Origin of the sequence: Dietzia sp. WMMA184 (assembly GCF_002441635.1) — a bacterium.
Taxonomy (GTDB): Bacteria; Actinomycetota; Actinomycetes; order Mycobacteriales; family Mycobacteriaceae; genus Dietzia; species Dietzia kunjamensis.
Map to the genome: position 1 here is coordinate 1265816 of NZ_NXEI01000001.1, position 115343 is coordinate 1381158.

A 115343-nucleotide genomic window follows, 5' to 3' on the forward strand; every position below is an offset into this window, starting at 1 on the left:
CCGCCGCACTCACGGCTCTGCCCGACGAGGCGGGGCCGCTCCGTGATTTCGTCCGCGGCAACGTCAAGGCGCGTGAGCGGATGATCGCCCAGTACGCCGTGGCCGGGCAACTGAACCTCCTCGTCGTCGGCACCGACCACGCCGCCGAGGCGGTCACCGGCTTCTTCACCAAGTACGGCGACGGCGGGGTCGACCTGACCCCCCTGACCGGTCTCACCAAACGACAGGGCGCGGCACTGCTACGCCACCTCGGCGCGCCGGACTCCACCTGGCGCAAGGTCCCCACCGCCGACCTCGAGGACGACCGGCCAGGCCTGCCCGACGAGGTCGCCCTCGGCGTGACCTACGCCCAGATCGACGATTACCTCGAGGGCCGCGACGGCGTCCCGCCCGAGGCCTCCGCGCGGATCGAGCAGCTGTTCCTGGGCTCGCGCCACAAGCGCACGGTGCCCGCCACCCCGCTCGACACGTGGTGGCGCTGACCGGTCCGCGAGGACGGGTCGTCAGCGCAGCAGCGTCCAGACGGTCTCGAGCGCCTCGGCGGTGCCGGGGACGTCGTAGGACTGGGTGGTGAAGACCGCCGCGGCCCGCCCGGTGCCGCGGTCGACGTAGCCGATCGTCCCCAGTCCCCCGGCCCAGCCGACCACGCCGCCCGGGCGCACCTCCACCTGGAACCCGTAGCCGCAGCCGGGCTCGAGGAAACCCTCCGCGCTCGCCCGCTGCCGCGCTGTCAGGTGGTCGGTGGCCATCAGCCGAGCACTCTCCGGGTCGAGCACCGGGCCACCGTCGACGAGCACACCCAACAGCTCCAGATAATCGCCCACCGTCGCGGCGAGGCCGCAGGCGAGGGACTCGAAGACCGGCGGCACCGCGAACCTGCCCGCGGTGTCCAGTGGCCGTACCCGGCCGTCGGGCCCGAGGCCGTACGAGGTGGGGAGACGGGAGAGGTCGGCCGTGAACCCCGTGTCCGCCAGCCCCAGTGGCCCGGTGACGTACTCGGCCAGCAACTCGGTCACGGACGAGCCGGTGGCGCGGGCGAGGAGCACCCCGAGGACATCGCTGCTGGTGTGGTACCACCACGCCTGACCCGGCTGGCCCGCGAAGGGCAGCTCCGCCAGCCGCCGGAGATACTCGTCCGGCGCGACGGCCGGGGCGTACGGCCCCGGGGCGACCCCACGGTCGGACATCGCCTCCGACAGCGCGGGGTTCTCCCCCGCCCAGCCGACACCCGCGGTCATGGTGAGCAGGTGCCGCAGGGTAACGGGCCGCTCGGCCGGGACCGTCTGGTCCGGCGGGCCGTCCGGCGTGGCCAGCACGCGAGGGTCTGCCAGCTCGGGCAAGAACGTGTCCACCGGGTCGTCGAGGGTCAGTACGCCTCGTTCCACGAGACGCATCGCCAGGATCCCGCCGACCGGCTTGGTGTTGGACGACAGTGGGAACACCGCGTCCTCCCCCAGCGCGGGTCCGCCCACGGTACGGGCTCCGCCGGAGACGATCCTGGAGCGCCCGCTCTCGCGGACGTCACAGACGTACCCGACCAGCCGACCGTGGTCGACGAGCGCGTCGAGCACGTCGACGACGTCCGTGATCTCCCCTGGCCCCGCCACACCCCGACACTACGACCGCGGACCGGATGGCGGAAGACGCCAAATGGCGAGATCCCGGGACATCGTTTCCGTTGTCCCGGGATCTCGTCCTCGGTGGAGCTAAGGGGACTCGAACCCCTGACCCCCACACTGCCAGTGTGAACAGCATCGTATTTGTACGTCTACCGAGTGACATGACATCGCGCTGACCTGCGGGTAACCAGTCCACACTGTCCACTCGGTATCGCCGGATGATCGGGACAGTTAGGACAGAGTTAGGACACTCGCACCGGCGTTCTAATAGTTATTCGAGCAGGCCATGAATCCTGGCTGCCCGTTCCAGCTCGACCTCAAAGGCATCGAGAGTTCGGAGCGTATACAAGCCATCTATCGCACGAACAAGCCACAGAGCATGGAGCCTGCGGAGATCACTGGTGCGAGACAGCCAGCCCACTCCGTCGATCACGGCATATACGAACTGGGAGGGGGTGCGGACTTCCGCCATCTCTTCGACTTCACGGACGGCATCAGTGAGTTTGCTTCCAGTGGAATCGAACGCCTTCGCTGCGACGACGATCAACGCTTCGCTACCCGCTCCCGGGACCGCGAGGTCACAGGGAGCGGTGCGCTTGCTCCTACCCGTGAACCGACCTCGTGTGTCATACGAAAGATTCAGGTTGTTCGCGACCGCCTCGATACGATCCTCAACCATCCGGCCTGCTGTAGTGGCGGAAGTCGCTGTAACTCGGGTACCGGCTCGCGCGACGAGCAAGTCGCCAAAGCCATACGTGCGGTCACACTGTGCTTCAAGGCTAGTTAGCAACGCGTACTCCCTGTCAAGCACTTCCGCGACCTGTCGTGGCTTGGTCCGCGCAAGAAGCTTCCAGGAGGAAGACCCAAGGTGTTGGCGAAGGGTGTTCTTCAGCTTCTCCCGACTCAGCCCAACGGTCAGCCCCAGAACAGGCACCGAATCTGGGTTCCCCTGAATCCAAGTCGTTATCTCATCTAGATCACGGGTCGGCAACTCAGACAGCGATAGAGCTGCCTGCTTGATCTCGACCGATTCTGGCGTCGGCAAAGTCGGATCAACGTAGGCAGTTACCCTGCTCAGATTCTCGCAATACTCGTCAAAGCTCAGCATCGTCATTGCGAATAGGCTCCGTGATCAGCGGGCAAGGAAAATGTACTCATCGACCGCCCGGCGAGTTGCGGCCTTGTGCGTGCCGTAGTGATACGTGTGAGGGATCTTCCGGACCTCGACTTCACCCTTCACTTCCCGGAGCAGCGCCGTCAGGGTCTCCAGATCCGGAAGCGCGTTTGAGCCATATGACAGCACGATGGTGCCCGAGTCGTGGAACTGATGAAACGTCCGGCGAAACGCGTCCACGATGGTCTGTTTCGAGCTGAACGCAGTACGCGGCTTGGGCAGCTTCTTCGTCTTAGTGTTCAGCATGAGAGTGTCCCCCTCCCAGTACCGCGACAATCCTTCGAGGAAGTGGAAACGCTTGATGTAGCAGTTGTCGTCACTCGGTGGGGCGTACGGAGGGTCTAGGTACACAAGGTCGTATTGACCGGCGTCGAGGGTTTCTGCGTGCTGACGGGTCACGACCGCAGGGGCCCCCTCGAACACAGCGCTGTTGTACGAAGCGGCACGCTCGACGAAGTGCTCCCTCAGCGAAAGCTGCAAGTCTCGCCGACCGTCGTCGTAATGGCTTAGGTCACCGGAGATCGTGAATACCCCACGAGGTTGTTTCCGGGCGGCTGACAGCACCAACGCGCTGAGCGCGAGCGCCCGTCTCTCGCCGGAAAGCCGCTCGATATGCGACCAAGCCGAGTCGAGGAAGGCGCGATCGTCGGCCGTGAAGAACACCCCGTCAAACGTGTCCCGAACGAACGACCGATTGTCGGCAGGAGGCCCGACAATCTCCGCAATCTCGGCGTCGGAGAGGCGCGTGTCCTGATTGGCTACCGTGGCCGACGCAAGGACGCCGGGGAACTCCAGCATGTCGTTTGCGGTCACTGCGAAGCCCTGCCGCTTCAGCAGATAGGACACAACCCCCGACCCTGAGAAGGCGTCCAAAGCCGTTGCCCCACCAGCGTCGGCGAACGCTTGAGCTAGATGAGGCAGCAGCCGGTACTTGCTCCCCATGTAGCGGATACGCGGATAAAGGGAGGCCGTCACGCTTGCCGAGGTGATAGCAGCTTCTGGCGGGTCGGCGACGGCGGTCATGCGTCAATGATGCCCTACCCGGACCCGTGACTCCCGCTAGCGGGTCGACTTCGGGGCGTCGAGCATGGCCTGGTGGTTCTCACCTCCGCCGATGGTTTCCAGAAGATCGGTGAACTCACGGGCCACGCCGTCAATGTCGACCGGGGATGCGAGGCCGACCCGGTGCGGAGCGTCCAAGCCGAGGAGGCGGGCACGGCGCTCGCTGATCCTCACCGCTGCCGACACGAGCGAACCGGAGAGGCCCTGAGGACTGCTCACGCTCGCCGTGATGCCTTCCAGGGTGACGCGGGTCAGGTAATCCAGCCGTTCGGCCTCCAGTGCGCGCAGTTCGTCGACGGCCTCGACCTCGGTACGGCGCAGCAAGCCAAGCACGGCCTTGTTCGCGGCGTTCTCGCTCGGGTAGCCGAGCCGGTCGGCGATCTCCCGGTAAGGCACCCCCTCGGCCCGTAGGCGGGTCGCCTCGGCGGCGCGTGCGCGGTGGTCGATCCGGTCGAAGGTGCTCGCGGCCTGCGGTGTCCGGCGGCTCACGGTCGGCCCCCGATCTGCCTGTCCTTGTCTGCCCGCTGTAGGGCTGCGGCCGTCAGGGCGTCGAGAGCGTCGGCGCGCTGCTGCTGGACACGGGCGAGGAGGCGAGCGCGGCGGGGCTGCTCGTCGTCATTGCGGGGCGCGAGGACGACGGCAAGGTAGTCGAGCCGGAGCAGGTGCAGGGCGTGCGGCTCAGGAAGGTGCGCGTAACCGGTCCGCTGGATTGCTTCGCGGACGGCTTCGGTGGCGGCGGCCGGTGTCGGGTAGCCGAGCTCGCGGGCGACGTGCGCGGGGCTGAGTCCAGCGATCCGCAGGGCGAGGGCTTCGGCGCTCATCGGGTCACCTGCTTGCGGTAGCGGAACGGCGGTGGTCCTCCGGCGGACGGATCCTGAGGCAGGCCGAGCCAGTCTTCGACGGCCTCGAGGGTGTCGCCGTCCAGGGTCGGGACGATGACACCCCCACCACGCCGGATCGGGAGTCCACCCGGCGAGGCGGGGTCGGTGAGGGCCGGATGACCGTCCGGTGCGGAGAGTGTGTGTCGCTCGTGCCGGATGCCGTCGGCGTCGGTGTAGGTGTGTTCGAGGTAGGTGAGTCCCTGCGCCTCGGCGTGCAGGCGGACGCGGCCCCGGCGGTCGTTGGCTACCTGCGCGGCGCGGCGGGCTGTCTGCTCGGCGGTCTCGGCGTCGGTGTCGGCTGCCTCGCGGCGTGCGGCGCGGCGGGCCTCGGCCCGGCGGTGGCCGGCGGCCTGCTCGTCCAGGTGTCGGTTCGCGGTCTCGTAGTCGCGGACGGCGTGCCATAGGTCGCGCTGTAGGGCGATTCGCTCGCGGGCGATCTCTAGGGGCTCGGTCTCGTCCATCAGCCATTCGCGCGGCTCGGTGAGGTCATCACGGCGGGCCAGTAGGGCGGCCAGTGAGGCGGGGGCGGTCATGTCGTGTCCTTTCGGTCGGTTGGTCGGCTGTGGCTTCGTTGCCGTCATGACGGTGGGGCGACCTTGCACCATCGGCCTTCGGACTCGGCGACGAGACCGTCAGCGACGAGGGCAGCGATGACGGCTTCGGTGTCCCTGCGCCACCGGGCAGGCACCGAGTCGGTGACCCCCTTCATGTCGAGCGGGTACTCGGTCGAGAGCGCTCCGAGGACGGCCGCTTCCCCTTCGGTCCGGGGCGTCAATGAAGGTGCCAGACCCGTGTTCCCGGCCGGAAGGTGTCCGAAGGTGTCAGAAGGCGTACAAACCCCTTCTGAGCTGGTACTAGCGTGGGACGCCTTAGAATCCGCGGACGCCTTGAAGGTGTCCGGCACCCCGAAGGCGTCCCGTCGTTCGTGCTGGTCATCTGCCTGTGGACGGCTCTGGACGGGTTCGGACGGCTTAGTGTCCGGAAGGTAGCGTTCCCATGCGTCGAAGAAGTCGGTCCGCCGGTACCCGCGCATCGTCCTGGCGGAGTTGTGGCCGGTCTTGATTCCGTACTCACGCAGTCGATGGCCGAGCTTCGAGGGTGTCAGGTCGAAATGCCCCCACGGGGATTCCTCGATCTCACACAGCATCTTGCACACCTCCTTAGAGGCGAGGAAGTCGGCCCCATGCTTATCGAACACGTCGCGGAGGTCGGCCAGCAGGCGGATGTTCAAGGAGGCGTCTCCGTTGTCGGACTCGGCTTCGCTGACCATGTAGGCGGCGGCTTCCCGCGCGCGGGCAGGCCACCGGCCACCTGCCATGTCTGCGACCGTGATGAGGGGCTCCCACACGTCGGCGGCCCGGTCCTCGATACCGAGGCACGGCGGCTCGTAGCCGGCAGCGGCATCGACTACGGACGCGGCCCACGCGGCTAGCTCATCGGCGAGGACTTCGAGGCCGGGGCGGTCCCGGCGGGATCGGTACGGCTCGACGGTCTCGGACGGCTTGCGGCGGCGCATGACGACCACAACGGCCCGGTCCTCGATGGTGTCCGGCATCTGCCCGATTCCAGCCAGGGCGGCCATCGCGAAGGTCTGAAACTCGGTCGGGGTGTGATTCGGCCCGACGGTGCGGCCGAACGTCAGACCGCGTTGAAACCCGGCGTTCAGCAGCCCCCGCAGGTCTTCATTATGCTCGGCCCTCACCTTCGTACCGAAGATTGTGTCGGCCTCGTCGAGCAGTAGCGTCCGAGGATTCTCGTCCATGTCCAAGCTGCGAAAGATGTAACTCACGGACACGTTGACGGCCCTCAGCGGTTTATGCACGAGCGCGTCGACCACCTCGATCAGCCGCGACTTCCCGGACCGCTTTTCAGCAGACCGGACGACGAGCCGAGGCGCGTACTCGAAAGCGTCCGTCAGGTGCGTGCACGCGACCCACAGCACGACCCCCGTCAGGGCGTGCGGCGACGGCAGGATGCAATACCGGGAGACGGCGGCAGCGATCCGGTCGAGCAGGCCGGCCCCGTCAACCACTCCCCCGTTCGGCGGCTCGGGCGCGGTCATAGCGAAACCCCCGTCCCCCTGAGGGCGGTCACAGTGTCGCGGATGCGCCGGACGGCGCTGCCCTCGCGGCAGAGGGTCGTGAAGGCGTCGTCCTCGGTCTCGGTCCGGTAGCCGGCGGTGATGGCTTCCCCGGCCACGGCACCCCGGATGCGGAGGAGTTGGGCGGCGAGGGCGGCAGCGAGCGGCCGGAGCCGTTCGGCGGGCTGATAGGTGGTCACGGCATCCTCCAGGCGGGTGCAGACGAGACGGCGGCGGCCGTCGCCGACCTGCCCGGTGCGGCGCAGCTCGTCGAGCACGAGCACGGCGGCGGGGTCGGTGCCCCTTTGTGCGAGGTCGAGCGCGGCGGTCAGCGCGACGGCGGTCGGCGGGTCGAGCAGCCTCACATCGTCGGGAGTAAGTACGTCCAGAACGGCGGCGACATGAGCGGCCGGGGACACGATGACGGCGGCGAGGAGTGGCAGGGCTGCCTGCTCGGCCGTGTCAGTGTCAATGTCGTCCCGGTCGACGGTCTCGCCGTCGGCGTCGGGGCGGCTTATTGCTTCGGTCATGAGTCAGGCGTCCTCGCCGATCAGACGGAGCAGTCCGACGCTGGAAACGCGGACACGGGTGCCGACGCGTATCACGGGCAGCTCGCCACTACGGGCGAGCGTGTACCCGTAGGCACGACTGACACCGAGGACGCGGGCGGCGGTCTCGACGGAGACCGTCGGGGAGGTGCGTAGTTCGTCGATAAGCGTTGTCGTCTTCTGAGTGTTGGGCATGTCTCCACGATCACTCGGTGAGTTGTGAATGTCCAGCCTGTATAGTCACAACTTATGACCAGCAAAAACAACAACTCGGGTCGAGTGCAGAACATCCGAATCAACGGACCAGGGACAGCAACAGTCCGACTTCACGGTCGAGACGTCAGCTACCGGGCAACATGCGCGACCGGCCCCAAAGGCCCGCAGGTTCTGTCGCTGACCCTCACGGCCGACAGTGACCGGCCGCTTACCGTCTCAGACCTGCGGGCAGTCCCCCTCCGGCGCATCGCCGCTGCGGTCGCCAACGCAGTCCCGCTTCCCGGTGCTTCCAGGTCCGAAATCGACTGGGAAGCGTTCGCAGAACCCGAGCGACCCCGCAAGGCGGCGTCAGGCAAACCGAGAGGCCGACCGCGAGCACTGACCGACGAAGACCACCAGCTTGTAGCCGACATGGCGAGAAAGGCGGTCGAAGACGGAAAGACAGTGCGCCGGGCACTGAGCCAGCAGCTCAGAATCTCAATGTCGACCGTCGACACCCGACTACGCAAAGCAGAACAACGCGGGTTCTTGACGCCCGGCGAGCTACCCCGAGGAGTGAAGCGCCAATGAGTGACGACCGGCAGCGAGCTGCGAGAGCAGACAACTCGATTAGGCGACAGCCGAACGGCAAGGGCTGGCGAGCACGGCCGACCCTCGGCACCGACCCCGTGACCGGCAAGCAGGTGAGGCCAACTAAGACGTTCGCCACGAAGAAGGCGGCTCAGGACTGGATCGACGAGCAGCGCAGGCAGTGGAACGAACGCACATGGTCGGCAAGGTCCGAGCGCACCTTCGGCGAGGTCGCCGACCACTGGCTGAAGGTCCGCGAAGCGGACAACGGCACCCGACCGAACACGATCCGCGCTGACCGCGAAAGCCTCGCCTACGCGCGGCGCGTGTTCGACACGGTTCCCGTGCAGAAGCTCACCCCCGAAGCGCTCACCGACTGGTCGCTGTCCATGACGACGCTGCCGAGCACGAACCCGGACGGCAGCCCAAAGCCGGGGCGTCCGCTCGCGGCCTCGACGAAGCGACGGGCCATCGTCACCGTGAAGGCGGTCGTTGCTCACGCGGTGCGGATGCGCTGGCTCAGCTACGACGTGACGGCACATCTGGAGCCACCCGCGCAGAAGGTCATCGTCGCCGTCACCGAGGGCGACATTTGGACGCCGAAGCAGATGGGCGGGTTCCTCGACCACATCGCCGATCACCGGCTCGGCGGATGCTTCGCCCTGACCCTGCTCGGGCTGCGCCGTGAGGAAGTCGGCGGCCTGAGGTGGTCGGACGTTGACCTCGACGGCGGGCAGCTTCGCATCCGTCAGGCGCGGGTCGACGTGAACGGCCGTGACCTCATCGGCGACCCAAAGAACGCGCGCAGCTCGCGAGACCTGCCGGTGCCCCCGCGAGAGCTGTCGATCTTGCGAGCCATGCGCGGCGTGCACCTGCGTGAGCGGATGGCGGTCGGTCGACCCCTCGCTGACGACGACCTGCTGCTGTCTCGCGAGGACGGCACCCCGTTGCCGGTGCGCGGGTACACGGTCCTGTTCACCGAGCAACGGAAGGCGGCGGGACTCCCCGCCATCACGCTTCGGAACCTGCGGCACTCGTCGGTATCGCGGATGCGCGAGGCGGGCGTGGCTGCCGACGTTGTGGCGGCGTGGCACGGGCACAGCGAGCGGATGACTCAGGCGGTCTACGGCCGGGTGTCTGACGACCGTCTCGCGGCGGCTTCGGCGGCGATTTCGAGAGCGGTAGGACAAAGTTAGGACATTCCGGCCGCTCTCCGCTCGGGCTAGGACAATGAAGAACCCCCTCCGACGCAGGTCGGAGGGGGTTTCTTATCGGTGGAGCTAAGGGGACTCGAACCCCTGACCCCCACACTGCCAGTGTGGTGCGCTACCAGCTGCGCCATAGCCCCGTATCCATTTGTCCGCCGCTCACCTCTCGGTGACCGGCCCGACCTAAGTTACACCACCACGGTTCGGGCCTCCAAATCGGGCCCGGCCCCGCCGGGAGGGGCGGGGCCGGGCCACAGTTGCGCACCCGGCACGAGCACCGGGCGGTTCGCCGGACGAGTTACGCGATGATGTCCTGGAGCCAGGCCGCGTTGCCGATGTCGACGACCTCGCCCTCGTAGGCGACAGTCGGGGTGGACACGCGATCGGTGATCTCGCGGATGCTCTGCTGGGCGTTGTCCGCACTGTCGGAGGCCTTGTCCATGCCGCCGTTGGACTCGACGTTGCCGATGCACTCGACCGAGTCCGCGTTCGCGCCGGCCGATTCCGCGATGTCCGCCAGCTCGCGGGCCGAGAGGTCGCCGCCGCCCTCCCCCGGCTGCTCGGCGAAGAACGCATTCTTGACGTCGAAGAACACTGGCAGGGAGTCCTTGGCCGCGACACACTGGATGGCCGCGAGCGCGCGGGTGGAGTACTCACCGGAACCGGACTGTCCGTTGAGGAAGTTCAGGGCGTAGAACTCGACCTGCAGGTCCCCGGCCTCGACGGCCTCGGAGATGGACTCACCGTACTGCGCCTCGAAGGAGCCACATGCGGGGCACATGTAGTCCTCCCAGATCTGGACGGTCGGCGCCTCGTCCGGGCCGACGACGACCACGCCGGCCTCGGTGATGTCGATCAGCTCGTCGTTGGTCTCGCCGAACGTGATGGGGTTGGCCTCTCCGCCCCGCTGGGCCATCCAGACGACGCCACCGAGGACCACGACGGCGACCGCGATGAGCGCGACCACCGTGATGATCATCCCGTTGTTGGACTTGGTCTGGAGGACCTTGGTGTTCTTGTTGGGCTTGGCGTTCACGTGTACGCAGGCCTTTCTCTACTGGGAGACCGTCGACCTCTTCCGGGTGACCGGCACTACGTCAGAGGGTACCGAAGCGGCGGGAGCGACCCCGCGCGCGCACCATCGATGCAAATGCACCACACCCCCGGTCGGTGTCGACCGGGGGTGGGGCCCGAATGGTGGAGCTGCCGGGAATTGAACCCGGGTCCTCCGCAGCATCGGCAGGGCTTCTCCGTGCGCAGTCCGCGTTGGCCTCTACTCGGATCTCGCCCTCATGCGGACATGTCGGCGATGACGATCCCAGTCACTGTGTGATGTCCCGACCCACCCCGTGACCGGGTGAGCCGGTGATCTCTCTAGATGATGCCGGTGACCGGGGCGAGAGCGACCCCGGGCCGACAGACTACGGGCTCGCTATCAGGCAGCGAGGGCGTAGTCGCGCTGATTGGTATCGGCGCGTAATTGGTTGCCACGACGCTTACGGTGGTCTCTGGCCTGCACCGGCACGCTTCCCCTGCGTCAACTCACGTAGTCGAAACCAAGTCAGCCCCGTCAGGACCGCCGACTTCCGCCGACGGACTCCCCACCCTACCCCGGTGACACGCCGCCCGCCAGGGTGATCCCGCTCTCCCCGGTCAGGCGAGCACCCGGTTCAGCCGAGCACCCCGTTCAGCCGAGTGCGAGCAGGGAGATCGCCACCCCCGCCAGGACGAGTCCGACCATCTGGACCGCACGCATCCGCTCCCCGCCGTGGGCGATCGCCAGCGCTACGGTGAAAGCGGGGTACAGCGCAGCGATCACACTGACCAGGGAGAGCATCCCCGCCTGCGAGGCGAAGTAGAAGGCACCGTTGGCGACGGCGTCGAACACGGCGATCACCACGCCGATCGCGATGAGACGCCGGGAGAAACGGAACGACTCACGGGCTGCGACCGCGGCGACCAGCAGCATCACCGTCGCCCCGATCCGCGAGGCCGCGACCGGCCACAGGCCCTGGCCCGGCGGCACCTGCGCCAACAACACGAAGAACGCGGCGAACGCCAGCCCGGAGAAGAGCGTGAGCACCAGGAGACGACGGGTGAGGCGCCCGTGCAGGGCGGACGAGCCGTCCCGGCTCTCCATAGAGACCAACACCGTCGCCACCAGCGCGAGCGCCATGCCCGCCCCCGCCGCGGGCGCGGGCCGCTCCCCCGCCGCCAGACCGAACGCCAGCGGAACCGCCGCCGCCAGGACCGCCGTGATCGGCGAGATCACACTCATCGGCCCGCGGGAGAGCGCCAGGTAGAACGACCACACCGCGACACCCGAGGCCAACCCGGAGGCCAGGCCCCACCCCAGACCGACCCCGGTCGGCGACCCACCGGCGACCAGGGCCGCGACGCCCACCAGCACGATCGACAGCGGATAGGAGACGCTGACCACGCGCAGCACGCGGGCGCGGCGGGAGGCCACGCCGCCGAGGTAGTCGCTGATGCCGTACGCCACCGCCGAAGTCGACGCCAGCGCGACCGGCATCATGCCCGCATGCCCTTGATCTTCCTGCCGAGTTCACGCACGGCCTCACGCTCGGCGGTCCGGCGGGCGATGTCGTGGCGCTTGTCGTGCGCCTGCTTGCCCCGTGCGACGGCCAGTTCGACCTTTACCCGGCCACCCACGAAGTAGAGGGACAGCGGGACGAGGGTGGCGTTGCCGTCGCGCACCTTGCCCACGAGCGAGTCGATCTCGCGGCGGTGCAGCAGGAGCTTCCGGGCACGCTTCGGGGCGTGGTTGGTCCAGCTCCCGTGCGAGTACTCGGGGATGTGTAGCCCGCGGAGCCACACCTCGCCGTCGTCGACCGTCGCGAACGCGTCGACCAGCGAGGTCTTGCCCTCACGCATGCTCTTGATCTCGGTCCCGACCAGCGCGATGCCGGCCTCGTGCGTCTCCAGGATCTGGAAGTCGTGCCGGGCCTTGCGGTTACTCGCGACGATGCTCCCGTCGGAGCCGAGGGACGACGCGCCCTTCTTCTTGTTCTTCTTGGCCACGTCGCGTCACCTCCTGATTGCCGTGCCCTCGCCGCCGTTCCGCAGCCCCCAGAGTCTAGATGGAGGGCGCGTTCAGTGCCGAACCGTGAGCCTCAGGGCGATCCAGGCGGTGAGCGCGGAGACCACCGCGCCCGCCACGACCAGCCCCGGTGCGAGGAGGAGGATGTCGGGGGTGGTGATCCGCTCGACCAGGTTCGCGCGGTAGGCCTCCGCCAGCACCCTGTCGAGGAAGACGTTCTTGGCCACCAGCAGGCCCCCCACCGCGAGGAGGGCGCCGGCCACCGCCGCGATCACCGCCTCGAGGACGAACGGCAACTCCGTGTACCAGCGGCTCGCGCCCACCAGTCGCATGATCCCCAGGGCGGTCCGCCGGGTGAACGCGGCGATCTGCGTCATGTTGGCGATGAGCAGGACGGTCGCCAGCAGCTGGACGACCGCGATCGCGAAGGCCGCGTTGCGGACGCCGTCGAGGACGGAGAAGACCCGTTCGACGAGCTCGCCCTGCCCCTGGACGATCTCGATGCCGTCCACCTCCGCCAGGTCACGCGCCACCGCCTCGGCCCGCGTGGGGTCGGTCAGTGTGAGGGTGAACCGCGAGCCGAGGGCGTCCGGCGAGGTCGACTCCACCAGCACCGGGTCTGTCGAGGAGAACAGGTCGACGAACTCGGCGTAGGTCTGCTCGGGATTCTTGTACTCCACCGACGCCACGCCCGGCGTCGTCTCGAGCCGCTGGAGGATCCGGCCGCATTCCGCCGCGCAGTCCGGATCCTCCAGCGAGATCGACCGGTCCACGTAGACGCGGAACTCGTTGAGATAGTCGTACTTGTCCTGACTCGCGGACGCGGTCATGGCCACGAGCAGGCCCGCCCCCAGCATGCCCAGGGCCACCGCCGTGGTGATGATCATGGCCAACGTCATGGACAGGTTGCGGCGCAGTCCCTGCCCGACCTCGGAGGCGACGAACGTAGCGGCCATCAGCGGTCCACCCCGTAGGTTCCGCGGGCGTCGTCGCGGACGACCGAGCCGTCGACCAGTTCCACCACGCGGCGCCGCGAGCGGTCCACGATGTGCCTGTCGTGGGTCGCCATGAGCACGGTGGTCCCCGTCCTGTTGATCCGGTCGAGCAGGAGCATGATGTCCTCGCTGGTTTCGGGGTCGAGGTTGCCCGTCGGTTCGTCCGCCAGCAGCAGCACCGGGCGGTTGACGAACGCCCGCGCGATCGCGACCCGCTGCTGTTCCCCACCGGAGAGTTCGTGAGGTCGGCGATCGGCCTTCCCGCCCAGCCCGACCATGTCCAGGGTCTCCGGCACCACCTTGTCGATGGTCCGGCGGGACTTGCCGATCACCTGCAGCGCGAACGCGACGTTCTCCGCGACCGTCTTGTTCTCCAGCAGACGGAAGTCCTGGAACACGCAGCCGAGAGAGCGTCGCAGCACGGGCACGTCGGAGCCCTTCATGCGCGTGAGGTCGTGGCCGGCGACGGTGAGGGTGCCCGAATCCGGGCGGTCCTCGCGGAGAACGAGCCGCAGGAACGTGGACTTGCCCGATCCCGACGCACCGATGAGGAACGCGAACTCGCCGTCACCGATCTCCACGCTCACGTCGGACAGCGCCGGACGCGTCGAGGACGGGTACGACTTCGTCACACGGGAACCAGTGATCACTCCGATAGCCTAACGCCACGCAGGCCACAGGCACGGGAGCGGTCGAACAACGCGGCGGCGGCCGCGGCGCGGCCACCCGGTGGCGCTACCCCTCGAGGGCGCCGCCGGGCACCGAGGTCTCCCCGGCGCCCGGGGCCTCCTGCTGCAGCTGCGGTTGCGACTGCTGGTCAGGCTGCTGCTGCGGCGACTGCTGTGGCTGTTGTTGCTGCGGGGCCTGCGGATCGGCGCCACCGGGGAACCCCTCGGCATCGGGACCCGTCGTCGCGGTCCCTCCCGTCACCGTGGTGCTGGTCGTGCGGGAGCCCGTTCCCGTCGGAGTCGGAGACGAACTCGGGGTCGGGGCCGTGGTCTCGGTGGTCTGATCCGTCGGCGTGGACGACGGGTCGACCGGTTCGGCCGGTTCGGCCGGTTCGGCCGGTTCCGAGGTCCCGGTGGGGTCCTGCGCGGGTTGCGGCCCGAAAGCGACCACCGGCTCGTCGCGGACGAGCAGATACAGCACGCCTGCCAGGACGAACGCGCCGAGGAGGATCGCGGTCGTCCGAGACATCCTGAAGAACTCGACGAGCAGTGCGACGATCCACGGTCTCGCACGCCGCGAGGGTGCGTCCGGTGGTGGGGTCCCCCCCAACCCGAGCGGATCGGGCCGGTCGAGGATCGGGTCGTCGTCGATCGCGGCGCCCTGCGGGGACGTCTCGTCGGGCCGGACCGTGTCATCATCCCTGTGCCGGGCCATCAGACGCTCCCCTCTCCGGTCTGCGGTCGCAGCATCCCGGCGCGGATGGCGGCCAGCGCCTCCGGCTCCAGGACGATCCCCTCCTGGCGGAAGCGGCGGAGGATGACGGCACGCATCCGACGGCCCACCTCCCACTGCATTCCCGGCTTGGTCCGGGCGAGCAGTCGGATGACGGTCTGCTCGAGCCTGATCGACTGCACACCCATGACCGACGGCTCGTCGAGCACGTACTCGCCCACACGATCGTCGTGGACGATGTCGCGACAGACCTCCGCGAGCACCTCGTGCGCCTTGTCCATGTCGGCATTGTTGGGCACGGGGACGTCGATGATCGCACGAGCCCAGTCCTGGGACTGATTGATCGCGGTGACGATCTGACCGTTGGGGACGATGACCGCCTCGCCGTCCAGGGTGCGCAGCCGGGTGACCCGGAGCGTGACGTCCTCGATCGTCCCGGCGGCGACGCCGGTCGCGGTGGTGAGTTCGACGATGTCACCGTAACCGTACTGACGTTCGGCCAGCACGAAGAAGCCAGCGAGGAAGTCCTGGACGATCTTCTGCGCGCCGAAACCCAGCGCGGCGCCGAGGACGGTGGCCGGCGCCACCAGCGTGACGAGGTTCACGCCGAACCTCAGCAGGATCTGGATGCCGAACAGGATGTACAGCATTCCCACCGCTACGTAGGAGACGACCTGGACGAGGGAGTGGAGGTGCTTGGACTCCTCCGACCACAACTCCTTGTCGGCGTTCCTCGCGTCGATCCGGCCGGTCCACATCCGGGCGATCTTGCCGATCGCCCGGGTCATCAGGGCGGCTCCCAGGACGAGGAGGACGACCTCCAGGCCGTCGTTGCTGAGCCAGTTCAGGACTCCGCTGAAGTCTGTCCGGAAGGCCACTAGGCGTCCGCCCCCTCCCGCATGCGCCATCGGATACCGGCCTCGATGAACCCGTCGATGTCACCGTCGAGGACCGCGGACGGGTTGTTCACCTCGTACTCGGTGCGCAGGTCCTTGACCATCTGGTACGGGTGCAGAACGTAGGACCGCATCTGGTTGCCCCAGGAGGCGTTGCCACCCGCACCGAGCGCGTCCATGGCGGCCCGCTCCTCCTGGCGCTTGCGCTCGAGCAGTTTGGCCTGCAGCACTTTCATGGCGGCGACCTTGTTCTGCAGCTGCGACTTCTCGTTCTGACAGGTCACGACGATCCCGGTCGGGACGTGGGTGAGGCGGACGGCCGAGTCGGTGGTGTTGACGGACTGGCCACCGGGACCCGAGGAGCGGTAGACGTCCACCCGGACCTCGTTCTCCGGCACCTCGATGGAGTCGACGGTCTCCACGACCGGCAGCACCTCGACCTCGGCGAAGGAGGTCTGGCGGCGGCCCTGGTTGTCGAACGGGGAGATCCGCACCAGCCGGTGCGCTCCCTGCTCCACGGACAGCGTCCCGTACATGTAGGGGTCCTTGACCACGAAGGTGGCGGACTTGATCCCCGCCTCCTCAGCGTACGAGGTGTCGTACACCTCGACCTTGTGGCCGGCCTTCTCGGCCCACCGGATGTACATGCGCATGAGCATCTCGGCGAAGTCCGCGGCGTCCACGCCACCGGCACCGGCACGGATGTTGACCACGGCGTCACGCTGGTCGTACTCACCGCTGAGCATCGTCTTGACCTCCATGGCCTCGACGTCCTCACGCAGGCTGGCGCGTTCGGAGTCCGCCTCCTCGACGGCGCCGTCGCCCTCCTCCTCCGCCAGCTCGTACATCAGGGGCAGGTCCTCGATCCGCTGCCGCAGATCCCGGCAGCGGCGCAGGTCGGCCTGGATGTAGGACAGCTCGCTGGTGACCTTCTGCGCCCGGTCCTGGTCGTTCCACAGGTCCGGGTCGGCGGCCATCTGCTCGAGCTCGTCGACGCGTCGGGCCAGCTCCTCGATGTCGAGGACCTTCTCGACCGTGGTCAGGGTCGCGTCGAGGGCAGCGATGTCGGCAGAAACGTCAGGGTGCACGTTATCCGACTCTACGCGGCCCGGGCGCCTTCCAGCGTTTGCCCACCCGCCCCTTCCGCGTGGCCTGCCGCGCCTCCGATCGTCACCCCCCGCCGGTAGCGTCGGATGCCTCGGACCCGCTACCGCTCGTGGTCAGTGAGCCGCTACGACCAAGTGGAGGAAGTGAACGTCCATGGACACCCGACAACCGGGCCCCCTGCACGACGAGTCCACCGGGGGGATGACCGACGCCGATCTGGCCGCCCGCCTCGTCGTCGACGCCGGAAACCTCGCGCGGCGACTGCGCGAGCACGGGCTCGACGTCCGGCGCAAGACTTCCGTCTCCGACGTGGTCACCGAGGCCGACGATGCGGCCGAGCGGCACATCACCGCACTCCTGGCCGCCCACCGTCCGTCCGACGGCGTCCTGGGCGAGGAGGGCTCCCTCGTCGCGGGCGACGGCGAACGACGGTGGGTCGTGGACCCGGTGGACGGCACCTACAACTTCGTCTCCGGCTCCGACTACTGGTGCTCGGCCGTCGCGGTCACCGGTGAGGAAGACTATCTGCTCGGCGCGGTCCACCGACCGGTCACCGGGGAGACCTTCGTCGGCGGTTCGGACGTGCCGACGCGCCGCAACGGGGTACCCGTCGCGCGCCTGGCCCCCGGTGACCTGGCCGCCGGCAGCCTCGCCACCTACCTGCACCCGCCGTTCTTCGACGATCCCCAACTCGCCGAGCCTTTCCACCGCGTGAGCCGTGGCGCGGCGACCATCCGAATGCTCGGGTCCGGTTCCGTGGACCTGGCCTCCGTCGCGTGTGGGATCCACACGGTGTGGTGTCAGCACTCCTGCCCCGAGTGGGACTGGCTACCCGGCCGCGCACTCGTCGAGGGGGCGGGCGGGGTGTGCGCGACCGTCGAGGTGGGCGGCTACGACTGGTTCGTGGCCGGCCGCCCGGGTGCGGTCGAGCAGACGGTCGACCTCCTGCGCGGCTGACACCCGTCCGACCCACCGGCGGGACGGACGGGTTCGAGGAAAGAGTGGCGCACGGAACTTACTCCGAAGTAAGGTGTCAGGGACAGCACCGTCCACCGTCCGTCACGAGAACAGCTGGTGATGATGAGCAAGAACCCCACAGCCCCGTCCACGACCGGACGCGCGGAGACCTCGACACCGGGTAAGAACCCCGCGCGCATCGACGCCATCGGCGCCGCCATGCGCGCGCTGACCACCATTACCGGGTCGGAGTTCGCCGAGCGCTTCGGCCTGCGGCAAAAGGTCGACCGGGTCACCTACGAGGCCACCAAGACCGGTTTCAAGACCCTCGGTGCAGCGACCAAGTCGTTCAAGAAGGTCTCCGGCGGCGGCGCACCCAAGCGTCTTCCCGACTCCGAGGCCCGGCCCGACCTGTTCGACCTCACGCTGGACGAGGACCAGCAGATGATCTCGCAGACCGTGCGAGAGTTCGCCGCCGAGGTCATCCGGCCGGCCGCGCACGACGCCGACGCCGCCGCCGAGGCACCCGCGTCGCTGCTCGAGCGCTCGGCCGAGATCGGCGCCACCATGCTCAACGTGCCCGAGGAGTTCGAGGGCATCGCGTCCGAGCGCGGTGTGGTGACCAACTCGCTGGTCGCCGAGGCCCTGGCCTACGGCGACATGGGCCTGGCCCTGCCGATCCTGGCCCCCTCCGGCGTGGCCACCACCCTGACGCAGTTCGGCTCGGACACCCAGCAGAAGTCATACCTCCCGGCGTTCGCCTCCGAGCAGGTCCCCGCCGCCGCCGTCGTGGTGGCCGAGCCGCAGCCACTCTTCGACCCGTTCAATCTCAAGACCACCGCCACCCGCACCGTCGGCGGGTTCACGCTCAGCGGCGTCAAGTCGATGGTGCCCACGGCCGGCAGCGCGGAACTCTTCGTCGTCGCCGCCTCCCTCGACGGCGCGCCGACCTTCTTCGTCGTGGAATCCGACACCGACGGACTCGTGGTGGAGGCCGACCCGTCCATGGGCCTGCGCGCCGCCGGCCTCGGCCGACTCGTCCTCACCGACGTCTCCCTTCCCGCCGACGCCATCCTCGGTGGCGCTGACGTCTCGCCGGAGGACCGGTCCTCGGCCTACGCCGACGTCATCCGCCTGTCGCGTCTGGGCTGGGCCTCCCTCGCCGTGGGCACCTCCCACGCCGTCCTGGACTACGTGACCCCGTACGTCAAGGAGCGTCACGCCTTCGGCGAGCCCATCGCCCACCGGCAGGCGGTCGCGTTCGCCGTGGCCGACATGGCCACCGAACTCGACGGCATGCGCCTGGTCACCTGGCGCGGCGCCGCCCGCGCCGAACAGGGACTGTCCTTCGCCCGCGAGGCCGCGCTGGCCCGCAAGATCGCCGCGGACAAAGGTATGAAGATCGGCCTCGACGGTGTCCAGCTGCTCGGTGGCCACGGGTTCACCAAGGAACACCCGGTCGAGCGGTGGTATCGCGACCTGCGCGCCGTGGGAGTGGCCGAGGGCGTGGTGGTCCTGTGACGTCCGCCCGCTCCGCCACACTCCCGAACCGGACCAAGGACCTGAAGCGATGATCAATCTCGAAATCCCCAAGAAGCTGCAGGCGGGTGCAAACCAGGCCCGCCAGGTGGCCATGCAGATCTTCCGACCCATCTCCCGCAAGTACGACCTCGCCGAGCATGAGTACCCCGTCGAGCTGGACACCCTCAAGGCCATGATGGAGGCCATGGAGGACGCCGGTCAGGCGGCCTCCGGCGCCACCATGGGATCAGGTCGCGCACCCCGGCGCGAGGGCGTGTCCAACGGCGGCAATATGAAGTCGCTGCTCAATGCCATCGAGACCTGCTGGGGCGACGCGGGATTGACCTTGTCCGTCCCCGGCCAGGGGTTGGGTAACTCCGCCATCGCCGCCGTGGCGAGCGACGAGCAGATGCAGAAGTTCGGCCGGGTGTGGGCCTCGATGGCCATCACCGAGCCCGAATTCGGCTCCGACTCGGCCGCCGTCTCGGCCACCGCGCGGTTGGACGGCGACGAGTACGTCATCAACGGCACCAAGATCTTCGTGACCTCGGGCCAGCGCGCGGATCACATCGTGGTGTGGGCGACCCTGGACAAGAGCAAGGGCCGCGCCGCGATCAAGTCCTTCGTCGTGCCCCGGGACCATCCCGGCGTCTCCGTCGACCGGCTGGAGCACAAGCTCGGCATCCGGGCCTCGGACACGGCGCAGATCAGCTTCACCGACTGCCGGGTCCCCAAAGAGAATCTTCTGGGCGATCCGGAGGTCCGCGTGGACAAGGGCTTCGCTGGTGCCATGCAGACTTTCGACAACACCCGGCCGCTGGTCGCCGGCATGGCCGTGGGCGTCGCCCGGGCCGCGCTCGAGGAGATCCGCACCCTCCTCGAGGAGGCCGGCATGGAGATCGACTACGACCGTCCGGCCACCAGCCAGCCGGCCGCCGTCGCCAAGTACCTCGACCTCGAAGCCGACTGGGAGGCTTCCTACCTGCTCACGCTCCGCGCGGCATGGATGGCAGACAACAAGATGCCCAACACCAAGGAGGCATCGATGTGCAAGGCCAAGGCCGGGCGCACCGGTTCCGCCGTGACCCTGGGCGCGGTCGAGCTGGCCGGCAGCTACGGCTACTCCGAACGCAGCTTCCTGGAGAAGTGGTCGCGCGACTCCAAGATCCTCGACATCTTCGAGGGCACGCAGCAGATCCAGCAGCTGGTGATCGCGCGCCGGATCCTGAACCTGTCAAGCGCCGAGCTGAAGTGAGCCGACCCCGGCGCGATCACCGCACTGAGCGGCGCCCCCGCGGACATCCGGTCCGCGGGGGCGCCGCCCATTTCAGCCGGTTCACTCCAGCCGACTGCGCGGCGCCCACGACATGATGGTTCCGCACTGTCGGCAGATGTGGACACGGTGACCGTGGTCGAGACTGCCGCTGCGACCGGCATCCCAGCCGACGAGGACCCGGTCGGGCCCCAGCTCGTGGCCGTACGGGCAGTGGGTGGGCGCGTCCTCGGTCCAGAGCATGGAGCGGACGGTAGCGACGGGGTCGGACACAGACGAGGGCCCGGTACCGACCGCGTCGGTACCGGGCCCTCGTCCGCCCCTCGCCCACGGGCGGGGTGCCGGGCGATCAGGCCATCCGGAAGCCGCTCCCCGGCCAGTCGCGCGCGGTGGCGTCGGCGACGATCGCGTCGAACGAGTACGCCACCGCCGGCAGGAAGAACGGGGTCTGCGCCGGGTGGATGCACGAGGGCAGGATGGGGCCGATGCTGCCGGCCGATCCCGCGTCCGGCGGCATGTGCCCGCCGGAGAGGAGCCCGACGAGACGCCCCTCGCGGGTCACGGGGCCACCGGAGTCGCCGTAACCGGCACAGGTGTGGGTCCAGAACCGGTCGCCCTCGCGCTGCCAGGTGATGCCACAGGTGTGTCCGGTGGTCAGTCCGTCCTTGCAGACGACGTCACCGAACTGCGGCGCGGGTCCGCGGCCCACGATGCCCGCCTGTCGGACGGGGACGGCGACGCCCGGGTCCAGACGGATCACGGAATAGTCGAGGATCTCGTTGCGGGTGGCGATGGTGCCGATCACGCCGGCACCCGGGTCGTCCCGGAGGATCACCGGGGCGTCGATCCGCTCACTGCAATGGGCGGCGGTGAACGCGACCGGCGCTCCGGAGTCGTCGTACCCGGCGGCGGTGATGGTGCATCCGGCCACTCCCCCGACCAGAACAGGGGTCGCGCCCCCGACGGGCACGGCGGCCTGGGCAGCTGCGGGCGCCATCAACGTGGCGGCACCGGCCATCACGGCCGTCGCGGCGAGCTTCGCCACACGGGTGAGCCTCATGAACGTGTCCTTCCCACCCCGGGCGGACTGCCCGGGTATACGCCCTCGACAGCGTAGCGGCGATCAGCCGCCGGTGCACCACGCGCGGGCCGGCCGGAGCCCCACCACCCGTGCGGCGCTGGTCCCGTCACGTCGGATCCGGGCCGATCCCCCGGTCAGCGGCCTTCGACGATGATGCGGGTGGAGGGCCGCTCGTCGGGGTCTCCGCCGATCTGCGCCCAGACCGCCGCGACGACGGGTTCGAGGAACAACTCACCCACCTGGCCCATGAGCGTGCGGACCACCTGGACCTTGTCCGACGCCCGCGTCGAGGCGTGGCCTCCGCGCCGCAGGCTGTCGACCTCCCTGGTGGTGAGTTCGACGATCGCCTCGAGAAGCGGGACACCCCGGCCGTCGGGTTCGAGGAGGGCCCGGTTGATGTACTTCACCAACATCGGGTTGCGCTCGAGCATCTCCCGCACCGCGGCGTCGCGGGCCGCCACGACCTCCGCTGCTGATCCGGAGTGCTCGACCGTCGCCAGTGCGGCGACCACCTGCTCCACCACGAGCTCGTCGACAGCGCGGCGCAACCCCTCCTTGGTGCCGAAGTGGTGCTGGATCAACCCGATGGTGACCCCCACCCGGGCGGCGACCCGTCGCATCGAGACCCGGTCCTCGCCGTGATCGGAATAGAGCTCCAGCGCCGCATAGCGGATTCGCGCGCGAGCGGTGAGGTCACCGTCGGCAGAGCGCGGGACACCGTCCCCCGACCCGGGTTCAGTTGCGCTCACTTGCCCCACCTCGTCTCGCCGCGACGTGCGACGCCCGAGGGCGCCGCCGGAAGGTCGACCATACACATGCATGTCCGGCAATGCAGTTGTATGGTGGGGATCGTCATGGCCGTCAACCGGCCCCCACCCCATCGCTGGAGTCCCCCGTGCTAGAGACCGCCCCCTTCCGATCCCCGTGGATGACCGACGATCTGGATGCGCTGCGCGCCCATACGCGTGCGTTCCTGGAGAAGGAGACCGCCCCGCACCTCGAGCGCTGGGCCGAGCAGGGCGCCGTCGACCGCGAGTTCTGGAACAAGGCCGGCGACGCTGGCCTGCTGTGCATCTCCATCCCGGAGGAGTACGGCGGTGGCGGCGGCACGTTCGCCCACGAGGCCGTGATCGCCGAGGAGCAGACCCGAGCCCTCGACGACGGCTGGGGCAATTCGGTGCACAGCACGATCGTGGCGCACTACATCCTCCAGTACGGCACGGAGGAGCAGAAGCAGCGCTGGCTGCCGAAGCTGGCGACCGGAGAGATGGTCGGCGCCATCGCGATGACCGAGCCGGGCGCCGGATCGGATCTGCAGGCGCTGCGCACCTCGGCGGTGCGCGACGGTGACGACTTCGTGGTCAACGGCGCCAAGACCTTCATCTCCAACGGCATGCACTGCGACCTGCTCGTCATCGTCGCCCGCACGGGCGGCGAGGGCGCGCAGGGCCTGTCCCTGCTGGTCGCGGAGACCACCGACCTGCCCGGCTTCGACCGCGGCCGCAAGCTCGACAAGATCGGCCTGAAGTACCAGGACACGATGGAGCTGTTCTTCGACGACATGCGCGTGCCCGCCGGGAACGCCCTGGGTGGCGAGGAGGGCGTGGGCCAGGGATTCATCCAGCTCATGCAGCAGCTCCCGCAGGAGCGCCTCATCATCGCTGTGACAGCCGTCGCGGCGGCCGAGACCGCCGTGAGGCTGGCGACGGACTACGCCAAGGAGCGCGAGGCGTTCGGCAAGCCCATCCTCAAGTTCCAGAACCTGCGTTTCGAGCTGGCCGAGTGCAAGACCGAGGCGCTCGCCTCGCGCACCCTGCTGGACCACTGCATCACCCTGCATCTCAAGGGTGAACTGGACCCGTCGACGGCGTCGATGGCCAAGTACTACTGCACCGACAAGCAGTGCGAGATCATCGACCGCTGCCTCCAGGTTTTCGGTGGCTACGGCTTCATGACGGAGTACCCGATCGCCCGCATGTACGCCTCGGCCCGCGTGCAGAAGATCTACGGTGGCACCAACGAGATCATGAAGGAGCTCATCTCGCGGACCCTCTAGAGGTCGTCGGCGACAACTAGAGCTCGGCGACGATCGCCCGGACGGCGTCACGGCCCGCTCGGTTGGCCCCCACGGTCGACTGGGACGGGCCGTAGCCGATGAGGAACAGCCTCGGCTCGTCGAGGGCCCGGCCCTCCGCCACCCGGATGCCCCCCTCGGGGGTGCGCAGGCCCAGGGGCGCGAGGTGGGCGACCGCGGGTCGGAATCCGGTCGCCCAGAGGATGACGTCGGCTGGCTCGAGCCGCCCGTCGGGCATCCGCACCCCGCCGGGTTCGATGCGGGTGAACATGGGGTGGCGGACCAGGGCACCACGCTCGTCGGCGCGCTCGATCCACGGGGCGCGGTACATCCCGGTCACGCGGATGATGCTCTGCGGGGGTAAGCCCTGCGCGGTGCGCTCGGCGACCCGGTCGATCGCGGCGGAGAAGTTCTCCGGGGCGGGGTCCGTCTCCCACTCGATCTCCCGCCTGGTCACCCAGAGGGTGTCGGCGACGCGCGAGATCTCCTCGAGCAGCTGGGTGGCGGAGATGCCGGCGCCGACGATCACGACGCGTTGCCCCGCGAACTCCTCGGCGGCGACGTAGTCGTGGACGTGGAGCTGTCGGCCACGGAACGTCTCCTGGCCGGGGTAGTACGGCCAGAACGGTCGGGTCCAGGTGCCGGTGGCGTTGATGACGTAGCGCGCCGCCCAGGCCTCAGGGCGGGAGTCACCGCTTGGATCGGTGACGACGACGAGGTGGTCGGACTCCGGTCCGTCCCGCCCGGGCGTGGGTCTGCGGACCGAACGCACGCGGACCGGCCGCCGGACGTCGAGTCCGAATCGGTTCTCGTAGTCGGCGAAGTAGGGCGGCAGGACGTCCCGACTCGGGGCGGTGCGGTCGACATCGGGGACGGGTCGGCCCGGCAGCTCGAAGATGCCGTTGACCGTGCTCATGGTGAGTGATTCCCAGCGGTGCCGCCAGGCCCCGCCGGGGGCGTCCTCGGCGTCGAGCATGACGAAGGTGCGCTCCCCCGCCTCGGCACGGCCGACCGGCGCGAACCCCCGCCGCCTGAGGTGGTAGCCGGCCGACAATCCGGCCTGGCCGGCGCCGATCACCACCACGTCGACCGGACGGGTGGGGCTCTCCTGATCGGGCGTCACGCCACCATCGTCGGCCATACGGCTCCGGCGAGGACGGGCGGGCGCGGGATCGGCGCGGGCGCCGGGGTCAGGACCCGTCGGGCAACGAGGCGAAGTCCGGCGTGCGACCTTCGCCGAATGCCGCCAGCGCCTCCGAGTTCGCCGGTCCACCCATGAGGTCGGCGAAGGCCCGGTTCTCCCGTTCGCGGGCGTCTGCTATCTGGCGCGTCAGTGGTTCGGTCATCGTCCGCTTGACCGCCCGCAGACTCGAGATCGGGAGCCGCGCCAACCGTGCGGCGTGCTCGCCGGCGACCTGCTGGAGTTCAGCGGGGGCGCACAGCCGCCAGACCAGTCCCATCTCGAGGGCCTCGCGGGCCGTGATCCACTCCGAGGACAGCAGGGCCCACGCGGCGTTCTGCCGACCCACCAGTCTGGGCAGCAGGTAGCTCGACGCCGCCTCGGGCGCCACCCCCAGGCTCGTGAACGGGCACTTGAGCCGGGCGTCGTCGGACATGAACACCAGGTCGGCGAACCCGATGATCGTCATGCCGATACCCAGTCCGAGCCCGTTGATCGCGAGCACGAGCGGCTTGTCGAACCCGGCGAGCGCGTCCACGAGACCCAGGAATCCGTGGTCGCCGGGGACGAAGTCGGGGTTGGTGATCCGCTCACCCATCTCCAGCAGGTCGGTGCCCGCGCTGAACGCCCGGCCCTCACCGGTGAGCAGGACCACCGCGACCGCGGGGTCGGCGGCGGCGTCGTGCAATGCCTCGGTGACCGCGTCGTACAGCGCCTCGTTGAAGGCGTTGAGGGCATCGGGGCGCGCCAGGGTCAGGGTGCGGACCCGATCTGTGTCCCGTACCGACAGGCCCGTCGTCCTCTCGTCCCCCGCCACGGTCAGCTCTGCTCCAGGTAGACGGACTTGAGCTCGGTGTACTGGGCCAGCCCCTCGGGGCCGAACTCGCGCCCCACCCCGGATGCCTTGAAGCCGCCGAACGGGGCGGAGAAATCCATCGTGTAGGTGTTCACGCCGTAGGTACCGGTCCGTACCCGTCGCGCGACGCCCAGCCCCGCCTCCCGGTCGGCGGTCCACACCGTGCCCGCCAGTCCGTACTCGGAGTCGTTGGCGATGCGGACGGCGTCGTCGACGTCGTCGTAGGCGATCACGGAGATGACGGGGCCGAAGATCTCCTCCTGCGCGATGCGCATCGAGTTGTCGACGCCACCGAAGACCGTGGGTCGTACGTACCAGCCGGTGTCCAGGCCGTCGGGGCGGTCGGAGCCCCCGGTGAGCAGCGTCGCACCCTCCTGCTGCCCGATCTCGATGTAGGAGTTCACCCGCTCCTGCTGGCGACGGGCGACCATCGGCCCGATCTCCGTGGCCGGGTCGAGCGGGTCCCCCACCACCATCGACCCGATGCCGTCGGCCAGCGCCTGTGCCACCTCGTCGTGGCGGTCGCGACTCACCAGCACCCTGGTCTGTGCCACGCAGGCCTGGCCGGAGTTCATCACGCCGACGAACTTGAGCCCCTCGACCACGGTCGTCAGGTCCGCGTCGTCGAGCACGATCGCCGCGGACTTGCCGCCCAGTTCGAGGGAGCAGCGCTTGAGTTGTTCGCCGCAGATCGCGCCGATCTTCCGGCCCGCCGCGGTGGATCCGGTGAAGGCCACCTTGTCGATCGTGGGGTGCCGCACCAGGTGCTCGCCGACCTCGCGGCCGCCGGCGACGATGCTCACCACGCCCTCGGGCACGCCCGCCTCGATGAGAAGCTCGCCCAGGAGGTAGGTGTCCAGCGGCGTCTCCGGCGCGGGCTTGATCACGATCGTGCACCCCGTCAGTAGCGCCGGGATCAGCTTGGACAGGACCGTGAACTGGGGAACGTTCCACGGCGGGATCGCCGCTACCACCCCCACGGGCTCGTGTCGCACCACCACCTCCCCGCCGAGGACGCCGGGGCGGGTCTCCTCCCACGGGAATTCACGCGCGATGGTGAGGAAGGCCTCGATCTGCATCCACGGGGCGGGCGCCTGGGCGAGCTTGCTGAACGAGATCGGGGAGCCCATCTCCGTGGAGATGACGGTCGCCATGTCGTCGAGCCGCGCCGCGTACAGAGCGGACAGCCTGGCCACGACCTCGATCCGCTCGTCGGGGCTCATGCAGGGCCACGGGCCGTGGTCGAAGGCCTCGCGCGCGGCGGCCACCGCGGCATCCATGTCGGCCACCGAGCCCTCGGGCACGCGGGCGACGACCTCCTCGGTGTGCGGGCTGATCACCTCGATCACGTCATCGGTGGCGGGGGAACGCCACTGGGTGCCGATCAGTAGGGCATCGCGGTCGAGTGAAGTGGTCATGGGGCTCTCCTGCCGTCACGGGCGTCGTCGTGGCCGCATCGGACATGCGAACAGACACCTGTCCACCATACGAGGACCGAACCTTTGCGTGGGCCGGAACACACGGACAGGCGCGACGATCGCTCCGGCAGGCATCCACGCGGTCAAGCCCCTGGAAGTGGTGTAACTGAATGGTGATCCTTCGTGGGTGGTCAGGCGGGTAGTTGCATCAGGTCATCGGTGCTCACCTCCGTCGGCGAGCTGGTGGCGGGGTCGGTGGTCAGGGTGAGTCGGCAGCGGCTGAGGACTTCGAGACCGAGGTAGCGGCGGCCTTCGGCCCATTCGTCGGTCTGCTCGGCCAGGACGGCGCCGATGAGGCGAACGATGGCATCCCGGTTCGGGAAGATCCCGACCACGTCGGTGCGGCGTCGGATCTCCCGGTTGAGCCGCTCGGTGGGGTTGTTGGACCAGATCTGCCGCCACACATCGTCGGGGAACGCGATAAACGCCAGCAGGTCCTCGCGGGCATCGCCGAGGTGGTCAGCAACCTCGGGCAGTCTGCCTTCGGTGTAGTCCAAGAGCCGGTCGAACTGGGCATTGACAGCCTCGGCGGTGGGCTGGTCGTAGACGCTATGCAGCATCGCCTTCACGGCCGGCCACATCGACTTGGGGCACGCGGCCATGAGGTTTGCGGCGTAGTGGGTGCGACAGCGCTGCCAGGCGGCCCCGGGCAGGTTCGCCGCGATCGCCTCGATCAGCCCGGCGTGGGCATCGGAGGTCACCAGCCGGACTCCGCCCAGGCCACGGGCCACCAGGTCGGCGAAGAAGGTGTTCCACGAGGCCTTCGTCTCGCTGGTGGCGACTTGCATGCCCAGGACCTCGCGGTGGCCGTCACCGTTGACCCCGGTGGCCAGCAGCACCGAGGCTTTGACGACCTGCTTGTTCTCCCGGACCTTGATCGTCAGCGCATCGGCGGTGACGAACGTGAACGGTCCGGCCTCGTCCAGGCGCCGGTGCCGGAACGCCGCGACCTGCTCATCGAGGTCTTCGGCCATGCGGGAGACCTGGGACTTGGACAGCGAGTCGATGCCGAGAGTTTTGACCAGCTTGTCCATCCGGCGGGTGGAGACCCCGGCCAGGTAGCAGTCCGCCACGACGGTGATCAGCGCGGATTCGGCCCGCTTGCGACGCTCGAGCAGCCACTCGGGAAAGTAGGAGCCCGAGCGGAGCTTGGGGATGGCGACGTCGACGGTGCCGACCCGGGTATCCAGGGGCCGGTGGCGATAACCGTTGCGGTAGTTGGTGCGCTCTGACGAGCGGGCGTTCCACTCGGCGCCGCACACGGCGTCGGCGTCCGCGGACAGCAGGGCGTTGATCATGGTCTGCAGCAGCTCGCGCATCAGATCCGGTGACGCGTCGGTCAGGGCTTGGCTAAGCAGGCCTGCAGGGTCGACAATATGGGGTGCGGTCATCGTGATGACTCCGTTCGAGGATTCGGTAGAAGGTTGACTCGAAGGATCACACGGTGGCCGCTCTACATCCGTACACAACACGGAATCGCAGACGATCTCGGCCACCGAGTTACACCACTCTATGGGGCACTACTATCCACGCCGTCCGCACGCTCGACCACGGCGTCGGTCAACCCGAACGGTCGGCTCGCCTCGACGCCGTCGCGCGGCAGGGATTCGGCCGGCCGCATCGCCGTGCGTTCGGGGTGCGTGCCCTCGCGGTACGCGATCGGGCGGGGTGTGCGCCCCCATCGGTCCATTCCGGGCGCTCTCCATGCCGCAGCGGGGGCCTATAGCGACTCGGCAGCGTCTGTTCGCACGCCGAAATGACCTCAGGCCCGGCTCCCTCTCGGGAACCGGGCCTGGTGCGTGGTAGCGGGGACAGGATTTGAACCTGCGACCTCTGGGTTATGAGCCCAGCGAGCTACCGAGCTGCTCCACCCCGCGTCGTTTGCGTCTATGACACTACGTGCCACTCACCGGGCATTGCAAATCGGTGGACGCCGAACGACGAGAAGATGACGCAACTCACACCCTCGCACTCAAAGCCGCAGGTCGACTCAGTTCCCGAGGCCCTGATAGGCGTCGACAGCGGCCTGCAGGTCCTCGAGCGCCTGCCCCAGATCGGAGAGGTCTCCCCCGCTCTGAGCGGAGCGGACCGCGTTCAGCGCCGAGTTGAGCTCACGCACGGCGGACGCCCGCTCGGCGTCGTCAGCGCCTCCCCCGGTGGCCGGCGACGACGGCCGCGGAGCGGTGCCCTGCGCAGGCCGCGCGGCGCCCTCCTCGGCCTCGGCCTCCGCCTCACCGCTCTCGTCGATACGCACGACGTCCGGGTCTGCCTCGATCCCGACCTGCCGCAACGCCTCGTAGAGCGTGGGCGCGTAGCCCACCGCACGGTCGTACGAGACCATCACCCGCAGCAGCCTCGGGAACGCGGAATCCTGGTCCTTGCGCTGGGTGTAGATCGGCTCCACATAGAGGACCGAGTCGTCCGCCAACGGCAGCGCCAGGAGATTGCCCTCCGTGATCTCGGCGGTCTCACCCCACAGTCGGCGGTCCTCGGCGATCGCCGGCGAGGCGATCATGATGTCCTGCGCCTGGTTCGGGCCCTGGGAGAGCGGCTCCGTGGGCCGCTGGACCCGCACCGTGATCTGTCCGTAGGTCTCGGGGTCCGAGCTCGCCGTCATGTGTGCGGCGAGGAACTCACGCTCATAGCCCCGGAAGGCCGAGATCAGCTGGAACGACGGCTCGTCGGACTCCGGGTCGGTCGGATCGGAGGCCACCACGTAGTACGGCGGCTGGGCCGGCCCGTCACGGTCGACGGTCTGGGCGCCCGCGGGACCACCGGCGGGACTGCCGGCCGGACCACCGGCGGGGCCGCCCGCGGGCGGGCCCTGCGGGTTCTGGATCGACGAGGTCACCGTCGGATCGGACGGCACCGACCAGAAGGCGTCGTTGGTGAAGAACTGGCCCGGATCATCGACCTGGTACTTGGCCAGCAGCTCACGCTGCACCTTGAACAGGTCCTCCGGGTAGCGCAGGTGCTCCTCCAACTCCTCGGAGATCGCCTCACGTGGCTGCACGATGTCCGGCAGCGCCTTCATCCACGTCTGCAGCACCGGGTCCGACTCGTCGAACGCGTACAGGTCGACGGTGCCGTCGTACGCGTCGACGGTCGCCTTGACCGAGTTGCGGATGTAGGAGACCTCCTCGTCCGGCAGGACCCGACCGCTCGCGTCGTTGAGGGAGTCCGAGGTCATGGCCTCCAGCGAGCTGAGCTCGGCGTAAGGGTAGGTCTTGAGCGTCGTGTACCCGTCGACGATCCACTTGATACGGCCGTCGATCACCGCCGGATAGGTGTTGGTGTCCGTGGTCAGCCACGGGGCCACCTTCTGCACCCGGTCCCGCGGGTCGCGGTCGTAGATGATCTTCGAATCGTCGCCGAGGATGCTGGACAACAGGATGTTGCGCTCGGCGAACTTGAGCGAGTAGGCGATACGGTTGACCCAGCCGCCGACCGGGACGCCGCCCTCGCCGGTGTAGGTGTACTGCTCGGTGTCGGTGTCGTACTCACGGGGCCCGTCGCCGTTGTCCCCCACGATGGCGTAGTCGGGGTCCGCCTGCGCGATGAGCGGACCGAAGTAGGTCCGCGGCTGGGTCACCGGGATCATCATCTCCTGGCCACTGGAGATGGCCTCCAGGTCCGAGACCTGGAAGTTCGGCAGGCCGCCGCGGTCCGAACCCGCGTCGTCGGCGATCTCGTTGACCCGGTTGGCCGGTGCGGCCACGAACCCGTTGCCGTGCGTGTACACCGTGTGACGGTTGATCCAGTCCCGCTGGTTGGCCTGCAGGGACTCGGGGTTGAGCTCACGCGCGGCCACGAGGAAGTCCCGCATCTCGCCGTCGATCGTGTAACGGTCGATGCCCAGCGTCTCGGGGAAACCGTAGAAGTTGCGCAACTGGTGCAGCTGGGTGAACGTCGGCGCCAGGACGTTCGGGTCGAGCACGCGGACGTTGGACAGTGTCGTGAGATCCGAGGCCGCCTCGCGGGGGTTCGGATCGGCCGCCCCCCAGTTGTCGATGTAGGTGACCCGCTCCTCACCGATGTCGTACGCGGCGCGCGTCGCGTCGATGTTCCGCGCGATGTACTCCCGTTCCTTCTCGGCACGGTTGGGCTTCACCGAGAACTGCTCGACGGCCAGCGGCCACGCCGACCCCACCACGAGCGCGGAGAACAGCAACAGGACGGTGGCCAGCGCGGGGATCCGCAGATCCCTGATCACGATGGCGGAGAAGAACGCGGCCGCGCACACCAGCGCCACCGAGAACATGAAGATCTTCGCCGGCATCAGGGCATTGACGTCGGTGTAGCTGGCGCCGGTGAACGTGCTGTTCTCGCTGAACAGCAGCTCGTAGCGATCCAGCCAGTACGCGGCGGCCTTGGCCAGCACGAACAGCCCCGCGAGGGTCACCAGCTGGATCCGGGCGGCGCGGGTGAGGGCACCCTCGCGCGCGCCGGGCCGCAGTCCGCCGAAGAGGTAGTGGGTGAACAGGTTGGCCAGGAAGGCCAGCACGACGGCCACCATGAGCCACGTGACGATCGCGCGCCACATCGGGAGCTCGAAGGCGTAGAAGGAGATGTCCAGACCGAACTGGGGGTCGGTCTCACCGAACGGCGTCGAGTTGAAGAACGCGAGCACGGTCTGCCACCCGGTCTGCGCGACCGACCCCGCCAGGATCGCCAGGACGACCGGGATCCAGAGCACGGTCCTGCCGGGTGAGGCCCCCATGGCCGCCCGGTAGCGGGCCAGCGCGTCCGGCATCCCCGCCTGCGCCAGGAACACCGGGCGGAACCGGTAGGCCAGCAGAATGCCGGCGCCCACCGCCAGGCCGACCAGGAGGGCGACCGCCACGAAAAGACCGAGCCGCGCCAGCAGCTCGGTCCGGAACACGCTGGTGGCGTCGACACTGCCGAACCACAGCCAATCCGTGTAGGCGGTGTTCAGCCTGGGCAGGACCTGGATGAGGAGGATGAGGACGACGACGGCGACTGCGACGGCCCGACCGCGACGAGAGATCGCGATCGGCCGACCGGGGGAATTGCCGGGTGGGCGGACGGACACCTGGAAAGCTCCTGCACTGCTGGGGCGGACATGCTCGTGACCCCCACCTTACGGAAAAGCCGCGCCTCAGCCGCAGGTCGGTGGCTGCCCCCCGGAAGCCGCCGACTCCAGCGCCTCCAGTGCGCCCTCCAGCGTCTCCACCTCAATCAGCCGGATACCCTCCGGCGGGCTCTGCACAGCCTCCGCACAGTTGGCCGCGGGGACCAGGAATTCGCTCACTCCCGCCTCGTGGGCCGCCCGAATTTTGTGCCGGATACCACCGATAGGACCCACCGTCCCGTCGGGACGGATGGTGCCCGACCCGGCCACCCGCGCGCCCCCGGTGGCCTCACCCGGCGACAGCTTGTCGACGATCGCGACGGCCAGCACCAGGCCCGCCGAGGGGCCGCCCACCGCGGGGTCCACCGAGATGTCGACGTCGGTACCGTCCGCCGGGGTGTCACCCACCAGGATGCCCAGTCGGCCCTGTTCGGGATCGCCGTCCGGTCCCGCGGACTGCAACGTCGCCGTCGTCGTCTCCTCACGGCCCTCACGGGTGAACCCGATGCGGACCTCGTCACCCGCGCGGCGCTCACCCACCCGGTCCACCACGGCCGTGGCGTCGTCGACGGATTCCCCGTCCACGGAGGTCAGCACGTCGCCCGGGCGCAGCCGCCCGGCGGCGGCGCCGTCCGGCTCCACCCCCTCGACGCGCGGCTGCATGGGGATTCCCAGGAAGCGGTACGCGGCGGCCTCGGCGGAGTTCTCCGAACCAACCATCTCCGCGGCATTCGACTCGCGCACCTCGTCGCGTGACCGGTCCGGCGGGAACACCTGGTCGCGCGGCACCACCACCTGCGCCGGATCCACCCAGAACCGCATCGCGTCGAGCAGCGTCAGACGATCACGGACCGCCACCGTCGTCATGAACAGGGACCCGGCGGTCTCGTCCGCCTCCCTGCCCGCCACGTCGACCACCGGAACCCGCTCCGTGTCGCCGCCCTCCGTCTCCACCTCCGCCGTACCGAAGGTGTCGTAGGTGGGTCCGGGACCCATCGACACCAGGGGGACGGTGGCCGACGTCGCCAGGACGAGCAGCAGCACCGCCGGTACCAGCGCGGCGAGAACGGTGAACAGGCGACGACTCACGGGGCAAGGGTAGACCGCACCCGCGGCCGGCCGCGTCGCGGCCGGACCCCCCACCCCTGCACGCTGTACCGTTGTGGCATGAACCAGCCCTTCGGTTTCTCCGCTTCCGACGACGACGGGCGCGACGACGACCGCGACCGCGGCCAGGGCGGTCCCGGCGGTCCCGGCGGCTTCGATCCCTCGCAGTTCGGTAACTTCGGCCAGATGCTCTCCCAGTTCGGACAGATGCTCGGCTCCATGGGATCGGCCATGTCCGGGCCGGGCAGCTCGGGGCCCGTCAACTACCAACTGGCGCGGACAGTCGCCCTCCAGTCCCTCGGTCGCACGCCCGTGATCACCGACGCCTCGCGCACCGCCGCGCAGGAATCGGTCCGCCTGGCGGAACTGTGGCTCGACGAGACCACCCAGTTCCCCTCCGGAGTGCACCGCACCGAGGTGTGGACGCCCCAGCAGTGGGTCGAGCACTCCCTGCCCACCTGGGAGAAGATCTGCACGCCCGTCGCCGAGCAGATGAACTCGGCCACCAAGGGCGCCATGCCCGAGGAGGCCCGTCAGCTCGCCGGCCCGCTGCTCGGCATGCTCGACCAGATGGGCGGCATGGGCTTCGGCATGCAGCTCGGACAGGGGCTCGGCAAGCTCGCGCCGGCCGTGCTGTTCTCCTCCGAGGTCGGTATCCCGTTCGGCGACGACGGGGTGGCCGCGCTCAGCCCGGCCGCGATCGACGAGTTCGCCGACGAGCTGGAGCTGCCCCGGCAGGAGGTCGTGGTCTTCCTCGCCGCACGCGAGGCCGCACACCTGCGACTGTTCGCCGGCGCCCCCTGGCTGCGCGCCCGGTTCCTGGCCACCGTGGAGGAGTACGCGCGCGGCATCCGCGTGGACACCTCCGGGCTCGACGACCTCGCCTCCGGACTCGACCCGTCCATCCTGCAGGACCCCACCAAGCTCCAGGAGTTGCTCTCCGGCGGCGCCGGGGCGATCGGCCCCAAGGTGACCAACGTCAACGAGGCCGCGCTCGGCCGGCTCGAGACGCTGCTCGCGCTGGTCGAGGGCTGGGTCGACGCCGTCGTCGCCGCGGCGGTCGGCGACCGGCTGCCCAGCGCCGACAAGGTCCGCGAGATGTGGCTGCGACGCCGGGCCACCGGCGGCGCCGCCGAACAGGCCTTCGCGTCTCTCGTCGGACTCGAACTGCGTCCACGCAAGGCGCGTGAGGCCTCCGAGCTGTGGCGCCGGGTCGGGGAGGCCGTGGGCACCGAACGCCGCGACGGGCTGTGGAGCCACCCCGACCTGCTGCCCGTCGGCGAGGACCTCGAGAACCCCGCCGCCGTCATCGACCGGCTCCTCGACGAGTCGACCGGGGACTCCAGCGGCGTCGACGAGATCGAGCGCTTTCTCCGCGAATCGGGTGGCGGGACCGGAGAGGCCGGCGGGACAGGCGACGGCGGACCCGAGGCCTCAGGCCCGAATGGCCCGGGTTCCGGCTCTGACGGCTCCGGCTCCTAAGGTTCCGGCTCCGAGGGGTCAGGCTCCGAGGGTTCCGGCTCCGAGGGGTCAGGCTCCGAGGGTTCAGACTCCGGAGGGGTCAGGCTCCGAGGGTTCAGGCTCAGAGGGGCCGCACGACGGGGCCTGATCGGCGGGCGTCGTGACGGGCGGGCCGACCTAGTACTGGCCGGTCTCGTCGTCGTCGCCCTCGACCAGGTCGCCCACGCCCTCGCCGACGGTCCCCGGCCCTCCCCCGCCACCGGGGGCGTCCGACCCGGCCCCCTGCCTGAGCACCCGCGAGTAGGCCTCCAGGTACCCCATCGCCCGTTCGGTACGCGGATACCTGCGCACCACCTCCCAGAACTCGGGCGGGTGACCCCCGGGGACGACGAGGTGGACCAGCTCGTGCATCACGACGTAGTCCAGCACGTAAGCAGGCACGTCCCGCAGCGTCTCGCTGATCCGGAGCTCCCCGGAATCCGGTGAACAGGACGCCCAGCGGGTGGTCATCGCCGGCACCCACCGCACCGATGCCGGCCGCGCCCGACCCTCCAGCCACTTCGTCGACAGCTCCGTGGCGCGCCGCATCAGGTCCGCATCGGACGCCCGGTGACCCTTGCGGCGACCGGACCGGGCGAGCCGGCCGAGCATGTCGGTGATGAGACGTCGTTCCTCCGCGCGCGGCAGCCCCGCCGGCATGAGGACCACCACGGTCTCGCCCTCCACCCGAGCTGAGACCGTCCTCCTGCGGCGTGTGGAGCGGCGGACCTCGATCCGAGGATCATCAGGCTCGGTGGGTAGCGCCGGTGCCGGGCCCGGGCCGGGTGACGGTGGGCTCGCGGACGCGGCGGCGGGGCGTGGGGCTGGCGACACGCGGACCACGGTAGACCACCCCACACGGCGCGGTTATCCACAGGCGCCGACGAGACCGGCGCCTGTGGACAACGACGCCAGAGCAGGGCCCGGGCAGGACCGTCGCGTGCCACGATGTGCCCCGTGACCCCAGTGACCGCTCCCGCCGACGACCCGCCACGCGCCGCCACCGTTGCCTCCACCGGCACCGGTGCCGGCACCGGTGCCGGCACCGCGGCGGTGGCGACCGTCTCCCCGCGCACCCCCGCCCCCGTCATCGCCGCGCAGGCCCAGGCCTCTGCCTCCCGGGTCCGGGCCACCCTGCGTCCCGGCACCGTGGTGGTCGCACGGGATGACCACACCGTCCAGGTGGGACTGGCGCCTGACCGCGCGGTGGTGGTCGACGCCCCCGCCGTTGTGGGCGCCCGCCGCCTCACTGCACTACTCCGCGGCCTCGACGGCGGGGCCCATCTCGACGACGTGGCCGCCCGCGCGGGGATCGACGCGTCGGGGATCTCCACCGTGGCCCGGATCCTCGTCCACCTGGCCGACCTCGGTCATCTACGACTCGACCCGACGGAACCGGGAGCAGACACGGACGCAGACGCGCACGCGACGGGCTCCACTCCTAGGCCCGCGCCGGTGCGTCGGGTCCACATCCTGGGGGTCGGCCAGATCTCGGAGGTGCTTCGGGGGCCGCTGTCCGTCAACGGTTGTCGTGTGACCACCGGCCCCAGCCCGGGCTTGACACTCGACGCCGAGCGGCCGCCCTGGTTCCGCCGGGGCGTGGCCCCCGACCTGGTCATCCTCACCGGCACCGTCTCGGTGGATCCGGTGGTCACCACCGCACTCGCCCGGTCCGGGCAGGCGCACATGCACGTGTACTGCCGGGACGGCCGTGTGGTGGTGGGCCCGACCGTGGTGCCGGGTGTCACCCCGTGTCTGCGCTGCACCGACCTGTACCGCGCCCGCCGGGACCCGCGGTGGCCGTTCGTCGCCGCGCAACTCATCGGACACAGCCCTGACGCGGCCGTTCCCGCCCTCACCGCCGCCGCAGCCCTGGTGCTGGCGGAGGTCGCCGCCAGCCGCGAACCCCGCACCAGGCTCCAGACCATCGGTGCCACCGTGGAGATCAATCCGTCCGAGGGACTGTGGCGCCGGCTCGAATGGCAGGCCGACGCAGGCTGCGACTGTGGCGCCGCCCCGGATGTCCGTCCTCTGTCATGATTGAAGGCGTGTCCGACCTACCCCGCACCTCGTCCCGCCGCGCAGCACGCCTCGCGGGACTCCCACTGGGCATCGCCGGTCGCGCCGCCGGTTCACTCGGTCGACGCGCCCTCGGGCGGGGTGACGGGGATCTGAGCGAGGAACTGGCCGATCAGGCCGCCGAGCAGGTCTTCGCCGTTCTCGGGGAACTCAAGGGCGGCGCCATGAAGGTCGGCCAGGCCCTCAGCGTGTTCGAGGCCGGGATGCCCGACAAGTACGCCGAGCCGTTCCGGGAGGCCCTCACCAAGCTCCAGGCCGAGGCACCCCCCATGCCCGCCGCCGAGGTGGAGAGAGTCCTCGACACCCAACTCGGGCTGCGCTGGCGTGAGCGCTTCGCCGAGTTCGACGGTGACGCCGCCGCGGCCGCCTCCATCGGGCAGGTCCACCGCGCCGTCTGGTCCGACGGTCGTGAGGTGGCCGTCAAGATCCAGTATCCCGGCGCCGATGAGGCCCTCCGCTCGGACCTGCGGCAACTCCGGCGACTGGCTCCCCTGTTCCGGCCGCTCAACCCCGGCACCGACATCAGGGGCATCATCGATGAGCTCTACGACAGCACCGTGAGCGAGCTCGACTACCGCGCGGAGGCCGACACCCAGCGGGTGTTCTCGGCCGCCTACCGCGACGATCGCCTCGTCCGGGTGCCCTCCGTGCTGGCCTCGTCGCCCAAGGTGCTGGTCACCGAGTGGGTGGACGGGCGGGCCCTGAGCCGGATCTCCAGCGACGGCACCCCCGCAGAGCGCAACCGGGCCGGCGAGCTCCTCACCGAGGTCCAGTTCAGTTCCCCCACCCGTGCCCGGATGATGCACGGCGATCCCCACCCCGGAAATTTCCTGCTAGCCGATGACGGTCGACTGGTGGTCCTGGACTTCGGCGCGTCGATCCCCCTGCCCGAGGGCGTGCCGGAGGTTCTCACCTCCATGATGCGGCTCGCCCTGGCCGGTGATTCCGATGAACTGGTGCGGTTGATGACCCGGGCCGGATACGTCGGCCGGAACGGCCTCGACCCCGCCGACGCGATGGCGTTCCTGAACCCGTTCATCGAGCCGATGCGCGAGCCTGTTTTCCACTTCAGCCGCGCGTGGATGCAGAGCATCATGTCCGTCTACGGGGACGTGTCGGGGCGGGAGTTCCGGACCTCCCGCTCGTTCACCCTGCCGCGCGAGTACGTCCTGATCCACCGGGTGCTGTCCGCGTCGGTGGGCATGCTGTGCCAACTCGAGGCGTCCGCCCCGTACCGGGAGATCGTGCAGCGCTGGATGCCGGAGATCTTCCCCGACGAGGGCTGACCAGCCCCCGGCTCGGGGATCCTCCCGCGCGGCGCGGGTTCAGGTGGCGCGGATTAGCCTCAGCACGTCGTCGCCGTACTCGCTCAGCTTGTGCGCCCCGATCCCGCCGATCCGGCCCAGTGCGCGGGTGTCGGCGGGCCGCTCCCGGGCGATCTGGGCGAGCGTGTCGTTGGTGAACACCGTGTAGGCGGGTTTGCCGATCCGCTCGGAGGTCTCCTTGCGCCAGTCCCGCAGTCGTTCGAACAGGCCGGTATCGACCTCCACCGAGCATTCCGGGCACAGCCCGAGCGCGCGGTGCATGGGCCCGGTGAGCTTCTCCCCGCACCCGCGGCACCGTCCCTTGTCCGAGGTGTCGGTGGACCCGCGCGGTCCGACCGGGGACTGGGCCGGGCGAACGGGGTCGAGGAAGCGGCTGGGGCGTCGGCCGGCCCGGCCACCGGCGCGTCGACTCCGACTCCACGACACGGTCAGGTGCTCGCGGGCGCGGGTGACGCCCACGTAGAGCAGGCGCCGCTCCTCCTCGATCGCGTCCGGTCCGGCGTTGATCGCGTGGCTGATCGGCAAACTCCCCTCGTGGACTCCGATGAGGAACACCGCGTCCCATTCGAGCCCCTTGGCGGCGTGGAACGACGCCAGCGTCACACCCCGCTCGTCCGGGGCGTGACGTGCCGCCGCCCGTTCTCGAAGCCCCGCGACCACCGGTAGCAGGCCCTCGCGAGCCTCGGCCGTGGCGATCTCCTCGGCGAGCCCCACCAGCGAGTTCAGGGAATTCCAGGTCTCCCTGGCCTGGGCACCGGACGGCTCGGCGGCGGTGAGACCGAGGGGCTCGAGCGCCTGCCTGATGACTGCGACGATCTCCGTGGGGTCCGCCAGTTGGGAGTACGCCTGCGCCCGCGCCTCGTCCGAGCCGTCGATCAGTCGGTCGATCGCCGACATGGCCCGACGGACCACCGGCCTCTCGAAGAAGCCCTCGCCCCCCTTGAGCCGGTATCCGATCCCGGCCTCGTCCAGGGCCGCCTCGACCCGCTCGGACTGGGCGTTGATGCGGTACAGCACCGCGATCTCCGAAGGGTCCATCCCGCCGTGGACGAGATCGGCGACGGCCCCCGCCACCGCCTCCGCCTCGGCGTCCTCGTCGGGATACTCGGCGAGAACCGGCTCCGGGCCCGGCGGCCGCATGCCCCGCAGGGTGAGCCCGGCGCTGCGGAAACGGCCGCTGCCGGCGCTGATCACCGCATTGGCCAGGTCCACGACCTGAGGCGTGGAGCGGTAGTCGGACTCCAGGCGCACGACGGTGGCACCCGGGTAGCGGTCCGCGAAGCCGAGCAGGAAGTCCGGTTCTGCGCCGGCGAACGAATAGATGGTCTGGTTGACGTCACCGACCACCGTCAGGTCGTCCCTCCTGCCCAGCCACGCGGTGAGCAGCCGTTGTTGGGCCGGCGTGACGTCCTGGAACTCGTCGACGACGAAGCAGCGGTAGCGGTCCCGGAACTCCTCGGCGATCGCCGGGACCTCTTCCACGAGTTCGGCCATGTGGCTCAGGAGGTCGTCGAAATCGAGCATCCGGACCGGTCCGGAGACCTTGAGGTCCTCGTACGCCCGGAACGCGCGCGCGACCTCGGGGGCCGGCACCGGCAGGTCGCGACCCAGCGCGACGGCCTGCTCCGCGTACGTGTCCGGCGTGAGCAGGCTGGACTTGGCCCAGCCGATCTCGGTCAGCACGTCGCGGATGGTCTCCGTGGCGGGGTCCAGGCCGACCCGGCGCACCGCCTGGGCTACCGCGCGGAACTGCCCGTCCAACAGCTGCCAGGGTTCCTCCCCGTACACCCGTGGCCAGAAGTACGACAGGTTCCGCAGGGCGGCCGAGTGGAAGGTCCGGGCCTGTACGGGTCCCGTCCCGGCGTCCGCGACTCCCAGCCCCGCCAACCGCATTCGCAGCTCCCCGGCGGCGCGGGCGGTGAACGTCACCGCCAGCACCTGGTCACCGCGGACGTGCCCGGTCGTGACCAGGTGGGCGATACGCCTGGTGATCGTGCGGGTCTTGCCGGTCCCGGCGCCGGCGAGGATGCACACGGGACCCCGCGGCGCCAGCACGGCACGACGTTGCTGCGGGTCGAGACCCTCGAGGGCCGACTCCGCACCATCTTCCCGTCCGCGACCATCTCCCCGTCCGCGCCGCATGTCACTCACGCCCCCATCGTGGCATCCGCTTCCGACATCGCGTCCGAGGCCTCCCCCCGGGGATGATTCCCGCGGTCGTGCGCGTTACACCCCGTCATGAGCGATCTGACGACGAACGACGATGCCGGCGCCCTGACCCTGTACACCACCACGTGGTGCCCCTTCTGCACGCGACTCAAGAAGCTGCTGGACGAGAAGGCGATCGGCTACACCGAGGTCGACGTGGAGGCGGACGCCGATGCTGCCGCTTTCGTCGAGAGCGTGAACGGCGGCAACAGGGTCGTCCCGACGGCGCTGTACTCGGACGGCACCACCGCCACCAACCCCCCGGCCTCCCAGGTGCGCGCCAAGCTCGCCGAACTCGCCGGGGTCTGACGCGCTCGGCCTGGCCTGACGGCGACGCCGGGGACCGGCGCCCTCAGGCGTCGACGTCCCCGTCGACCGCTGCGACCCAGGACTGCAGCATCACGTGCGCGATGGAGACGGCCGGCGCCACCATGAGGTCGCCACGGCCGGCCAGCGCGTCACGGACCCGGTCGACGTCGAACCACGCGGCCTCACTGATCTCCTCGTCCTCGAGCACGATCGGAGCCTCCGGGTCGCCGATGGCGTGGAATGCGACCATGAGGGACCGGGGGAACGGCCAGGGTTGGCTGCCCAGGTAGCGCACGCGGTCGACGACCACGCCCACCTCCTCGGCGACCTCTCGCCGGACGCAGCCCTCCAGGGACTCGCCCGCTTCGACGAAACCGGCGACGTGCGAGTACATGCCCTCGGGCCAGATCGGCTGGCGGGCGAGGAGCACGCGGCGTCCCCCGTCGTGGACCAGGCAGATCACGGCGGGGTCGGTCCGTGGGTACTCGAGGCCCCCGTGGAACGGGTCCTCGATCGCCCATCCGGCGTCGACACGGCGCGGATGGTGGGTGCGTTCGCGTCCGCGGACGTTGTCGCGATGCCACCCGAGTAGGGCCATGGCCTGGGAGGCCAACGACCCGTCACCCTCGACGAGGTCGGCCCCGCACGAGCGGAGCGACGTCACCGCGGGCTCGGCGGGGAGCTCGTCGACCGGGACCGCCCAGATGTGCCGGGCGTCCTCGGTCCTCCCGAGGAACACCGCCTCCTCGGGGAGGGAGTCCGCGAGGTCCAGGGCGGGCTCCAGGCGGATCCGCTGCCGATCACCGCGTGCCGGCTCGATCGCGAACCTGTTGCGACGGTCCACCTTCATCACGCGCGCCGTGGCCCATCCTCTGTTCAACTCATCGGAGTCCTGCCGGAGGGGTGCCGCCCTGTCGGGCGCCGCCACCGAGAGCACCGGATCGGAGTCGAGGGTGAAGTCCATCGGCATCGTGTGGGGTCCTTTTCGCGGTCGTGAGGGGTGCCGATCAGCGTAGCCCGGCCACCTCGGCGTTCCTGCCCTGCCCGTCGCTCAGTCGGCGATCATCCGGATGTAGAGCAACCGGTCACCGCTCTCCAGCGCGTCTGCCTCGGGCTCGTTGACCTTGATGAGCTGTCCCTTGCGCACCACCCCCAGGACGAGTTCGGCCAGGTGCCGGGGTGAGCCTCCTACCTCGGACTCCTCGACCCGTCGTTCGGCGATGGAGAAGCCCTCGTCCGGGGTGAGCAGATCCTCCATCATCCCCACGACCGTCGGCGAATTGGTGGCCAGACCGAGGAGACGTCCGGTGGTCTCGGCGGAGACCACCACGGAGTCTGCGCCGGACTGCTTGAGCAGGTGCTTGTTGTCGCTCTCGCGGACCGTCGCGACGATCTTCGCGTTGGGTGCCAGTTCCCGCGCGGTGAGGGTGACCAGCACGGCCGTGTCGTCCGAGTTGGTGGCCACCACGACGGCGGAGGCGCGGGTGAGGCCGGCCAGTTTGAGGACGTCGGACCGGGTGGCCGAACCGTGGACGGTGACCAGACCGTGGGCGGCCGCGGCCTTGAGTGCCTGGGGGTCGGTGTCGACGACGACGATGTCGTCCGGGGCGGTGTCGTCGGCGAGCATCGCGGCGATGGCGGATTTGCCCTTGGTGCCGTAGCCGACGACGACGGTGTGATTGCGCACGTGGGTTCTCCATCGCTGGATCTTGAAGGCTTGACGGGACTGCTCGGTCAGCACGGCCAGAGTGGTGCCGACGAGCAGGATCAGGAATACGAGGCGAAGCGGGGTGACGACGATGGTGTTGATCAGCCGCGCCTGCTGGGTGATCGGGGTGATGTCTCCGTAACCGGTGGTCGAGAGGGAGACCGTGGCGTAGTAGAAGCAATCGATGAGCGTCAGCTCACCATTCGCTCCGCCGCCACCGGTATAGCCCCCGCGGTCGAACCACACCACCAGCACAGCGATGCACAGGGCGACGACGGCCATCACCACGCGCTTGCCGATCAGCCGCCACGGCGTCTCACTGTTCTCCGGGATGCTCACCACGCCCACGAGCGCGTGGTCGGGGCTCTCGTCCAGCGGGTCGTGGCCACGGAACCGCGATGCCAGTGCGCGCTTCTTCACCATGGGGCTCCGTTTCCGCGACGCGTCCCCCGCGGGGACCGTGCCGTCATCGACATGAATCGTCGCCTATCGCCCGCCGCGGGACAACAACCGACCCCGCCCCGGCCCGTCGGAGAGCAGTCGTGACAGCTCGTCGGCATCCGGCAGATGGGCCGGTTCGATCGTGCGCCCGGAACGCACGTAGTGGAACGCGGCGCGCACGCGGTCGAGCCCCACGGGTCGTCCCAGGCGGGCACTGGCGATCTGGGCCCAGGCGTACCGGTAGACGGCCAGCTGGAGGGCGACGGCGGGCATGTCCCGCTCGGCGGGAACCCGTCCCGTCTTCCAGTCCACGACGATCCACCCCGGGTCGTCGTCGCCGTCGGTGTCCGCGCTGGCGGTGGCGGTGAACACCGCGTCCATCCGTCCGCGCAACAGGTGTTCGCCGAGCCCCACCTCGAAGGGCACCTCGACCGCTGCGGGTGTCATCCGTGCCCATCGGGATGCCTCGAACGCCTCCTGCAGTGCAGTGAGGTCCGCCTCGGACAGTCCGTCGGCCGCGCCCTGGTCGCCGGCGCCGGGCAGGTCGTCGATGTCGAGGAGGTGGGTGGCGCCGAAGCGGTGCTCCAGCCAGAGGTGGAAGCGGGTCCCGCGCCGGGCGAAGCGGTCGGGACGGAACGGGACCGGCCTGCGGAGACGGTCCGCGAACTCCCGGGGGTCGGACGCCAGTGCGACCATCTGCCCCGCGGTGAGCCGGCGGGGCAGGATCACCTCGTCCCGCTGTTCGGCCGCCCGCCGCGCGTCGGCCAGCAGCGGTGCCGCGGCGAGGTGCCAGCGGCGTGCCGGTCCCGATTCCGGCGGGTCCTCGTTCTCCGGGTCCACCGGCACGGCCGCGTCGACCGCCCGTGCGACGGCGACGCGGCCGGGGGCGGCCGGTCGAGGCCACGTGGCCTCCACGACGGTCGTCGTGGCGGGGTTGGTCGGGGAGGGTGTGACGACGAGGTGATCGATCTCCCCCAGTGGCTCGTCTCCCCCGCACGCCTCCAGGACCTCGTCGAGGAATTCCGAGGGGCCCTTGGGTGTGGCGGCCCCTCCGATCCAGTGCGACCCGGACAACAGCAGCGTCTGCTCGGCTCGTGTCACCGCCACGTAGAACAGCCGCCGATCCTCGTCCAGTGAGCGTCGCCGGACCCGCTTGACATGACTCTCGAGCGCGTCCTGCAGGAGTTTCCGGTCGGTCACGTCGTCGAGCCGGGGCACAGGTACGCCGCCGGGGTTGTCCTCCGATTCACGGTCCCCCCGCAGGTGCTCGGGCAACTGGGTCGCCGTGCGCACCGAGGTCTGTGGCGCCTGGTCGGACGGGAAGACCCCCTGCGCCAGGTGCGGGACGGCCACGATCTCCCACTCGAGCCCCTTGGCCGAGTGGACGGTGAGGATCTGGACCCGCCCCGGTGTGGCGGCGACCTCGCCGCGCGCGAGCCCCCCGTCGACCGTGCGCGCGAGGTCGAGGTAGGACAGGAAGGCCTCCAGTCCTGTTCCCCGGTCCGGCCGGAACCCCGCCGCCACCTCCTGCAGCGCGTCGAGCTGCTCGCGGGCCTCGCCGACTCCCGCGCGTTGACGTAGGCGGACCTCCGCGTCGAGTCCGAGCGCCTGCTCGGCGGCGGCGACCAGACGGGCGGGGGGTGCCGACGAGCGGGCGCGCAGGCCCGAGATGATCCCGGCGAGTTCGCTGATGCGGGCGGCGCCGTCCAGGCTGTAGCCGCCTGCGGGGCCGGGGTCGGCGAGGGCGTCGGCGAGCCCGGCCGAGTCGGTCTCCTCCCCCCTGGCGATGCCGTCGAGAATGTCCTCCAGCTGGTCGAGAGCGGTCACCGCCCCGCCGGGGGCCGCGGGCCGGCGCAGCGATAGGTGGGAGGCACGCCGGGCGAGCGCGGCGAGGTCCGCGGCTCCGAGAGAGAACCGGGAGCCGCTGAGCAGGCGCAGCAGTGCGGGTCCCGCACCCGGGCGGGAGACCACGGTGAGCAACGCGACGACGTCGGCGACCTCGGGGACGTCGAGCAGTCCGCCCACCCCCACCACCTCGACGGCCAGGCCGCGCGACTCGAGGGCGGCGGCGATCGCCGCGGAATCCCCGTTGCGTCTGACCAGCACCGCAGCGGTCGGCGTGCGACCGTCCCGGGCGGCCGCGCTGTATCTCGCGGCGATCGCGTCCGCGAGCCATTCCCGTTCGTCCGACGCGGTGTCCAGGACGGCCACCCGGAGGTCGGCGGCCTCGGCGCCGGGTCGGGCTCGCAGTTCGGCGACGGGGATCGACCCCGGCCGGTCGCGCAGGGGCGCGGTGATCCGGTTGGCCAGCGTCAGGACCTCGGGTGGGTTCCGCCACGAGGTGGTGAGCTCGCGCAGGTGCGACCGCCGACCGTCGGCCAGGGGGAAGTCCTCGCGGAACCGGTCGAGGTTCGAGGCCGAGGCCCCGCGCCAGCCGTAGATGGACTGCATGGGATCGCCGACGGCGGTGACGGCAGGGACGGGTCCCGCCCCGCCCCCGAACAGGGAGGAGAGCAGGACTCGCTGCGAGTGTCCGGTGTCCTGGTACTCGTCCAACAGCACGACCCGGAACGCCCGGCGCTCGGCCTGGCCGACCTGGGGGTGGTCGCGCGAGACGGTGGCGGACAGCGCCATCTGCGAACCGTGATCGAGCGCCGATTCCGTGCGCATGCGGGCCGCGACCGCGTCCACCAGGTCCGCCAGTTCGTCGCGATGCCCCTGCACGTCCGCCGTCTCCTGGAGCCACCGGGTGGGGGCCTGGCGTTGCCGCGGCCCGGGGGGCAGGGTCGCGACGAGGGTGGTCATCAGGTCGGGGTCGGTGCGCAGGTCGTCGGTGGTGACGAGGTGGTCGGACAGCTGTCCTGCCAGCGTGAGCACGTCGCGCGTCACCCGGCCGGGGGTCGATCCGGTCGTCAGGGGACTCTCCCACCTCGACACCACGTCGTGGGCGAGTTGGAAGGCGGCGGTGGGGGTGAGCAGCCGCGCGTCCGGTTCGACGGGGACGAGCAGCCCGTACGTCCCGAGCAGGGTCCCGGCGAACGCGTGGTAGGTCGAGATCTGTGGATCCTCGGTGCGGATGGCCTCCGCGATCCCGGGAGCGGCTCCCGGGCCCGTGCACAGGGGACTGCGCGCCAGCGCGTCGAGCCGCCGGCGGATGCGACGGGACAGCTGCTGCGCCGCCTTGCGGGTGAAGGTCAGCCCGAGGATCTCCCCCGGGCGGGCGTAGCCGTTCGCCACCAGCCACACCACGCGGGCGGCCATCGTCTCGGTCTTGCCGGCACCGGCTCCCGCCAGGACCAGCGTCGGTTCCGCCGGACCAGAGATCACCTCGGCCTGCTCTGCGGTCGGCCGGTGGATCCCGAGCGCGTCGGCGATGACGTCGGGCTCGATCATCGTGGTCACCCGATCACCTGCTCTCCCTCGGGCTGCGCCGGGCAGCTGGATCTCACGTCGCAGTGCTCACACCAGCGACCTACCCTCGCGGTGTAGGACGGCCCGATGGTCGCGCGGCCCGCTTCCGTCACCCGCCGGGTGAGTTCCTCCCCGGCCCCCGTCCCGAGCGGGTCCTGCATCCGTTCGGCCGGCATGCGTCCCTCCCTTCCCGCCAGGTAGAGCAGGAGCCCTCCGCCGGGGGCCCGCCCCGCCGCGGAGTCGACGGCCCCGGCGGCGACGGCGAGTTGGTAGAGGGCGAGCTGCGGGTGCACGGCGGCCTCGGCGTGGCTCGCCGCGGCCCGGGAGGTCTTCACGTCGACCGGGATCACCTGTCCCGCCGTGGTCGCCTCGAGCCGGTCGATCCGTCCGCGGACCCGCACCGGTCCGTCGACGTCGAACTCGAACGCCTCCTCGACCCCGGCGGTGGTGTACCGGTCGCGCGTTGAGGCACGCCACAGTCGGAAGGTCTCGGCCATCTCGACCATCGACTCCGCGCCCCGCTCGGCGAACCACCCACGGGCCATCGTGAGGGCTTCCGCCCGTCGCCGCACGGCCCCCCGCAGTGCGTCCTCCGAGATCCCTCCCTCCACCGCCTGTGTCAGCGCGTGGACCGCCGAGCCCCGGACGAGAGGGGCCGCCGATCCGGCATCCGAGGAGTCGCCTCGCACCTTCTGGAGGAACCACCGGAGGGGGCACTCCTCCAGGGCACCGAAACCGGAGGGTGAGAGGACCGCGAGGGGTTCGCCCGGCGTCGAGGTGACCACCGGGGTCGTCGAGGACGGCTCGGCCGCGCCGAACCAGGTCCGCGGGTCGGCGACCTCCACCCCGGCGTTGCGGAGCCCGGCGAGGAGTCCGGCCGCGTGCCGGGCGTCCGCGGGGTCGGTGGCCTGGTCATGGAGTGCCGCCCGCAGGTCCACGGCCAGGTGCGGCAGCGTGAAGACGGTCGGCGCGTGCCGGGGCGGGCCTGCCACCGCCCCGGCGGGCGCCGCGGTGGGAGTGGTGGTGGCCAGGTCCGAGATCTCGTCGACGAACCGGGAGGGTGCGATGTCGCCCTCCTCCGGCGACTCGACCGCGGTCACCAGCAGGTGATCCCTCGCGCGGGAGCACGCCACGTAGAACAGTCGACGTTCCTCGGCCGACCGGGCGGCGGCGGAGGACACGGCCCGCTCGGCTTCGGACGGCACCGGGCCGTCACCGGCGACCTCGGTCAGGTCGACCAGCTCGTCGACTCCCAGGAGACCGGACCGCCGGCGGGGTGCCGGCCACACTCCGTCCTGCACGCCGCACACGGCCACGGCCCGCCACTGCCTGCCCACCGCCGCATGCGCGGACAGGACGCTGACCGCCCCTCCACGGGCTCTGATGTCCGCGCGTCCGGGGGCGGGCAGGTCCTCGCCGGAGACGACGTCGCAGAAGAGGGCGACGGACCCGCCGGGCACCCTGTCGACGAAGTCGGCGGCGTGGTCGAACAGCGACACGACCGCGTCGAGCGAGCGGTCGGCGGACCGGGACCACGGGTCGGCGGCGACCGCCTGACGGACGAGGCGCCTCTCCAGTCTCGACGCCGACCACGCGGCCCAGAGGGCCTCCTCCGCGGTGCCGCCCGCCCCGAGTTCCGCCAAGACCGCCGCGCGGGCTCGCCGGACCCTGGTCACCGGCGCGAGCTCCACCGCCGTCAGGCCCGGCGGGATGTGGTCCTCCTCCGCGAGCACGAGCCGGCGCAGTGTGTCCGCGCTCGGCTCGGTCCCGCCGATCCCGGAGCGACGCAGGCCGCGCCGGAGGCGCCGCATGGCCACCGCGTCGGCGCGTCCGATCGGGCCGGAGAGCATCGCCAGCGTCTGTTCCGCATCGGTTCCGGTCTCGCCGTCCACGGCGGAGCGCACCAGCAGCAGGAGCGCCGACGCCACGGGGTCGTGGGCGGGCGGGATCTCCGCGCCCGCGTCCACGACCGGGACCCCCGCGGCGTCGAGGGCGGCGAAGAGCGCGTCCGCCACCCGGGGCAGCGAGCGGGTCACCACCGCCATCTCCGCGTAGTCGACGCCGTCCAGGACGTGTCGACGGCGTAGGAAGTCCGCGATGACCGCGGCCTCCGCGGCGGACGAGCCCGCGACGGTCACCCCCACCGACCCCTCGGCCGGGCCCGGCGTCTCGCGGGGCCGGTGGCGGGCGGCCCCGGGGAGTCTCGACGCGACGCGCGCGGCGACGGCCGTGATCGCCGGTGACATGCGGTGCCCGGTGTTCAGGTCGATCGCGCGGCCACCCTGGTCCACCACGGCCCGGGCGAGACCCCCGTCGGCGCCACGGAACCGGAACACCGACTGGTCGCCGTCCTCGGCCACGAGCAGGATGTCCGCCCCGCCTCCGACCGCCGCGACGAACTCGGCGGCCAGCGGATCGAGGTGCTGCGCGTCATCCACCGCGACGAGACGGCGGGACCGGAAGATCTCGCGCAGATCGGGATCGGCGGTGAGGGCGTCCAGTGCGGCCCCGACCAGTTCTGCGGCGTTGAGCGCCTCCGGTATGTCCGACTGTCCGGAACGCACCCCGGACCGCAGCGCCATCTGCTCCTCGTGGCGGCGGAAGAACCCGGCGGCGGCGACCCAGGCCGGACGCCCCGCGGTGCGGCCCAGCCGGGCGAGTTCACGGGGTCCGATGCCCCTCTCCAGCGAACGCAGGAGCAGGTCGCGCAGTTCGCGGGCGAATCCGACGGTGGAGAGAGCCGGCCGCATCTGTTCGGGCCAGTGCGGGGCCCCGTCCGCCAGTTCGCCCATCAGGGTCTCCCGCACCACCGCGTCGTGCTCGGCCCCGGTGCGCAGGCGCGGGGGCGGTGCGTCTGCCCGCGCGGCCGCCAACCGGACGACCGCGTGGGCGAGGGAGTGCACGGTGCGGACGGGCGCGTCGGTGCCGACCACGAGGTGCGGGGGCATCCCGTGGGTGGCCCGTTCGAACAGGGTGGCCGCGGCCGCCGCCGAGCCGGTGAGCACCAGGACCCCGTCCATCCCCACCCCGCCGGCCACCGCGGAGCGCACCACATCGACGATCAGCGACGTCTTCCCGCTGCCCGGGCCCCCGCGCACGACCCACCGGTCCTGCCTGCCCGTCCGGGCACCCGGCCAATCACGCCCGAGGAGGTCGTCGAGTTCCGCCGACCAAGACGTTCCGTGCTCGTCGACCGTGCGTGCGTCGCGGTGGGCGGTCGGGGCAGGGGCGGTCAAGGCAGTGGCGGTCAAGGCGGTGGCGGGCTGTGTCACGGCTCGATGAGACCACACGACCACGACATCCCCCCTGCCCGCCCGGACGAGCCGCTCGCCGGAGGGCATGTCGACCCCGCACCGCGCAGACCGGGCCCGCGACCGGCGCGGGGGCCGGTACGCCTCAGCGCAGGGTGTCCTCGAGCATGTTCGGGCGGCACGCGGTCCGCGAGACGACCGTCATGATGGCCAACACCACCGTGAGGAACGCCAGGCCCGCCCCGAGCCCGGGGCCGTCGAACAGCATGCCGAACACGAGCGGCCCGAGGGACGCGGCCGTGTACCCCACGCCCTGGGAGAACCCGGAGAGCGCGGCGGAGCCGGCCTGGGTGCGCGTGCGGAGGTTGATCAGCGTGAGGCAGAGCGGGAACGTGCTGGGTCCCACGCCGAGCAGGCAGATCCACACCCACGCCGCGCCGGGAGCCCAGAGCAGGCCGGCGAACCCGGCCAGGTAGGACACGACGGAGACGACGACGACGGCGTACGGGTCCTCGAAGCGGCCCGCCGCCCACGGCACCACCAACGCCGCGACGAGGCCGATCGCCGAGTACACCGCCAACGCCAACCCGCCCTCCGCGCGCGTCATCCCGATCGATTCGGCCACGGCCGGGAGCCAGGTGAAGAACGCGTACGTGCACAAGGAGTTGGTTCCGAAGAACAGGGCCAGCGCCACGCCGACGGGCGAACGCCACGGGCGGATGCGCCGGGTGGGGGTCGCGGCGGAGCCGCCGGGGGCGCTGGTGGGGGCGCTGGTGGGGGCGCTGCCGGTGGAGCCGTCGGCGGGGCGGGGGGACCCGGTGGCACGAGGGGAGTCGGTGGGGACGCCCGGCCGCACGACCTCGACGATCCAGGGGATCGCGGCGACGACGGCGAGGACCGCCCACCACCCGATGGAGACCCGCCACCCGGCGGCCTCCTCGACCGGCACCGCCACCAGCGCCGGGACGACGGTGCCCAGCTGCAGACCGGTGATGTAGGCCATGCTGACCGCGGCCACGTGCCGGGGGAAGTACTTCTTGACCAGGGGCGGGGCGACGACGTTGCCGATCCCCATCCCCGCCAGCGCGATGAGTGATCCCGCGCCCATCACCCAGGGGTCGTGGGCGGCGGCCCGGATGAGCTGCCCGACGGCCGCCGCGACCATCGCCAGGACCGTGAGCATCTCCAGACCCACCCGGCGTAGGACGATCGGGGTGAGCACACCCCAGACGGCGAACATGGCGGTCGGGACCATCCCGAGCAGCCCCATCCCGGCGGCGCCGAGGCCGATCTCGGCGTCGATCACCCCGAGCAGCGGGCTGAGGGAGGTGACGGCGGTCCGGAGGTTCAGCGAGACGAGGACGACGCCGACGAGGGCCACGAGCGGAAACGCGAGGGCACCCTGGCGGGACGATGCCCGCGGGGAACGGGGGGTCATGCCGACGTGTCCCCCACGAACTCGCCGACCTCGCGGGCCATGGACTGCAACCCGTCCATCGCGTGCGGCCGCGAACCGGGGTGCAGCGCGTGTACCGCCAACCGGAACACGGCAGCGCGCAACACCATCTGGGGCCACTGCTCGAGATGGCGCCATCTGCCGAGGACCCCGATGTCGGCCGTCCCCCACGACAGGTGGTCGATGGCGACGACCGCGGCCGACCACGAGGTCGGCCGGGCATAGGGCACGACGTCGGTCAGTGCGGGTTCGGCGGACGAGTCGAAGAGCAGACCCCGGGCGAGATCCCCGTGGACGACGCCGGTCACGGGGATCCCGACCGGCCTGCGGTGCCGGATGAGGCCCGTCGCACCGAGCAGAGCGGCCGCACGGTGGGTCGCGAAGGGCGTACCGCGGTCCTCCATCCCGGGCGCCAGGTCGTGCTCGGGGTCACCGTCCCAGGCGGCCGCCTCGGCGAACGCGAACAGGTCGGTCTCGGCCCACGGCCGCCTCGCCGGGCGGGTGGCGGGCCGCGGGGGCTCCACGTCGGCGAGCGCCGCGTTGATCCGCGCGGACCACGCGATGGTCTCGTCGGCGCGCGCCTCGGGGCGACCGGACACCACCCGGTCGGCGCGCCAGCCGGACACGACGTGGCGTCCATCGGTCGAGCGGACGGGGAGGGCCACCCGTAGCCCCGTCACGTCCAGTTCCTCCCGGACCCGGGCGGACCAGTTCGCCAGCGCCGTGTCCGCGACGGGGCGGAGCACGACGGCGGCACCGGAGGTGGACACCAGCCAGCCGGTCCCGGAGCCGGCGACCACGGGGACGGCCGGGCCGTCCGTCACGCCGAACGCGCCACGGACGTGCTCGGGGACCCTCGCATCGTTCACGCCGCCCACGCTACCCACCTCCTCGGTCAATACCCGGGCAGGGACGGGTCGACGTCGCGTGTCCACGCGTCGATTCCGCCCGCCAACGACCGGACGCCGGTGAATCCGGCCCCGGACAGGGTCGTGGCGGCGCGCGCGGAGCGCACACCGGACTTGCAGTAGAGGACCAGGCGCCCCCGGGCGGCGGCGCGACCGAGGACACCGGTGGGGTCCGCGGCGTCCTCGGCGACCGAGTCCAGGGGCACCCACACCGACGGCTCGATCCGGGCGATGGACCGCTCACCCGCCCCGCGGACGTCCACGAGGACCGGGGCGACAGCGCCGGGGGACCCCGCCTGCGTCAACTCCTCCGCGAGCTCGGCGGCGGTGACGACCGGCACGGCCGCCGGCCCGGCCGCCGGCATCTCGCAGGAGACGTCGTCGGCCCCGTCGGGCAGTCGGGTGACCGGCTCCCTCGACGGGTCCGGTCGGATCGTCACCGCCCGGTGGGTCGACTCGAGCAGATCCATCAGGACCAGGCGTCCGAGTAGGGGCCGGCCCGCTCCCGTGACGAGCTTGACCGCCTCCATTGCCATCATCGACCCGACCGTGCCACACAACGCACCCACGACCCCGGCCTCGGCACAGCTGGGCACCGACCCGGGAGGCGGTGGGGCCGGGTAGAGGTCCCGCAGGGTCACCGGGTCGGCGGGCGCCGGTGGGCGCGACCAGAACACGGCGAGTTGCGCCCGGAAGCGGTCGATGGTCCCCCAGATGAGCGGGATTCCCGCGATCTCGCAGGCGTCGGAGACAAGGTACCTGGTCGCGAAGTTGTCGCTGCCGTCGATCACCAGATCATGGCCCTCGAGAAGCGACTCGATGTTCAGGGCGTCGAGTCGGGCGTGGATCGCGTCGACCCGGACCCCGGGCGCCAACTCGGCCAGACGGTCCCTCGCCGAGTCCACCTTGGGTCGGCCCACGGCCCCGACGGAGTGGATCACCTGCCGGTGCAGGTTGCCGAGGTCCACCTCGTCGTCGTCGACGACCGTGATCCGCCCGACACCCGCCGCGGCAAGGTACATGAGCACCGGGGCACCCAGGCCGCCGGCACCCACGACGAACACCGACGCGGCGCGCAGGCGACGCTGCCCCTCGTCGCCGATCGCGCCGAGCAACAGGTGCCGCGAGTACCGTTCCCGCTCGTCCCTCGTCAGCTCCGGTACCGGGTCCACCAGCGGGGGAAGGCCGCGGTCCCCCGGTCCGCCCGCGGCGGTCATCCCGCCACCGGGGGTCCGTCGGGGAACGGCCACGCGTTGTATCGACACGTGTCGTCGTTGTCCGGGACCACGCCCTCGGGATCCAACTGGTGGATGTCGCCGTTGTTCACGCCGAACGTCTGCTGCATCATGATCGGCGCCAGGGCGCCGTCCGCGGGGCACGGCTCGTGGGCCGGGTAGCCGATCGCGTGGCCGACCTCGTGGTTGACCAGGTATTGCCGGTAGGACCCGATGTCGCCCTGGAACGACCTCGCTCCCCGCACCCAGCGCGCGAGGTTGAGGTAGACGCGACCCGTGGCCGAGTTGTAGCAACTCGCCTCGAGTTCGATGTCGTACCCGCAGTTCTCGCGGACCGTCATGGGGCTCGCCAGCGAGACCCGGAACGCGGGCTCGTCACCGGCGATCCGCCGGAACGCGACTGCGCCGTCGGCCGTCCAGCTCTTGGGGTTGGCCAGGGTCGCGTCGACCATCCTGGCGACCGAGTCGTCCCCGCCGAAGTCGACGGTGTCGATCCCGTCCTCGACCTCGACCGTGTAGCTGAACTGCTCGGCCGTCGGGCGTCCCACCGGATCGGTGCCGCCGGGCACGATCCTGAACTCCCCGCTCGCGGCCCCGATGAAGGAGCCGCCCTCCGGCAACTCACCACTGGGCGGGACCTCACCCGCCGCGGGTACCCCGACCACGGCCGGGGTCTCTTCCGCCCGGACCACCCGGTCCTCGTCCGACGCGCCCGGCGAGACGATGGCGTCCCCGATCACCAGGGCGGTGAGCACCACGAGCACCGGGATCGCGTACGCGCGCCAGCCCCAGGTGGCCAAGAACCTGCCGACCGGGGTCTGCCGACGCAGGTGGTCCCGGGATCCGGGCACCGACCGGCGGCGCCCCGGGGTCGACTCCTGCGGGTCCCACGGCGCGCGCAGCGGCTCGCCGTGCGGAGGGTAGTACGGGGGTCGCTGACGACCCTCGGCGTCCGCACCGCCCGGCGTCCGGCGACGGCCGTCGCTCATCCGTACACCTCCACGTCCACTCCTGAAGTCAAGGCCTACACGATCCCACATGAGGGGTGAGGCGCCTCCTCCCGCACTCCGCGGCTGCGGGTATTGTCCGTCTGGCCCGGACGCCTGTCGACTCCCGCCCGGGCGGAGAAGGAGCCAGCAGATGACGAGCCCGGACGGATCCTTCCCGGCCGCACCGGGCCGCACCCGAGCGGCCCGGCTCCCCCGCGGGGCCCGGCGCAGCCAGCTGATCGACGCCGCCGGGACCGTGTTCGTCGACCAGGGCTTCCACGCCTCCGGGATGGATGACATCGCCGTCCTGGCCGGCGTCTCCAAGCCGGTGCTCTACCAGCACTTCGATTCCAAACGTGACCTGTACATCGAGGTGCTGCGCCACCACGTCGACGAACTGCTCGGACGCATCCGTGCCGCGCTGGACTCGACCTCCGACAACCGGCGCAGGGTCGAGGCGGCCGTCGACACGTTCTTCGCGTACGCCGACGCCGACACCCGCGGGTTCCGGCTGGTCTTCTACTCCGAGTCCGGTGACGAGGACGTCCGGCGGGAACTCGACCGGGCCACCGACGGCTGCATCGACGCGGTCCACGACCTCGTCCGCGGGGACTCGGGGCTCGACGCCCACCGCTCGCGACTGCTGGCCGTCGGACTGGTCGGGGCCAGTCGTGTCAGCGCCGGGCACTGGCTCGACGCCGGCCGGCCGATCCCCCGCGCGGACGCCGTCTCGACGACGGTCACGCTGTGCTGGGGCGGCCTGTCGAAGATCCCTTGTCACGGAAGGGACCGGACCGAGCCGGACAACCAGGCCTGACCCCCGGGGGTCGGGGCCGCGAGGGGCGGCCCCCGGCCCGGGGTTCACTCCCTCAGGAGAGGAACCCGACCGCGCGGCGCGCGGTCTCGCCGATCTCGACGTACGCCACCCGATCGGTGGACACGAGGTAACGGCGCCCCTTCTCGTCCTCGAGCTCGAGTACCGCCTTGGCCTCCGCGGTCAGGGCCGCCTCGACGCGCTTGTACACGTCCTCCGGCGTCATCCCGGTCTTGAACACGAGCTCACGGTTGCTGTCGGCGATGCCGATCTTGACCTCCACGGTGCCTGCCCTTCTCGTCGTAGGCGCATGTCACGCCGTCATCGGCGGTGCGTGCGGTCCAGGCTAGCCCGACGCGCTCGAAAGGCGGCGGCACGGGATAGGATGTGTGCACGTGGATCACTCCCCGGGTCCGGATCGCTCCGGCGCCGGGCGTGACAGGTCCCGTGGAAATGTGCGCGCGCCCCGCTCGCGAGGCCGGACCTTGTGCGGCCCGAACCATCCGCGCGCGAGACGAGAAAGGCACCGCCCTGTCCACCACAGATGTCACCACCGAAGAAGTCGACGGCATGGCCACGACGACCGCCGTCGTCGACGCCCCGTCCTCCGACTCCTCCCCCAGCTTCGCCGAGCTCGGCGTCCGCCCGGAGATCGTCACCGCGCTCGCCGAGCGCGGGATCACCCACACGTTCGCCATCCAGGAACTCACCCTCCCGCTGGCACTGGCCGGATCCGACCTCATCGGTCAGGCCCGGACCGGCATGGGCAAGACCTACGGGTTCGGCGTCCCGCTCCTCCACCGCATCGCCACCGGCGAGGCGACCAGGACGCTCGACGGCACCCCGCGGGCGCTCATCATCGTCCCCACCCGCGAGCTGTGCGTCCAGGTCACCCAGGACCTCAAGATCGCCGCGACCGGCCTCACCGCGCCGACGGCCTCCGGGTCCGGCACCCGCCCGCTCAAGGTCCTCGCGATCTACGGCGGAACGCCGTACGAGCAGCAGACCGAGGCCCTGGAGAAGGGCGTCGACGTGGTCGTCGGCACCCCCGGCCGCCTGCTCGACCTCGCGAACCAGTCGAAGCTCGTGCTGGGCAAGGTCGAGGCCCTCGTCCTCGACGAGGCCGACGAGATGCTCGACCTGGGCTTCCTGCCCGACATCGAGAAGCTGCTGCGCATGGTCCCGGAGAAGCGCCAGACCATGCTGTTCTCGGCCACCATGCCCGGCCCGATCATCACCCTGGCCCGCACCTTCCTCACCAAACCCACCCACATCCGCGCCGAGGCCGCCGACTCCGGCGCCACGCACGAGAACACCACCCAGTACGTCTACCGGGCCCATTCGCTCGACAAGCCCGAGGTGGTCTCCCGGATCCTCCAGGCCGAGGGCCGTGGCGCCACCATGATCTTCTGCCGCACCAAGCGCACCGCCCAGAAGTTGGCCGACGATCTCGCGGAGCGTGGCTTCCGGGTGGGCGCCATCCACGGCGACCTCGGCCAGGGAGCGCGTGAGAAGTCCCTCAAGGCGTTCCGCTCCGGTGACGTCGACGTCCTCGTCGCCACCGATGTCGCGGCCCGCGGGATCGACGTCGACGATGTCACCCACGTCATCAACTACCAGTGCCCGGAGGACGAGAAGACCTACGTGCACCGGATCGGCCGCACGGGCCGCGCCGGACGCACGGGTGTCGCCGTCACCCTCGTGGACTGGGACGACCTGCCCCGGTGGGGCCTGATCGACAAGGCCCTCGGACTCGGGTCCGGTGAGCCCGCCGAGACCTACTCGACGTCCCCGCACCTGCGGTCCGATCTCGGGATCCCGGAGAGCGCCGGCGGACGCGTCGGCGCCCCCACCGGGACCGGCTCCGGCCGCCGCCCGGTCGACCGCGACTCCCGCGGGCCCGCCCGGGAGTCCGGGACCGGATCGGGACCCCGTCGGCGGCGTACCCGGACCGGGGCCTCCGGCGCTGACGAGGCCTCGACGCCCGCCACGTCCGGTGACCCCGCTCCCGGGACCGACAGCGCAGACGGTTCGGCGACCCCCGGCGACGCACCCCCGCGGCGCCGCCGTCGCCGTCGGCGCCCCTCGTCGTCGTCGCCCGACCAGGCCGGTCAGGACTGACCGGGCCACCACCTCCCCACATACGGCACGTGCGCGCAGACAGTCACGCCACCGGCGGCCCGGGCCGACGGTTCCCCGGTGTGCCCTCCGAACGGGGGACACGGCGCGATCTGGTGACCGCGGCCGTCATCGTCGTCGTCATGGCGGTGGTGGCCGCCGCCGTCCTGCTGTCGGGAAGCGCGAACCGCTCGCACTTCCGCGCCGCCGACGACGAGCAGCCCGTCTACGGGCCCGCAGTCGAACGCCCCACCTCACTCCAGCCCCTGTGGTCCCACGCGTCGGGGGGCGCGGGCGCCCCACTGACCACCAAGGGCAACCTCGTCACCCTCGACGACGACGGGACCCTCGTGGGCCGCGACGCGGGCTCGGGCGAGCAGCGGTGGACGTATTCACACGCCGGACGTCCCTGCGCGGCCACGTTTTACGCCGACATCCTCGCCGCGGCGTTCGACGGGGCCGCCGGGTGCAGTGACGTCACCGCCCTCGATCCGACGACGCAGCAGTACACGAGCACCCGACAGAGCGCCTTCCCCGACGCGATGGAACTGACCTCGACCTGGCGGCACGCGCTGGCCTCGAGCCCCGAGCGGCTCGAGATCTGGCGCGACGACCTCGTCCGCACCGTCGAGTACGGCGCCGTCGAGGCGCCCCAGGAAGCCGACATGCAACCACGTACCGGCTGCACCCTCGGAACGGCCGACCTCACCGACGACCGGTTCGCCGTCGCCGAACGCTGCCCCGGCGACGACTCCACACGGCTCACGCTCGCCGAGACCGTCCCCGAGGACAGCCGCAAGCCCGAGGAGATCGCCTCGGAGACCACCAGCGCCCGGGGCCTGTGGATCATCGACGTCACCGACGAGGGCGTCCTCGCACTGACCGACCGCGACGGCGCCTGGGCCGTCGAATGGTTCACCTCCCCGCGCCAGTACTCCCCCGTCCTGCGACTGGACTCTGAGCCCGCGGCGAAACCGGGCGCCACCACACTCTCCGGCGATGACACCCAGGCACGGTGGTTCGACGGCGGCGCCACCCACGCCTTCCGGACCGATACCGGCCAGCACACCTGGACGGCCGGCGGGGCCACCGGCCCGGGCCTGACCGGCGGGTGGTCACCCGACCCCGACGTCACCACCGCGCGGGATTGGGTACTGCTCCCCGTCGCCGGCGGTTTCGGTCTCCTGGATCACGACTCGGGCGTCGAGACACTCCGGATGGGTGCCACCTCCGCGGAGGGCGACGGCGTCACCGGGCTGGCGCAGATCGGCGACATCCTCTACGAACGCCGCGGCGGCTCGATCCACGCCTACAAGCTGCTGGCCTGACCGGGCCGCGGACGGCTGGCCGGGCGGCGTACCAGTCGGTCAGGCGGCGTACCACTCGACGGCGTCGCGCCGGAACAACGCCACCAGGGCGGAGGCACACACCACCGCCAGGGCGATCCCGGCCAGGTACTGGTGCGACCCCACCCCCACGTACCACGCGACGAAGAGCAGCAGCAGCTCGGCGATCACCACCAGACCGCGGCCCCACCGCCGACCGCGCAGCAGTCCCAGCCCGGCGGCCAACAACCCGCCCCCGAGGATCGCGAACCACACGGCGGTCCCGTACCCGCTGATGACCACGGTCTCCTCGCGGTGGCCGCCGATCGCACGGACCAACAGGACCACCGCGATGCCCACGCCGATGAGCCCCTGAGCAGAGGCGATCCAGCCGGCGAGGCGGACCGGGCCGGGGATCGCGATCCGCGGGTCTGCCGGAACACGGGGCTCGTCCTGTCGTCTCACGTTCACCTCTCAAGACTATGTGGCATCGGATCCACCGGGCCCCACACCCCTGGTGGGGCGCGCTCCGCCTAGGCGATAACAGCCTCTGGTGTGCGCTTTCGGGCCGATTTGACAAAGCGCGTGACGTTTACCACATCGAGGTTCAAGAGGGTTGACTTGTCAGGGAATCGTGGGACGATCAGTTGTAACAGCGCATACACACCGTGTTTGCATTGCCTTAACCGGGAGCCACTCCAGCAGGAGCGAGCCCGCGGAGCGGGTACAACCCCCACCACCCCGTCGGGTGTCACCGTACACGCACGTTCTCACGTCGATCGTACAGGTCCACGCCTGAACGGCGCGTTTTCGTGCTGCCCGGCGCACCCGACCTCGGTCTCACGACGAAGGAGTTCCCATGGACTGGCGCCACAAGGCCATCTGCCGCGACGAGGATCCCGAGCTGTTCTTCCCCGTCGGCAATTCCGGCCCCGCCCTCGCGCAGATCGCCGAGGCGAAGATCGTCTGCAACCGCTGCCCCGTCACCGCCGAGTGCCTGACCTGGGCCCTCGAGTCCGGCCAGGACGCCGGCGTGTGGGGCGGCATGAGCGAGGACGAGCGTCGCGCCCTCAAGCGTCGCCGCGCCCGCACCCGGACCACGGTCTGACCCCGACCGTCTGACGCGTCCGTCGCCCGACCCCAGGACGGCCAGCGTACGAGAGGCCGGTTCCCAACCCGATCAGGGTGGGAACCGGCCTTCCGCCGTTGTGGCGGCAGATCGGTCAGTCGATGACGGCGATGAGATCGCCCGCCTGGATGACGTCGCCGGGCTTCACCGCGACCTCCGTCACGGTTCCCGAGCCCTCACACAGCACCGGGATCTCCATCTTCATCGACTCCAGGAGAACGATCGTGTCGCCCTCGGCGACCTCGGTGCCGACCGCCGCGACGACCTCCAAGACGTTCGCGACCATCTCGGCACGGACCTGTTCAGTCATATGGATTATTCCTCTGCTTCCTCGACAACGGCCCCCGGACACCTCCAATGCAACCACACGGGCCCGCGCATGGAAGACTTGTACACCGACGAAAGGAGGCGACCATGAGCAAGCGTGGCCGCAAGAGGCGGGATCGCCGTAAGAAGAACGCCAACCACGGTAAGCGTCCGAACAGCTGAGTACGGACGCCGTGGACGACGAGGGGGCGGGCACCTGACCGGTGCCCGCCCCCTCGTCGTCCGTCACCGCGTCCGCGGATCAGCCGAAGTCGCGTCTCTCGACGGTCGTGTGTCTGTGAACCACGGTGGTGCCGTCCGCATCCGTCGTGGTCACCGTCGTGCGTCGGATCTCCACCATCAGGCGTTCCCGCAGCCCGGTCGGAGCCTTCTCGCAGCACGAACTGGAGAGCTTCGCCTTGAGGCGGCGCTCCGAGAGGAACAACTCCCGGCAGTCCGGGCACCCCGCGAGATGATGTTCGAGTCGAGAGCGGCAGGCGTCGTCGCACTCGAGGTCCACCAGCAGGGACAGGTCGCGCTTCGCCGACCGACAGTCGATCTCGTCGAGTCGTGGGTCGTGCTCCCTCATCACTTCGCCCCCTCCTCGCGGTCGCGGCCGAAACCCCGCTCGGTGGCCACGTCGCGCAGCAGCTCGCGCAGCTGCTTGCGACCGCGGTGTAGACGCGACATCACGGTCCCCAGCGGGGTGTCCATGATCTCCGCGATCTCCTTGTACGGCAGGTCCTGGACGTCGGCGTAGTACACCGCCATCCGGAACTCCTCCGGCAGCTCGGCGAGGGCCGCCCGGATCTCGTCGTCCGGCAGCAGTTCCATCGCCTCGACCTCCGCCGAGCGGAGGCCCGTCGAGGTGTGCTCGGCCGCGGCGGCCAACTGCCAGTCCGTGATCTCATCGGTCGGGTACTGCGCGGGCTGGCGCTGACGCTTGCGGTAGTGGTTGATGTACGCGTTGGTGAGGATGCGATGCATCCACGCACGGAAGTTGGTCCCCGGCTTGAACGAGTGGAATCCCGCGAAGGCCTTGGCGTAGGCCTCCTGCACCAGGTCCTCCGCATCGGCGGGATTCCGGGTCATCCGCAAGGCCGCGCCGTAGAGCTGGTCGAGGAGAGGCATCGCCAGCTCCTCGAACTTCTCTGCGCGCTGGTCGGCCTCGTCGGGCTGCAACTCGGTCGGCAACCGGAACTCCTCACCTGTCGGTGTCCCGGAGTCTAACCGCACGCCCGGGGCGTCGAGGACCGCGGTCCGCATCGCACCCTCCCTTCCGACCCGGGACCTACCCCGGGTACCTGCTGGGAATCAACGCGGTGGACCGCCGCGGTATTCCGGACCCCGTCACCCGCTAGGCTCCCGTCCCGTGGGCAGCAGGAAGGGACGAGGCGGCGCCGCGGCGACCCCGGCGATCGTCGCGCTGCGCGACGCCGACATCGACCACACCGTGCACACCTACGAGGTGACCGGTGACGCGGCCTACGGCGACGAGGCGGCCCGCGTGATGGGCGACCGACTGGGGGTGGCCGCGAACAGGGTGTTCAAGACACTGGTCCTGGCCACCGGCAGACCTCCCGAGGGGTCACGGGTCCCGCTCGCGGTGGCGGTCCTGCCCGTGACCTCCTCGCTGGACCTCAAGGCCGCGGCCGCCGCCCTGGGGTGCGGCAAAGCCACCCTGGCGCCGATCGACGTGGCGGAGAAGAGCACCGGGTACGTCGTCGGGGGCGTGTCGCCCGTCGGCCAGCGGCGCCCCCTGGCGACGGTGGTGGACGCCTCCGCCCTGGCCCACCCCACGATCCTGTGCAGCGCCGGCAGACGCGGGTGGGAGATCGAGCTCGCCCCCGTGGATCTGGTGGCGATCACCCGGGCGGTGACCGCCCCGATCACGGCCGGCTGACCGCCCGGGCACGGCCGCCCGGACACGGCCGCCCGGTCACGACCGCCTAGAAGAGCATCCCCTCGGCGGGGTCGACCGGCCGCACCAGCTCCGGGCCGTCGTTCCGGACGTTGGACACCGCCCGCGACACCGGCCTGATCTCCACCGACTCGGCCCACTCGCCCAGGTCACCGCCCGCGCCCTCCACCAGGTCGCGCGGGTCACGCATGACGGCGGGATCGAGCCAGTCCCCGAGCATCTCGGGGCGGACCACCAGCGGCATCCGGTCGTGCACCCGGCGCAGCGACCCGAGCGCCTCCGTGGTGAGGATCGTGCACGACAGCTGGGTGACCGTCTCGTCCACCGGGTCCCGTCGGGCCTCCCACAACCCGGCCATGAGCAGGCCGCGGTCCCCCGGCAGGCTCATGAAGTACGGCTGCTTGGGCCCCGCCTTCCCGCCGGGGGTCGCGGGCTCACCCGCCACCCACTCGTACCAGCCGTCCATGGGAATCACGCAGTGCCGGCGGGCGACCGCGGACCGGAACGACGGCTTGGAGTACGCGGTCTCCACCCGGGCGTTGAACAGGTTCGGCAGCCGCTGTGAGTCCCCCGCCCACGAGGGAACGAGCCCCCACCGCATCGCCCGGAGCACCCGCCGGGGCGTCGCCGTGCCCGCCGCCGCGCCCGGGCCCGGGGTCGCGCCCTGACCCGCCGTCGCCGCCGTTCCGGCCGGCTCGACGAGCCTCTCGGACCGCGGGACGTCCAGTGCCAGAACCGGGATCGTGGTGGTGGGCGCGATGTTGAACCGCGGGGCCCGGGGCGCGCTGGCGGGGAACAGGCCGGGAGGCGGGGACGTCGCCTCGTCGACCGCGTCCAGCTCCACCGCGAGCAGCGCCGGGTCCGAGGAGAGGGAGAACCGTCCACACATGCCGACATCCTCGCACCCGGGTCCGGCGGATGCCGCCGCGATGGGCGACAATGACCAGGTGAGTCATTGGAACGCGCCCGTCGCCGCCGGCCCCGTCGACGCGGACGTCACCATCCCCGGGTCCAAGTCACTGACCAACCGTGCTCTGGTGCTCGCGGCGCTGGCCGACGGCCCCTCCCGCCTGGTCGGCACGCTGCGCAGTCGGGACACCGATCTCATGATCGGCGCGCTGCAGGCGCTGGGGACACGCATCGAGGGACCGTCCGGACCGCTCGGCCCGGGTGACACCGACCTCGTCATCACCCCCGGTGAGCTGCGGGGCGCCGACGTCGAGTGTGGACTGGCCGGCACGGTGATGCGCTTCGTCCCGTCGGTCGCCGCCCTGGCGACCGGCCGGTCCACCTTCGACGGCGACCCCGCGGCCCGTGTCCGCCCGCAGGCCACCGTGCTCGACGCCCTGCGCGCACTGGGCGCCGCCATCACCGGGGGCAGCCTGCCGTTCACCGTCGACGGCACCGGCTCTCTGCGGGGCGGCCGCGTCGAGATGGACGCCTCCGCTTCCTCGCAGTTCGTCTCCGGCCTGCTGCTCTCCGCCGCGCGGTTCGACGAGGGCGCGGAGTTGGTCCACGTCGGCGCCTCGCCGGTCCCCTCCGGGCCGCACATCGAGATGACCCTGGAGATGCTCCGCGAGTCCGGCGTCGCCGTCGACCAGCCGACCCCGTCCTCGTGGCGGGTCGCGCCGGGTGCGATCGCGGCCGTCGACAGGGTCGTCGAACCGGACCTGTCCAACGCCACCCCGTTCCTCGCCGCCGCCGCGGTCACCGGCGGGACCGTCCGCGTCCCGCACTGGCCCGCCACGACGACCCAGCCCGGGGACGCCATCCGCGGCATCCTGCGGGACATGGGTGCGTCGGTCACCCTCGAGGACGCCGACGGTGCGGGCCACGGCACCCTCGTCGTCGTCGGCCCCTCACGCCTGACCCCCGTGGACCTGGACCTGTCCGCCATCGGCGAGCTCACCCCCACCGTCGCCGCACTGTGCGCGCTGGCCGACGGCCCCTCCCGGCTCACCGGCATCGCACACCTGCGCGGACACGAGACCGACCGCCTCGCCGCGCTCGCCGCGGAACTCGGCGCCGTGGGCTGCGGCGTCACCGAGCTCGACGACGGCCTCGAGATCACCCCGGCCCCGCTGCACGGCGCGCCGTGGCGCGCCTACGCCGACCACCGCATGGCCACCGCCGGCGCCATCATCGGCCTCGTGGCCCCGGGCGTCGGGGTCGACGACGTCGAGTCCACCTCCAAGACCATGCCCGGCTTCACCGCGATGTGGGCCGACATGCTCGCCGGACAGGGCTGACGGGCGGCCATGCCGAGCGGACGGGGTGCGGGCAGCGCACGGGGGTGGGACGAGTCCGACGTCCGGGTCCGGCCCGGGAAGGGCTCACGCCCGAGGACCAAACGTCGGCCCAGCCATGACGACGCCGCCGCCGCGATGATCGTCGCCGTGGACCGCGGGCGCTGGGGCTGCGTCCTGCTCGACGACGGCCCCGACCACACCGCCGGGACCCGCGTCGTCGCCATGCGGGCCCGCGAGCTCGGCCGGACCCCCGTCGTTGTGGGTGACCGCGTGGGCGTCGTCGGCGACCTCACCGGCGCGCGCGACACCCTCGCCCGGATCGTCCGCGTGGAGGAACGCTCGACGGTGCTGCGCCGGACCGCCGACGACTCCGACCCGTACGAGCGGGTCGTGGTGGCCAACGCAGAGCTCCTGCTCATCGTCGTGGCCGTCGCCGACCCCCCGCCGCGCGCCGGGTTCGTCGCCCGCGCCCTCGTCGCCGCCTACACCGGGGGGCTGGACCCGGTCCTGTGCCTGACCAAGGGCGACCTGGACGACCCGTCGGTGTTCGCCGCCGAATTCGCCGAACTCGACGTGCCGGTCCTGCGGGTGGGGGTCGACGACGAGCTGGACGATCTCCATGACCTGATCGACGGCCGGATCTCCGCGATGATCGGGCACTCGGGCGTCGGCAAATCGACGTTGGTCAACCGCCTGGTCCCCGATGCCTACAGGGCGACGGGCGTGGTCTCCGGCGTCGGCAAGGGCCGACACACCTCCACGCAGTCCGTCGCACTCGAACTGGCGACGGGCGGCTGGGTGGTGGACACCCCCGGCATCCGCAGTTTCGGGCTGGCGCACGTCTCCCCCGACGACGTGGTGGCCGCGTTCTCCGACCTCGACGAGATCGCCGGCGCGTGCCCGCGCGGATGCACCCACCAGGGTCCGCCCGCGGACCCCGAGTGCGCCTTCGACGCCGTCACCGACCCCGCCGTGCACCGGCGGGCGCTCGCGGTGCGGGAACTCCTCGGGGCGTTGCAGTCCAACGACCCCTGGGCGCTGGGGTTCGACCAGGACTGATCCGGTGGACTGCGGCGGGGCGTGGCCCGGCGGCCGGGTGTGGCCCGGCCGGCACCCGGGCCTCACGGGGGCGCCGGCCGGGCGGCCGATCAGATCTTGATCTCGACGTCCCCCAGCGCCACCGAGACGCAGGTCTGGATCCGCTCCCCCGGACCGTGGTCGGTGCCGTTGCGCAGGTCGCGGACGTGGCCCTCCTCCAGGCCCACGACGCACGTCTGGCAGATACCCATCCGGCAGCCGAACGGCATCTGCACGCCCACGCTCTCCCCGCCCTCGAGGATCGTGGTGGCCCCGTCGAGCTCCACCGTCTTGTCAGTCGAGCCGTACTTGACGGTCCCGCCCGACGCGCCCGCGTTGCGGTCCACGGTGAAACGCTCCATGTGGAGGTCGTCCCGTCCCGTTGCCTCGAAGTGCTCGGTCAGCTCGTCGAGCATCGCCGAGGGCCCGCACGCCCAGGTGGGACGCTCCGACCAGTCCGGCACGAGCGCCGACATCTGCTCGGAGTCGATGCGGCCGTCCTCGCTGGTCACCCGCAGGTGCAGCGTGTAACCCGGCTGGGTGCGCTCCAGCGCGAGGAGCTCGTCGTGGAACAGCGCGTCATCACGGTCGCGGATCGAGTGGACGTGCACCACGTCGGGGAACCCCTCGTCGGCCGAGCGGCGGTCCAGCGACCGCAGCATGCCCATCACCGGGGTGATGCCCGAGCCGGCGGTGACGAACATCAGCTTCTCGGGCGTGGGCGAGGGCAGGTGGAAATCACCGGCCGGCGCCTGCAGCCGGACGATCATCCCCGGCTCGACCGTTCCGACGATATGGTTGCTCAGCAGCCCCTCCGGCAGGGCCTTGACCGTCACCGAGTACTCGCCACGCCCCGTCGTGGGCGCCGACGTCAACGAGTACGAGCGCCAGGTCCACCGGCCGTTGAGCAGGACGCCGATCCCCAGGTACTGACCGGGGCGGTACTCGGGCGTGGCGCCCCAGCCCGGCTTGATCACGAGGGTCACCGCGTCGTCGGCCTCACGGCGCACGGAGACGATCTCGCCGCGCAGCTCGCGGGACGACCACAGCGGGTAGATGAGCGACGAGTAGTCATCCATCCGCAGCGGGTGGGTGAGGCGGTTGAGGAACGTACGCGCCCCCCGCGGCTCCGGAACCCGCGCGGCCGCCGCACGCAGGACGCGATTGAGCCCACTTCTCGACTCGGACACTGGTGCCTCCTTGAAAACGGATCCCCGCGGCCCGGGGGTCGGACCGCCGCTTCCGGACTATGAACCTACGGTAGCGTAGGTTCCCGTCCGGCGGGATCCCCCGGGCCGATTCTCCACGCCGTCGACCCGGGTCCGCAGGCGATCGGGGCAGTCCCGGCATCCGGGCGGTGTCCGGCCCGGGTGCGCCCGCACCCCTAGAGCAGCGTGAGCAGGAACGGCAGTTCCACCGCGTCGTACCACGCCAGGTCCACGTCGAGGGCGTCACCGACGGTGAGCTCGGCGTCCTCGTCCCCCAGATCCGCACGGTCCACCACCTCGACCGCGTCCTTCACCAGGTCCACGGCCCCGGCCAGATCAACGTGGACGGCGGCGATCTCCGCGGTCCCCACCGTGGCACCGTCCAGCCGCACCACGGCGGTGTCCAGGTCCGGCCGCGGCTGCACCCGCCCGTCGGGGACGTCCGCGCTCACCACGACCCGCCGGTACGGGTGGGCCTCGTGCGCGGCGCCGGAGTCGAGTTCACCGCCGAGCAGCCGGAGCGACGCCCGCGCGGCCTCGAGGAACGCCACGTGTTCGATCTCCTCCATGTCGCCCTCGGCGTAGGACTCGATGAGCGCGGGGGTCGCCGCGAACGCGGTGCCGCTCCGCACGGGCATCTCCCCTGCCTCGAGCAGGGTCTCGAGCATCGCCATGGTGGCGGGGACGAACAAACGCATGATGGACTCTCCTCGGGCGGGTGATGGTCAGCAGGCGGTGCTGCTCAACCGGCGGTGCCGGTGAGCTCGTCCAACGCGGACGAGATGAGCTCTCCGATCTCCTCCACGTCCGGGACGGCCTGGCGATCCGAGGTGAACCCGCAGTACACGGTCCCGGCATAGCTGCTCATCGACACGGCCAGCGCCTGCCCCTCGAGCAGGGCCGGGACGGGGTAGACCTCGACGAGTTCGCCATCGCCCCAGAACACCTTGCGCTGGGGGCCGGGCGCGTTGGTGACGACCAGGTCGTAGCTCTCCGACGGCAACATGATCGCCGCCCGGGAGGCCAGCGCGTGCAATGTGGGCGGAGCGAACCCGGACAGCCGCGCCAGGGATTTGGCCCCCACGGCCTCACGCGGATGACGCTGGGTGGCCGTCTCGCGGGCGATCTGCGCCAGACGCATACGGGGATTGGGCTCCCCGACCGGCATGCCGATGAGCGCCGAGGCGATCTCCGCCGAGGTGGCCTCGCTCTGGTTCTCCGACCCGTCGGCCTCCGAGGTCACCGCCATCGGCACGATCGCCCTGAGCGTGTCCGAGGTGGACAGGGGGTGGCCGCACGACAGGATCCAGGACCGCAGAGCCCCGCAGAGCACGGCGAGCACGACGTCATTCACCTTGCAGGAGTGCTCGCGCGCGATCTCCCGCGCCTGCGCGAGGGGGAAGGACGCCAACCCCACCCGGCTCCCGCGGGGACGGGTGGTGCGGAACATCTCCGCCAGACCGCCTGCGGGACGGAGCACCGACAGATTCGCCGCGCCGACCAGTCCGCGGGTGGCCCGCTCCAGCGCGTGAGCCAGGCGGGCCGAGCGGCGCACCAGCTCCAGGGGGTCGGTCGCGATGGTCATGAGCGCGTCCAGGACGAGGACCCCGTCCCCGGGCGCCGGCACCGGGGTCCACGTGGCGACCTCGTCGACATCCGCGGAGGCCCGCTCGTCCGTCACGAGCACCTGGGCGAGATCCACGGCGTGGGGACCGCCCAGCAGCGCATGGTGCGTCTTGGTGAGGATCGCCAACCGTCCATCCGGAAGCCCTTCGATGAGGTACAGCTCCCACAGCGGGCGATCCGCCTCCAGTGGCCTGTCGACGAGCCGCGCCACGAGGTCGGCCAGCTGCCGCATCCCGCCGGGAGCGGGGAGCGCCGACCGCCGGACGTGGAAACTGAGGTCGAAGTCCGGGTCGTCCACCCACACGGCCCTGGCCAGGGAGAAGGGGATGTGCCGGATCCGTTGACGGTACCGGGGCGCGTCGGCCAGGCGGGCGTCGACGAACTCCATGACGCGGTCGATGTCCCACGGTTCGTCCCTGGCGACCAGCGCCAACGAGCACGAGTGCCTGCTCCGGGAACGCGCGGCGTCACCGAGGAGCAGATCCGCGTCCGCGGTGGCCAACCTGGTCGCCACGGTGTCAGACCACCTCGTCCAACCCGAGGAGTCCCCGGATCTCCACGGCCGCACGATCGAACACCTGGTAGAACACGCCGATCATGCCGGTCCGCACGGCGCCGAGGACGTTCTCGATGGCGTCGTCGACCATCACGCACTCCCGCGGCTCGAGTTCGAGCCGGCGCGCCGCCTCCAGGAACGCCTCGGGCTCGGGCTTCTCCACCCCGGTCACACCGCTGAGCACCACGTGCTCGATCCCGAGATCGCGGGCGTCCTCCCGGACACGGTCCGCCCCCGGCCCCTCGGGTTCATTGCTCAGCACGGCGAGACGGACGTCATTCGCCCTCGCACCGGTCAGGATCGACCGCCAGTTCTCACGGTCCTCCTCCGTGCCGTCCAGCACCCCGAAGTAGTCGACTATCAGTCCACGCATGGGGACAGCCTAGGCAACACCCGGGCACGGTGCAGTAGGCGAGGTGGAACCGGGCGCCCGTTCCGGCGCGTCATGAGGGGTAGAGCACGCCAGACCACCCCGGGTCCGGCGCGGGAGGGAGCAGACCCCAGATGGCACCGACGCCCGTTTCGCCACCCACGACGGTGCGGCCTCACCGGTCGGCCGAAACCGATCGGGAGGCCGGCCGCGTCCGGCCCCTACCCTCCACCGAACCCGCGCCGGGAGTGCCGGGGGCCGCGGGGACGACGGATCGGGAGTGCGTCGTCACCCCGCCCGCCAGGCCGGTGCCGGCTCCGGAACGCGGCGTCCCGGTCCCCGCGCGGCGGGCCGCACACGCCCTGGTCGTCATGGCTCTGGAAGTCGTGGATCGCAGGCGGGCCCCGCACCACACCAGGGGCGCGTTCCCGCCCCATCTCGCAGAGATGCTGCGCACGCTCGCGCGTGACGGTGTGCCCGGACAGCACCTGGGACCGGCCAGGGTTCACCGGCTGCACATCCACGCCGCCGACCCCGGTCGGGCGGAGCCCGGCAGGTCGGAGCCCGGCAGGTCGGAGCCCGGCAGGTCGGAGCCCGGCAGGTCGGAAGGCCGCACGGCCGACCCCGGACGAGCGCCGGACGCGGAGGCGGTGGACTACGAGGTCTGCGCCACGTACGCCCGCGGGCCGCGACTGTTCGCCGTCGCGGCCCGCATTCGGGTCACCCCCACCGGTGCCGGCTGCGTGGCCCTCAGGTTGGTCTGAACCATCCCGCGGGCCGCGCGGGGGTGCCGGGTCAGTCCCGGCGGCCCCTCGTGGCGGCCTTGGCCGCCCTCTCGCGGCGCTCTGCGCGCTGCTGCCGCTCCTGAGACCGCCGCTCCGCCCGGTTCGCGGAGGCACCCTCGTCGACCAGCTCCGGGTCGCCACTCTCCGACGGGCCGGAGAACTGCATCTGGTCCGCACTCACATCCCGGCCGGTACCGGCGGCCCGGAGGATCGGGTTGGCGCCGGCGAGTGCCGCCGCCTGCGACGCGGAGGGACCGGCCATCGCCTTCTGCTGCTGGTTGGCCTCGACCTTGACGTTGAAGAGGAACGCCACCGTCTCTTCACGGACGCCGTCCATCATCACCGAGAACATGTCGTAGCCCTCGCGCTGGTACTCGACGAGCGGGTCACGCTGGGCCATCGCCCGGAGGCCGATGCCCTCCTTGAGGTAGTCCATCTCGTAGAGGTGCTCGCGCCACTTCCGGTCGAGGACCTGTAGCATGACCGACCGCTCGAGCTGACGCATGGCACCCTCCCCGCCGATGCCCTCGATCTCTGCCTCACGCTCGTCGTAGCGGGCGAAGACGTCGTCGAGGACGGCGTCCTTGAGGTTCTTGGCGGACAGGTCGCCGGACGACCCGTACTCGTCGCCGTCGATGATGTCCTGCGCCGCGATCGTCACCGGGTAGAGCTGGTGGAGCGCGTCCCACAGCTTGTCCAGGTCCCAGTCCTCGACGTACCCCTCGGCGGTGGCACCGTCGACGTAGGCGCTGACGACCTGGTAGATCATCGACTCGACCTGGTCGGTGATGTCCTCGCCCTCGAGGATCCGCTTGCGCTCACGGTAGATCACCGTGCGTTGCTGGTTCATCACCTCGTCGTACTTGAGGACGTCCTTGCGGATCTCGAAGTTCTGCGACTCGACCTGCGTCTGGGCGTTCTTCACGGCCCGCGAGACCATGCCGGCCTCGATCGGCACGTCGTCGGGCAGGCTCAGACGATTCATGATCGCCTCGACGGCAGCACCGTTGAAGCGCCTCATGAGCTCGTCACCCAGCGAGAGGTAGAAGCGTGACTCGCCCGGGTCGCCCTGACGTCCCGAGCGCCCGCGCAGCTGGTTGTCGATGCGCCGCGAGTCGTGCCGCTCGGTGCCGAGCACGTACAGGCCACCGGCTTGGCGGACCCGCTCCGCCTCCTCCTTGGTGAGCGTGCGCATCCGCTCGATCTCGGTGTCCCAGGCCTGCTCGTACTCCTCCGGGGTGGTGACCGGGTCGAGTCCGCGCTCGCGCAGGTTGAGGTCGGCGATGATGTCGGCGTTGCCGCCGAGGACGATGTCGGTGCCGCGGCCGGCCATGTTCGTGGCGACCGTGACCGCACCGGGCCGTCCGGCCTGCGCGATGATCTGCGCCTCCGAGGCGTGGAACTTGGCGTTGAGGACGTGGTGCTTGATGCCCTTGCGCGTGAGCAGCTTGGACAGGTGCTCACTGCGCTCGACCGAGGCGGTGCCCACGAGCACCGGCTGCTTCTTCTCGACCCGCTCGGCGATGTCCTCCACGACGGCGGCGAACTTCGCCTCCTCCGTCTTGTAGATGAGGTCCGCCTGGTCCTCGCGGGCCATCGGCCGGTTGGTCGGGATGGGCATGACCTCGAGCTTGTAGATCGAGTAGAGCTCGGCGGCCTCGGTCTCGGCCGTGCCCGTCATGCCCGCCAGCTTGTCGTACAGCCGGAAGTAGTTCTGCAGGGTGATGGTGGCCAGCGTCTGGTTCTCGGCCTTGATCTCGACCCGCTCCTTGGCCTCGATCGCCTGGTGCATGCCCTCGTTGTAGCGACGCCCGTCGAGGACTCGGCCGGTGAACTCGTCGACGATGATCACGTCGCCGTCGCGGACGATGTAGTCCTTGTCCTTGGTGAACAGCTCCTTGGCTTTGATGGAGTTGTTCAGGTAGCTCACCAGGGGCGAGTTCGCGGCCTCGTAGAGGTTGTCGATCCCGAGCTGGTCCTCGACGAACTCCACGCCCTGCTCGGTCACGCCGATGGTCCGCTTCTTGCGGTCGACCTCGTAGTGGGTCCCCTCCTCCAGCAACGGCGCGATGCGTGCGAACTCGCCGTACCACTTGCTGGAACCGTCGGCGGGTCCCGAGATGATGAGCGGGGTCCGCGCCTCGTCGATGAGGATCGAGTCGACCTCGTCCACGATCGCGTAGTTGTGGCCGCGCTGGACCAGGTCGGCGGTGTCGTGCGCCATGTTGTCGCGCAGGTAGTCGAAGCCGAACTCGTTGTTGGTGCCGTAGGTGATGTCGGCGTGATAGGCCTCGCGGCGCTGCGCCGGGGTCATCCCGCCGAGGATCGCTCCCACCGACAGGCCGAGGAAGCGGTGGACACGACCCATCCATTCCGCGTCACGCTTGGCCAGGTAGTCGTTGACGGTGACCACGTGCACGCCGTTACCGGCCAGCGCGTTGAGGTAGGCCGGCAACACACAGGTCAGGGTCTTGCCCTCGCCGGTCTTCATCTCGGCGACCGACCCGGTGTGCAGCACGATGGCGCCGATGATCTGCACCTTGTAGGGCTTCTGACCGAGGACCCGGTGGGCCGCCTCGCGGGCCACCGCGAAGGCCTCCGGGAGGAGCTCGTCCAAGGTCTCCCCGTCGGCGACGCGACGCCTGAACTCGTCGGTCTTTGCCCGCAGTTCGTCGTCGCTCAGCTTCTCCGTCTCGTCGGCGAGTGTGTCCACGTAGTCGGCGAGAGCGGTGTACTTCTTGAGCTTTCGCCCCTCGCCGGCACGGAGCAGCTTGGAAAGAATCGACACAGTCTCGAACGTCCTCGTGGTCGGGGAAGTGGTCGTGGATACGGCGACCTGCGTGGCGACACGCGGGCCCGTCCTCATCCTAGGCGCTGTGGGCCGTCGTGACACGCCGAGGGCGGTCCGGTCAGGGGGGACCGGACCGCCCTCGGGGGTTACGGGACGGGGCCGTCAGCCCTCGTCGCTCAGGGTGATGAGCCCGTAGTCGAACGCGTGCCGGCGGTAGACGACGGTGGCGCGTCCGGTCTCGGTATCCCGGAAGAGATAGAAGTCGTGGCCCACCAGCTCCATCTTCTCGAGTGCCTCGTCGACCGACATCGGGGCGCCGTCGTGCTCCTTCTTCCGCACGATCTGTCCCGGCATCTGCTCGTCGACCCCGTCGTTGTACTCGGCGCCGTCGACCCCGTCCAGCATCTCGGCCGGGGCGGCGTCGGCCGTCAGCTCGGCGGTCGCCTCGGCGACGGACTGGGGGCGCCGGTGGCCGGAGTGGCTGATCTTGCGCCGCGTGCGGGCCTTGCGCATCTGACGCTCGAGCTTGGCGACCGCCGACTCGAGGGCCGCGTAGAAGGTGTCCTCGGCCGCCTCCGCGCGAGCGACGCCGGGCTTGCCCTTGAGGGTGATCTCGATGCGCTGGCTCACCTTGGACAGCCGCGGGTTGTTCTCGTGCAGCAGGATCACGTCGAACCGTTGGATGGCCGGCGAGATCTTCTCGATCTTCGCGAGCTTGGCGTTGATGCGGCTCGCGAAGTGTTCGGGGACCTCGACATTGCGGCCACGGATGGTGACCGGGGCCTCCGGCGTACCGGGGTCGTCTGTCGACGGACCGTCGAAGGTGGCGGGATCAAGCAGGACTGCGGGGGTCTTCGCCATCGAAGCTCCTCCTCATCGGGCCTGCGGCGGGCCGCTGCGGCCGATCCGGTAACCGCCCGGAATCCCGGCCGAAGGGGCCACCCACATGGCTGAGTGGATACTCTGCAGACGCTGTCCACCGGAGCCGCCAGGCGGCGAACGTGCTGGTGAACGCGTCCAAAACCCACCCTACCCCCTCGCGTGGGCGCGGACCCGCGGACCGCGAAGGTCGCGTCGACCCCTCCCCCGCGGGGAGTGGTCCGCCGTCAGGCTGCGGTCACGGCGAGCACACCCGTGACGCGCAACCCGCCCGCGTCCAGGACCGCGACGCACTGCGCGGCGGTGGCGCCCGTGGTGACCACGTCGTCGACGAGGAGCACGGTCGACGGTGTCCCCAACAGGGCGGGCACGGTCGCCGGCGCCCCCGGGGTCGCCCGCAACCCGGTGCCCACCGGGCGGCGGCGGATCCGCCCCGAGAGATTGTCCGCGCGGGCCTGCGCGCCGAGCCCGGCCGCGTCCCGCACCCGTCCCCGGACCTCGAGGAGCGGGGCCACCACCACCGGCCCGCCCGGCACCGAGCCGGCGAGCTCGGCGGCGAGGACGTCCACGACGCCGCGGACGTGGTCGAACCCCCGTCGCCGCCGGGCCCGGGCCGACGCGGGGGCGGGCACCAGCACGGTGGGGCGGTCGCCCGCCTCCGCGATCTCCCCGTCTGCCCGGAGCACGTCGACGGCCGCGGCCAGTGCCGCTCCGAGTGGCCGTGCCAGGTCGGCCCGCCCGCGGTCCTTATAGGCGGACACCGCCCGGGCGGCCGGGCCGGCGTGCCGGGACAGCGCCCAGACCGGTACCCGTAGCTCGGCGCGGGTCCGCACTCCCAGCGGGGCGCCCGCGAGTGTGGCGGCGCAGTCCGGGCACCACCGGTGACGGGGGCGGCCGCATCCGGCGCATTCCACGGGTACGACCAGGTCGGCGAGAGCTGCGCTCCAGGTCTCCCCGCCGCGCCACCGGGCCGGCGCCCCCTCGTCCCCGGCGGTCACCGGCTCAGCCCGCCACCACCGGGTCCGCGCGGATGGCGGCCAGTCCGGCGATCTCCCGCCAGTACCTGTCACCGGTGTCGGCACCGGTGTCGAGTCGCAGCAGGGACCGCCGGTCCACCACGTAGATCTCGCGCCCGGCCGCCGCGACCGCGGTCACCGGCCCCGAGATGTTTCGCTGGGACAACGGCTCGGCGATCGCCCCGTCCACGGAGACGGTCGCGACGGGGGCCTCGGTGATGTCGCGACCCACGACGATCGTGGACCGGTCCCGCCACGCCACGGCGGTGACGGTCTCCCCGAGTGCGCGGCCGACCTGGCGGAATGTGCCCGGCAGCGGTTGTCCGGTCTCGGCGGACAACGCGCCGATGAACACCTTGCCGTCGACGACCACGGCCAGTTGGGTTCCGGACTGGTCGATACGCAGGCCGGTCACCCTCGCCCCGAGGGCGAGCAGCGGCCCGGCGTCCATCTCCTGGACGGCGGGGGCGTTCTCGCCCATCCCGATACGGAGTAGTCGCGCGTCGTCGACCAGCACCCAGGCCCGCCCGGTCACCGGGTGGAACGTCGGGCCGGCCACCGTCCCGGCAATGAGGGCCTCGGCGGGCGCGCCGTCGATCGGCCCCACCAGGACACGGCGCGGTCCGATCTCCCCCTCCCCGGTCACCACGGCGAGGTTGCGTCCGTCGTGGGAGATCACCGCGCTGGTGCCGCCGCGCACCTCCGACCAGGGCCCCGAGGCCGGTCGTGCGCCGCCGGCCTCGAGCCGCACCAACCCGTCCGCGGCGGTGAGGGCGTATCGCATGGGCTCCGCCGGCGGGTAGGGGTCGAAGTCACGGACGTCCTCGGTGGTCCACCCGGTCGCGTATCGCTCGTCGAGGGGGGCGCTGTCCCGCTCGAGGCGGTAGGGGCCGGGGACGTCGGCGCGGGCGAGGGTCCACACGACCTGCGCGGCGAACTGGGTGGTGGCCTGGCTGCTGAGGACCGGCAGCCCGGCGAAGTCGATGGTGGTGCCCGCGGCGTCGGCGCCGTCCTCGTCCTCGTCGGGGCGGACGGAGACGGAGGCGGGTACGCGGGACAGGACCGCGTCGGTGAGTCCGGGCCGGGGGCCGGTGGCGAGCAGATTGACGAGCGAGTACTCGACATCGGTGCGGTCGGCGGCCGTCCAGCGCGGGTCCGGGACGAGCGCGTCACCGGATCCGGAGAGGAAGAACAGGTCCCGTTGCGCGTAGGTCGACAAGAACTCGGCCTTCTCGATCACCACCCCGGGCGGCAGTTCGTCGATGCGCCACTGGCCGTCGGTGCGGGTCAGGCCGATGGTGACCTCGAGTTGGCCGACGTCCTCGCGGAAGATGCCGCCGGGGTCGAGGGTGCCGACCTTCTCCGCACGCAGCGTGTACTCGGCGCGGTCGGCCGACCGGCCGCCCTCGGCGCTGAGGTCGGCGCGCAGCACGATGATGGTCTCCGCGAGGTCGTCCCAGTTCTCGGCGGCGTCCGGGGTGAGGAACTGACGGGCGGCGGCGTGCCGCTGATCGGCGATCGCCGCGGCCTTGAGGAAGTCGCGGACCAGGAGGTCCGGTTCCTGGTCCGGTACCGGTGTGGGGACCGACAGTTCGCTGCCCTCCGGCGAGAAGGTGTCGATGACCTGGGGGGACGACGACGAGGGCAGCGTGGCGCACCCGGTCGCCGCAAGCCCGGTCGCGCAGGCCAGCGCCACCGACACGAGCAGGGACCGGGGCCGGGGCCGGGTCATGGCCGGCTCTCCCCTGCCCCGGGGACCCGCTCGAGGGGGGTCGGCGAGCCGGTACGCACGAGCCTGGCCTCGTCCTCGGGGGTGAGGGGCAGCGGGCTGGAGGTGAGGGTGCCGCCGCGGCGCCGCGGGATGGTCAAACGGAAGCAGGACCCCTCCCCCGGGCTGCCCCAGCAGTCCAGCCGGCCCCCGTGGAGCTTGGCGTCCTCGAGGGCGATCGCCAGGCCGAGCCCGGTGCCGCCGGAACGTCGCACCCGTGAGGGGTCGGCGCGCCAGAAGCGGTTGAACACCCGGGTCTCCTCCCCGGGTTTGAGCCCCACCCCGTGGTCGCGGACCGAGACGGCGAGGGCGGCGTCCGAACACCGCAGGGTGACCATCACCGGCTTGGACTCACTGTGGTCGAGCGCGTTCGCCACGAGGTTGCGCAGGATCCGCTCGACGCGCCGCGAGTCGACCTCGGCCATGACCGGCTCGTCGGGCATGTCGACCTCGACCTCCACCCCGGCGGCCTCGGCGATGTGGGCCACGGTGCCGACCGAGTCCGCGACGGAGGTGCGCACGTCCATCTCGGCCGTCGCGAGCTCGGCCATGCCGGCGTCGTGGCGGGAGACCTCGAGCAGGTCGGTGAGCAGGCTCTCGAACCGGTCGAGTTCGGATTCGAGCAGCTCAACCGCGCGTTTGGCGGGGGCGTCCAGGTCGGCGGCGGAGTCGGAGATGATGTCCGCCGCCATCCGGACGGTGGTCAGCGGGGTGCGTAGCTCGTGGGAGACATCTGAGGTGAACCGCTTCTGCAGGTCACCGAACTCCTCGAGCTGGGTGATCTGGTCCGACAGGCTCTGCGCCATGTCGTTGAACGCCATGGCCAGGCGCGCGACGTCGTCCTCGCCGCGGATGACCATCCGTTCCTTGAGGTGGCCGTTGGCGAAGCGCTGGGCGATGGAGGCCGCCTGCCGCACGGGCAGGACGACCTGCCGGGCCACTATCCACGCGATCGCCGCGGACAGGACGATGATCGCCAGGCCCGCCGTGGCGACGATCCCCCGCATGATCCCGAGGGTCTGTTCCTCCGCGGTGAGCGGGTAGACGAGGTACAGCTCGAGCCCGGGGATGGAGGAGTCCGTCGGCGTGCCGAGCATGAGCGCCTTGGCCTGCTCGCCACGGAAGTCGACGGTGACGTACTGGGAGGCGATCCTGCCCCGCTGGACCAGGGACTGCAGCTCCGGTGGCACCTGCGCCCCGGAGGGGCTGACCACCTGGCCGCGGCCGGTCTGGTCCGGCACCACGAGGATCGGGTCGAAGGTGCCGGCGTGGACGGAGTCCCCGTCGGAGGCGAGCCCGCGGTCGCTGATGGCGCTCCGCGCCTGGTCGATCCGGGACTGCTCGCTCGTGCCCTCGTCGGTGGCGGCGATCTGCGCCTGCACCGTGAGGCGGAGCCTGCTGGCCTGCTCGATGGCCGCATCGAGTTTGGTCGACAGCAGCTGGGCGGCCATCTGGCTCTGCAACATGAACGCGATCGTGAGCATCACGCCCATCGACAGCGCCAGCGTGGAGGTGGCGACCCGCAGCTGCAGCGACCGCCGCCACAGCCGCGCGATCCGACCGCCGATGGCGGCCGGGTCGAGTTCGGACAGTCGCTCCCGGAAGGTCGGTGACGAGTCGGTCACGTCCCGGATGTCGGGCTCGTCCCCGGTGGACGCCACCGCGTCGTCGGGACGAGCGGTGGTCACGAGACCGGACCGGCCTTGTAGCCGACGCCGCGCACGGTGAGGACGACCTCCGGGTTCTCGGGGTCCTTCTCGATCTTCGCCCGCAGGCGCTGGACGTGGACGTTGACCAGCCGGGTGTCGGCCGAGTGGCGGTAGCCCCACACGTGTTCGAGCAGGACCTCACGCGTGAACACCTGGCGGGGCTTGCGGGCCAGTTCCACCAGGAGGTCGAACTCGAGCGGGGTGAGCGGGATCGGCGTGCCCTCGCGGGTGACCGTGTGCGCGGGGACGTCGATCGTCACGTCGCCGATGTGCAGGACCTCGCTGGGCTCGTCCTCGCCGCGACGCAGGCGGGCCCGGATGCGGGCCACCAGCTCCTTCGGCTTGAAGGGCTTCATGATGTAGTCGTCCGCGCCGGACTCCAGGCCGAGCACCACGTCGACGGTGTCGGTCTTGGCCGTGAGCATGACGATCGGCACCCGGGACTCGGCGCGGATCTCGCGGCACACGTCGATCCCGCTCTTGCCCGGCAGCATGAGGTCCAGCAGAACCAGGTCGGGCTGCACCGCGCGGAACGTCTCGATGGCCCGGACTCCGTCGCCGACGATCTCGGTCTCGAACCCCTCGCCCCGCAGGACGATGGTGAGCATCTCTGCCAGTGCGGCGTCGTCGTCGACGACGAGGATCTTCGGGGTCATGGTCACCACTTGTGTCGGCGTGTCGTGTAGGCGTCGTCAGGCTCACCACCCGTGGGCACGCACCGCGGGTCGTGTTCCTGCCCTCTCAGACCTTACCCGGCCGACCCGACGGACCGGGGTGCGGCGCGGCGGCCGGAGGGGGGACGACGACGAGGTCGGCCAACTCCCGCACGTGGGGGTCCGCCCCGATCACGCGCCAGGGCGAACGCCACCCTGCGGCGGCGAGCCGACGGTAGACCCGCCCGGTCGCCGCTTGCAGCTCCGCGTCGCGTTCGTAGCGGTCGCGGACGCGCGCCGGATCGGCGGCCTCCCGGGAGCCCGCGCGCCGTGCCGCCAGCTCCACCGGGGTGTCGAGCAGGATCTGCAGGTCGGGGACGGGCAGCCCGAGCCGGTCGAACTCGAGGGTGCCGATCCACTCGACCACCTCGGACTCGCGGTCCGGACCGAGCCGGGCGGCGGTGTACGCGGCGTTGGAGGCCACGTACCGGTCGAGCAGCACCACGTCGTGGGTGGACCCCAGCTGCGCGAGCTCGCCCAGCGCGGCGTGCCGGTCCATCGCGAACAGCAGTGCCATCGCGTGGGGCGAGTCCGCGGTGCCGGCCTGGCCACCGTGCAGTGCGTCGGCGGCCAGGTCGGCGTGCAGGGTGCCGTACCGGGGGAAGGCCAGGCGGCCGACCGAGAGACCGCGGGAGGCGAGCTCGGCGACGAGCGCCGTCGTCAGCGTGTTCTTCCCCGCGCCGTCGAGACCCTCGAGGACCACCAGCCGTGCGACCATCCCCGGCGTCGCTCAGTAGCGGTAGTGGTCGGGCTTGAAGGGGCCCTCGACGTCCACGCCGATGTACTCGGCCTGGTCCTTGGCCAGCGTGGTCAGGGAGCCTCCGAGCGCCTCCACGTGCAGGCGGGCGACCTTCTCGTCGAGGATTTTGGGCAGCAGGTGCACCCCGATCGGGTACTGGTCGGCCTTGGTGAACAGCTCGATCTGGGCGATGACCTGGTCGGAGAAGCTGTTCGACATCACGAACGACGGGTGCCCGGTGGCGTTGCCCAGGTTGAGCAGGCGCCCCTCGGACAGCACGATGATCGAGCGGCCGTCGTCGTCGAAGACGAACTCGTCGACCTGCGGCTTGATGTTGATGCGGGTGACGCCCTCGGCGGATTCGAGCCCGGCCATGTCGATCTCGTTGTCGAAGTGGCCGATGTTGCCCAGGATGGCCTTGTTCTTCATCCGCGTCATGTGCTCGAAGGTGATGATGTCCTTGTTGCCCGTGGCGGTGATGACGATGTCCGCATCGGCGATGGCCTCGTCCACGGTGACCACGTCGAAGCCGTCCATCAGCGCCTGCAGCGCGTTGATCGGGTCGATCTCGGTGACCTGCACGCGCGCGCCCTGCCCGGCCAGCGCCTCCGCGCAGCCCTTGCCCACGTCGCCGTAACCGCACACCAGGGCCTTCTTGCCGCCGATGAGGGCATCGGTGCCGCGGTTGATGCCGTCCAGCAGCGAGTGACGGGTGCCGTACTTGTTGTCGAACTTGCTCTTGGTGACCGCGTCGTTGACGTTCATCGCCGGGAACGGCAGCACGCCCTCGTTGTGGAAGTGGTACAGGCGGTGCACGCCGGTGGTGGTCTCCTCGGTCACGCCCTGGACCGACTCGGCGATCGCCGTGTACTTGCCCGGGTTGGCCGGAACGGACTCACGCAGCAGCGCGTGGAAGACCTTCTCCTCGGCCGACCAGGCCGAGTCGTCCGAGGGCACGGCGCCGGCCTGCTCGAACTCCTTGCCCTTGATCACGAGCATCGTGGCGTCGCCACCGTCGTCGAGGATCATGTTCGGCTCGGTCTCCGGCCAGGTCATGATCTGCTCGGTGCACCACCAGTACTCGGTGAGGGTCTCGCCCTTCCACGCGAACACCGGCACGCCGCGGGGCGCCTCCGGGGTCCCCTCCGGGCCCACCACGACCGCCGCGGCCGCCTCGTCCTGCGTGGAGAAGATGTTGCACGAGGCCCACCGGACCTCCGCGCCCAGCGCGGTCAGCGTCTCGATCAGCACCGCGGTCTGCACCGTCATGTGGATCGACCCCGCGATCCGGGCGCCGGCCAGCGGCTGCTCGGCCGCGTACTCCTCGCGCAGCGCCATCAGACCCGGCATCTCGTGCTCGGCCAGACGGATCTGCTTGCGGCCCGCCTCCGCCAGCGACAGATCCGCCACCTTGAACTCGACACCGTTGACGGACTGAACCTGCAGATCAGCGGACATGTTCCTCGACCAGCTCCTCGTTGACTCGCGAAAGACTTCCGCCCCACACTAGCGGGACGGCCCGCCGGGGTGTCGGCCCCGTCACCCGCCGGCGACGCGGGTCCGGAACACGGTGGCCCCGGCGGTACTGCGCAGACACACCCGGGAGGTCGAGGCCGGTACCCACACGGCCCGCCCGGGCGCGAGGGCCTCGCTCGTCCCGTCGGAGTCCACGACCGCCTCGCCGGAGGTGCACAGCAGCACCTCGGGGCCCTCCGGTCGCCAGGCGGCCGGGTCGCCGTCGGCCGGCACGTCGATGCGCGACAACGCGAAATCGGGTTCGGGCGTGGGGTAGTCGACCTCGCCGGGGATGTCGCGGTCGGCCTCGACCGCCCGGACGGTGGGGTCTGCGAGCGGGCTGAACTCGAGCACCCGCATCAGTTCGGGGACGTCGACGTGCTTGGGGGTCAGGCCGCCGCGCAGGACGTTGTCCGAGTTGGCCATGACCTCCACACCGACGCCCCGTAGGTAGGCGTGGAGTTGCCCGGGCCCCAGGTAGACGGCCTCGCCCGGCTGGAGGACGACCCGGTTGAGCAGCAGCGCACCCAGGACCCCCGGATCGGTCGGGTACCGCTCGGCGAGTTCGGTGATCGTCGCGGCCACCGGGGACCACGGCCCCTCGACCCCGTGGTCGGTGAGGTAGGACACCGCACAGGTCACCAGGTCGGGCACGACGCCGGCCAGTACGACGTGCGGCATCGTGACGAAGGTGGTGAAGACCGCGCGCAGACCCTCGGCGTCGGGCTGCCCGGCGAGCATGTCCCGGTAGGGCTTCAGGGACGCGACGCCCAGCGCGTCGAGCAGTGCCACCGTGCGCTCCACCGGGCGGAAGCCCACGAGGGCGTGGAACTCGGTGAGCGCGACGAGGATCTCGGGCTTGTGGTTGACGTCGCGGTAGTTGCGGTCCGGCGCGTCGACGGCGATCCCGCGCGCGTCCTCCGCCGCGAAACCCTCACGCGCCTTCTCCGGGGACGGATGGGCCTGGAGCGACAGTGCCTGTTCGGCGGAGAGCAGCTTGACCAGGAAGGGCAGTCCCCCGCCGTGCTCGGCCAGCACCCGCGGGCCCAGCTCGCGCTCGGGGTCGGCGGCGATCCGTGCGTCGAGGCCGCGACCGTCCGAGCACCGCGAGGAGCCGGAGTCGTGCGCGCCGAACCAGTGCTCGGCGACGGGGTGGGGCGCCGGCGAGGTGATCCCGCACAGCTCGGGAAGCGCGGTCCGGGAGCCCCAGGCGTAGGCCTGGACCACCGGTTCGAGTGCGACCACGGACCTACAGACCTCCGACGAGTAGGTAGGCGGCGGCCAGTTCCGTGCGGGCCATGAGCGCTGCCACCTTTCCGCTCAACGGGGCCGGGGCGTCGCCGGCCGTGTCCCGACCGCGATCGGTGATCCACTCGACATCCGCGAGCGGGCCCGCGGCCAGCCGGACGATCTCCTCGTCCGCGCCCAACACCATACCGACGTACCTGACGGGCAGATCGTCGCGTGGTCCGTCCAACTCCTCGTCGTGGAACAGGCTCGCCAGCGGATCCGTCGGCGGACGACCCTGGGCCCGTTCGGCGTGCGCACGCACCGCGTCGGGGACCGAGGACGCGGCCGTGACCCTGCCGGCGTCGCAGAACGCGGCGACCGCGCGGTCACAGTAGGCCGCGGACACCGGGTCCGAGTGGATCCACACGAGAGGATCACGGCCCGCCACCGATGTCGCGAGCAGCTTCGCCGGGTTGACCGGGGTGGCCAGTTCCGGGCCGAGCCCCTCGAGTTCGATGTCGACGGCGTCGGCCGCAGCGGCCACGTCCAGGCCCCGGGCGCCCAGCGCGGCGAGCACGGCCATCCCGGCCGCCAGGTGGCGCAGCACACCACGGTGGGGCGGCACGTAGGGGAGCGGTTCGAGCCACGTGGCCCGGCCGCGGCCGGACTCGGCGACCGGGCCCTCCCGGGGTACGTCCACGATGACGGTCGCGCCGCGGCCGGCGGCGGAGTCGATCGCGGTCACCAGTCGAGGGTCGCCGGCGTCGTCCCCGGAGACGAGGACCACGTCGAGAGCGCCGACCCACGCGGGCAGGGTGCGCGCGAGCACCAGCGGGGGGACGGCGGGGCCGCCGCCGATCTCCGCCAGTGCGGCCACCACGCCGGCCGCGTGGCGCGCACGGTCCGACCGCCCGGACACCCAGACCACCGCCCTCGGACGGAATCGCTCGAGGGAGTCGAGCGCGCCACCGCCCGCGGCGGTGGCCACGGTGCGCAACTGGGCTCCCGCCATCGACGCGTGGAGCAGCGCACCCGTGGCGTCGGCGGCGCGCAGCGCCCCGGGGTCGTCGAGGTCTACCCGACCGGCCCCGGTGTCGCTGGTCAGGTCAGGCACGGACGATCGCGAGGACCTCGTCGACCACGGCGGCGACGTCCTCCCTGGTAGGCGCCTCGGCGTTGAGACGCAGCAGCGGCTCGGTGTTCGAGGCGCGGAGGTTGAACCACGATCCGTCGCCGAGGTCCACCGTCACGCCGTCCAGCCGGTCGATGGACTCGGCCCGCTTCGAGAACGCGGAGACGACCTCCTCCATCCGTTCGGTCTGGGCCTCGGCGGAGTCGAGAGTGGAGTTGATCTCGCCGGAGGCGGCATACCGGGTGTACTCGGCCATGAGCGCCGACAGTGTCCCGTCCTGCCCACCCAGGGCCGCCAGGACGTGCATCGCGGCGAGCATGCCCGAGTCGGCGCCCCAGAAGTCCCGGAAGTAGTAGTGCGCCGAGTGCTCCCCACCGAAGACGGCGCCGGTGTCGGCCATCTGCGCCTTGATGAAGCTGTGCCCGACCCGGGTACGGACGGCGACGCCGCCCTTCTCCTCGACGAGCTCGGGGACGGCCCGGGAGGTGATGAGGTTGTAGATGATCGAGGCGCCCGGGTCCTTGGCCAGCTCACGCTCGGCGACGAGGGCGGTGATGGCCGACGGCGCGACCGGCTCGCCGCGCTCGTCCACCACGAAGCACCGGTCGGCGTCGCCGTCGAACGCCAGGCCGATGTCGGCCCCGCTCTCCCTGACGAGGGCCTGCAGGTCGACGATGTTGGCCGGTTCCAGCGGGTTCGCCTCGTGGTTGGGGAAATTGCCGTCCAGCTCGAAGTACAGCGGCACGATCTCGAGCGGCAACCCGCCCAGGACGGCGGGCACGGTGTGGCCACCCATCCCGTTGCCGGCGTCCACCGCCACCGTGAGCGGGCGGATGCCCGACAGGTCGACCAGTCCGCGCAGGTACTCGCCGTAGCCGTCCAGAACGTCCCGTTCGGTGACGGTGCCGGCCTCGCCGTCGTGGGCGGGGACCCCCTCGATGACCTCGTCGGCGATGGTCCGCAGGCCGGACTCCTGCCCGACCGGCTTGGCGCCGGGGCGGCACAGTTTGATGCCGTTGTAGGCGGCGGGGTTGTGGCTGGCGGTGAACATGGCACCGGGGCAGTCGAGTGAACCGGAGGCGAAGTAGAGCTGGTCGGTCGAGGCCAGGCCGATGGTCACCACGTCCAGTCCCTGGGCGGTCACCCCGTCGGCGAAGGCGGCGGACAGGCCCGGGGACGAGTCCCGCATGTCGTGGCCGATCACCACGGTGCGGGCACCCTCCGAACGCATGAGGCGGGCGAACGACGCCCCGACCTCGCGGACGAAGTCCTCATCGATCTGTTCGCCGACGACACCACGGACGTCGTACGCCTTGATGACTGCTCGGACGGACTCGGCGCTACGTGCCACGTGTTGCTCCAGGGGTGTGAGACGGGTCGGTCGGTGTTCTGCCTGACCCTACCCGCGCCGTACTGGCGGCGGACCGACCTCGCGGGCCGCGGCTCAGCGGGGGGCGGGGCCCGGCTCCGGTCGGCCGTCACCGGACCCGCCGGCCCCGGCGTCGGGCGCGGTGGCCATGTCCGGCACGACCCGCAGGTGGGGACGTCCGGTCGCGCCGGAGGGGCCGGTGGCGGGGCCGGACCCGGCCTCCGTGCGGCTCCGTGCGTCGTCGAGGACCGGCCCGGGATCGGAGACACCGAGACGACGCAGGCGATCGGCGTCGACCAGTGCGGCGCCGGTCCTGCGCCCGCCGACCGGGCCGCCGGTGACCGCGTCGAGCAACGCCGTGAGGTCCGAGTCCTCGGCCGAGGTGTCGATGTCCGGGTGGCGCACCAGGTCCCAGCCCCGGGGGGCGGTGATGCGCAGTGCGTGGGCCGCGCAGAGATCCCAGGCGTGCGGCTCGCGGACCGCGGGCAGCGGGCCGATGACGGCCGTGGAGTCGGCGTAGACGTAGGTGAGCGTGGCGACCGCGCGGTTGGGACATCCCGGACGGCAGCAACGACGGTTCTCACTCACGAGGCCCCAGGGTAGTCCCGCACCCGGGGCGGAGGGGCCGCGACCCGCCCACGCCGGTTCGACGCACCCGCCACGAGCGGGGTTATCCTCGCGCCATGACCCCCACCGCCCCGGTACCCGGCCGACCGCCCACCGGCACCGCGATCCCCGGTGCCGGCCAGAGCGACGTGTGCGCCGGCAGCCGGATCTCGGTCCGAGATTTCCCCGGGGACCCGGGGCGTCGCGGCCCGCGTGTGGTCACCTCCCGGCGGGCGGACCGACGCGGGCACGGCCCCCGCGGCCCGATCCTGCCCCCGGAGGTGCCGAGGTGGCGCAGCCGGTCGGCCGAGTTCGACGCCGCCGCGCTCGAGGCGTTCGCGGAGATCGACCAGCACTGGCACTCCCGACTGGTGCATCTGGACCTCGCGGTCGACATGGTGCCCCGCATGCGACTGCGTCCCGGCGAGACGTGGCCCGAGGAGGTCGTGGCCGACGGCGACGTCCCGCTCGCCCGCCTGGTGCCGGCGGGCGTCGACCGCTCGGGGCAGCCGACCCGGGCGCGGCTGGTGTTGTTCCGCAAGCCCCTGTCCCGGCGCGCGCCGGACAGCGATGACCTGCGGGACCTCATCTACTCCGTGTTGGTCGAACTGGTCTCCCAGCACCTGGAACTCTCCCCCGACGAGGTCGAGGCCGGCCCCGACGAGAACTGACCGCCCGGTACGGGGCGGTCAGGGGGTGGGAGGTGGCGCCGGAAGACGGGGCCGGGTGACGGGCTGGGATGACCCGCACGCGGCTCACATGACGGCGTCGCGCTTGATGCGCCGCCGCTCACGCTCGGACAGCCCGCCCCAGATGCCGAAGCGCTCGTCATTGGCCAGCGCGTACTCGAGGCACTCGGCCTTGACCTCGCAGCCGGTGCAGATCTTCTTGGCCTCGCGGGTCGACCCGCCCTTCTCCGGGAAGAACGCCTCGGGATCGGTCTGCGCGCACAGAGCCCGTTCCTGCCAGCTCTCCTGCTCGTCCTCGACGAACAGGCCGGAGACACCGAGGTCGACCAGGGCCAGCTCGGGTCCCGCGACGGTGCGTGACTGTCGATCCACGGTCATCCCTTCGTGTTGCATGTTCGTGCGCGATGGTCCGCGTCTGAGTGCCCGTCGCCGACACGGCCGAGGGAGCCCTGCCGGATCGCGGATTGTCTGATGTCTGTGCGATGTTCACCGTCACCCACCAGGGAATGACACACCTGTGATTACACACATGCAAGCCGTATAGGTCAAGCGAAATCGGGGATACCTACCATTTTCCCCACCCGCCGCGGCCGGTGACACGCCGCCCCGATTGTGGCGTGGGACACGTCCCCGGCGCGCCCGCCACCCTCCCGGACCGGGCCTGTCCGGCCCACCGGCGCGGCGTCGCACGCACCGTCACTACTCTCGTCCGTGTGAAGATCTGTGTTCTGGCCGGCGGCGTCGGTGGCGCCCGTTTCCTGCTCGGCGCCCGCCGACTACTCGGACTGGACGCCGAGTCCGCCCGAGCGGGTTCGCCGCATCGTATCGACGCGGTGGTCAACGTCGGCGACGACGCCTGGATGCACGGGGTCCGCATCTGCCCCGACCTCGACACCTGCATGTACACCCTCGGCGGCGGCATCGACCCCGAGCGCGGCTGGGGCCACGCCGGGGAGACGTGGAACTGCCGGGACGAACTCGCGGCATACGGCGTGCAGCCCGACTGGTTCGGGCTGGGCGACAAGGATCTGGCCACCCACCTGGTGCGCACGCAGATGCTCGACGCCGGCTACCGGCTCACCCACGTCACCGAGGCGCTGTCGACCCGCTGGTCCCCCGGCGTACGCCTGCTGCCCGTGACCGACGACCGCTGCGAGACGCACGTGGTCGTGACCGGCGGCACGGCCGACGACGGGACCGGCGCGGGCGACGCGGCGACCCCCGGCGACGGCCCTGACGCGGACGCCCCCGGCCCGCGGGCGATCCACTTCCAGGAGTGGTGGGTCAAGCACCGGGCGCAACTGACGCCTTCCGGCTTCGTGCAGGTCGGCGCCGATGCCGCCACGCCGACCCCGGAGACGCTCGAGGCGATCGAGACGGCCGACCTCGTCGTCGTCGCCCCCTCCAACCCCGTGGTCTCCGTCGGCGCGATCCTCGCGGTGCCCGGGATCCGCGCCGCGCTGCGGTCCACCCCCGCCCCCGTGGTGGGCATCAGCCCGGTGATCGGCGGGGCGGTGCTGCGCGGCATGGCCGACACGTGCCTCACGGCGATCGGAGTCGAGACCTCCGCGACGGCCGTGGCGCGCCACTACGGCGCCCGCTCCGGCACCGGCCTGCTCGACGGCTGGCTCGTGGCCCCGGGCGACGCGCCCGCCGACGGCTCCGGCGCGGTCGACGGCGTCGCGATCCGGGAGGTCCCGCTGCTCATGACCGACCCCGACGCCACCGCGGACATGGTCGCCGCCGCGATCGACCTGGCCGGCCTCGAGGTCCCCGCCCGGACCGACCGATGACCGACGGCGCGCTCCCCGAAATCCGCTGCTGGACCGTCGAACACGCCGCGCCCGCGGACGTCGTCATGTGGGCACCCGACGGCCTGCCCGAGTTCCGGCCCGGTGACGACCTCGCGCGCGCCCTCGCCGACGCGCTCACCGCCGACCGGCACGGCCTCGTCGACGGCGACGTGGTGGTGCTGACCTCCAAGGTGCTGTCCAAGACCGAGGGGCGGATCGTTCCCGCCCCCACCGACCCGGACCAGCGCGACGCCCTGCGCCGGCGGCTCGTGGACGCCGAGTCGGTCCGCGTGGTCGCGCGCGTCAACCGCACGCTCATCACGGAGAACCGGCTGGGGATCGTCCAGGCCGCCGCCGGGGTCGACGGCTCCAACGTCGAGGCCCGCGAGCTCGCGCTGCTCCCCGAGGATCCCGACGCCTCCGCCGCCGCGCTCGCCCGCGAACTCCGACGCCTCACCGGCGCGCGCGTCGCCGTCGTCGTCACCGACACGATGGGGCGGGCCTGGCGCACCGGCCAGATCGACATGGCCATCGGCGCCGCCGGACTGCGGGTGTCGGTGGGGTACGACGGCGCCGTGGACCGCCAGGGCAACGAACTGTTGGTGACCGACGTCGCCGTGGCCGACGAGATCGCATCAGCGGCGGACCTGGTCAAGGGCAAGCTCGGGGCGCGACCGGTCGCCGTGGTGCGCGGGATCGGGCACCTGCTGCTGGACGACGGTCACGACAACGGCGACGACGACGACACCAACAACGACGACGACGAGGTGGACGTCCCCCGGCGGGCCCGTGACCTGGTCAGGGGCGGGTCCTCGGACCTGTTCCGGTTGGGCACCGCCGAGGCACTGGCGCAGGGGAGACGGGAGGCTGTTCCCGCCCGTCGCTCGGTGCGACGGTTCTCCGACGAGTCCGTCGACGCGGACCTGCTGGCCGGCGCCGTGGCGGATGCGCTCACCGCCCCCGCACCGCACCACAGCACTCCCGTCCGGTTCGTGCGGGTCACGGGCCACGCGCGCGTGCGGCTGCTGGACGCCCTGCGCTCGGACTGGGAACGCGACCTGCGCGCCGACGGGCACACCGGCGAGGTCCTGGCCCGTCGACTCGGGCGCGGCGACCTGCTGCGCACCTGCCCCGAGCTGATCCTGCCGTTCGTCGACGACGACGCCGGTGCACACGACTACCCGGACGCCCGCCGGGCCGCCTGCGAGGAGACCATGTTCACCGTCGCCGGAGGTGCCGCGGTGCAGTCGCTGCTGGTGGCGCTCGCCGCGCGAGGCCTGGGCTCGTGCTGGGTGGGGTCGACGATCTTCGCCGCCGACACCACCCGCCGCGAACTGGGGTTGCCGGGCTCGTGGCGGCCGCTCGGCGCGGTCGCGGTGGGCGTGCCCGCCGAGACGGTCCCGCCACGGGAGCCGCGGCCGGCAGGTGACGCCTACCTGACGGTCGAGTGAGTCGGTAGCGGCCATGAGCGCCACCTATCCGATGTCGCGCCACCTGCCGGATCCGATGGGTGGCGAGACATCGGATGGGTGGCGAAGGCCGGCCGGGCCTACATGTCGGTGGAGTAGCGGATCCCGCCGTCGGGGATCTGCACCCCCGGCCACACGCGGGCACCGCGCAGGAGCTCGCAGCGGGCACCGATGTCGGCGCCGTCACCGATCACGCCGTCCCGGATGAGCGCCCGGTGGCCAATTCTCGCGCCGAATCCGACGATCGAACGCTCGACCGTCGCCCCGGCCTCGATGCGGGCACCGTCGAAGACGACCGCGCCGTCCAGTCTGGCCCCGGCCCCGATCTCCGCGCCGCGCCCCACGACGGTCCCGCCGACCAGGACGGCGCCCGCCCCGATCCCGGCACCCTCGTGGACCAGGGACTCCCCCGCGTGGCCGTCGAGCGCCGGCGACGGGGCGATGCCGCGGACCAGGTCCGCCGAGCCGCGCACGAAGTCCTCCGGCGTGCCCATGTCCCGCCAGTAGGCGGAGTCGACGAACCCGTAGACGCGCCGGCCCTCACTGAGCAACTGGGGGAAGGTCTCACGCTCGACCGACACCGGCTGGCCCTCGGGGATCTGCTCGATGAGCTCACGGCGGAACACGTAGCAGCCGGCGTTGATCTGGTCGGTCGGCGGATCCTGGGTCTTCTCCAGGAAGTCCTGGACGCGCCCGTCGTCGTCGGTGGTGACGCAGCCGAACGCGCGCGGATCGGAGACGCGGACCAGGTGCATCGTCAGGTCGGCGTTCTTCTCGCGGTGCAGGGCGAGGATTTCCCGCAGGTCGGTCCCGCCGAGGACGTCGCCGTTGAACACCATGACCGTCGAGGCGGTGAGCTCGGACAGGACGTTGCGGATGCCGCCGCCGGTGCCCAGGGGTTCGGTCTCCACGACGTAGGAGATGTCCAGGTCCAGGGCCGACCCGTCGCCGAAGTACTCCTCGAAGACCTCGGCCTTGAAGGAGGTCCCCAGCACGACGCGCCGGATGCCGGCCGCCCGGATCCGGGAGAGCAGGTGGGTCAGGAAGGGCAGGCCCGCGGTGGGCAGCATCGGCTTGGGCGCCGAGATCGTCAGGGGCCTGAGCCGGGTGCCCTTGCCGCCGACCAGCACCACCGCCTCGGTGTCCGCGATCAGGTCGTCGTCGGCGGTGGCACTCCCGGGGGTCGTCGAGGTCACGGTGAAGGCTCCTGCTGTCGAAAGGGCCGCGGGCGGGGGCGCGCTCGCCCCGCTCCGGTGGCCGGTGGATGGGACTCGGTTCCGGGGTGTCGGGCTCAGCCCGCGGCGCGCCGGGCGGACCGGATCGCCAGGCGACACCGCAACTCCAGGCCCGCTCTGAGCGCCCAGCGTATCGGTGCCTGCCAGGCGTGTGGGTGCCTGTCCGCCTGGAACAGGTACGCGCTGCGGTGGTGCGCCCGGAGGGTGAACTCCGGCACCGCGTTCGCAGCGTGACCCTGGTCATGGTGGATGACGGCGGCGGGCACGTAGACGTTCTGCCACCCGGCCCTGCCGAGACGGTCGCCCAGGTCGATGTCCTCGAGGTACATGAAATACCGCTCGTCGAACCCGCCCAGGGCATCGAACGCCGCCCGGCGCAGCAGCAGGCACGAACCCGACAGCCACCCGGCGGCCCGCTCGGTCTCCATGTCCGCGTCGTCGAGGTATCCCGCCGTCCACGGGTTCCGCGGCCACACCTGGCCGAGCAGGGCGTGGCCGATCCCCGCGCCCAGACGTGGCACCGCCCGGGCGGACGGGTACACGGACCCGTCGGTCTCGGAGATCCGCGGGCCGAACGCGGCGGCCCGCGGCCAGCGTGCGGCGGCGGCGAGGAGCTCGTCCACCGACCCGGGTTCGAAGGTCACGTCCGGGTTGACCACCAGGACGAACTCCTGGTCGAAATCCTCCGGCCGGCCGGCGATCAGCGTCACCGCCCGGTTGATGGCGGTGCCGTACCCCAGGTTGCCGCCGGTCGGGAAGAACTCCGCGAACCCGTACTCCGCCGCGACCTCCTCCGGCGCGCCGTCCGTCGACCCGTTGTCCGCCATCACCAGGCCGACCTGCCGGGTCGTGGCCGCGGGGAGGGTCTCGACGAAGCTGCGGAGGTGGTCGCCCGGCGAGTACGTCACCGTCACGACGGGTAGTCGGGTCGTCACGCGCAACACCCTACGACGCACCCCACGGATTCCGACGCCCGGCGCGCGGCGCGGTACCGTTGATCATCATCGGCGGCCTCGAGCGGCCCTACTCGACGACAAGGACGGTGGATGAGCGCCGAGCTGCCAGCGACTCCCCGTCGTGCCCCCGGCCGGGCACGGGGACGGCGTCACGCCACCCCGACCCGCCCGGTCGCGTACCGGGTCGGTCGCGCCGTGGCCGCCCTCGTCTCCGCCCTGTGCCTCCTGGTCACCGGCGTCGGGTGGACCCTGTTCAACGGACTCAGCTCGGACCTGACCTCCGCCGGAGGTCTCGACGTGGGCGACGGTGGCCTCGACGGCGCCGTCGACATCCTGCTGGTGGGCACGGACAACCGGACCGACGCTCAGGGCAACCCCCTCAGCCAGGAGGAACTGGCCACGATCCGGACCGGCGAGGAGGAGGGCGAGAACACCGACACGATCCTCCTCATCAGGATCCCCGAGGACGGCAGTTCCGCCACCGCGATCTCCATCCCCCGCGATGTCTACGTGGAGACCAGCTCGGTCGGCGGGAGCAAGATCAACGGCGTCTACGCCGCGAACAAAGAGGCCCACCTCGAGCGTGCCGTCGCGTCCGACCCGGACGGTGAACTGACCGAGGAGGACCAGCGCGCCGCGGTCAAGGCCGGGCGCAACGGCCTCATCGGCGCCGTCGAGGATCTCACCGGCGTCCAGGCCGATCACTACGCCGAAATCGGCCTCCTGGGGTTCGTACTGCTCACCGACGCGGTCGGCGGCGTCCCCGTCTGCCTCAACGAGCCGGTCGACGAGCCGCTGTCGGGCGCGAACTTCCGTGCCGGCGTCCAGACGGTCTCCGGATCGGACGCCCTGAGCTTCGTGCGCCAACGCCATGACCTGCCCGCGGGCGACCTCGACCGGATCGTCCGTCAGCAGGTGTTCATGTCCCAGCTGGTCAAGAAGATCCTCTCCGCCGGCACCCTGGCCGACCCCTCGAAACTCGGTGCGCTGGTCGACGCCGCCAAGCGGTCCTTCGTCATCGACGAGAACTGGGACTTCGTCGACTTCGCCATGAAGCTCCAGGACATCAGCGGCGGCAACGTTCGATTCGAGACCATCCCGGTCACCAGCATCGACTCGTTCACCGAGTGGGGCGAGTCCATCGTCACCGCCGACCCCGCCCAGGTGTCGGAGTTCGTGGCCGGTTTCGCGAGCACCGAGGATCGGGAAGCGGACGCCGACGCCACCACCGATCCGGAGCAGACCCCCACCGACGCGCCGGGGCCGGACCCCGCGGAGGTGACGGTCTCCGTGGTCAACACCACCGCGATCGACGGTCTGGCCGCGCAGGTCTCCGGAGCCCTCACCGAGCTCGGCTACACCGCAGGCGACCTGCTCACCGACCCGGCCGCCGCCTACACCTCGCACGTCGCCGCAGCCTCCGCCGACGACGACGCCGCCTTTGCCGTATCGGAGGCCCTCGGCGGCCTGCCCGTGCAGGTCGACCCAGCGCTGCCCGACGGCTCCGTCCGCGTCGTCCTGGCCGAGGACTACAGTGGCCCCACCGGCGACGCCGCCGGCACCGAGTCGTACTCCCCCACCACCTCCTCCTATGCGCCGCTGCCGCCGTCCATCGCGGACCGCCCGACCTTCGACGCGGGCTCGGACGTCCCCTGCGTCAACTGACCGACTGCGCCCACCGACCGACTGCGCCCACTGACCGACCACCACCCGGGAGGCCCAGAGTGACCACCGCCGCCGACACCGTCCTGCAGCCGCTCCTCGCACTCGACCCGGGAACCCCCATGGTCACCCACTACGACCAGGCCGCCCCGTCACGAGTGGAACTGTCCGTCACCTCCACCGCGAACTGGGCCGCGAAGATCGCCGGACTCCTGCGCGACGAGCTCGGGGTGATGCCGGGCGACGTGATCGTGTGCGACCTGCCCGCGCACTGGCTCACCGTGGGCGTCCTCCTCGGCGCCTGGTGGGCGGGCGCCGAGGTGAGCACAGGGGCCGCGGACGACGCCGTCGCCGTCGTCACCGTCTCCGACCGCCTCGACCGCCACCCCACCGACGTCGAGACCCTCCTCATGACCACCGACCCGATGGGCCGCCCGCTGGCGGCCGCTGGCGTCGAGGTCCCCCCGGGCGTCACCGACCTCGCCGAGGCCTGCCGCATCCACCCGGACGCGTTCGTGCCCTCCGGCGGGGGCCCGCTCGCCCTCGACGGCGCTCCGCTGTCCGAACTGGCCGACCCCGCCCTGGCGGGCCGTGCCCTCGTGGCGGGCTCCGATCGCGACGACGTGGTGCAGGTCCTGGCCCGGGTGTTCGCCTCCGGTGGCACGGCGGTGCTCGTCACGGGAGCAGACGCGGACGATCCCGCGGTCGCCGACGTGGCGGCCACCGAACGCACCACGCTCACCCTCTGATCGCCCGGCGCCCGCGACACGCGCCCCAGCGACGCCGCGCCCCAGCGCCCCAGCGCGCCAGCGACGCGAAAATCCGCTACTCCGATTCCGGATCCGCGCCTCTTATACGGGTAGCAGATCCGGAATCGGAGTAGCGGATTCGCGGAGGGTGTGCCGGTCAGCGGGCCGGCGCCCCGGGCATCAGGCCAGGAGCTGGCGGGCCATGACCATGCGGTTGATCTGGTTGGTGCCCTCGTAGATCTGGGTGATCTTGGCGTCGCGCATCATGCGCTCGACCGGGAAGTCACGCGTGTACCCGGCGCCGCCGAACAGCTGCACGACGTTGGTGGTGACCTCCATCGCGACATCCGAGGCGAAGGTCTTGGAGGCGGCGGCCATGAAGCCCAGCTTCTCGCCACCGGGCGCGGAGCCGCGCTCGGCGTTGGCGGCGGCCGTGTAGACCATCAGGCGCGAGGCCTGCACCTTCATCGCCATGTCGGCCAGCATGAACTGCGTGTTCTGGAAGTCCGAGATCGCGCGGCCGAACTGCTTGCGCTCCTTGGTGTAGGCGATCGCCGCATCCAGGGCGCCCTGCGCGATACCGACGGCCTGCGCGCCGATGGTCGGGCGGGTGTGGTCGAGGGTCTGCAGGGCGGTCTTGAAGCCGGTGCCCGGCGCGCCGATGATCCGGTCGCCCGGGATGCGGACGTCCTCGAAGTACAGCTCCGCGGTGGGCGAACCCTTGATGCCGAGCTTCTTCTCGGTCTTGGACACGCCGAAACCCTCGTCGTCGGCGTGGACCATGAACGCGGAGATCCCGCCGGCACCCTTCTCGGGGTCCGTCACGGCCATGACGGTGTACCAGGTCGACTTGCCGCCATTGGTGATCCACGCCTTGGAGCCGTTGAGGATCCAGTCGTCGCCGTCCTGGCGGGCGCGGGTGCGCATGGCCGCCGCGTCGGAGCCGGCCTCACGCTCGGACAGCGCGTAGGAGGCCATCTTGCCCTCGGCGATCTCGGGAAGGACCTTCTGCTTGAGCTCCTCGCCACCGGCCAGGATCAGGCCCATGGTGCCGAGCTTGTTGACGGCGGGGATCAGCGAGGACGAACCACAGACGCGGGCGACCTCCTCGATCACGATGCAGGCCGCCACGGAGTCCGCGCCCTGCCCGCCGTACTCCTCCGGCACGTGGACCGCGTTGAAGCCCGAGGCGTTGAGCGCGTCGAGGGCCTCCTGGGGGAACCGCTCGTCCTCGTCGACGGCCGCGGCGTGGGGCTCGATCTCCTTCTCCGACAGGGCTCGGATCGCGGCCCGGAGCTCTTCGTGCTCCTCCGCCGGGCGGTACAGGTCGAAGTCGGGGTTACCGGACATATGCGGGCCTCCATGAGGGATTCGTCGGTGCTGATCGCGCGGCGGGCGCCGGCCAGGTTCTCGCGGAGGGGCCGCTGACGCTAGTCGGCCGCCAGTATCGCCGCGGGAGACGCGAGGCCGCGTCCGGCCCTTCAAATTACCAGTCGGAAGTCGGCCCCCGTCGGCGCCGTCGGCCCCGCCGCGCCCCCGCGGTGGCGATCAGCCGAGCAGTTGGCGGCGCAGGGCCTCGTCCTTGCGCTCGACCATCGCCTCCAGCTCGGTCTGGAACGCCTCCATCCGCTCGCGCAGGGCGGGGTCGGAGGCGGCGAGGATCCGCACCGCGAGCAGACCCGCGTTCCGCGCCCCGCCGATCGACACGGTGGCCACCGGGACACCGGCGGGCATCTGCACGATCGACAGCAGGGAATCCATGCCGTCCAGGTGCTTGAGCGGCACGGGGACACCGATGACCGGCAGCGGCGTGGCCGAGGCGACCATCCCCGGGAGGTGCGCGGCGCCGCCCGCTCCCGCGATCACCACGCGGACGCCCCGGCCGGCCGCCGAGCGGGCGTAGTCGAGCATCTTCTGCGGGGTGCGGTGTGCCGAGACCACCCCGACCTCGAAGGTGATCCCGAACTCCGCGAGCGCCTCCGCCGCGGCCTCCATGGTGGGCCAGTCGGAGTCGCTGCCCATGATCAGACCGACCTGCGGCCCGTCCTGTCGCTCGGTCATCTCGTCGCCTTTCCTCGGTGTGGTGCGCTCAGCGTTCCGGTGGTGCACTCAGCGTTCGAAGTCCCCGACGGCAGCCCCCGTGTGGGGGTCCCAGCCGTCGGCCCACTGCGCGTGGGAGAGCCAGTGGGCCGCGAGTTCCGCGACCGCGCGGACGGAGGCCACCTGGTCCGCGTCGTCCGGGTCGACGCCCGGGTCTGCCAGGACGTTGACGTGCCCGATCTTGCGGCCGTGCCGCTCGGACTTGCCGTAGAGGTGCACCTTCGCATGCGGGAACCGGGCGGCGAGGTGGTGGACGCGCTCGTCCATGCTCATCTCCGGCGTCTCGGGAGCGCCGAGGACGTTGGCCATCACGGTGAGGGGCGCGGTCGGGACGGTGGAGCCGAGCGGGTAGTCGAGTACGGCCCGCAGGTGCTGCTCGAACTGGCTGGTGGTGGCCCCGTCCATCGTCCAGTGGCCGGAGTTGTGGGGACGCATCGCGAGCTCGTTGACGAGCACTCCCGGGCGACCGTCCGAGCCGATGACCTCGAACAGTTCCACGGCCATCACGCCGGTCACGTCGAGGTGCTCGGCCAGTCGCAGTGCGGTGGCCTGCACGGCCGAGCGCAGGTCGTCGGGCAGCCCGGGGGCGGGCGCGATCGCCACCGAGCAGATCCCGTCGCGCTGGACGGTCTCGACGACCGGCCACACCGCGCCCTGCCCGAACGGGGACCGGGCCACCATCGCGGACAGCTCCCGGGTCCACGGGACGCGGGCCTCGGCCATCATCGGCACCCCGGCGGCGAGCTGCTCGTCGGCGATCCGCTCTGCCTCCTCCAGCGAGCCCGGCATCCACACGCCCCGACCGTCGTACCCGCCCCGCGCGGCCTTGAGGACGATGTTCCCGTCCTGTTCGGCGTGGAAACGCCGGACGTCGTCGAGCGAGTCCACGCCGGTGAACGGCGGGACCGGGGCGCCGATCTCCGCCAACGCCCGCCGCATGACCAGCTTGTCCTGGGCGTGGATGAGCGCGGACGCGCGGGGACGGACGGCGACCCCGGCGGATTCCAGCTCGAGCAGGATCTGCGGGGGCACGTGCTCGTGGTCGAAGGTCATGACGTCGGCGCCCTCCGCGGCGGCGCGGACGGCGTCGGGATCATCGTGCGCGCCGATCACCACATCCGGCGTGACCTGGGCGGCCGGGTCCTGCGGGTCGGCGGCGAGCACGCGCAGCGTCTGGCCGAGGGCGACGGCCGCCTGGTGGGTCATGCGGGCGAGTTGTCCCCCACCGATCATCGCCACGACGGGCGTGCCGAGGGGATTGCGGCGGATGCGCGAGTCGTCGTTCACGTCGCCCATGGTCTCACGCGGGGCGGGGTCGTCACCGCCGCCCCGGGAGCCCCCAGCGGAACCGTGGCGCCGCGGCGACCGGAGCGGGCGGGGGCGGGGGTGGCAGTCGCATGAGCTCGTCGTAGACGGCGGCGTGGACGCGGGCGACCTCCGGGACGTGGTCGATCTCCACCGGCGGCAGGTGACCGAGCTCGAGGATCAGGCATCCCGTGCCCAGGGCGCGGTCGGTGAGGGTGTGGCGGAACCTGACGGCGCTGATCCTGCGCAGCGGCACGTCCACGCACCTCCGCGAGGATCCAGCCGGCCGGTAGAGCACCCTCTCGTCGGTGACCACCAGGTCGGTCCGCGTCCACCGGGTCAGGGGCCAGAGTCCGAACCGGAGAACGACCAGGGCGTACAGCACCGCGACCATGGCCCAGGTCGCCGTACGGTCCCCGGCGTGGACCACCTGTACCTCGATGAAGCCGCCGGCGATCCCCGCGAGACCCGCCCCGACCACCGTGACCAGCGCCGGGCGGACGAGGGCGCGCCAGTGCGGGTGGGTGTGGACGATGAGCGTCTCCCCCGGCGCGAGGACCGATCGGATGAAACCCACGGCTCAGCCGCCCCACCGACCGCCGACGCCACGGACGTGGGTGACGTCGCCGGCGGCGACGGCGAACTCACCGTCGGGGTCGACGACGACGAGGCGGCCGTCGCGGTCGACCCTGTCCGCGCGCCCGGTCCGCACGACGTCCCCGGGTAGTTCGACCCTCACCTCGGCGCCGACGGTGGAGCAGGCCTCGGTGTAGGTCGTCATGAGCAGGTCCGAGACGGTCGATCCGCTCCCGCGCTCGCACTCGCGCCACTGGCGGTGGCGCAGAGCCAGCGCCTCCAGGACGGCGCGGGCCACGCCGTCCCGGTCACCGGACCCGCCGGCCAGCGCCAGCGAGGTGGCGTGGGGCACCGGCAGCTGCTCGCGGGTGAGTGAGACGTTGATGCCGACCCCCACCACCACGGCCGGCAGCCGGACGGGGAAGTCCCCGCCGCCCGGGACGGTGGTCATCTCGGCGAGGATGCCGGCGATCTTGCGCCCGTCCACCAGGACGTCGTTGGGCCACTTGAGCGTCGGGTCCACGCCACCGGCCTCGCGCAGCCCGTCCCTCACCGCGAGACCGGTGACGAGGGGCAGCCATCCGAAGAGGGTCGGCGAGATCGCTCCGGGGCGCAACAGGACGCTCACGGCGACCTGCGTGCGCGGCGGGGCGGTCCACACGCGACCGAGGCGACCGCGGCCGGACGCCTGGTGCTCGGCCAGCAACACGCTGCGGTCGGGGGCACCCCCGGCCGCGCGGGAGATCAACTCGGCGTTCGTCGACCCGATGTCGTCGACGACGTCGAGTGACGAGTACGGCGCGTCCGGGCCCTCCACCAGAGCGCGACGGAGCGCGTCGGCGTCCAACCTGGGCGGGATCTCGGTACCTGGATCTGCGTGCACGACCCCCAGCGTATGTCGCCGCTCGGACATCGGGCGGGGTCGCCGCCGGGGGATGTACGCCGGGTCACGTCGCCACGGAGGCGGGTCACTGGTTAGAGTCTTGCAACATGACGACTGCCTCAGAACCGGACGTGAACTCGGCTCTGTCTAACGACGTACCGACGGCATCCGCGACCCCCGACATCCACACGACCGCCGGGAAGCTGTCCGAGCTGCGTCGGCGCCTCGACGAGGCCCGGGCCCCGATGGGGCAGGCCGCGGTGGACAAAACACACGACAAGGGCCTGATGACGGCCCGCGAGCGCATCGAGAACCTTCTCGACCCGGGCTCGTTCGTCGAGATCGACGCCCTGGCCCGCCACCGGGCCACGACGTTCGGTCTCGCCGAGCGCCGGCCGCTGGGCGACGGTGTCATCACCGGCTACGGCACGATCGACGGCCGGAGCGTCTGCGTCTTCTCGCAGGACGCCACCGTCTTCGGCGGGTCGCTGGGCGAGGTCTACGGCGAGAAGATCGTCAAGGTCATGGATCTGGCCCTCAAGACCGGCCGTCCGATGATCGGCATCAACCACGGCGCCGGCGCCCGGATCCAGGAGGGCGTCGTCTCGCTCGGCCTGTACGGCGAGATCTTCCACCGCAACGTCCTCTCGTCGGGTGTCATCCCGCAGGTCTCCCTGATCATGGGCCCGTCGGCCGGCGGCCACGTCTACTCCCCCGCGCTGACCGACTTCACCGTGATGGTCGACAAGACGTCGCAGATGTTCGTGACGGGCCCCGACGTCATCAAGACCGTCACCGGCGAGGAGGTCTCGCAGGAGGAACTCGGCGGCGCCACCACGCACATGACCAAGTCGGGCGTGTCCCACTACACCGCCAGTGACGAGCAGGACGCCCTGGACTTCGTCAAGGACCTGCTCTCCTACCTCCCGAGCAACAACCGTGCCGAGGCCCCGCGGTTCCCGTTCCCCGTCGCCGAGGGTGCGATCGAGGACAACCTCACGCTCGAGGACCACGATCTCGACACGATCATCCCCGACTCCTCCAACAGCCCGTACGACATGCACGAGGTCATCTCGCACATCGTCGACGACGGCGAGTTCCTGGAGATCCAGGGCCAGTACGCGATGAACGTCATCGTCGGTTACGGCCGTATCGAGGGCCGCAGCGTGGGCGTGGTCGCCAACCAGCCCACCCAGTTCGCCGGCTGCCTGGACATCAAGGCCTCCGAGAAGGCCGCCCGCTTCGTCCGTACCTGCGACGCGTTCAACATCCCCATCCTCACGCTGGTCGACGTGCCGGGCTTCCTGCCCGGGACCGGCCAGGAGTTCGACGGGATCATCCGCCGCGGCGCCAAGCTGCTCTACGCCTACGGTGAGGCCACCGTCGGCAAGGTCACCGTCATCACCCGCAAGGCCTACGGTGGCGCGTACGACGTCATGGGCTCCAAGCACATGGGCGCCGACATCAACCTCGCGTGGCCGACCGCAGAGATCGCCGTCATGGGCGCCTCCGGAGCCGTCGGCTTCGTCTACCGCGACCAGCTCAAGCAGGCCGCGGCCAACGGCGAGGACGTCGACGCACTCCGGCTCAAGCTCCAGGCCGAGTACGAGGACACCCTCGTCAACCCGTACGTCGCCGCCGAGCGTGGCTACGTCGACGCGGTCATCCCGCCCTCGCACACCCGCCTGCAGGTCGCCCAGGCACTGCGGCTGCTCGACCGCAAGGTCGTCGAGGTGCCGGCCAAGAAGCACGGGAACATCCCGCTGTGACCGGCGAGCAGCAGCAGGACCCCGCCGGGCAGCCGGAGAAGCCGTTCTTCGAGATCGTGGGCGGCAACCCCACTCCCACGGAGGTGGGCATCCTGTCCGCGGTCTTCGCGACCGCGCAGGGGAACGCCGCCCACGCGAGTGAGCACGACACCGGCGTCAGGGATGACTGGGGATCCTACGAGGACCGCCTGCGTCCGCCGTTCGGATACAGCCCGAGCTCGTTCCTCAACCGCCGCCAGTACTGAGCGCAGAGGACGGGCCGCACCACGAGCCGCCCCCGTCCCCGCCCCCCACGCGTGCCGATGCACGCGCTGGAGCACGGGCACGGGGGCGGCTGTGTCGTATCAGGGCTGCTGCGTCGGATCAGTAGGGTGGTGGCACCGCCGCCGGACCGGTCGGCGGGCAGTTCTCGAGGAGGACCGTCGATGTCCGAGGAAGCCACCTCCGCCGGGCGGGAGGCCACGTCTCCCGGGCGGGACGCCGGGGCATCCGGCGGTCCCACCCGCGACCCCGTGGCCGAGGATCGCGATCACGGCCGTCGTGCCGGCACCGACGAGGGCACCGCCACGCACCACACCGACGTCATCGGGAGGGCGGCGCCGTCCGCCACCCGCCCCGGGGCCACGGTCGTCCACCAGGACGAGACCGCCAAGATCGTCGCGTTCGAGTTCGACGAGGGCCAGGAGATGCCCGACCACGCCGCGTTCCACCCCATCCTGATCCAGCTGCTGCGGGGACGCGTGGAGTTCGGCCTGCCGGACCGCACACTCGAACTGCGCACCGGCGAAATCCTCCACCTCACCGCCAAGCTCCGGCACCGGGTCCGGGCACTCGAACCCACCACGCTGACCATCACGATGCTGCTGCCGCGGTCCTGACCCGGTGGCTACGCTGAGGCCCATGATCGCGCTCGTCCTCGCCTCCGCCTCCCCGTCCCGACTGCGGATCCTCGAGCAGGCGGGGGTGGACCCGCTCATCCGCCACCCTCAGGTCGACGAGGACGCCCTGCAGGCCGCCCTGCCGCCGGGAACCCCGCACGTGCGGGTCGTGGAGGAACTGGCCCGCGCCAAGGCGGAAGACGTCCTGCAGCGCGAGGGCGAGTCTCTCGCGGCCGAGGCGAGGTCGGCCGGTGCCGACACACTCGTGGTGGTCGGGTGCGACTCGATGCTGTTGGTCGACGGCCACCTCGAGGGCAAACCCCACACCTACGAGCGCGCCATGGAGCGCTGGCGGAGGATGCGCGGGCGTCACGGGGTGCTGCTCACCGGCCACGCGCTGATCGTGGCCGATCTCACCGGCGACGACCCCCTCGCCGTCACCTACTCCGAGACCGACACGTCCGACACCACGGTGCACTTCGGCGCACCGTCCGACGCCGACCTCGACGTGTACCTGCGCACCGGGGAGCCGCTCGAGTGCGCGGGCGCGTTCACGATCGAGTCACTCGGGGGCTGGTTCATCGACCGGATCGAGGGCGACCCGTCGAGCGTGATCGGGCTCAGCCTGCCACTGCTGCGACGACTCCTCGAGGGTGCCGGAATCAACGCCCACCGCGTCTGGCGACCCGAGCTCCGGACGTGAATCCACCCGGGTTTCCCCACCCGGGGACGTGACCGGCCCAACAACTTCGCAGGTCAGGCCGCCCGGCGCCCGGCGGGCCCGCCCCCGCGGGCCAGCCCTTGGACCCCCAACACCACACATGAGGGGGGCCTCTCATTAGACTGCGGAAGAACTCGGTGGGCCCCACGGCCGATCGACAGTAGAGACGTTTACCTCCAGGAGGCCCTGAGTGCCCAGTCATGCCAGCTCTCACATCACCAAGGTCCTCGTCGCCAACCGCGGCGAGATCGCCGTCCGTGTGATCCGTGCGGCGAAGGACGCCGGCCTGGCCAGCGTGGCCGTATACGCCGAGCCCGACGCCGACGCACTGTTCGTCAAGCTGGCCGACGAGGCCTTCGCTCTGGGAGGCACCACCTCCGCGGAGTCGTACCTGGTCTTCGACAAGATCCTCGACGCCGCCGCCAAGTCCGGCGCGGACGCCATCCATCCCGGCTACGGCTTCCTGTCCGAGAACGCCGACTTCGCGCAGGCCGTCATCGACGCAGGCCTGATCTGGATCGGCCCCCCGCCGCAGGCGATCCGGGACCTCGGCGACAAGGTCACCGCCCGCCACATCGCCGAGCGGGCCAACGCCCCCATGGCCGCCGGCACCAAGGACCCCGTCGCGGGTGCCGACGAGGTCGTGAAGTTCGCCGAGCAGTACGGCCTGCCCATCGCGATCAAGGCCGCCTTCGGCGGTGGCGGTCGCGGTATGAAGGTCGCCCACAGGATGGAGGAGGTCGCCGAGCTCTTCGAGTCGGCCACCCGTGAGGCCGTCGCCGCGTTCGGTCGCGGCGAGTGCTTCGTCGAGCAGTACCTCGACAAGGCCCGCCACGTCGAGGCCCAGGTCCTCGCCGACCAGCACGGCAACGTCATCGTCGCCGGCACCCGCGACTGCACCCTGCAGCGCCGCTTCCAGAAGCTCGTCGAGGAGGCCCCCGCGCCGTTCCTCACCGACGACCAGCGCAAGCGGATCCACGACTCCGCCAAGGCCATCTGCAAGGAGGCCGGCTACTACGGCGCCGGCACCGTCGAGTACATGGTCCAGGGCGACACGATCTCCTTCCTCGAGGTCAACACCCGCCTCCAGGTGGAGCACCCGGTCACCGAGGAGACCGCGGGCATCGACCTCGTCCTGCAGCAGTTCAAGATCGCCGAGGGCGAGGTGCTCGAGTTCACCGAGGACCCCGCCCCGCGTGGCCACGCCTTCGAGTTCCGCATCAACGGCGAGGACGCGGGTCGCGGCTTCCTGCCCGCCCCCGGCACCATCACCGGTTACCACGAGCCCACCGGCCCGGGCGTGCGCATGGACTCGGGCGTCGAGCAGGGTGACACGATCGGCGGCCAGTTCGACTCCATGCTCGCCAAGCTGATCGTGTGGGGCGAGGACCGCGACCAGGCACTCGCCCGCTCGGCCCGCGCCCTGGCCGAGTACAAGATCGAGGGCATGGCCACGGTCCTGCCGTTCCACCAGCACATCGTCACCAACCCGGCATACGTCGGTGACGGCAAGAGCTTCGACATCTACACCAAGTGGATCGAGGAGGAGTGGGACAACCCGATCGAGCCGTGGTCGCCCACCGGTGCGCCGGCCGACGACGACGAGCCCGTCGAGCGCAAGAAGGTCGTCGTCGAGGTGGACGGACGTCGCGTCGAGGTCTCCCTGCCCGGTGACCTGGCCTTCGGCGGCTCCCATGCCGGCGGGACCGTCCGCCGCAAGGCCAAGTCCCGCACCCGTGGCGGCGCCGCAGGTGCGGCCGCGTCCGGTGACGCCGTGTCGGCCCCGATGCAGGGCACCGTCGTGAAGGTCGCCGTGGAGGAGGGCCAGGAGGTCTCCGCCGGCGACCTGGTGGCCGTGCTCGAGGCCATGAAGATGGAGAACCCGGTCACCGCGCACAAGGACGGCGTCATCACCGACCTCGCCGTCGATGCCGGCGCCGCCGTGACCCAGGGAACGGTCCTCTGCGAGATCAAGTGACCTCGTGACGTAGTGGGCGTTCTCGCGCCCACCACGTGCCGAATCCCTGGCGCATCTGCGTCGAACTCGAATCCGCCCCTCGGATCTCGATCTCCGCCCCGGCCCCCGGGAGCGAGTCGAGATGCGAGGGGCGGATTCGTCGTCAGGGAGTCCGGACGCGGCCGGGCCACTCCACCCGCGGGCGGGCCACCCGGCCGGCCTGCGCGGACGCGGCCGGGCCACTCCAACCGCGGCCGGGCCACCCGGCCGGCCCGCCCGTACGGGGCCGGGTCAGCCGGTCGAGCTGTCGACCACGGGCTGGGCGCTGGCGGGATCGAAGGTCGCGTCCGCGAGGAACTCCCGGACCTCGGGCACACGCCGGAGGAATCCGTCCGCCTCGTCGTCGGACTCCGCCACCTGGCTCGCCTCCTCGGCGGCGACCCGCCGCTCGAACAGCTCCACCTCCCTGGCGATGCGCTCGTCGTCCCAGCCGAGAACGCCCGCCATCAACTCGGCGACCTCGCGGGCGCAGTCGACGCCACCGTGCTGGTACTCCATGGAGATCCGGGTGCGGCGCACGAGGACGTCCTCGAGGTGCAGGGCGGCCTCCGCGAGGGCGGCGTGCACGATCTCCACGCGCAGGTAGCGCTCGGCTCCCCGGACGGGATCGAGGAGGTCGGGCCGGTCGGCGGCGAGCTCGAGGACGTATTCGGCGAGCGTTCCGTACCGCCCGAGCAGGTGCTGCATCTGGTCGTCGCGGATCTCGTACTGGTCGGCGATCCGGTCGGCGCGGTTGACCATCCCGGGGTAGCCGTCGGCGCCCAGCAGCGGGATCCGCTCGGTCGTCGACGGCGGCACCTCGGCGGCCCGCTCCCCCAGTTCCGCCACGGCGGCGTCCACCGCGTCGGCGGCCATCACGCGGTAGGTCGTGTACTTGCCGCCCGCCACGACCACCGCGCCGGGGGCCACGTTCATCACGGCGTGTTCGCGGGAGAGCTTGGCGGTGGAGTCGGCGCCGCCGGAGAGCAGCGGGCGCAGGCCGGCGTACACGCCGCGGACGTCCTCGCGCCGGATCGGGGTGGTGAGCATCGAGTTGACGTGGCCGAGGATGTAGTCGATGTCCGCGCCGGTGGCCGCCGGGTGGGCGAGGTCGAGTTGCCAGTCGGTGTCGGTGGTGCCGATGATCCAGTACTCGCCCCACGGGATGACGAACAGCACGGACTTCTCGGTGCGCAGGATGAGCGCGGCCTCGGAGTCGACCTTGTCGCGGTCCACCACGATGTGCACGCCCTTGGACGCCCGCACGGTGAAGCCGCCCTCCTCGCCGAGCATCTTCTGCAGCTGGTCGGTCCACACCCCGGCGGCGTTGAGCACGGCCCCGGCCCGGACGTCGGTCTCGCGACCGGTCTCGGCGTCGCGCACCCGCACGCCGGTGACCCGGTCGCCGTCGCGGAGGTAGCCGATCACCTGGGTGGAGTTGGCCACGACCGCCCCGTGGTGCGCGGCGGTGCGCGCCAGGGTGAGGGTGTGGCGGGCATCGTCGACGAGGGTGTCCCAGTACCGGATCCCGCCTACGACGGCGTCCTCGCGCAGCCCCGGGGCCACGCGGCGCGCTCCCGCGCGGCTGTAGTGCTTCTGCGGCGGGACGCTCTTGGAGCCGCCCATCACGTCGTAGAGCACGAATCCTGCGGCCATGTAGGGGCGTTCCCAGAACCGACGGGTGAGCGGGAAGAGGAACTTCAGCGGCGTGACCAGGTGCGGGGCCAGTCGCGTCATGCTGAGTTCGCGCTCGTGGAGGGCCTCGGCGACCAGGCCGAAATCGAGCTGCTCGAGGTAGCGCAACCCGCCGTGGAACATCTTCGAGCTGCGGGAGGACGTGCCGGCGGCGAAGTCGCGGGCCTCGACGAGCGCCACGTTCAGCCCCCTGGTGGCCGCGTCGAGCGCGCTGCCGGTGCCCACCACACCCCCGCCCACGATCACGATGTCGAAGGTGTCCTCCGACAATCTGCGCCAGGCCTCGGCGCGGCGGTCGGGGCCGAGGACCGATCGGGACCTGGTCGTGGGCATGGGCGCTCCCTCCGGGGCCGTGCGCGGGTTCCGGCCCGTCGCCGACGACTCTACGCGCGAGGCGGACGTGTCCACGCGAACGCGGACGTAGTCTTGGCCGTGTGACTCGCAGCTCCTACATCCTCGCGATCGACCAGGGCACCACCTCGACACGGGCGATCCTCTTCGACGACCGGGGCATGCCGGTGCCCGCGGCGACGGCGCAGGTCGAGCACCGGCAGATCCTGCCGAGGGCGGGCTGGGTCGAGCACGACCCGCTGGAGATCTGGCAGAACGTCCGCGCCGCCATGGCCCAGGTCGCGAGCAGCGTGGACCTCGAACCGGCGGCGGTGACCGCCATCGGCATCACCAACCAGCGCGAGACGGTGGTGGTGTGGGACCGGGAGACCGGCGATCCGGTCTACAACGCGATCGTGTGGCAGGACACCCGCACCTCCGGCATCTGCGCACGGTTGTCCGAGGCCCACCCGGACGGCGACGACCGGTTCCGCGCCGCCACCGGCCTGCCCCTGTCGACGTACTTCGCCGGCCCCAAGATCCGGTGGATCCTCGAGCACCTGGACGAGCGGGGCGAACGCGGGACCGAGCGGGCCGAGGCCGGGGAACTGCTGGCGGGGACCATAGACTCGTGGTTGGTGTGGAACCTCACGGGTGGGCGCCGGGGTGGCGACGACGGCGAGGCGGCCCTCCACGTCACGGATGTCACCAACGCGTCGCGGACCCTGCTCATGGATCTGCGGTCCCTGGAGTGGGGTGACGAGCTGTGCCGTGAGGTCGGCGTCCCCCGGGCGATGCTGCCGCGGATCGTCCCCTCCTCCGGCGTGCTGGGGCACGTGACGACACGGCGGATGTTCGGCGGCACGCCCATCGCCGGGATCCTCGGCGATCAGCAGGCCGCGATGTTCGGGCAGACCTGCTTCGAGCCGGGCGAGGCCAAGAACACCTACGGCACGGGCGCGTTCCTGCTGCTCAATACGGGCACGACGCCGCAGTTCAGCGAGAACGGTCTGCTCACCACCGTCTGCTACCAGCTGGGGGACGCCGATCCCGTGTACGCCCTCGAGGGGTCCGTGGCCGTGGCGGGGTCACTGGTGCAGTGGCTGCGCGACAACCTCGGGGTGATCTCGACCGCCGACGAGACCGAGGACCTCGCGAGATCCTTGGAGGACAACGGCGACTGCTACCTGGTGCCGGCCTTCTCCGGGCTGCTCGCCCCGCGCTGGCGGCCGGACGCCCGCGGCGTGATGGTGGGCCTGACCCGCTTCCACACCCGGGCGCACCTGGCGCGGGCCGCGCTCGAGGCCACGGCCTTCCAGAGCCGCGAGATGGCCGCGGCGATGGTCGCCGACGCCGGGGAGTCCGCCGATTCGCTGCGGGTGGACGGCGGGATGGTGGTCAACGACTTCCTCATGCAGTTCCAGGCCGACATCCTCGGGGTGGACGTGATCCGGCCGGAGGTCACCGAGACCACCGCACTGGGTGCCGCGTTCGCCGCCGGGCTGGCGGTGGGTCAGTGGGACTCCCCCGACCGGCTCCGTGAACTGTGGCGGGAGGACTGCCGCTGGACGCCGCAGATGCCCGAGGAGGAACGTCAGCGGTTGATCCGCCGGTGGGACGACGCGGTCGAGCGGACGCTGGGCTGGGCGGACGTCGAGGGCTGACAGTGATGATGTGTGTAGTGGTTCTTCGGGCGGGTCTGACTCACGGGCTGACCGTCGCGGTGGCTGACTAGAAGCGGATTTGTCGGCCCGCTCGGGGGATCGCTACGCACGCGACCGGACGGGCGTTTGTGACCTCATAGGAGCTTGGTTCAGAAGCCCCGCCACTGTCTTGTCCGCCCGCCTGGCCGGCGCGTGCTGCCCCACCGGGATCAACGAGAAAGGCAGCAGTGACCATGATGTCCGATCAGCACGTGCATGTCATCGCCGGAGTGGATACGCATGGCCAGACCCATCACGCGGCGGTGATCGACTCCCTCGGGCGGCATCTGGCCGACCGAGAGTTCCCGGCCACGGGTTCCGGGTACCGGCAGCTACTTTCATGGCTCGGCGGCCACGGCACCGTGCAGGCCGTTGGGGTCGAGGGCACCGGAGCCTACGGCGCCGAGCTGTCTCGGGTGCTGGCCCGGGCCGGACTACCGGTGGTCGAAGTCGACCGACCCGACCGCAAGACCCGGCGGATGAAGGGCAAGTCCGACCCGATAGACGCCTATGCCGCTGCTACCGCGGTCGCCTCCGGGCGTGCCACTGGCGTGCCGAAGACCCGCGACGGGATCGTGGAGGCCGTCCGGGCCTTGCGTGTGCCTCGGCGCTCCGCGGTCAAGGCCCGCACCCAAGCGATCAACCAGGCCAGGCAGCTGGTGATCACCGCTCCGGAGGAATTGCGAGCCCAGTTGCGTGGCCTGCCCGCCCGCGAGCTGGCCGCAGTCTGCGCCCGGTTCCGTCCCAGCGACCTCGCTAGTCCCCTCGGCGCGACCAAGGCGGCACTACGCATTCTGAGCCGCCGGATCCTGGCACTGAGTGAGGAGATCGCCGACCTCGACGTCGAGCTAAAAGCCCTGACCGCGCAGACGGCTCCGACCCTGATGAACCGCATGGGCGTGGGACCTGACGTCGCCGGGCAGCTTCTGGCCACCGCGGGCGACAACCCAGACAGGCTGCGCTCCGAAGCGGCGTTCGCGCACCTGTGCGGCGTGGCCCCGATCCCTGCCTCTTCAGGACGACGAGACCGACACCGACTCAACCGCGGTGGCGACCGGGCCGCGAACCACGCCCTGCATACCATCGCACTGAGCCGCATGCGATGGGACGAACGCACCCGCTCATACGTTGACCGACGAACCGCGCAAGGCCTGTCCAAGAAAGACATCATGCGCTGCCTCAAACGCCACATCGCGCGCGAGATCTACCATGCCCTGATCAACGACCTGCAGGCTCGCGACCCCGCCACCAAAGCACCGACCACCGCCGACCTCGCCAAAGCCGCTTGACATCCATAGGAGCATCCCGGCGGCGACCGGTGCGATGGGCGCGCTCGGTCGGCCGGTGCGATGGGCGCGCTCGGTCGGCGGGTGCGGTCGGTGGATGCGGTCGACGGGGTGCGGTCGACGGGGTGTCAGACGGCGTGGAAGACCGCCGGCCGCAGCGGACGCACGGCGAGGCGGGAGCCCGTCCCGACGCGCTGACCCGTGGGTACCGGCACGGCGCAGATCTGGTCGGTGCCGTCGAATCGCATCCGCACCAGGGTCCGGGCACCCCCGAACTCGACGGCGGTGCACACGGCGTGGCCCCGGATCTCCTCGTCGTCGTAACCGACGTCGTACCCGTCGTCGTACCCGACCTCGTGCCCGGCGGCCCCGACACCGCGCACCTCCAGGCTCTCGGGGCGCCACAGGACGGTCCCCCGTCCCTCGGCGGGCGAGTCCAGCGGCACGGTGCCGAGAACCGTCTCCGCGGTCGCGCCGGTCGCCGTGGCCGGCAGGGCGACGGTCTCGCCGGAGAGGTCGGCGACCCCGCGGCTGACCGGATGGTGGTAAAGCCGCTCGGGGGTGTCGACCTGGGCGAGCTCGCCGTCGATGAGGACCGCGACGCGGTCAGCCGTCGCCATCGCCTCGGAACGGTCGTGCGTGACGAGGATGGAGGTGGCCCCGGCCTCGGCGAGCAACGCCGCGACCTCCGCTCTCACCGCTCCGCGCAGGGCCGCGTCGAGCGCGCTGAAGGGCTCGTCGAGCAGGATCAGCCCGGCGCCGGGGGCGAGTGCCCGCGCGAGTGCCACCCGCTGCTGCTGACCGCCCGACAGTTGCGACGGCCGGTCACCCGCCCGGTCCGCCAGCCTGACCAGGTCGAGCACCTCGCGGACCCGCTCGGCACGCTCGGCGCGGCCGCGCCACCTCGCCAGGGGGCCAGGCGGCACCAGGCCGAACCCCACGTTGTGCGCCACGTCCAGGTGGGGGAACAGCGCGCCCTGCTGGGGGACCAGCCCGATCCCGCGCCGCTGGGCACTGAGCCGGTCGATGCGGCGGCCGTCCAGCAGGATCCGGCCGGATGACACCGGGTGCAGGCCCGCGATCATGCGCAGCATCGTGGTCTTCCCCGATCCGGAGGCGCCCAGGACCGCCACCGATTCTCCCGCCTCCACCCGGAGGGAGACGCCACGGACGACCGGGGAGCCGTCGTAGCCGCCCGAGACGGAGTCGAGTTCGAGTACCCCGCCGGGGCTGGGCTTCCAGGTCATGTCGCGCTCCGTTCGGTCTCGTTCGCCCGGCCCGGGGCCGCGGTCGCCGTGCCCGGGTCGCGTCGGCCGCCCGCGCCCCAGCCGAACGACCTACTCAGCACGAACGCGGGGATGACGGCCACGACGACCAACATGGCGGCGTAGGGGGCCGCCTGCGAGTAGGCCGCCACCTCGGTGTGCGACCACATCGCGGTGGCGAGGGTCTCCGTGCCCGTGGGCCGCAACAACAACGTGGCGGGCAGTTCCTTGGCCACACTGAGGAACACGAGGCTCGCGCCCGCGAGGATCCCCGGCATCGCCAGTGGCGCGACCACCCGGGCGAACGTGCGCAGACGCCCGGAGCCCAGGCCGGCCGAGACGTCCTCGAGGCTCACCGGGATGGCGCTGACCGACGAGCGCACCACTCCCACTGCGAGCGGCAGGAACAGCACCACGTAGGCGAACACCAGCATCGGTGTCTGCTGGTAGAGCCCCGGCACCAGCCGGATCCCCACGAACACCACCGCGAGGCCCACCGTGATGCCCGGGAGCGCGAAACCGACCTGGGCGATGGTCTCGGTGGCCCGCGCGACGAGCCCGTCCGAGCGCGCCGCGAGGATCCCGATCGGCAGCGCCAGCACGATGGTGGCCAGCGCCGCCACGGCCGAGACCCCGGCGGTGGTGCCGGCGGCCTGGAACACCGGCGCCCACGAGACGTCCACGCTCGCCGCCGCGCGCACCCACCGGGCGAGGCCGACGAGTGGGCCGAACACCCCGCCAGCGAGGATGACGGCGACGACGACGAGGGCGAGCCCCTTCAGGCGACCCAGCGGTAGCCGGGTGGGCGCCGAGTCCACCCCGGCGCCGACCCTCGCGACCTCGCCGCGTCGGGCCCGCCGCTCCCCGACCATCACGACCAGGGCCAACGCGATGAGGACGCACGCCAGGACGGCCGCCGGGACGCGGTCGAACGCCGCCCGGTAGGAGTGGTAGATGCCCAGTGTGAACGCCTCGTAGCGGAGCATCGCGACCGCACCGAAGTCGGACAGCGTGTACAGCGCCACCAGGAGCCCGCCCGCGGCGACCGCCGGTCGGATCTGTCGGAACGTCACCCCGAACACGGCACGGGTGGTGCCGTGCCCGAGGGTGCGCGCGACCTCCTCGAGTCCCGGGTCCACCCGCCGGAGGGCGGCGGAGGCGGGGAGGAACACGTACGGGTAGCAGGAGATGGTGAGCACCGCGACGGCCCCCGGCAACCCGAGGATCTCCGGGAAGTCGGCCACCCAGAGGTAGCCGAGGACATACGACGGCGTGGCCAGCGGAACGCACAGGAGCGCACCGATGACCGGGGCCCCCGGTAGGTCGGTGCGGACCACGAGCCACGCCATCCCCACCCCGACGATCACGCTGGCGGTGGTGACCAACACGACCAGCACGACGGTGTTGCCGAGGAGGGTCAGCGTCCGACCGGAGCCGAGCACCTCGGCGGCGGACGCCGGGCCCCGTTCGCCCGCCCGGATGACCAGGTAGACCAGCGGGATGAGCGTCGCCGCACACGCCAGCACGGCGGCCGCCCCGAGGAGGGGCCGGCCGCCGCGCAGTCGCGTCAGCAGGTCGATGTCCGGTCCGTCAGATCATGCCGACGCGGGCGAGCATGGCCTGCGTCTGCTCGAGACCGTCCAGCTGACCGAGGTCGATGTCCGGGCCGCCGAGCGTGTCCAGCGGAGGGAGGCCGGCCGCGTCCGTGGCGATCCCCGGGACCACGGGGTACTCGCTGGTCTCCTCGACGAAATACGTCTGGGCCGGCTCGGCCAGGAACGCCTCGACGACGCGGCGGGCGTCGTCGGGGCGGTCCGTGGAGGCGAGGATCGCGACGCCCGCCACGTTGACCAGCGCACCCGGATCGCCCTGCGCCATGTACTTCACGCGGGCGCGCATGTTCTCCGCACCCTTCTCCGCGGCCGAGTTGTACCAGTAGTAGTGGTTGGTCAGACCGAGTTCGACGGCGCCCGCGTCGACGGCCTGCAGGAGCGCGTTGTTGTTCTCGAAGGTCTGCGGGTCGTTGGCGAGGAAGTCCCGCAGCCACTGCTCGGCGGCCTCGTCGCCCCGGTCCACCCGCAGCGCCGTGACGAAGGACTGGAACGACGCGTTGGTGGGCGCGTAGCCCACGCGCCCCTTCCACTCGGGGGCCAGGACCGCGTCGATGGTGGCGGGCACCTCGGCCTCGTCCAGTGTCCGGGAGTCGTAGATCAGGACGCGCGCCCGCAGGCTGGTCGCGACCCAGGTGCCGTCCGCCGCGCGGTATTCCGCGGGGACGGCCTCGGTCACGGACTCGTCGAGCTGCTGCAGCAGGCCCGCGTTGTCGAGGGCACCGAGGGCCCCGGCGTCCTGTGAGAAGAACACGTCCGCGGGGCTGGCCTCCCCCTCCTCCGCGATCTGCGCCGCCATCTCCGGGGTGGAGGCGTACCGCACCTCGATGTCCACCCCGGTGGAGTCCGAGATCTGCTCGATCAGCGGGGCCACGAGGCTCTCGCTGCGACCGGAGTAGAGCACCAGTGCGTCCGATTCGTCGGAGTCCGAGGTGCAGGCCGCCAGCCCGAGTACGAGGGATCCGGCGGCGGCCAGGACTGCAACACGACGCAGCTTCATTGTGGCTCCTTAGCGGTTCCCGACGCCGTGTCGTCGACGTCGACGGAGCTTAGCCTAACCTGAACGGCCCTTCCGGACAGTGCGCAGGGCACGCGACACCGTCTCCATCGCACCGGATGCCGGGGCGCCGGATGCCTGTCAGTCGAGGTCGTCGTGGCGCATGAGCTGGCGCGCCGCCTCGGTGATCGTGCCCGTCATCGACGGGTAGACCGAGAACGAGCCCGCGAGATCGCCCACCGTGAGCTGGTTCCGCACCGCCACCGAGATCGGCAGGATGAGCTCGGAGGCGGTGGGGGCGACGACCACGCCGCCGACCACCACGCCCGAAGCCGGGCGACAGAAGAGCTTGACGAACCCGCGGCGCAGGCTGCGCATCTTGGCCCGGGGGTTGCCGGCCAGCGGCATGACCTCCACGCGCGCCGGCACCTCGCCGCTCTCGATCTGCGCGTGCGAGATGCCGACGGTGGCGATCTCCGGCCGGGTGAACACCGCCGAGGCCACGGTCTTGAGCTTGATGGGGCTGACGCCCTCGCCCAGCGCGTGGTACATCGCGATGCGCCCCTGCATGGCGGCCACGGAGGCGAGCGGGAACAGGTCGGTGCAGTCGCCGCCGGCGTAGATGCCCGGCGCGGTGGTACGCGAGACGCGGTCGACCTTGATGTGGCCGCTGCGCTGCAACTCGACACCGGCGCTCTCCAGTCCGAGGCCCTCGGTGTTGGGCACGGAACCGACGCAGATGAGGGCGTGGGACCCCTTGACCGTGCGACCGTCCCCGAGGCGGACGATGATGCCGTCCTGGAAGTGCTCGACCGCGTCGGCGCGCGCGTGCTTGACCAGCGAGACGCCCCGCTCACTGAGCGCCTCCTCCAGCACCAGGGCGGCGTCGGCGTCCTCGTGCGGCAGCACACGGTCGCGGCTGGAGACCATGGTGACCTTGACACCCATCTCCGTGAACGCCGAGACGAACTCGGCACCGGTCACACCCGATCCCACCACCACGAGGTGCGTCGGGAGCACGGTGAGGTCGTAGAGCTGACGCCAGTTGAGGATCCGCTCGCCGTCGGGCTCCGCGCCCGAGATCACGCGGGGGCTGGACCCGGTGGCCACCAGGACCACGTCGGCGTCGAAGATCTTCTCCTGGCCGTCATCGAACGTCACGGCCACCCGGTGGGAGGCCATGCCGGGCTGGGAGTCGTGCAGACGGGCCCGTCCGGACAGCAGCCGCACGCCCTCGCGCTGGAGTTGCGACCGGATGTCCGCGGACTGGGCGCGCGCCAGGGACTTGACCCGGCCGTTGACCTGACCCAGCTTGTAGGCGGTGGGATCGAAGTGCGCCTGGACGCCCATCTCCTCGGCCCGGCGCATGTCCGTGCGCACGCCGGTGGTGGCGATGAACGTCTTGGACGGCACGCAGTCACTCAGAACACAGTTGCCGCCGATGCCGTCGGAGTCGACGATCGTGACGTCCGCACCGTACTGGGCCGCGACCAGCGCGGCCTCGTAGCCGGCGGGGCCGCCGCCGATGATGATGATGCGTTGCGTCACATGTCCTCCACGGCTCACAGGGGTAAGGGCCGGGCGCCGCAGCCCGCTGTGGCGGATCGCGTCACGTCCGCCGTACACGGTAGTCGAACGCCACGATCGGGGACGCCGGGACATCTGGGCGCCACCGCCGAAGGGGCTAGGGTTGTGGGCGTGCCTCTCTACGCCGCGTACGGGACGAACATGTATCCCGATCAGATGAACACCCGCGCGCCGCACTCGCCCTTCGCGGGGACGGGTTGGCTCGAGGGCTGGCGCCTGACCTTCGCCGGGGACGACCCCACGTGGGAGGGTGCCGTCGCCACCGTCGTCGAGGACCCGGACTCCAGGGTGTTCGTGGTGCTCTACGACGTCCCCGACGAGGACGTCCGCGCCCTCGACCGCTGGGAGGGCACGGACCGGATGCCCGCCCGCAAGATCCGGGTCCGCATCACGCGCCGGCCCACCGTGCCCGACGGTCCCCCGGTCGACGCGCAGGAGTCCGAGTTCGCCGTGGACATCGCCCCGGCCGGCACCGACGACACCGTGCTCGCGTGGCTGTACGTGATGGACGCCTTCGAGGGAGGTCTGCCGTCCGCGCGCTACCTCGGCCTGCTCGCGGACGCCGCCGAGTGCGCGGGGGCCCCCGAGAAGTACGTGCACGAATTGCGCACCCGCCCGTCGCGCAACGTCGGCCCCGGCGCCTGACGCGGATGGCGCCCCTGCTGACGCCCACCGACGAGGCCCGCGCGGCCGCCGCCCGGATCGCCGACCTGAGTGGCCGCGGGCACCACGACGTGGCCCTGGTCCTGGGGTCGGGCTGGTCCGAGGTCGTGACCGGACTCGCCGACCCGGGCTCCGCCGTGACCATCGCCCCCGCCGACCTCCCCGGGTTCGCCACACCCGCGGTCGCCGGGCACCGCGGGACGGTCACCAGTTGCCTG

Annotated in this window: 105 protein-coding genes, 2 tRNA genes and 1 other RNA gene (2 of these 108 running past the window's edge); 33 read left to right on the plus strand and 75 right to left on the minus strand. The window is 71.2% G+C overall.

The window, feature by feature from the left end; genetic code table 11:
* A protein-coding gene (gene nadE / locus CK206_RS05820) for an ammonia-dependent NAD(+) synthetase (RefSeq protein WP_096905854.1) crosses the window boundary here: on the plus strand, positions 1-482 show its 3' portion. 388 nt of this gene lie to the left of the window's left edge; 482 of the gene's 870 nt are visible here — the last part of the coding sequence; its start codon lies beyond the left edge, outside the window; it ends in the stop codon at positions 480-482.
* Positions 483-503: 21 nt separating this feature from the next.
* Here nadE and CK206_RS05825 read toward each other — a convergent pair whose 3' ends face one another.
* The 9 genes from CK206_RS05825 to CK206_RS05865 form a co-directional block, all read right to left on the minus strand.
* On the minus strand, positions 504-1607 hold the full coding sequence (locus CK206_RS05825) for a serine hydrolase (RefSeq protein WP_254050495.1): 1104 nt from the start codon (positions 1605-1607) through the stop codon (positions 504-506).
* A gap of 283 nt (positions 1608-1890) precedes the next feature.
* Positions 1891-2733 (minus strand): hypothetical protein, encoded by an 843-nt coding sequence (locus CK206_RS05830; RefSeq protein WP_096905855.1) that lies wholly within the window; start codon positions 2731-2733, stop codon positions 1891-1893.
* Positions 2734-2751: 18 nt separating this feature from the next.
* Positions 2752-3816, minus strand: coding sequence for a DNA adenine methylase (locus tag CK206_RS05835; protein ID WP_371606847.1), 1065 nt, complete (start codon positions 3814-3816; stop codon positions 2752-2754).
* 36 nt (positions 3817-3852) lie between these two features.
* A complete protein-coding gene (locus CK206_RS05840) occupies positions 3853-4344 on the minus strand; it encodes a hypothetical protein (protein WP_096905856.1) in 492 nt (163 codons plus the stop codon).
* Complete coding sequence (locus CK206_RS05845) at positions 4341-4676, minus strand: hypothetical protein (RefSeq protein ID WP_096905857.1); 336 nt, start codon at positions 4674-4676, stop codon at positions 4341-4343. The genes CK206_RS05840 and CK206_RS05845 overlap by 4 nt, the downstream gene beginning before the upstream one ends.
* Entirely contained in the window at positions 4673-5269 is a 597-nt protein-coding gene (locus CK206_RS05850) for a hypothetical protein (protein ID WP_096905858.1), read from the minus strand. The genes CK206_RS05845 and CK206_RS05850 overlap by 4 nt, the downstream gene beginning before the upstream one ends.
* Before the next feature lie 44 nt (positions 5270-5313).
* Positions 5314-6678: a DUF3631 domain-containing protein gene (locus tag CK206_RS05855; RefSeq protein WP_216824119.1), complete on the minus strand. Its 1365-nt coding sequence runs from the start codon at positions 6676-6678 to the stop codon at positions 5314-5316.
* Between the two features lie 116 nt (positions 6679-6794).
* Positions 6795-7346, minus strand: a complete 552-nt coding sequence (locus CK206_RS05860) for a hypothetical protein (protein ID WP_096905860.1) — start codon at positions 7344-7346, stop codon at positions 6795-6797.
* Between the two features lie 3 nt (positions 7347-7349).
* Entirely contained in the window at positions 7350-7559 is a 210-nt protein-coding gene (locus tag CK206_RS05865; protein ID WP_096905861.1) for a helix-turn-helix domain-containing protein, read from the minus strand.
* A gap of 689 nt (positions 7560-8248) precedes the next feature.
* On the opposite strand from CK206_RS05865, the gene CK206_RS05870 reads away from it, so the two are divergent.
* Positions 8249-9346 carry a site-specific integrase gene (locus CK206_RS05870; RefSeq protein ID WP_254050496.1) on the plus strand — a complete coding sequence of 366 codons (1098 nt, stop codon included), beginning with the start codon at positions 8249-8251 and terminating at the stop codon, positions 9344-9346.
* Between the two features lie 79 nt (positions 9347-9425).
* On the opposite strand, the gene CK206_RS05875 is transcribed toward CK206_RS05870, so the two are convergent.
* From CK206_RS05875 to prfB, 10 genes are all read right to left on the minus strand, one after another.
* A tRNA-Ala gene (locus CK206_RS05875) sits at positions 9426-9498 on the minus strand.
* Positions 9499-9656: 158 nt separating this feature from the next.
* Entirely contained in the window at positions 9657-10394 is a 738-nt protein-coding gene (locus tag CK206_RS05880; RefSeq protein WP_240341458.1) for a thioredoxin domain-containing protein, read from the minus strand.
* 159 nt (positions 10395-10553) lie between these two features.
* Positions 10554-10927, minus strand: a transfer-messenger RNA (tmRNA) gene (gene ssrA / locus CK206_RS05885).
* Positions 10928-11045: 118 nt separating this feature from the next.
* The gene (locus CK206_RS05890) at positions 11046-11894 is read right to left on the minus strand and encodes an EamA family transporter (protein WP_167492441.1); all 849 of its coding nucleotides are present in this window, start codon (positions 11892-11894) and stop codon (positions 11046-11048) included.
* Positions 11891-12400 (minus strand): SsrA-binding protein SmpB, encoded by a 510-nt coding sequence (smpB, locus tag CK206_RS05895; protein WP_067712405.1) that lies wholly within the window; start codon positions 12398-12400, stop codon positions 11891-11893. Before smpB ends, CK206_RS05890 begins: the two co-directional genes overlap by 4 nt.
* A gap of 72 nt (positions 12401-12472) precedes the next feature.
* On the minus strand, positions 12473-13375 hold the full coding sequence (ftsX, locus tag CK206_RS05900; protein ID WP_067712390.1) for a permease-like cell division protein FtsX: 903 nt from the start codon (positions 13373-13375) through the stop codon (positions 12473-12475).
* Complete coding sequence (ftsE, locus tag CK206_RS05905; protein ID WP_069388454.1) at positions 13375-14064, minus strand: cell division ATP-binding protein FtsE; 690 nt, start codon at positions 14062-14064, stop codon at positions 13375-13377. Before ftsE ends, ftsX begins: the two co-directional genes overlap by 1 nt.
* Before the next feature lie 85 nt (positions 14065-14149).
* Positions 14150-14797 carry a hypothetical protein gene (locus tag CK206_RS05910; RefSeq protein ID WP_069388453.1) on the minus strand — a complete coding sequence of 216 codons (648 nt, stop codon included), beginning with the start codon at positions 14795-14797 and terminating at the stop codon, positions 14150-14152.
* Positions 14797-15693, minus strand: coding sequence for a mechanosensitive ion channel family protein (locus CK206_RS05915; protein ID WP_069388452.1), 897 nt, complete (start codon positions 15691-15693; stop codon positions 14797-14799). The genes CK206_RS05910 and CK206_RS05915 overlap by 1 nt, the downstream gene beginning before the upstream one ends.
* Positions 15693-16799 carry a peptide chain release factor 2 gene (gene prfB / locus CK206_RS05920; protein WP_069388451.1) on the minus strand — a complete coding sequence of 369 codons (1107 nt, stop codon included), beginning with the start codon at positions 16797-16799 and terminating at the stop codon, positions 15693-15695. Before prfB ends, CK206_RS05915 begins: the two co-directional genes overlap by 1 nt.
* Positions 16800-16971: 172 nt before the next feature.
* Here prfB and CK206_RS05925 point away from each other — a divergent pair, with 172 nt between their 5' ends.
* The 3 genes from CK206_RS05925 to CK206_RS05935 all read left to right on the plus strand — a co-directional run bounded on the left by CK206_RS05925 (position 16972) and on the right by CK206_RS05935 (position 20551).
* Positions 16972-17775 (plus strand): inositol monophosphatase, encoded by an 804-nt coding sequence (locus CK206_RS05925; protein WP_069388450.1) that lies wholly within the window; start codon positions 16972-16974, stop codon positions 17773-17775.
* A 120-nt stretch (positions 17776-17895) separates the two neighbouring features.
* Entirely contained in the window at positions 17896-19296 is a 1401-nt protein-coding gene (locus tag CK206_RS05930) for an acyl-CoA dehydrogenase family protein (protein WP_069388449.1), read from the plus strand.
* Between the two features lie 49 nt (positions 19297-19345).
* The gene (locus CK206_RS05935; RefSeq protein ID WP_069388448.1) at positions 19346-20551 is read left to right on the plus strand and encodes an acyl-CoA dehydrogenase family protein; all 1206 of its coding nucleotides are present in this window, start codon (positions 19346-19348) and stop codon (positions 20549-20551) included.
* Between the two features lie 81 nt (positions 20552-20632).
* Here the strand turns inward: CK206_RS05935 and CK206_RS05940 are convergent, their stop codons facing one another.
* The 3 genes from CK206_RS05940 to CK206_RS05950 form a co-directional block, all read right to left on the minus strand.
* Entirely contained in the window at positions 20633-20812 is a 180-nt protein-coding gene (locus CK206_RS05940; RefSeq protein ID WP_143337698.1) for a hypothetical protein, read from the minus strand.
* Positions 20813-20918: 106 nt separating this feature from the next.
* On the minus strand, positions 20919-21629 hold the full coding sequence (locus CK206_RS05945; RefSeq protein WP_067712365.1) for a peptidase S1: 711 nt from the start codon (positions 21627-21629) through the stop codon (positions 20919-20921).
* A gap of 155 nt (positions 21630-21784) precedes the next feature.
* Positions 21785-22399, minus strand: coding sequence for a TetR family transcriptional regulator (locus tag CK206_RS05950; RefSeq protein WP_185951401.1), 615 nt, complete (start codon positions 22397-22399; stop codon positions 21785-21787).
* A gap of 179 nt (positions 22400-22578) precedes the next feature.
* Here CK206_RS05950 and CK206_RS05955 point away from each other — a divergent pair, with 179 nt between their 5' ends.
* Complete coding sequence (locus CK206_RS05955) at positions 22579-23706, plus strand: acyl-CoA dehydrogenase family protein (RefSeq protein WP_371606848.1); 1128 nt, start codon at positions 22579-22581, stop codon at positions 23704-23706.
* Positions 23707-23722: 16 nt separating this feature from the next.
* Here the strand turns inward: CK206_RS05955 and CK206_RS05960 are convergent, their stop codons facing one another.
* The 8 genes from CK206_RS05960 to CK206_RS05995 all read right to left on the minus strand — a co-directional run bounded on the left by CK206_RS05960 (position 23723) and on the right by CK206_RS05995 (position 33419).
* Positions 23723-24865, minus strand: a complete 1143-nt coding sequence (locus CK206_RS05960; protein ID WP_096905866.1) for an FAD-dependent oxidoreductase — start codon at positions 24863-24865, stop codon at positions 23723-23725.
* Positions 24866-24914: 49 nt separating this feature from the next.
* The gene (locus CK206_RS05965; protein WP_253695427.1) at positions 24915-25721 is read right to left on the minus strand and encodes an enoyl-CoA hydratase/isomerase family protein; all 807 of its coding nucleotides are present in this window, start codon (positions 25719-25721) and stop codon (positions 24915-24917) included.
* 2 nt (positions 25722-25723) lie between these two features.
* Positions 25724-27178 carry an aldehyde dehydrogenase gene (locus tag CK206_RS05970; protein ID WP_096905867.1) on the minus strand — a complete coding sequence of 485 codons (1455 nt, stop codon included), beginning with the start codon at positions 27176-27178 and terminating at the stop codon, positions 25724-25726.
* A 191-nt stretch (positions 27179-27369) separates the two neighbouring features.
* The gene (locus tag CK206_RS05975) at positions 27370-28629 is read right to left on the minus strand and encodes an IS256 family transposase (RefSeq protein WP_096905832.1); all 1260 of its coding nucleotides are present in this window, start codon (positions 28627-28629) and stop codon (positions 27370-27372) included.
* A 119-nt stretch (positions 28630-28748) separates the two neighbouring features.
* Positions 28749-28928 carry a hypothetical protein gene (locus tag CK206_RS05980; protein WP_096905868.1) on the minus strand — a complete coding sequence of 60 codons (180 nt, stop codon included), beginning with the start codon at positions 28926-28928 and terminating at the stop codon, positions 28749-28751.
* A gap of 110 nt (positions 28929-29038) precedes the next feature.
* A tRNA-Met gene (locus CK206_RS05985) sits at positions 29039-29115 on the minus strand.
* Between the two features lie 113 nt (positions 29116-29228).
* Positions 29229-32291, minus strand: coding sequence for a UPF0182 family protein (locus CK206_RS05990; protein WP_173674774.1), 3063 nt, complete (start codon positions 32289-32291; stop codon positions 29229-29231).
* Between the two features lie 66 nt (positions 32292-32357).
* The gene (locus tag CK206_RS05995) at positions 32358-33419 is read right to left on the minus strand and encodes a PDZ domain-containing protein (RefSeq protein ID WP_083249456.1); all 1062 of its coding nucleotides are present in this window, start codon (positions 33417-33419) and stop codon (positions 32358-32360) included.
* A gap of 78 nt (positions 33420-33497) precedes the next feature.
* Here CK206_RS05995 and CK206_RS06000 point away from each other — a divergent pair, with 78 nt between their 5' ends.
* Positions 33498-34919 carry a zinc-dependent metalloprotease gene (locus CK206_RS06000; RefSeq protein ID WP_069388443.1) on the plus strand — a complete coding sequence of 474 codons (1422 nt, stop codon included), beginning with the start codon at positions 33498-33500 and terminating at the stop codon, positions 34917-34919.
* A 156-nt stretch (positions 34920-35075) separates the two neighbouring features.
* Here CK206_RS06000 and CK206_RS06005 read toward each other — a convergent pair whose 3' ends face one another.
* Positions 35076-35771: a M48 family metallopeptidase gene (locus CK206_RS06005; RefSeq protein ID WP_240341457.1), complete on the minus strand. Its 696-nt coding sequence runs from the start codon at positions 35769-35771 to the stop codon at positions 35076-35078.
* A 123-nt stretch (positions 35772-35894) separates the two neighbouring features.
* Here CK206_RS06005 and CK206_RS06010 point away from each other — a divergent pair, with 123 nt between their 5' ends.
* The gene (locus tag CK206_RS06010; RefSeq protein WP_254050498.1) at positions 35895-36977 is read left to right on the plus strand and encodes a hypothetical protein; all 1083 of its coding nucleotides are present in this window, start codon (positions 35895-35897) and stop codon (positions 36975-36977) included.
* An 8-nt stretch (positions 36978-36985) separates the two neighbouring features.
* Positions 36986-38302 carry an AarF/ABC1/UbiB kinase family protein gene (locus CK206_RS06015; RefSeq protein ID WP_096905869.1) on the plus strand — a complete coding sequence of 439 codons (1317 nt, stop codon included), beginning with the start codon at positions 36986-36988 and terminating at the stop codon, positions 38300-38302.
* A gap of 39 nt (positions 38303-38341) precedes the next feature.
* On the opposite strand, the gene CK206_RS06020 is transcribed toward CK206_RS06015, so the two are convergent.
* Entirely contained in the window at positions 38342-40483 is a 2142-nt protein-coding gene (locus tag CK206_RS06020) for an ATP-dependent DNA helicase UvrD2 (RefSeq protein ID WP_096907319.1), read from the minus strand.
* A gap of 96 nt (positions 40484-40579) precedes the next feature.
* Between CK206_RS06020 and CK206_RS06025 the strand changes: the two genes are divergently transcribed.
* Positions 40580-40858: a mycoredoxin gene (locus CK206_RS06025; RefSeq protein ID WP_096905870.1), complete on the plus strand. Its 279-nt coding sequence runs from the start codon at positions 40580-40582 to the stop codon at positions 40856-40858.
* A gap of 43 nt (positions 40859-40901) precedes the next feature.
* Here CK206_RS06025 and nudC read toward each other — a convergent pair whose 3' ends face one another.
* From nudC to CK206_RS06065, 8 genes are all read right to left on the minus strand, one after another.
* Complete coding sequence (gene nudC / locus CK206_RS06030) at positions 40902-41828, minus strand: NAD(+) diphosphatase (RefSeq protein WP_096905871.1); 927 nt, start codon at positions 41826-41828, stop codon at positions 40902-40904.
* 81 nt (positions 41829-41909) lie between these two features.
* On the minus strand, positions 41910-42989 hold the full coding sequence (locus CK206_RS06035) for a TrkA family potassium uptake protein (protein WP_067712343.1): 1080 nt from the start codon (positions 42987-42989) through the stop codon (positions 41910-41912).
* 63 nt (positions 42990-43052) lie between these two features.
* On the minus strand, positions 43053-46400 hold the full coding sequence (locus tag CK206_RS06040) for a UvrD-helicase domain-containing protein (protein WP_096907320.1): 3348 nt from the start codon (positions 46398-46400) through the stop codon (positions 43053-43055).
* A 5-nt stretch (positions 46401-46405) separates the two neighbouring features.
* Entirely contained in the window at positions 46406-49690 is a 3285-nt protein-coding gene (locus CK206_RS06045) for a UrvD/REP family ATP-dependent DNA helicase (RefSeq protein WP_254050499.1), read from the minus strand.
* Between the two features lie 124 nt (positions 49691-49814).
* Positions 49815-51107 (minus strand): MFS transporter, encoded by a 1293-nt coding sequence (locus CK206_RS06050; RefSeq protein ID WP_096905872.1) that lies wholly within the window; start codon positions 51105-51107, stop codon positions 49815-49817.
* Positions 51104-51994, minus strand: a complete 891-nt coding sequence (locus tag CK206_RS06055) for a TIGR02569 family protein (protein ID WP_253701734.1) — start codon at positions 51992-51994, stop codon at positions 51104-51106. The genes CK206_RS06050 and CK206_RS06055 overlap by 4 nt, the downstream gene beginning before the upstream one ends.
* Positions 51995-52020: 26 nt before the next feature.
* The gene (locus CK206_RS06060; RefSeq protein ID WP_173674775.1) at positions 52021-53250 is read right to left on the minus strand and encodes a ThiF family adenylyltransferase; all 1230 of its coding nucleotides are present in this window, start codon (positions 53248-53250) and stop codon (positions 52021-52023) included.
* A complete protein-coding gene (locus CK206_RS06065; protein WP_067712339.1) occupies positions 53247-54257 on the minus strand; it encodes a DUF3152 domain-containing protein in 1011 nt (336 codons plus the stop codon). The genes CK206_RS06060 and CK206_RS06065 overlap by 4 nt, the downstream gene beginning before the upstream one ends.
* Positions 54258-54408: 151 nt before the next feature.
* Here CK206_RS06065 and CK206_RS06070 point away from each other — a divergent pair, with 151 nt between their 5' ends.
* The gene (locus CK206_RS06070; protein WP_067712337.1) at positions 54409-55074 is read left to right on the plus strand and encodes a TetR/AcrR family transcriptional regulator; all 666 of its coding nucleotides are present in this window, start codon (positions 54409-54411) and stop codon (positions 55072-55074) included.
* A 52-nt stretch (positions 55075-55126) separates the two neighbouring features.
* On the opposite strand, the gene CK206_RS06075 is transcribed toward CK206_RS06070, so the two are convergent.
* Positions 55127-55354 carry a DUF3107 domain-containing protein gene (locus CK206_RS06075; RefSeq protein WP_067712332.1) on the minus strand — a complete coding sequence of 76 codons (228 nt, stop codon included), beginning with the start codon at positions 55352-55354 and terminating at the stop codon, positions 55127-55129.
* A 218-nt stretch (positions 55355-55572) separates the two neighbouring features.
* Here CK206_RS06075 and CK206_RS06080 point away from each other — a divergent pair, with 218 nt between their 5' ends.
* The gene (locus CK206_RS06080; protein WP_371607068.1) at positions 55573-57192 is read left to right on the plus strand and encodes a DEAD/DEAH box helicase; all 1620 of its coding nucleotides are present in this window, start codon (positions 55573-55575) and stop codon (positions 57190-57192) included.
* A gap of 29 nt (positions 57193-57221) precedes the next feature.
* Complete coding sequence (locus tag CK206_RS06085; protein ID WP_096905876.1) at positions 57222-58517, plus strand: hypothetical protein; 1296 nt, start codon at positions 57222-57224, stop codon at positions 58515-58517.
* A gap of 39 nt (positions 58518-58556) precedes the next feature.
* Here the strand turns inward: CK206_RS06085 and CK206_RS06090 are convergent, their stop codons facing one another.
* Positions 58557-58985, minus strand: coding sequence for a hypothetical protein (locus CK206_RS06090; RefSeq protein ID WP_096905877.1), 429 nt, complete (start codon positions 58983-58985; stop codon positions 58557-58559).
* Between the two features lie 388 nt (positions 58986-59373).
* Between CK206_RS06090 and CK206_RS06095 the strand changes: the two genes are divergently transcribed.
* On the plus strand, positions 59374-59622 hold the full coding sequence (locus tag CK206_RS06095; RefSeq protein ID WP_067712327.1) for a WhiB family transcriptional regulator: 249 nt from the start codon (positions 59374-59376) through the stop codon (positions 59620-59622).
* A 115-nt stretch (positions 59623-59737) separates the two neighbouring features.
* On the opposite strand, the gene CK206_RS06100 is transcribed toward CK206_RS06095, so the two are convergent.
* A complete protein-coding gene (locus CK206_RS06100; protein ID WP_067712324.1) occupies positions 59738-59953 on the minus strand; it encodes a biotin/lipoyl-binding carrier protein in 216 nt (71 codons plus the stop codon).
* A 104-nt stretch (positions 59954-60057) separates the two neighbouring features.
* Here CK206_RS06100 and CK206_RS20715 point away from each other — a divergent pair, with 104 nt between their 5' ends.
* A complete protein-coding gene (locus CK206_RS20715; RefSeq protein ID WP_370452405.1) occupies positions 60058-60132 on the plus strand; it encodes a 50S ribosomal protein bL37 in 75 nt (24 codons plus the stop codon).
* A 79-nt stretch (positions 60133-60211) separates the two neighbouring features.
* Here the strand turns inward: CK206_RS20715 and CK206_RS06105 are convergent, their stop codons facing one another.
* Positions 60212-60538, minus strand: coding sequence for a zf-HC2 domain-containing protein (locus tag CK206_RS06105; RefSeq protein ID WP_067712322.1), 327 nt, complete (start codon positions 60536-60538; stop codon positions 60212-60214).
* Positions 60538-61215, minus strand: a complete 678-nt coding sequence (locus CK206_RS06110) for a sigma-70 family RNA polymerase sigma factor (protein WP_067712319.1) — start codon at positions 61213-61215, stop codon at positions 60538-60540. The genes CK206_RS06105 and CK206_RS06110 overlap by 1 nt, the downstream gene beginning before the upstream one ends.
* 106 nt (positions 61216-61321) lie before the next feature.
* Here CK206_RS06110 and CK206_RS06115 point away from each other — a divergent pair, with 106 nt between their 5' ends.
* The gene (locus tag CK206_RS06115) at positions 61322-61852 is read left to right on the plus strand and encodes an aminoacyl-tRNA deacylase (protein WP_096905878.1); all 531 of its coding nucleotides are present in this window, start codon (positions 61322-61324) and stop codon (positions 61850-61852) included.
* 46 nt (positions 61853-61898) lie between these two features.
* On the opposite strand, the gene CK206_RS06120 is transcribed toward CK206_RS06115, so the two are convergent.
* Positions 61899-62759 carry an SOS response-associated peptidase gene (locus CK206_RS06120; RefSeq protein WP_096905879.1) on the minus strand — a complete coding sequence of 287 codons (861 nt, stop codon included), beginning with the start codon at positions 62757-62759 and terminating at the stop codon, positions 61899-61901.
* A 40-nt stretch (positions 62760-62799) separates the two neighbouring features.
* Here CK206_RS06120 and aroA point away from each other — a divergent pair, with 40 nt between their 5' ends.
* Together aroA and rsgA are read left to right on the plus strand one after the other, a co-directional pair.
* Complete coding sequence (gene aroA / locus CK206_RS06125) at positions 62800-64119, plus strand: 3-phosphoshikimate 1-carboxyvinyltransferase (RefSeq protein ID WP_096907322.1); 1320 nt, start codon at positions 62800-62802, stop codon at positions 64117-64119.
* Between the two features lie 9 nt (positions 64120-64128).
* Positions 64129-65178 carry a ribosome small subunit-dependent GTPase A gene (gene rsgA / locus CK206_RS06130; protein WP_096905880.1) on the plus strand — a complete coding sequence of 350 codons (1050 nt, stop codon included), beginning with the start codon at positions 64129-64131 and terminating at the stop codon, positions 65176-65178.
* 89 nt (positions 65179-65267) lie between these two features.
* Here the strand turns inward: rsgA and CK206_RS06135 are convergent, their stop codons facing one another.
* The 4 genes from CK206_RS06135 to CK206_RS06150 form a co-directional block, all read right to left on the minus strand.
* Positions 65268-66386: a ferredoxin reductase gene (locus CK206_RS06135; RefSeq protein ID WP_067712304.1), complete on the minus strand. Its 1119-nt coding sequence runs from the start codon at positions 66384-66386 to the stop codon at positions 65268-65270.
* Positions 66387-66580: 194 nt separating this feature from the next.
* Positions 66581-67102 carry a hypothetical protein gene (locus CK206_RS06140; protein WP_067712302.1) on the minus strand — a complete coding sequence of 174 codons (522 nt, stop codon included), beginning with the start codon at positions 67100-67102 and terminating at the stop codon, positions 66581-66583.
* Between the two features lie 44 nt (positions 67103-67146).
* A complete protein-coding gene (locus CK206_RS06145; RefSeq protein ID WP_069388692.1) occupies positions 67147-68544 on the minus strand; it encodes a wax ester/triacylglycerol synthase family O-acyltransferase in 1398 nt (465 codons plus the stop codon).
* Between the two features lie 4 nt (positions 68545-68548).
* Positions 68549-68959 carry an HAD family hydrolase gene (locus CK206_RS06150; RefSeq protein WP_067712297.1) on the minus strand — a complete coding sequence of 137 codons (411 nt, stop codon included), beginning with the start codon at positions 68957-68959 and terminating at the stop codon, positions 68549-68551.
* A gap of 368 nt (positions 68960-69327) precedes the next feature.
* Here CK206_RS06150 and CK206_RS06155 point away from each other — a divergent pair, with 368 nt between their 5' ends.
* Positions 69328-69720: a hypothetical protein gene (locus tag CK206_RS06155; protein WP_240341453.1), complete on the plus strand. Its 393-nt coding sequence runs from the start codon at positions 69328-69330 to the stop codon at positions 69718-69720.
* 31 nt (positions 69721-69751) lie between these two features.
* Here the strand turns inward: CK206_RS06155 and secA are convergent, their stop codons facing one another.
* The 12 genes from secA to CK206_RS06215 form a co-directional block, all read right to left on the minus strand.
* The gene (secA, locus tag CK206_RS06160) at positions 69752-72529 is read right to left on the minus strand and encodes a preprotein translocase subunit SecA (RefSeq protein ID WP_067712293.1); all 2778 of its coding nucleotides are present in this window, start codon (positions 72527-72529) and stop codon (positions 69752-69754) included.
* 165 nt (positions 72530-72694) lie between these two features.
* The gene (hpf, locus tag CK206_RS06165; protein ID WP_067712290.1) at positions 72695-73393 is read right to left on the minus strand and encodes a ribosome hibernation-promoting factor, HPF/YfiA family; all 699 of its coding nucleotides are present in this window, start codon (positions 73391-73393) and stop codon (positions 72695-72697) included.
* Positions 73394-73638: 245 nt separating this feature from the next.
* Positions 73639-74409 carry a ComF family protein gene (locus tag CK206_RS06170; RefSeq protein ID WP_254050500.1) on the minus strand — a complete coding sequence of 257 codons (771 nt, stop codon included), beginning with the start codon at positions 74407-74409 and terminating at the stop codon, positions 73639-73641.
* A gap of 4 nt (positions 74410-74413) precedes the next feature.
* Positions 74414-76159: an LpqB family beta-propeller domain-containing protein gene (locus CK206_RS06175; RefSeq protein WP_096905881.1), complete on the minus strand. Its 1746-nt coding sequence runs from the start codon at positions 76157-76159 to the stop codon at positions 74414-74416.
* The gene (gene mtrB, locus CK206_RS06180) at positions 76156-77883 is read right to left on the minus strand and encodes an MtrAB system histidine kinase MtrB (protein WP_096905882.1); all 1728 of its coding nucleotides are present in this window, start codon (positions 77881-77883) and stop codon (positions 76156-76158) included. The genes CK206_RS06175 and mtrB overlap by 4 nt, the downstream gene beginning before the upstream one ends.
* Positions 77880-78560 carry an MtrAB system response regulator MtrA gene (gene mtrA, locus CK206_RS06185; RefSeq protein WP_069388702.1) on the minus strand — a complete coding sequence of 227 codons (681 nt, stop codon included), beginning with the start codon at positions 78558-78560 and terminating at the stop codon, positions 77880-77882. Before mtrA ends, mtrB begins: the two co-directional genes overlap by 4 nt.
* A gap of 85 nt (positions 78561-78645) precedes the next feature.
* Positions 78646-79335 (minus strand): dTMP kinase, encoded by a 690-nt coding sequence (locus CK206_RS06190; RefSeq protein ID WP_096905883.1) that lies wholly within the window; start codon positions 79333-79335, stop codon positions 78646-78648.
* Between the two features lie 12 nt (positions 79336-79347).
* Positions 79348-80814, minus strand: a complete 1467-nt coding sequence (gene ahcY, locus CK206_RS06195) for an adenosylhomocysteinase (protein WP_096905884.1) — start codon at positions 80812-80814, stop codon at positions 79348-79350.
* A gap of 81 nt (positions 80815-80895) precedes the next feature.
* On the minus strand, positions 80896-82116 hold the full coding sequence (gene manA / locus CK206_RS06200) for a mannose-6-phosphate isomerase, class I (protein ID WP_067712274.1): 1221 nt from the start codon (positions 82114-82116) through the stop codon (positions 80896-80898).
* Between the two features lie 4 nt (positions 82117-82120).
* A complete protein-coding gene (locus tag CK206_RS06205; protein WP_096905885.1) occupies positions 82121-83215 on the minus strand; it encodes a hypothetical protein in 1095 nt (364 codons plus the stop codon).
* On the minus strand, positions 83208-84584 hold the full coding sequence (locus CK206_RS06210) for a phosphomannomutase/phosphoglucomutase (protein ID WP_067712269.1): 1377 nt from the start codon (positions 84582-84584) through the stop codon (positions 83208-83210). The genes CK206_RS06205 and CK206_RS06210 overlap by 8 nt, the downstream gene beginning before the upstream one ends.
* Before the next feature lie 93 nt (positions 84585-84677).
* On the minus strand, positions 84678-85190 hold the full coding sequence (locus CK206_RS06215) for a DUF3499 domain-containing protein (RefSeq protein ID WP_067712267.1): 513 nt from the start codon (positions 85188-85190) through the stop codon (positions 84678-84680).
* A gap of 167 nt (positions 85191-85357) precedes the next feature.
* Between CK206_RS06215 and CK206_RS06220 the strand changes: the two genes are divergently transcribed.
* A complete protein-coding gene (locus tag CK206_RS06220; protein ID WP_307872458.1) occupies positions 85358-85879 on the plus strand; it encodes a metallopeptidase family protein in 522 nt (173 codons plus the stop codon).
* Between the two features lie 84 nt (positions 85880-85963).
* On the opposite strand, the gene CK206_RS06225 is transcribed toward CK206_RS06220, so the two are convergent.
* The gene (locus CK206_RS06225) at positions 85964-86275 is read right to left on the minus strand and encodes a WhiB family transcriptional regulator (protein ID WP_067712264.1); all 312 of its coding nucleotides are present in this window, start codon (positions 86273-86275) and stop codon (positions 85964-85966) included.
* Between the two features lie 335 nt (positions 86276-86610).
* Here CK206_RS06225 and CK206_RS06230 point away from each other — a divergent pair, with 335 nt between their 5' ends.
* Together CK206_RS06230 and CK206_RS06235 are read left to right on the plus strand one after the other, a co-directional pair.
* Entirely contained in the window at positions 86611-87690 is a 1080-nt protein-coding gene (locus CK206_RS06230; protein WP_067712261.1) for a 2-phospho-L-lactate transferase CofD family protein, read from the plus strand.
* The gene (locus CK206_RS06235) at positions 87687-89141 is read left to right on the plus strand and encodes a coenzyme F420-0:L-glutamate ligase (protein ID WP_096905886.1); all 1455 of its coding nucleotides are present in this window, start codon (positions 87687-87689) and stop codon (positions 89139-89141) included. Before CK206_RS06230 ends, CK206_RS06235 begins: the two co-directional genes overlap by 4 nt.
* Positions 89142-89239: 98 nt before the next feature.
* Here CK206_RS06235 and CK206_RS06240 read toward each other — a convergent pair whose 3' ends face one another.
* Together CK206_RS06240 and CK206_RS06245 are read right to left on the minus strand one after the other, a co-directional pair.
* Entirely contained in the window at positions 89240-90355 is a 1116-nt protein-coding gene (locus CK206_RS06240; RefSeq protein ID WP_227022368.1) for a sugar phosphate nucleotidyltransferase, read from the minus strand.
* Between the two features lie 95 nt (positions 90356-90450).
* Positions 90451-91329 carry a glycosyltransferase family 2 protein gene (locus CK206_RS06245; protein WP_096905887.1) on the minus strand — a complete coding sequence of 293 codons (879 nt, stop codon included), beginning with the start codon at positions 91327-91329 and terminating at the stop codon, positions 90451-90453.
* 111 nt (positions 91330-91440) lie between these two features.
* Here CK206_RS06245 and CK206_RS06250 point away from each other — a divergent pair, with 111 nt between their 5' ends.
* Positions 91441-93015 (plus strand): LCP family protein, encoded by a 1575-nt coding sequence (locus tag CK206_RS06250; RefSeq protein WP_096905888.1) that lies wholly within the window; start codon positions 91441-91443, stop codon positions 93013-93015.
* 59 nt (positions 93016-93074) lie between these two features.
* Positions 93075-93761 carry a TIGR03089 family protein gene (locus tag CK206_RS06255; RefSeq protein ID WP_096905889.1) on the plus strand — a complete coding sequence of 229 codons (687 nt, stop codon included), beginning with the start codon at positions 93075-93077 and terminating at the stop codon, positions 93759-93761.
* A 180-nt stretch (positions 93762-93941) separates the two neighbouring features.
* On the opposite strand, the gene CK206_RS06260 is transcribed toward CK206_RS06255, so the two are convergent.
* The 5 genes from CK206_RS06260 to CK206_RS06280 all read right to left on the minus strand — a co-directional run bounded on the left by CK206_RS06260 (position 93942) and on the right by CK206_RS06280 (position 98655).
* Entirely contained in the window at positions 93942-95111 is a 1170-nt protein-coding gene (locus tag CK206_RS06260) for an acyl-CoA dehydrogenase family protein (RefSeq protein WP_067712247.1), read from the minus strand.
* A gap of 198 nt (positions 95112-95309) precedes the next feature.
* Positions 95310-95822: a 5-(carboxyamino)imidazole ribonucleotide mutase gene (purE, locus tag CK206_RS06265; protein ID WP_096905890.1), complete on the minus strand. Its 513-nt coding sequence runs from the start codon at positions 95820-95822 to the stop codon at positions 95310-95312.
* A 48-nt stretch (positions 95823-95870) separates the two neighbouring features.
* Positions 95871-97157 (minus strand): 5-(carboxyamino)imidazole ribonucleotide synthase, encoded by a 1287-nt coding sequence (locus tag CK206_RS06270; protein WP_096905891.1) that lies wholly within the window; start codon positions 97155-97157, stop codon positions 95871-95873.
* Positions 97158-97179: 22 nt separating this feature from the next.
* Complete coding sequence (locus tag CK206_RS06275) at positions 97180-97743, minus strand: PH domain-containing protein (protein ID WP_096905892.1); 564 nt, start codon at positions 97741-97743, stop codon at positions 97180-97182.
* Between the two features lie 3 nt (positions 97744-97746).
* The gene (locus CK206_RS06280; protein ID WP_096905893.1) at positions 97747-98655 is read right to left on the minus strand and encodes a biotin--[acetyl-CoA-carboxylase] ligase; all 909 of its coding nucleotides are present in this window, start codon (positions 98653-98655) and stop codon (positions 97747-97749) included.
* 77 nt (positions 98656-98732) lie between these two features.
* Here CK206_RS06280 and CK206_RS06285 point away from each other — a divergent pair, with 77 nt between their 5' ends.
* The 5 genes from CK206_RS06285 (at position 98733) to CK206_RS06305 (ending at position 103971) form a co-directional block, all read left to right on the plus strand.
* The gene (locus CK206_RS06285; RefSeq protein ID WP_067712234.1) at positions 98733-100394 is read left to right on the plus strand and encodes an acyl-CoA carboxylase subunit beta; all 1662 of its coding nucleotides are present in this window, start codon (positions 98733-98735) and stop codon (positions 100392-100394) included.
* Positions 100391-100639: an acyl-CoA carboxylase subunit epsilon gene (locus CK206_RS06290; RefSeq protein ID WP_096905894.1), complete on the plus strand. Its 249-nt coding sequence runs from the start codon at positions 100391-100393 to the stop codon at positions 100637-100639. The genes CK206_RS06285 and CK206_RS06290 overlap by 4 nt, the downstream gene beginning before the upstream one ends.
* A 180-nt stretch (positions 100640-100819) precedes the next feature.
* Positions 100820-101272 (plus strand): cupin domain-containing protein, encoded by a 453-nt coding sequence (locus tag CK206_RS06295; RefSeq protein ID WP_254050501.1) that lies wholly within the window; start codon positions 100820-100822, stop codon positions 101270-101272.
* A 22-nt stretch (positions 101273-101294) separates the two neighbouring features.
* Positions 101295-101975: a nucleoside triphosphate pyrophosphatase gene (locus CK206_RS06300; RefSeq protein WP_096905895.1), complete on the plus strand. Its 681-nt coding sequence runs from the start codon at positions 101295-101297 to the stop codon at positions 101973-101975.
* Between the two features lie 208 nt (positions 101976-102183).
* Positions 102184-103971 carry an acetyl/propionyl/methylcrotonyl-CoA carboxylase subunit alpha gene (locus tag CK206_RS06305; protein WP_067712221.1) on the plus strand — a complete coding sequence of 596 codons (1788 nt, stop codon included), beginning with the start codon at positions 102184-102186 and terminating at the stop codon, positions 103969-103971.
* Positions 103972-104241: 270 nt separating this feature from the next.
* Here CK206_RS06305 and CK206_RS06310 read toward each other — a convergent pair whose 3' ends face one another.
* Complete coding sequence (locus CK206_RS06310) at positions 104242-106017, minus strand: glycerol-3-phosphate dehydrogenase/oxidase (protein WP_096905896.1); 1776 nt, start codon at positions 106015-106017, stop codon at positions 104242-104244.
* 101 nt (positions 106018-106118) lie between these two features.
* On the opposite strand from CK206_RS06310, the gene glpK reads away from it, so the two are divergent.
* On the plus strand, positions 106119-107678 hold the full coding sequence (gene glpK, locus CK206_RS06315) for a glycerol kinase GlpK (RefSeq protein ID WP_069389188.1): 1560 nt from the start codon (positions 106119-106121) through the stop codon (positions 107676-107678).
* Between the two features lie 236 nt (positions 107679-107914).
* On the plus strand, positions 107915-109006 hold the full coding sequence (locus CK206_RS06320) for an IS110 family transposase (RefSeq protein WP_187699930.1): 1092 nt from the start codon (positions 107915-107917) through the stop codon (positions 109004-109006).
* Positions 109007-109131: 125 nt separating this feature from the next.
* On the opposite strand, the gene CK206_RS06325 is transcribed toward CK206_RS06320, so the two are convergent.
* The 4 genes from CK206_RS06325 to CK206_RS06340 form a co-directional block, all read right to left on the minus strand.
* Entirely contained in the window at positions 109132-110250 is a 1119-nt protein-coding gene (locus tag CK206_RS06325; RefSeq protein ID WP_096905897.1) for an ABC transporter ATP-binding protein, read from the minus strand.
* Positions 110247-111794: an ABC transporter permease gene (locus CK206_RS06330; protein ID WP_371606849.1), complete on the minus strand. Its 1548-nt coding sequence runs from the start codon at positions 111792-111794 to the stop codon at positions 110247-110249. The genes CK206_RS06325 and CK206_RS06330 overlap by 4 nt, the downstream gene beginning before the upstream one ends.
* Positions 111795-111858: 64 nt before the next feature.
* Complete coding sequence (locus CK206_RS06335; protein WP_096905899.1) at positions 111859-112878, minus strand: iron ABC transporter substrate-binding protein; 1020 nt, start codon at positions 112876-112878, stop codon at positions 111859-111861.
* Between the two features lie 138 nt (positions 112879-113016).
* Complete coding sequence (locus CK206_RS06340) at positions 113017-114423, minus strand: NAD(P)H-quinone dehydrogenase (RefSeq protein WP_067712206.1); 1407 nt, start codon at positions 114421-114423, stop codon at positions 113017-113019.
* A 150-nt stretch (positions 114424-114573) separates the two neighbouring features.
* On the opposite strand from CK206_RS06340, the gene CK206_RS06345 reads away from it, so the two are divergent.
* Positions 114574-115107 (plus strand): gamma-glutamylcyclotransferase family protein, encoded by a 534-nt coding sequence (locus CK206_RS06345; protein ID WP_067712430.1) that lies wholly within the window; start codon positions 114574-114576, stop codon positions 115105-115107.
* A gap of 5 nt (positions 115108-115112) precedes the next feature.
* On the plus strand, positions 115113-115343 hold the 5' portion of the coding sequence (locus CK206_RS06350) for a purine-nucleoside phosphorylase (RefSeq protein WP_096905900.1). Its footprint extends 603 nt past the window's final position; 231 of the gene's 834 nt are visible here — the first part of the coding sequence; its start codon is at positions 115113-115115; its stop codon lies beyond the right edge, outside the window.

Excerpts from the sequence above, each read along its gene's own strand:
- CK206_RS06175 (WP_096905881.1), bottom strand. The coding sequence starts at position 76,159 with ATGACCCGGCCCCGGCCCCGGTCCCTGCTCGTGTCGGTGGCGCTGGCC.
- CK206_RS06260 (WP_067712247.1), bottom strand. The coding sequence starts at position 95,111 with ATGTCCGGTAACCCCGACTTCGACCTGTACCGCCCGGCGGAGGAGCAC.
- CK206_RS06110 (WP_067712319.1), bottom strand. The coding sequence starts at position 61,215 with ATGCGGACCGCGGTCCTCGACGCCCCGGGCGTGCGGTTAGACTCCGGG.
- CK206_RS05930 (WP_069388449.1), top strand. The coding sequence starts at position 17,896 with ATGATGAGCAAGAACCCCACAGCCCCGTCCACGACCGGACGCGCGGAG.
- CK206_RS06100 (WP_067712324.1), bottom strand. The coding sequence starts at position 59,953 with ATGACTGAACAGGTCCGTGCCGAGATGGTCGCGAACGTCTTGGAGGTC.
- CK206_RS06040 (WP_096907320.1), bottom strand. The coding sequence starts at position 46,400 with ATGATCGAGCCCGACGTCATCGCCGACGCGCTCGGGATCCACCGGCCG.
- CK206_RS05830 (WP_096905855.1), bottom strand. The coding sequence starts at position 2,733 with ATGACGATGCTGAGCTTTGACGAGTATTGCGAGAATCTGAGCAGGGTA.
- CK206_RS06280 (WP_096905893.1), bottom strand. The coding sequence starts at position 98,655 with ATGTCCGAGCGGCGACATACGCTGGGGGTCGTGCACGCAGATCCAGGT.
- CK206_RS06050 (WP_096905872.1), bottom strand. The coding sequence starts at position 51,107 with ATGACCCCCCGTTCCCCGCGGGCATCGTCCCGCCAGGGTGCCCTCGCG.
- CK206_RS06095 (WP_067712327.1), top strand. The coding sequence starts at position 59,374 with ATGGACTGGCGCCACAAGGCCATCTGCCGCGACGAGGATCCCGAGCTG.
- CK206_RS06300 (WP_096905895.1), top strand. The coding sequence starts at position 101,295 with ATGATCGCGCTCGTCCTCGCCTCCGCCTCCCCGTCCCGACTGCGGATC.
- CK206_RS06025 (WP_096905870.1), top strand. The coding sequence starts at position 40,580 with ATGAGCGATCTGACGACGAACGACGATGCCGGCGCCCTGACCCTGTAC.
- CK206_RS05860 (WP_096905860.1), bottom strand. The coding sequence starts at position 7,346 with ATGACCGAAGCAATAAGCCGCCCCGACGCCGACGGCGAGACCGTCGAC.
- CK206_RS06140 (WP_067712302.1), bottom strand. The coding sequence starts at position 67,102 with ATGCGTTTGTTCGTCCCCGCCACCATGGCGATGCTCGAGACCCTGCTC.
- aroA (WP_096907322.1), top strand. The coding sequence starts at position 62,800 with ATGGGCGACAATGACCAGGTGAGTCATTGGAACGCGCCCGTCGCCGCC.
- nudC (WP_096905871.1), bottom strand. The coding sequence starts at position 41,828 with ATGCCGATGGACTTCACCCTCGACTCCGATCCGGTGCTCTCGGTGGCG.
- CK206_RS06235 (WP_096905886.1), top strand. The coding sequence starts at position 87,687 with ATGACCGACGGCGCGCTCCCCGAAATCCGCTGCTGGACCGTCGAACAC.
- CK206_RS05970 (WP_096905867.1), bottom strand. The coding sequence starts at position 27,178 with ATGACCACTTCACTCGACCGCGATGCCCTACTGATCGGCACCCAGTGG.
- CK206_RS06120 (WP_096905879.1), bottom strand. The coding sequence starts at position 62,759 with ATGTGTGGACGGTTCTCCCTCTCCTCGGACCCGGCGCTGCTCGCGGTG.
- CK206_RS06000 (WP_069388443.1), top strand. The coding sequence starts at position 33,498 with ATGAACCAGCCCTTCGGTTTCTCCGCTTCCGACGACGACGGGCGCGAC.
- CK206_RS06250 (WP_096905888.1), top strand. The coding sequence starts at position 91,441 with ATGAGCGCCGAGCTGCCAGCGACTCCCCGTCGTGCCCCCGGCCGGGCA.
- CK206_RS05980 (WP_096905868.1), bottom strand. The coding sequence starts at position 28,928 with ATGGACCGATGGGGGCGCACACCCCGCCCGATCGCGTACCGCGAGGGC.
- ahcY (WP_096905884.1), bottom strand. The coding sequence starts at position 80,814 with ATGTCCGCTGATCTGCAGGTTCAGTCCGTCAACGGTGTCGAGTTCAAG.
- CK206_RS06325 (WP_096905897.1), bottom strand. The coding sequence starts at position 110,250 with ATGACCTGGAAGCCCAGCCCCGGCGGGGTACTCGAACTCGACTCCGTC.
- CK206_RS06065 (WP_067712339.1), bottom strand. The coding sequence starts at position 54,257 with ATGAGCGACGGCCGTCGCCGGACGCCGGGCGGTGCGGACGCCGAGGGT.
- CK206_RS06105 (WP_067712322.1), bottom strand. The coding sequence starts at position 60,538 with ATGAGGGAGCACGACCCACGACTCGACGAGATCGACTGTCGGTCGGCG.
- CK206_RS06155 (WP_240341453.1), top strand. The coding sequence starts at position 69,328 with ATGGCTCTGGAAGTCGTGGATCGCAGGCGGGCCCCGCACCACACCAGG.
- CK206_RS05975 (WP_096905832.1), bottom strand. The coding sequence starts at position 28,629 with ATGACCGCACCCCATATTGTCGACCCTGCAGGCCTGCTTAGCCAAGCC.
- CK206_RS06320 (WP_187699930.1), top strand. The coding sequence starts at position 107,915 with ATGTCCGATCAGCACGTGCATGTCATCGCCGGAGTGGATACGCATGGC.
- CK206_RS06335 (WP_096905899.1), bottom strand. The coding sequence starts at position 112,878 with ATGAAGCTGCGTCGTGTTGCAGTCCTGGCCGCCGCCGGATCCCTCGTA.
- CK206_RS06020 (WP_096907319.1), bottom strand. The coding sequence starts at position 40,483 with ATGCGGCGCGGACGGGGAGATGGTCGCGGACGGGAAGATGGTGCGGAG.
- purE (WP_096905890.1), bottom strand. The coding sequence starts at position 95,822 with ATGACCGAGCGACAGGACGGGCCGCAGGTCGGTCTGATCATGGGCAGC.
- CK206_RS05845 (WP_096905857.1), bottom strand. The coding sequence starts at position 4,676 with ATGAGCGCCGAAGCCCTCGCCCTGCGGATCGCTGGACTCAGCCCCGCG.
- ftsX (WP_067712390.1), bottom strand. The coding sequence starts at position 13,375 with ATGGCCGCTACGTTCGTCGCCTCCGAGGTCGGGCAGGGACTGCGCCGC.
- rsgA (WP_096905880.1), top strand. The coding sequence starts at position 64,129 with ATGCCGAGCGGACGGGGTGCGGGCAGCGCACGGGGGTGGGACGAGTCC.
- CK206_RS05945 (WP_067712365.1), bottom strand. The coding sequence starts at position 21,629 with ATGAGGCTCACCCGTGTGGCGAAGCTCGCCGCGACGGCCGTGATGGCC.
- CK206_RS06150 (WP_067712297.1), bottom strand. The coding sequence starts at position 68,959 with ATGCGTGGACTGATAGTCGACTACTTCGGGGTGCTGGACGGCACGGAG.
- mtrA (WP_069388702.1), bottom strand. The coding sequence starts at position 78,560 with ATGACCCCGAAGATCCTCGTCGTCGACGACGACGCCGCACTGGCAGAG.
- CK206_RS06070 (WP_067712337.1), top strand. The coding sequence starts at position 54,409 with ATGACGAGCCCGGACGGATCCTTCCCGGCCGCACCGGGCCGCACCCGA.
- CK206_RS05865 (WP_096905861.1), bottom strand. The coding sequence starts at position 7,559 with ATGCCCAACACTCAGAAGACGACAACGCTTATCGACGAACTACGCACC.
- CK206_RS06060 (WP_173674775.1), bottom strand. The coding sequence starts at position 53,250 with ATGACCGCCGCGGGCGGACCGGGGGACCGCGGCCTTCCCCCGCTGGTG.
- CK206_RS06310 (WP_096905896.1), bottom strand. The coding sequence starts at position 106,017 with ATGCCCACGACCAGGTCCCGATCGGTCCTCGGCCCCGACCGCCGCGCC.
- CK206_RS05960 (WP_096905866.1), bottom strand. The coding sequence starts at position 24,865 with ATGGCCGACGATGGTGGCGTGACGCCCGATCAGGAGAGCCCCACCCGT.
- CK206_RS05910 (WP_069388453.1), bottom strand. The coding sequence starts at position 14,797 with ATGGCCCGGCACAGGGATGATGACACGGTCCGGCCCGACGAGACGTCC.
- CK206_RS05940 (WP_143337698.1), bottom strand. The coding sequence starts at position 20,812 with ATGCTCTGGACCGAGGACGCGCCCACCCACTGCCCGTACGGCCACGAG.
- CK206_RS06225 (WP_067712264.1), bottom strand. The coding sequence starts at position 86,275 with ATGACCGTGGATCGACAGTCACGCACCGTCGCGGGACCCGAGCTGGCC.
- hpf (WP_067712290.1), bottom strand. The coding sequence starts at position 73,393 with ATGGCGAAGACCCCCGCAGTCCTGCTTGATCCCGCCACCTTCGACGGT.
- CK206_RS05835 (WP_371606847.1), bottom strand. The coding sequence starts at position 3,816 with ATGACCGCCGTCGCCGACCCGCCAGAAGCTGCTATCACCTCGGCAAGC.
- CK206_RS05955 (WP_371606848.1), top strand. The coding sequence starts at position 22,579 with ATGACCGACGATCTGGATGCGCTGCGCGCCCATACGCGTGCGTTCCTG.
- CK206_RS05935 (WP_069388448.1), top strand. The coding sequence starts at position 19,346 with ATGATCAATCTCGAAATCCCCAAGAAGCTGCAGGCGGGTGCAAACCAG.
- CK206_RS05850 (WP_096905858.1), bottom strand. The coding sequence starts at position 5,269 with ATGACCGCCCCCGCCTCACTGGCCGCCCTACTGGCCCGCCGTGATGAC.
- CK206_RS06285 (WP_067712234.1), top strand. The coding sequence starts at position 98,733 with ATGACGACTGCCTCAGAACCGGACGTGAACTCGGCTCTGTCTAACGAC.
- CK206_RS05925 (WP_069388450.1), top strand. The coding sequence starts at position 16,972 with ATGGACACCCGACAACCGGGCCCCCTGCACGACGAGTCCACCGGGGGG.
- CK206_RS05890 (WP_167492441.1), bottom strand. The coding sequence starts at position 11,894 with ATGATGCCGGTCGCGCTGGCGTCGACTTCGGCGGTGGCGTACGGCATC.
- CK206_RS06190 (WP_096905883.1), bottom strand. The coding sequence starts at position 79,335 with ATGGTCGCACGGCTGGTGGTCCTCGAGGGTCTCGACGGCGCGGGGAAG.
- CK206_RS06035 (WP_067712343.1), bottom strand. The coding sequence starts at position 42,989 with ATGGTGAAGAAGCGCGCACTGGCATCGCGGTTCCGTGGCCACGACCCG.
- CK206_RS06295 (WP_254050501.1), top strand. The coding sequence starts at position 100,820 with ATGTCCGAGGAAGCCACCTCCGCCGGGCGGGAGGCCACGTCTCCCGGG.
- CK206_RS06270 (WP_096905891.1), bottom strand. The coding sequence starts at position 97,157 with ATGGGCGACGTGAACGACGACTCGCGCATCCGCCGCAATCCCCTCGGC.